Source organism: Robbsia betulipollinis (assembly GCF_026624755.1).
GTDB lineage: Bacteria > Pseudomonadota > Gammaproteobacteria > Burkholderiales > Burkholderiaceae > Robbsia > Robbsia betulipollinis.
The window spans coordinates 229,147-339,526 of the sequence record NZ_JAPMXC010000002.1 but is presented as its reverse complement, the minus strand read 5'-3'; the positions used below and the strand labels follow the sequence as shown (position 1 = coordinate 339,526).

Genomic DNA, 110,380 nt, shown 5'->3' with positions numbered 1-110,380 from the left:
TGCTGGAGGACGACGGCGTGTTGCATGGCGACTTCTCCGAGAGGGTCGCGGATATCGTCATGGCACGCGCGCATTGGGATTTTGTGCGTTTATACAGTCTTTACCGGCGCGGGGCCCGCCCGTACTGCGTCACCGCGGGATCGAGGCAACTGAACTGGGTCGCGTGTTCCGCGATGAGCACGCTTGGATACCTCCTGACGAGAAGTGCGGCGGAAAAGCTGCTGATCCACACGCAAGACATGATGTTCACGATCGACGAGGTCATCGACCGCCATTGGGAGCATGGTCTTCGGCTGCTTGTCGTCCATCCGCACATCGTGACGGAGAGCGCGCTTCCCAGCGTGATCGGCGACCGCCGGAAGCCGCGGTTGAAAGGGCAGGCAAAAGTCCGGTACAAGTGGCATCGCGCGGCGGACAAGGTGCGGCGGTTTTTCTTCAATGTCAAAGATCGGCCACGACGAGTGGTGCGCCTGGACCAGCGTCGGGAGGAGACGCTCTCCAACGGCAGGCGAAGACTTCTGACGCGGTCTTGGTAAGGAGGGTCGGCAGGCCGATCCCCGACAAGCGTCCGGAGCACCCCCCAAAAGTTCCGGTAACCGTGCCTGGGCGCTGCGTCGCAATCGATAACTGTACCGCGTGAAAGCCATGGATAAAGATGGAATACACGTTCACGCTGAAGTAAGAGTTGGCAAAGGTCCGTGAATCAATGGCTGATGCCAAAGAGTTCGCCCAATTGGGTTCCACTGATCTCCGTATGAACACCGATCTTGCCGGGTTCCTGAATCATGTCGTGGATCGTAATCTGGACGTCCGGAAATGCGTGTATCACGCTACGGATAATGGGTTTGATACCCTCTGGGCCGGCATTTTGTTCCGGGGGCCAATGGAATGTCATCCCATATCGGCGATAGCACCCCCGTCAACCAAATCAGGATTCTTGTCGTTGAATGCGCGATAAAACGTTTCCACCGCGCGCCGTTCCCGCTGGAGCCGCTTGGTCGTGTCGTTGTCCAGGACATCTCGGCGCTGGTCGATCTCGCCCAGTCGGCGAACGCGTGCCGCAGCGCGTGCGGTGTAGCCAATGAATTCGGCGCTGGACTTTTACCCACTGCCGGCTCGCGCGCCAAGCCGATAGCGTTCATTGCAGGCCAACCAGGTTTCGGTGTTCGGGTCGTCTTCGGGGCAGCAGGCGACGCCTTCGAGCAGACGTTGCAGAATGGCTGGCATGACCGGGAGTGGGGTGCTGTCCACGGCGGTCGCAGGGTGCAGTCAGGCGGCCCGGGATTGGGCATGTTGCGGGCGGATGAGCCAGTTTTCGTCGTGCGGCAACGCCATGCCGGCACTGTCCCGCCACGCGCCATCGGGCGTCACCCACGCATCCGAGAGGCCCGCCGCCTGGAGGACGGCTTCGATGCCGGCGCGGCTCGCTCCGTGCACATCGGGATGGAAGTCCACCAGTTGCCAAAGTGGTGCGCCGACGCGGCCCGCATGCATATCGGGCGCGCGCCAGTAGGGCGGTGGTGGTGCGGTGTCCTCACCCTGTCGGCTTGCCTATTTACCGGATCGGGATGGTGAACGATCCACTGGGGTATTGATTGCACATGAACTCCACGAAGGCTCGGACCTTGGGACTTTGCAAACGGCGGGACGTGTGCAGAACCCAAAGCTCGGTTTCGCCGCCGGCAATACCCCACGACACCAGTTCCCCCGTTTCCAGCATGCTGTTGACGATGGACTGCGGCAGCATGGCCGCCCCCGCGCCGTCAGCAATGGCATCGCGGACCATCAAGAGCGAAGACAGACGCAGAACAGGTTGCGGTTCGATGGTGTACTGGCCATTGCGCACCGTCCAAACGTCTCCGTCACGGTAGGTCGGCATGACGACAGCCGCAACCGGGAAAGGCTTGTCCCGGTGCCCCTTCGGCATCTGGACGGACGGTGCGGCGGCAAGGATCAGTCTGTCTTTGGCAAAGCACCTGCCGACCAATACGCTGTCTTTACGCGGATTGATGCGGATGGCGACATCGAAATGTTCGTCAACGAGATTGACGATCCGGTCCTCGGCGACGGCTTCGATCCGCACCTCGGGATACAGCGTCAGGAATCTGGCGGCGAGTCGTCCCAGCGCCACCTGCGAAAACAGGAGCGGCGCCGCGATACGTAGACGGCCTCGCGGCGTCTGGAGACCGTCCCGTGCGGCTGTGACCGCTTCGGTGACTTCGTGCATCGGGCCCTCTGTCCTGGTCAGAAGCAGTTGGCCCGCTTCGGTCAATTCCAGGCTACGCGAGCCTCGCTCGATGAGTCGAATGCCCAGCGCTTCTTCGAGATCGGCGACACGACGCGACAGGGTTGCCTTGGACCGGCCGCTGGCGCGACTGGCTTTCCCAAAACCGCCGTGAGCCGCCACCAGCTGGAAGTCCTCAAGGGCGTTCAAATCCATGGCGTCTCAATTTTGATACGAGTTGTCTATATTTTATAGTCTTTGTTTTAAAGGTGGAACTCTTTATTGTTTGGTCATACGCAACCCAAACCCCAAAGGAGCTCCCTGTGAACAGCGTTCGCGCATTGGTACTTACCGAATACGGCGGCCCGGGCGCCGTCAAGGTTTCTTCAGTCGAGGCACCGACGGCAGGAGCAGGCCAGGTGCTGGTCCGTGTCCATGCCGCCGGCGTCAATGCCCTGGATTGGAAGGTCCGCGAAGGCTACGTCCGGAATGCCCATCCGCTGCAATTGCCGACCGTCCTGGGTATCGAACTGGCCGGCGTCGTCGAAGCGGTGGGCCCCGGCGTCACCGGACTGCGCGAAGGTGATCGCGTGATGGGGCCGCTCGGTGGCCTGGGCGCCTACGCCGACGTGGTGGCGGTGAACGCGGCCAATCTCGGCGCGGTGCCCGACGCGCTGGACTTCGTGGCGGCGGCGGCATTGCCGCTGGCCTCGGTGGCCGCGTGGCAGAGCCTGAATTTCGCCGGTCCGATCCATGCGGGCCAGCGCATCCTGATCCAAGGCGCGTCAGGCGGCCTGGGTGGATTCGCGGTGCAGTACGCGCATCAGGCCGGCGCCGTGGTGTTTGCGACCGCCGTGAGCAAGCACGTCGACTACGTCCGCAGCCTGGGCGCAGACCACGTCATCGCCTCCGACAAGGAGCAGTTCGAGGCCACGGCGAACGACATCGATCTCGTGGTCGATGTCGTCGGTGGCGAGGTGCTGAACCGCTCGTGGTCCGTGCTTGCCGAAGATGGCGTCATCGTCAGCACCGCATCGCCGGCCATTCTGGAGAGCATTCCGGCAGGGCGGCGTGGCCTCTGGTTCATGAATACGCCAGACCCTGAGCGATTGCACGCGATCGCCGAGGACGTGGTGGAGGGACGCTTGCGGTCAAAGGTCGGCGCCGTCGTGCGCTTCGACGAACTGCCGGCAGCGATCGAGCGCAATCGAACTCAGCCGCAGGTCGGCAAGACCGTCGTGAATTTCTCCCTCTGAATCAACCCTTCGAAGAGGGGTACAACATGAGCGCTGCGAACGCCATGCGCGCCGATGAAGAATCGCGCGGTAGACATTCTGACATCCGAGCTTTTCATTGAAGCACCTGATGCGCCATGCGCGCGGGCAGGGGTGGCTCGTGGCGGTGGACGGCGGCATCCAGGTGAAGTGGACCTACACGTTCCAGGCGGGGCATCGCGTTACCAAGATTGCGCTGAGCTGTTCGTCAAGACCCCGTGGAGGGGCTACCTGGAAATCTGTCCGAAGAACGTTGTCAAGCATTTCACTACGTCCTGATTTTTCCAAAGAAACAAATCGACCCGAACCAACCAAGGAATCATCATCATGACCATTCTCGTTACCGGCGCGACCGGCACTGTCGGCGGCCAAGTCATCGAACAGCTCACCAAGCGCGGCGCCAATGTTCGCGCGCTCGTCCGCGATCCCTCGAAGGCCAATTTCCCGGCGGGCGTCGAGGTCGTTCAGGGCGACCTGCTCGACGTCGATTCGCTGCGAAGCGCCTTCTCGGGCGTCTCGACACTGTTCCTGCTCAACGCGGTGGTGGCCGACGAATACACGCAGGCGCTGATCGCGCTCAACGTCGCCCGCGAGGCCGGCATCGAGCGGATCGTCTACCTGTCGGTGATTCACAGCGACCGCTACGTGAACGTGCCGCACTTCGCGGGCAAGTACGGTGTCGAGCGCATGATCGAACAGATGGGCCTCCACGCCACCATCCTGAGTCCGGCTTACTTCATCAGCAACGACCTCACGATCAAGGATGTGGTGACCGGGTACGGCATCTATCCGATGCCGATCGGCAGCAAGGGCCTTGCGATGGTCGATACACACGACATTGCCGAAGTCGCTGCCATCGAACTCATCCGCCGCGAGCAGTCGGCAGCGCCTCTCCCGTTCGACCGGATCAACGTCGTTGGCCCCGACACGCTGACCGGCGCGGATGTCGCCGCGATCTGGACGCACGTGCTGGGGCGTCCGATCGCCTATCCGGGCGATGACACCGCCGGATTCGAGAAGAACCTCAGGCAGTTCATGCCGAGCTGGATGGCTTTCGACATGCGCCTGATGAGCGAGCGTTTCCTCACCGAGGGAATGGTTCCCGAAGCCGGCGATGTCGAGCGCCTGACTTCGCTCCTGGAGCGTCCGCTGCGGACCTATCGCGACTTCGCTTCCGGGCTTGCCTTGGCATAGGTCTGCGCACGCGTCTCTTCGGGGTGGAAGCCAGCCCTTCACCGGGGCCACCCACCCCCGGATGTCGCTCAGACAATCGTGCAACGCGGAGGCGGCAACCTTCTCATCAAGAGCCGGCTTCGACTAGCGCTACGAACCGATGAGCCCTCGGAAACGACTGCCAGTCATCGCCGGTGAATTGGGCGGTACGATCCGAGTCGGCCTGCCGGTTATTTTATTTTCTATATATCGATATAAAATAAGTAAAACTAATGAAACAAACGGAATTGAAATGACGGGCAATCGTTGCCGAGATCGGAACGTTCGGGATGGCCGGCGCCGCTGTCGCGCAAGCCTTCGCGGTTCTGTAAGAGACGTTGGTTTGTTGGCGTCCAGCCGTGCGTTCTACGCGAAGCTGGATGTCTTTTAATACGCCGTGTGTTCATCGAGTATCGATAAAAATAGGAAAAATATTATGGAAATCATGAATTTAATATGATATTTGGTTTTACTGAAGAATTTATAAAATGGGAAAATTCTTATGCCATGCGCTGAAAAAAATCATTGATTCATCGGTATAAAAGACAACTTCTAAACTGAAGTTGGATGCCTGCGATGTTGTGTAAAACAGCTTACATCTGTATTTCATTGCCAGGGGCGTTGGAGCGACGTGCCTTCATGAAGGAGCAATTTTCCAGATTGAAAATTCCCGCGCGTTTTTTCGACGCCATCGGCATCCGTCCCGGGTCTGTCGACAGGATCCCGGGGTACGACTCGGCGAAACGCCTGCATCGTTTCGGGTACGGTCTCACGCCGGGCGAGATCGGGTGTTATCTGAGCCATCGGGCCGTGTGGCGCCGGTTTCTGGATTCCGACAGCGATGTCTGTTGCGTGCTGGAGGACGACGGCGTGTTGCATGGCGACTTCTCCGAGAGGGTCGCGGATATCGTCATGGCACGCGCGCATTGGGATTTTGTGCGTTTATACAGTCTTTACCGGCGCGGGGCCCGCCCGTACTGCGTCACCGCGGGATCGAGGCAACTGAACTGGGTCGCGTGTTCCGCGATGAGCACGCTTGGATACCTCCTGACGAGAAGTGCGGCGGAAAAGCTGCTGATCCACACGCAAGACATGATGTTCACGATCGACGAGGTCATTGCTGGAGGACGACGGCGTGTTGCATGGCGACTTCTCCGAGAGGGTCGCGGATATCGTCATGGCACGCGCGCATTGGGATTTTGTGCGTTTATACAGTCTTTACCGGCGCGGGGCCCGCCCGTACTGCGTCACCGCGGGATCGAGGCAACTGAACTGGGTCGCGTGTTCCGCGATGAGCACGCTTGGATACCTCCTGACGAGAAGTGCGGCGGAAAAGCTGCTGATCCACACGCAAGACATGATGTTCACGATCGACGAGGTCATCGACCGCCATTGGGAGCATGGTCTTCGGCTGCTCGTTGCCCATCCGCATGTCGTGACGGAGAGCGCGCTTCCCAGCGTGATCGGCGACCGCCGGAAGCCGCGGTTGAAAGGGCAGGCAAAAGTCCGGTACAAGTGGCATCGCGCGGCGGACAAGGTGCGGCGGTTTTTCTTCAATGTCAAAGATCGGCCACGACGAGTGGTGCGCCTGGACCAGCGTCGGGAGGGGACGCTCTCCAATGGCAGGCGCAGACTTCTGACGCGTTCTTGATAACGAGGGTCGGCAGGCCGAACGTCCAGGGCTTGCCTGACGGATCTCGCCGTCTGATTGCGTGAAACCGGAAAACAGACCGATGACGGTCCCTGCCGGTCGCCAACGCTGCCGCTTTCATCGAACGGCCTCAAGAAACACGGGATGGCGCCCGTTAACACGGTAGCGTGGCGGATCGCGCGCAGTACGGAGAAATGCCGCTTGCCCAGGCAGGCAGGGCATGCCTAGCCGTCGGGCCGGTCCGTCGTCTTCGACCTGCTGCCTTCACCGCACACCATGCCTACCATTTTTTTCCCCACCGCCCTGAGTGGGCACAGCGGCGCGCAGTTCGAACGGTATTCGATGGTGCGCAGCCGCCCCCTGTCGGTCGCGACGATGATTTTCGGAATCGTGGCGTTTCTGATGTTCACGGCGGCCCACTGCGCGCTGGTGCGGGCGGTCACGCCACTGCCGGCGGCGGCATGCTATGTCGTCATGCTGGGGGGGCTGATGTACGGCGCCAGCCGCGCGAAGCGCATCCACGTCTCGGGCGCATTTACCGTGGTCTACGTGGTCGTGCTGGAGCTTGGCGCCTTTCTGAACTCGGCCGATGCGCGCACGCCGTTTCTCTGGATCCTGCCCACCGCGATCATCATTCCCCTGTGCTCCGCGCCGTTCTGGCTGACGCGCGCGCATTTCGTGATCGGCTCCCTGGTCTCGCTCGCGGTCACGGTGCCGTTTCTGCTGCATATGCCGATGACCCGCGAGGAGGAGATCGTCACCTGGCTCTGGCTGAGCGTCGGGTTCAGCAGTTCGATCACGTGTTTCTCGCTGTTTTACAGCTATCGCGTTCAGCATTTCGTGCTGGAAACGCGGCTCGCCGATCTGGCGGCGACAGACCCGCTGACGGGCGTGCGTAACCGGCGCAATTTCCTGGAAGAGGCGCAACGCACCATTCACCGTTGCGAGACGGCGTGCGAGCCGGTGAGCGCGCTGTTCATCGATATCGATCACTTCAAGGCGATCAACGATCAACTGGGCCACGCGGCCGGCGACCGCGTCATCCGCGAAGTCGCGGCCGCCATCGTCGAGCAGACCCGGCTCGGCGACGTGGTCGGCCGGATGGGCGGCGAGGAATTTGCCGTGCTCCTCACCACCAGTCCGATGGCTACGGCGCTCGAGGTCGCGGAGCGGTTGCGCCGTCGGATCGGGACGATCCGTCATCCGCATGGGCGTGTGTCGGTGAGCCTGGGTCTGGCCGAATGGGATCGCGGGGAGAATCTGGCATCGCTGCTGGACCGGGCCGACAAGGCGATGCTGGAGGCCAAGCGGCGCGGCCGTGACCGGGTGGCCGCGTCCGTACGGGAATCCGCTTCGGACGTGGTGACGTAGGCGGGCGGGCGCCGGGCACGGCACGGCACGGCACGGCACGGCGGGAGGAGGGAGACCGACGGTAGTGGCGCGTTTTGGGTATGCTGGAAAAGGCCGGGTGTACCCCGGCCGCATTTCACCGAGCCCGCGCCGCCAAGGAAAGTTGTCCATGAATGCTCCGCATCCCTCCGCACATCTGCGTGCCACTTACCGCGATCCGGACGGTTTTCTGCCGCTCGAAGGCTATGGCGCGCTTGGCGACGGCCGTTCCGTGGCGCTCAGCGGCACCGACGGTTCGATCGACTGGTGGTGCGTGCCGGGCATCGGCTCGCCGCCGCTGTTCGATCGCCTGCTCGATGCGCGGGAAGGGGGCTATTTCGAGATCGTTCCGGACGCGCCGTTCGAGGCGACCCGTCGCTATCGCGAGAACAGCAACGTGCTGGAAACGGTGTTCTCCACGGCGGGCGGCCGCGCGCGGTTGGTGGAGTCGCACAACAGCGGTTCGGCGGGACGCCTGCCCTGGTCGGAACTCGCGCGCCGTCTCGAAGGCCTGGAAGGCCAGGTCCGGTTTGTCGTGCGTATCGTGTTCAGTCGCCGCGCGGACGCGATCAATCCGTACTTTGCGTCCGCGGGCCCGCATGATGTGTTTCACGCGGACCGGGTGCTCGGGCTGTTTCTCCACAGCGACGGCGTGCACATCGAGCAAAAGGAGGATACCGGCATTCTCGCGACGGTAAGCGTGGGCGCCGGCGAACACGAAACGCTGGCGATCGTCGCGGGCGAGGACGAGCCGCTGGTGGTGCCGGACATCGGCGAGATCGATGCGCGCATCGAGCGCTCCGACGCGGCGTGGCGCGAGTGGGCGGGCAAGCTGCGCTACGAAGGAGAATTCCGCGCGCTGCTGGTGCGCAGCGCACTGGCGCTGAAGCTGCTGTTGTATTCGCCCAGCGGCGCGATCGCGGCGGCGGCGACCACCTCGCTGCCCGAGCGCATCGGCGGCGACAAGAACTTCGATTACCGTTTCGCGTGGATCCGCGACGCGGGGTACACGATCAAGGCGTTCCTGCGCATTCGGGCGCAGGAAGAAGCGAAGGCCGCGTTCACCTGGCTGCTGCGGCAGCTCCAGCAGGGCGAGGAAAAAGTGCTGTATGCACTCGAAGGGGGCGAGGCGCCCGCCCTCGAGGACGTGGGACTGGACGGCTACCGCGGCTCGGCGCCCGTCGTGACCGGCAATGCCGCGACCAGTCAGCACCAGCATGGCATCTATGGCGATATCTTCGAGACGGCGGCGCGTTTCGTCGCGTATGGCAATATCCTGGACGCACGCAGCGCCGAGACGCTGTCGCATCTTGCGGATGCCTGCGCGGACCGCTGGCGGCGCAAGGATGCAGGTATCTGGGAGCTGCAGGAACCGCAGCATTACACGATGTCGAAGATCAGCGCGTGGCAGGCCTTGGCACGCGCGGTCGAGCTCGCCGATGGCGGGCAGCTGCCCACCACCTGCCGTGACCGCTGGTGCCGGGAACGGGACCGTGTGGCGGCGTGGATCGAAACGCACTGCTGGTCCGAGGCACGCGGCGCCTATCTGTTTTATCCGGAGAGCGACGAACTCGATGCCTCGCTCGCGCTGGCGGTGCGCTTCGGTTTCGACAGCCGCGAGCGGCTGCGGCGCACGCTCGACGCGGTGGATCGCGAGTTGGGCGCGGGTGCCTTCCACTACCGCTATGGCGGTATGCAGGACGAAGAGGGATGCTTCCTCGCCTGCACTTTCTGGATGGTCGAGGCGCGTGCGCTGCTGGGCCAGACGGACCAGGCGCGCGCCGCGTTCGTCCGGGCGGTGGCCGCGCTGGACCATGGCGTGGGCATTTATTCGGAAATGGTGGACCCGGACACGGGTGCGTATCTGGGCAATCTGCCGCAGGGTCTGACCCATCTGGCGCTGATTCACGCGGTTTCGGCATTGTCGGGCGACGAACCGTGACGGTTGCGCCTGGCCCTGCGCGCGGGTCGGGGATCGATGCCGCCAAATTCCTTCGCTTCCGTATTTCCACCGATTTCTCTTCTCTCGTCGACATGCCGCACTCAGACCGTTCGTCCCGCATCGGATTCAGTTCGAATCCCCTGAACCGCCTGTCCGAGAAGCGCGCGGACAGCGCGTTCATCGAACGACTGCGCCGGTCGCCCGCCACCCGCTTTTTGGTGTTTTTCGGCGAGCGGCCGGTCCTGCGTGCGAATGACGACGATGGCCGCGACGGGCCCGACGGCAACAACGTGCATGCCCGCCGGTTCGACGCGGTCTTTACCGCGCCGGAGGTGGCGGATCTCGGCGCGCCGCGCTTCGAGCTGTTTCTGGGTCTGGATGCCGAACGGGGCGACGCGGCGCTGTTCGCGCTGGTGTTCGAGGCGAGCGAGCCGCCATCGGCGGCCGGGTTGACCGCCATCGTCGGGTCGGCGTCGTCCACGCTGCCCGCCGCCTTTGCCGGTCTCGAGGCCCTTGATCTGCGCGCCGTCGCGAGCGCTGGTCTGGTGGCCGAGGCGCTGCTCGGCGAACTCGGCGGCGCGAAGGCGGTGATCCACTGGCACCAGCGGCACGGCTTCTGCGCGAATTGCGGACAGCCGAGCGCGCTGACGGCAGCGGGCTGGCGTCGTGACTGCCGGGCGTGCGGCCTGCAGCATTTCCCGCGGGTCGATCCGGTCGTCATCATGCTGGTGATCGACGGTGAGCGCTGCCTGCTGGGCCGGCAGCCGCATTTCGCGCCGGGGATGTATTCGGCGCTGGCCGGGTTCCTGGAGCCGGGCGAAACGGTCGAGGATGCGGTGCGGCGCGAGGTACGGGAAGAGGCGGGGGTAGCGTGCGTCGAAGTCGGCTATTTCGCGTCGCAGCCCTGGCCCTTTCCGTCGTCGCTGATGCTGGGCTGCGTTGCCCGCGCGCAAGGGAACGACCTGATCATCGACCGCACCGAACTCGAGGACGCGCGCTGGTTTTCCCGCGCCGAGGTGCGCGCGATGCTGGAGCGGACGCATCCGCAGGGTCTGGTCGCGCCGCAGCCGTTCGCGATTGCGCATCACCTGATGCAGGCCTTCGCGGCGGGGGAAACACTGGTGGGCGGCTAGCCTGTTGCTGGCGTCGACACAGGCAAAGACGGGCGGAGGCAGACCGCGGCATTGTGATATTCCGTCACATGTCGTTGCCAATCGGAAATGGGTTTTATACGATGATGCTCTCTCCTCGCTGCGTCGCCGCAGCATCTGTCCCTTGCCCGGAGCGGAAGATGAAAAAATTGCTGAGCCACCACGAGATCGCGATCCTGTTGCTGCTGTTCAATGCGCCCGGACAGGTGTCGGCCCATGAACCCGATGCGATTGCGCTGCAGCAGGAACGGCTGGTCCGGGTGGAAGCGATGCGTGGCGAGGAGCCCCGGTTCTCGGTGACGCCGGAAGGCGTCGAGACGCTGCGGCGGCTGGGTTTGACATGAGCGACGCCGCCTCCCACATCGTGCGCAGCGTCGAAGAACTCGACGCGCTCTATGGTCAACCGCTGGAGCGTGCGCTGACCAAGGAGACGGACCGGCTGAACGAGGATTACCGGGCGTTCGTCGAGGCCGCGCCGTTCATCGTGCTGGCGTCCGTCGGACCGCAAGGGCTGGACTGCTCGCCGAAGGGCGATCCGGCCGGTTTCGTGCGGATCCTCGACGCGCGCACCGTCGCGATTCCCGATCGGCCCGGCAACAACCGGCTCGACAATTTGCGCAACATCGTCGCCGATCCCCGCGTCTCGGTCCTGTTCCTGATTCCGGGAAACGGGGAAAGCCTGCGCATCAACGGCCGCGCGCACGTGTCGGCCGATCCCGCGCTGCTCGCCGGTTTCGAGATCGCCGGCAAGCTGCCGCGTACCGCGATCGTCGTGTCGATCGATGCGGTCTATTTTCACTGCTCGAAGGCGATCGTGCGTTCGAAGCTCTGGGATCCGGCGACCCGGGTCCCGGCCGGCAGCCTGCCAAGCCCGGGCACGATCCTCAAGCACCTGTCCGACGGCAGGATCGATGGCGCGGCCTACGACCGCGACGCGCCGGCCCGTATCCAGGCCACGCTCTACTGACCTGCGTTCGCGGCCCGCGTCAGGTCCGAGAGCCGTTCGATCTGCACGCCGTCGGCGGTGAAGTTGGGAGCGCCGAGCCAGCGTTCATACGCCTGGCGTAACGCCGGCCATTCCGCGTCGATGACCGAGAACCACGCGGTGTCCCGGGTGCGCCCCTTGTATACCGTGGCCTGGCGGAAGATGCCCTCGAAATGGAATCCGTAGCGCAAGGCCGCGGCGCGCGACGGCGCGTTCAGCGCATCGCATTTCCATTCGAGACGACGATAGCCGAGATCGTCGAAGACATGGCGCATCAGCAGATAGAGCGCCTCGGTGGCGATCCGGGTGCGGCGCAGGCGCGGCGAGTAGACCACGAAGCCCAGTTCGATCACGCCGTTCGGCGGGTCGATGCGCATGAGCGCGAAGGTGCCTGCCGGTTGCTCGTCGGCCAGATCCACGAGCGCGAAATGCCGTGGATCGGCCGAGCCGGCGATACGGGCGAGATGATCCTGAAACGCGGATTCCGAGGCGAAGGGACCGATGTTGAGGTAGGTCCAGATCGGCTCGTCGCTTGCTTCCTCATAGGCTGCGTGCAAGGCGCGCGCGTGCCGCGCCGGGTCGACCGGCTCCAGACGCACGTAGCGCCCGACGAGGGTCGTGGGTCCTGGCACCCGCGCCTCTGTCCAGTGGGGCAAGGGCGCGCCCACGGCTTGTCCGTATGCATTGTGATGGTGGTCCAAGAAGCGCTCCCATGGTCGGTTTCGATGCAGTCCCGCCCGCCAGTGTGGGCGTTGGCGCGCTTCCCGTAAAGTGGCGGGACGGGGCGGGGCGGAAACGCGGAAACGCCGCCGCATGGCCCGGCGCGTCCGCGCGGCCATGCGGCCGGTTGACGACACCCGGCGATTCGACGTAAAAGAAGAGCTAGTTCGGAATGACACTCGATGACACGCCAGCGCCCAGCATCACGAGGCCTGGTGCACCGCAACCAATGAGGACCGCAACGATGAGTGAGCACGAGATCGTGCATGACACTGCACCCAACCCGATGTTTTCGGTTATCTGGATGCATGGGCTGGGCGCCGACGGCAGCGACTTCGTGCCGTTGATACCGGAACTGCGCCTGCCGCCCGGCACCGCCATGCGCTTCATCTTTCCGCATGCGCCGCACATCCCGGTGACGTGGAACGGCGGCCATGTGATGCCGGCCTGGTACGACATCGTGTCGGTCGACGACGAGAAACGCCATGCCGACGTCGCCGGCGTGGCGAAGTCGCGCGAGCGCATCCGGGCACTGATCGCGGCTGAAAACGCGCGCGGCGTGCCGAGCGAGCGGATCGTGCTCGCGGGCTTTTCACAGGGCGGCGCGATGGCCTATACGGTCGGATTGACGCACCCGCAAAGTCTTGCCGGCATCCTCGCGCTTTCGACGTACATCCCGGTGCCGGAACTGGTCGGTGCCGAATGGCAGGACGCGCAGCGCACGACGCCGATCTTCGCCGCACACGGCACGCAGGACAATGTCGTGCCACTGACGCTGGGCGAACGCGCGCGCGACATGATCGTCGAGGCGGGCTTCGCGCTCGAATGGCACACCTATCCGATGGCGCATTCGCTATGCGCGGAGGAGGTCGGCGCGATCAGCGCCTGGCTGCAGGCGCGGCTCGCGGCGGAGCCACGATGATGTCCAAAGCACCGGCAGGGATCCCTGGAATGGCAGGCAGCGTGGCGGCCGGCGCGCAGGCAGGCGCACGCCCGCTCACGGCGTTCACCACGCTGACCTTCGATTGTTATGGCACGCTGATCGATTGGGAATCCGGCATCGTCGACGCGCTGCGGCCGCTGGTGGCTCGCAGCGGCCGTCCCGCAACGCGCGACAGGGTGCTCGAAACGTTCGGGCGTCACGAGTCGCCGCAGCAGCAGGCCACGCCGACGGCGCTCTATCCCGATATCCTGCGCGCGGTGTACGATCGGATCGCCGCCGAGTGGGCGACGCCGGCCGACGCCGCCGAGCGCGAAGCGTTCGGCGCGTCCGTGCCCGAATGGCCGGCTTTTCCCGATTCCCGCGAAGCGCTGCGCTATCTCGGGCAGCACTACGCGCTGGTGATCCTGTCGAACATCGACCGGCGGACGTTCGCGTCGAGCCAGGCACGGCTGGGCGTCGATTTCGACCATGTCTTCACGGCGGAGGATATCGGTTCGTACAAACCGGACACGCGCAATTTCGACCATATGATCGCGCATCTGGGGGCGGCGGGCATCCCCCGTGACGCCATCCTGCACACCGCCGAAAGCCTGTATCACGATCACGTGCCGGCCAATACCGTCGGGCTGGCGTCCGCATGGATACATCGCCGGCATGGTCTGGAAGGCAGCGGCGCCACCCATGTGCCCGCGGTGGTGCCCCGCTACGACTTTCATTTCAAGAGCCTGGCGGACATGGTGGCGGCGCACCGTCTCGCCTCGGTGGGCGGCGACTCGGCGCCGCGATAATGCGTGCCCGCATGCGGGGTCAGGCCGGTTCCTGCATCGAATCGGCGAAGAGGGCGTGCAGCTTCTCTAGCTCGACGGTATCGAGAGAAGGTGCGTTCAGCAGCATCCGGGCCGTGCCGACGAGTTCGACCAGGGCCTGCGTCGGCGTCATCAGGCGTTTGTCGATGGCGCCGCGCAGCATCTCGTAGGTGTTCGCATTCAGGCCGATCCCGGGCAGGGAGAAGGCGACGCACCGGATGCGCCAGTCCACCTCATCGCGCGACAACCACGGCGTGACCCGGCAGAAGGCATCGATGAAGCGTTGCTCGACGTGGCCGTAGCGTTGCGCGAGAAATTGCCGTAGCGGCTGCGACAGATCGCAACTCGCACGGATGGCGAACTGCCATTGTTGCGGGGAATCGACGATGTTGAAACGGGGATGACACACGCTCTTCAACAATGCGGTGAATACGTGTTCGCAACGCAGCTCGTCCTGGAATTGATGCTCCAGCCGTGAAAGCTCCCCGATGCGCGCTTCGTTGACCGGGTCGAAGCGCCGCGCAACCATGGCGCAGACCAAGGCGGTTTTCGAGCCGAAGTGATAATTGACTGCCGCCAGGTTGACTCCGGCAAGTTCGGTCAGATCACGCAGCGAGAGGCCTTCGTGTCCCGCTTTCGTATACAACTGCTGCGCTGCGTCCAGCAGTCGGCTTTTGGTGGTTTTCCCGGTGTCGTCAATTGATGTGCGATCCATGCAACACTCATAGTAATTTGGTGTCGGGGTCGCTTGGCTGGTGGCCTGCGCATGATGGCCAGACTTCTCATTACCGCATCCTCGATGCTCGATCGCTATGCCCGGGATGTCTAGTGGCGCTTTCCCCGACGATCCGTCCAAGCGACGGTCCCCGTGCCTAATTATCCACGACCTGTCAATAATACGGTAACACGCTGCCAACGCTGTAATTTTTTTCCCCTTTGCCTGCGCGGCGGCGCTCCCGATGCGCGCGCCCGCGTTGCTGCCGCGGCCGCTGCGTGCGGCGGTGGATCGTGCCCGGAAATGCGGTCGAGATATCGGAAAACCGCGGTTGCGTCGTAGAAGGGCTATCTGAAAAACCAATCCGTCGACTTCCAATATTTAAAAAATATCTTGTAATAGGTATTATTTACCTATCGATTTTTCGCATGCTCATCGGCAACGATGGCGTATCCGGCGGAATGGCACGGATACAGTGTGGGAAATGGCACGGGTCAACCGGATGATTTATTCAAACGAACGATTTAAATAATAGAAAGAACTTTTTTCTTGATGTTCTTTCGACAGGATCTTTAAAAATTTTTTTCCATGGAAAAATACCTATATTTTTCATTTGGATATGGAGAAAAAGAACTAGGGCAGGGATTGTTATAAAGAAGCTTTCGATGCTGTATTCGAGCGAATCTATAGGGAGTGTTATTTTTTTGCAAATCCGTCTGCTTTGCGGTTTTTTGGATTTGAGTTGATGGTAAGATTCGGATTGTTTTGAAAGAGATCTTTCGGCAGCATTTTACGACCAGAAATTTTCGGTTGCCTGTCTGCCAATTTATTAATTCAGGTAATTTTTACTTAATGGAGATGGGTAATGTTGTTTGCCAATAAATGGATAGGTGTCAGAACGGCGATTCAGGCATTCGCGCGTGATGAAACCGGCGCCACGGCGATCGAATATGGATTGATCGCGGGTCTGATCGCGGCGGTCATCGTGGTCGCGGTGACGGCCGTGGGCAACAAACTGGTGGTGGTTTTCAACAGCATTGCGGCAGCGCTCTAAATGACGGACGCGGTCTGCCGGCGCGATCCGTCGATGCTTGCTTCCGTGCTCCCGAACCGCATGCCCGATTCGATAGCCACCCTCGCTGGAGTGCAGGCACGTCCATGACCACTTCGATACGGATCACCGCGTCGATTCTGGTGTTTCTGGCGGTGGTGCTGGGGATCCTGGCATTCGTCGTCGGCCGGCGTCCGGTGCCCCCCCTCGCGACGGCACCTGTTGCGATCGCACCGGCAAGAACGTTTCCGGTCGTGGTCGCTGACCGTGCCCTGCTGGCCGGTCAGCCGATTCCTGCCGACGCGGTACGCGTGGTGCAGATGCCTGTCTATCCAACGGCCGCGCATTCGCGCGTCGCCGATGTCGTCGGGCAGGTGCCGCGCGTTGTCATCAATAGCGGCATGCCGCTGACCGAAGGGATCCTGCATCAGGGGCTGCCATTGAGCCTGCGCACCGGAGAACGTGGTGTCGCGATCCCCGTCGATGAAGTCGTCGGCGCCGGCAACGCCATCCAGGCGGGAGACCGAATCGATGTCTTTTTCACGATACGTGCGCCGGACGGCGCGACACAGAACCCCGACAGAACCGTGGCTCGACTCCTGCTGGCCAATTTACGCGTGCTCGCCTACGGCAGCGACTCCCTGGCACCGGTCGCCCAGGCGGCGAACCGCGATACGCTTCGGTCCCAGGCCCGCAGCGCCGTGTTGGCGGTGCCAGTGGCAGACGTGGATGCCTTGATCCTGGCCGCGCAGGTCGGCAAACTCACTCTGGCACTACGGTTTCCGCTCGATCCCGAAACGCCCGCGCCAGACCTGTTCGCGGCGCCGCGCCCGGGACTCGCGATGCGCGATCCGTCTTCCGCGGATGCGCGTCTGCGTGCCGATACGCCGGTGAACCGCGCATTCGCCGGCGTCGACTCGGCGTCGCTCGACGGCGCGCCGGTCGTGCGCGTCGCGCTGGCGCCGGTGCCGGTCGTGGGAGCAGGGGGGCACGGCGTGTCGCGCCCGGCGCAGACACGCGACGTCGAAGTGATCCGCGGCGTCGACGTCAAGCATCAGTCCCAAGCTTTGGAGGACGTGCGATGACGCCGATGGCAACGACGACAGCGTGTGCGAAAGCGGCGCGCGAGCACAGACCGCATGGCGCGATAAGCCGCAAAGCCGGCATGGCGGGTCTGCTGGCGTTGCTGACCGGAGCGGCTCTGGCCGCGCCGGGCGTCGTCCCGGTTGCGGATCCGCTGCCCGCGTCCTTGCCAGCGCTGCCCCCGCTGCCGGCCTCTGGCGGTCCGGCCGATCGCATCGGGTCCGGACGTCGCGACGTGCTGCGGCTCGTGGCACGCGAACAGCGCCTGGTCGCGGCACCGCACGTGCAGCGGGTGGCGATCGGCGACCCGGACGTCGCCGACATCGTGCCGGTGGGCGATGGCGTGCTGGTGGTCGCAAAGCGCCCCGGCACCACGCAATTGTCGATCTGGAGCGCGCGCGCGGGCATGCCGGTGGTGCAGACCGTCGACGTGCGGGCGCCGCTGCTGCAAGCCGTGCCCGCCGGCGGCGCGCAGATCGACGTGCACGACGATACGGCCGTGCTGAGCGGCACGCTGGCGTCGGTGCCCGAGCAACAACTCGCGCTGGCCGCCGCCCGGCAGTCCGCGGCAAAGGTCGTCGACCAGTCGCAGATCGCGTCGAGCGGCACCGTGCAGGTCGATGTGAAGATCGTCGAGTTCAGCAAGAGCGTACTGAAGGAGGCGGGCTTCAATCTCTTCAGTTCCCGCGCGAATGGCTTCGGATTCGGCGTGTTCGGCGCGAACAGTGCGACCAGCTACTCGCCGAGTTCGAGTGGCCTGGCGTTCGGCACGACGGTGAACACGGCGCTGTCGAGCGCCTTCAATCTGGTGGCCGGGCCCTTTGGCAACGGGCTTTTCGCGAATCTGAGCATGCTGGAAACGAACGGGCTCGCGCGGGTGCTCGCGCAACCGACGCTCGTTGCCCTGTCCGGGCAGTCGGCGAGTTTTCTCGCGGGCGGCGAACTGCCGGTTCCGGTCGCCGCCGGGCTGGGCACCACGACCGTCATGTTCAAGCCGTTCGGCATCGGCTTGACGGTGACGCCGACGGTGTTGAGCCGCGAGCGCATCGCGCTGAAAGTCGCGCCCGAAGCGAGCGAACTCGATTACACGCATTCGCTCACGGTGTCCGGCACCACGATTCCGGCGATCACGACGCGCCGCGCGGATACCGCGGTCGAACTCGGCGATGGCGAAAGCTTCGTGATCGGCGGTCTGGTGTCGCGCAGCACCATCGCCAGCGTGGACAAGGTGCCGCTGCTGGGCGACCTGCCGATCATCGGCGCCTTCTTCAAGACATTGGACTACCAGCGCAACGACCGCGAACTGGTCATCATCGTGACGCCGCATCTGGTCCGGCCAATCGCGCGGGGCGTTGCCATTCCCGTCCCGGCCGAAGGACGCGACAGCAGCGACCAGCCGGTATGGGGCGCCTTCCTGGGGGGCGCGGCGGCATCCGGCATGGAACTACCCGGCTTCAGCCGCTAACCATCATGGGCGTCGGTTTTCAGGAGTCCCGCGTAGTGAGTCGTGCCGCGAACTTCATCTTCTTCACCGCATCCACCGCGCGCGCCGAATTGCTCGGCCGCTGTCTGGACGGTCTGGGCCGGGTCGACCGGCTGAGCGGCGACGCCGCCTACATCGTCCGTTCCGCGGCGGTGCTGAAGCCGTCGATCGCCTTCGTCGATTTCAGCGCCGCCCCGGAACCCTCGCCCGGTCAGCCCGAGCCCGCCGCAGTCGTGTCGACCCTGCAACGCTGTATTCCGGGAACCCTGCTCGTGGGCGTGGGCGACGCGCGTGACCCGGCGATGACGCTGCTCGCGCTGCGCAGCGGCGTCACCGATTTCATCGACCTCGACGAAGCGCCGGAGCACGTGCGCGCGCTGGTGGGCCGTCTGAGCGAACGCTTCACGACGTCGACCCGGCACGCCTTCACCATCGCCATCGCCGGCGCGCGCATCGGCGTGGGCGTGAGCACGCTCGCCGCACATCTGGCGACCTTGCCCATGGAGGAGGACGGCGCGCCGCAACGCATCGCGCTGCTCGACCTCGGCCTGCCGGGCGGGGACGGGCTGCTTTATACGAACACGGTCGCCGGTTTCGACTTCGCCGATGCGGTGACGGGTTTGTCCCGGCTCGACGAAACCCTGGTGCATACGGCCTTGCCGGTGTCGCCCAGAGGCGTCAGCGTGCTCGCGCTGCCCAGCGATCTCAGCCGCATGCGCCTGTTGCCGCAGGCCGACGCAGTGGTGCTGATCGATCAGATCCGCCGCTATTTCGATCTGGTCATCGTCGATCTGGGCGGCGCGGGCAGTGCCGATCTGCTGGCGAGCGTGCTCGCGCTGGCCGACGCCCGCCTGGTGCTGACCGATCAGGGCATCGCCTCGATCGTCTCGCTCTCGGAACTCCTGATGCAGCTCGAGGAGCGCTCGCTCGAGCGCGCGGCGCTCAGGCTCGTGGTGAACCGCTACGACGAAAGCTATGGCATGTCGGCGGGGCAGCTGGCCGAACGCTTTTCGCTGGCCCTGGTCGCGACGATACCCGACCGGCGCATCGCGCTGGGTCGCGCCGCGGCCCAAGGGCAATTGCTGGTCGGCAGCAAACAGGAGCCGTATATCCGCGCGGTGCAGCGCCTGATCGAAGCGCTCGCGCCGCGCGACGGCGCGTCTCACAAGGCCGGGGCCGGGCGCTGGTCCCATGTCACGCGCCTGTGGCGCAGGGGCTAGCACAGCCGCCGCGCCTCCCTTCACCAGGAAAGACCATGTTCAGCGATATCGTATTTACCGAGGGCAGCGTTACGGAGTTCATTCATTCGACGCGTTTCGTCGAGATCAAGGCGGCGGTGCATGCGCATCTGATGACGCGTATCGAAGCGCTCGGCACGGAATTCGGCCGCTGGTCGAAGGTCGCAATCGAACAGTTCGTCGAGCAGGAAGTGGCCACCTACGGGCGCCAGTGGCGGGTCGCGATCAACGAAAGCGAACTGAAGGTGGTCACGCGGGCGCTGACGAAGGAACTGGTCGGGCTCGGTCCGCTGGAAGACCTGCTGCAGGATCCGGCGGTCGAGGACATCCTGATCAACGGTTTCGACAATATCTTCGTGTCCCGGCGCGGCATCCTCAGGCGCGAAGCGGTACGCTTCGCCGACAACCAGCACGTGCTGCGCATCGTGCGCCGCGTGCTCGCGCCGCTGGGCCGGCGCATCGACGAATCGAATCCGATGGTCGACGCGCGCCTGCCCGACGGCGGCCGCCTGAACGCCGTCATCGAGCCGCTGGCGGTCGACGGGCCGATGGTGTCGATCCGCAAGTTCCGCCGGCAGCCGCTGACGGCCGAGGAGTTGCTGGGTATCGGCACGATGGACGATTCGGTGTACGAACTGCTCAGGCTCGCGGTCAAGGGCCGTTGCAATATTCTCGTCTCGGGCGGTACGAGTTCGGGCAAGACCTCGCTGTTGAATGCGCTGGCGAGCTTCGCCGATGAGGGCGAGCGCATCGTGACCGTCGAGGATACCGCCGAGCTGTCGCTGAATCATCCGCATGTGGTGCGGCTGGAGACGCGCCACGGCAGTTTCGAGGGTACTGGCGCGATCTCGATTCGCGACTTGCTGCGCAACAGCCTGCGCATGCGCCCCGACCGGATCATCGTCGGCGAGGTGCGGGGCGCGGAAGTGCTGGAAATGCTGCAGGCGATGAACACCGGCCATGACGGTTCGATGGCGACGATCCACGCGAACTCGCCGCGCGAATGTCTGTACCGGATCGAGATGCTGGCGGGGTTCGCCGGTTTCACCGGCAGCGAAAGCAGCCTGCGCCGACAGATCGCCAGCGCGCTGGATTTCATCGTGCAGATCGCCCGCCTGCCGGGCGGCCAGCGGCGCATCGTCTCGGTTACCGAACTCACCGGCTTCGGCGACGATGTCGTGGCGATGCAGGAACTCTACCGTCACGAAACGCTGACGTCGCTCGACGGCACTCCGGACGATGTCTGGCACGCACTTGGCGTGGCACCCCATTCGCCGAAGCTGGCGCGCTACCGCGAGCAATTGCTGCCGATGAACCTGAGGACGCGGGCCCGACCCGCTGCCGCCAACGCCAACGCCAACGCCAACGCAACCGCTGCCGCTGCCGCTGCCGTCAGCGCGACCGCCGCCGCGGTGCTCGCCTCGGACAGGGCAGCCGTCGCCGCCACGTCCTCCCATGCCGATCTCGCAACGGTGACGGGGAGCGCCGGCGGCTGGTTCGGGAGGCGCGGATGAGCGCCCGGGCGTTGTTGCTGTGCGCGGCGCTGCTGCTGGGCGCGACCGGTATCCTGCTGCTGCTGGCGCAGCGTGCGGGACGGCGCATCGGGCGGGCCGCGGGCGATTTCGTCGCGCCGCATCTGCGTGCGCTGCCCGCGGCGCGTCAGACCGACGCACCGGCCGCGCGCGCGCGGGGCTGGCTCGCGCAACGGCCGCTCGAACGCCTGCCGGCGATCGAAAATCTCTTTCTGCGGGCCGGCATCCATGAGCATTCCCGCTGGTTGCTCCTGCAGGTCTGTCTGACTGCGGTGCCGACGCTGGTGGCCGGCATGCTGCTTGGCCTCGTGCCGGCCGGATTCGTCGTGTTGCTCGCGTTCGTCGCCACGTGGTTTCGCCTCTGGCTGATGATTTCACGCCGGCATCGTCGCATCGTGCGGCAGCTACCGCCGCTGCTCGACGCACTGGTGCGACAGGTCAGCCTGGGCACGAGCCTGGGCTCGGCGTTCCAGCAGATCGCCGAACAATCGCCGATGCCTTTGGGAGAGCTGGTTGGACGCGCGGCACAGTTGAATCGTGCCGGCGTCGAGCTCGATGTGGCGCTCAAGCAGACCGCTCGCATGTATGGCGTGAATCAACTGTTGACGATCGGCGCGGTGCTCGGCGTCTCGACGCGCTTTGGCGGCCGTAGCGATCAGATCCTGACACGCATCGCCGACTTCATGCGCGATATCGAGCACGCGCATCAGGAACTGCTGGCGTTGTCGTCGGAAACCCGCATTTCGGCCTGGGTGCTGGGCCTGTTGCCGCTGACCCTGGTCTGCGGACTGATGATTTTCAATAACCGTTTCTTCGCGCAGATGTGGAACGATCCGATGGGCGCGCAGATGCTGGTCGGCGCCGCGGGCTTGCAGATCACGGGCTCCTTCCTGTTGTATCGGCTGGCGAAAGGCCTATGACGCTCTTTTTCGAATGGTTCGTCTCCCCGCGTCATGCCTGCCTCGCGCTTGCGTTGCTGGCCGCGGCCGCGGCGAGTCTGGTGCTGGGCATGGGTTTGATCCGGCGCGCCCGCATGCAGACCCGGCAGGCACGGCGCCTGGATCAGGCCGTGGCGGCCCGTGCCGGGCGCGTACTGGAGCGGCGTCGCTCGAATGGCTGGCGCGTGTGGATCGCACAGCTCGGCGCGCGTGGTGTGGCATCGGCGCTGGGACGCAGTCTGGTCGCAGGCGAGGACCGTCTGCTGCTGGATCAGTGCGCGGTGAATCATCCCGCGGGGCAGGCCTGGTTCTTCCTCGCGCGCACGGTACTCGGTTTCGGCATGCCCGCGCTCGGTCTGGTGGTGGTGCCGCACGACACGGTGCTCGAATCGTGCGGCATCGTGTTCTTCGGTTTCGGCACCGGCTACATGGTGCCGAAATGGGTGATGCGCCGGCGCGCGGCGGCGCGGCGCCGGCACGCGGACGAGGAAATGCCGCTGCTGGTGGACCTGCTGCGGTTGTTGCAGGGCGTGGGACTGAGTGTGGACCAGACGATCCAGTTGATCGAGCAGGACTTCGGCACCGCCATGCCGGTGTTGAGCAGCGAACTCGCGCATGCCGAGGCGCAATTTCGCTCCGGCTTGCCGCGCGCGGCATCGCTGCAGCGTTTCGCCACCATCTATCGCAATGCCGACATGGCCTCGGTCGCCGAACTCATCGTCCAGGTCGACCGCTTCGGCGGGGCGGTTCAGACGCCGTTGCAGCAGTTCGGCGAACGCATGCGCGAGCGGCGGCGTTCCGACATGAAGGCACGCATCGGACAACTGACCGTCAAGATGACCGGCGTCATGGTGCTGACGCTGCTGCCGGCGTTGATCGTGGTGACCGGCGGCGCGGGTTTTCTGGCGATTTTCCGCAGCCTGTCGCGGATGGGAGGAGGGTGACGATGCGCACCGTTTCGCTGTTTCACGCTCGCAAGCTGGCGAGTGGTTTCGTACGACGCCCACCGGCGTCGCGCATTCTTGTCCGGGTGGCGCTGGCCGGTTGGGGGCTGAGCGCGATGGCCGGTTGCGCCAGCCACGCCACGACGGCCGACGCCGTGATGCATGACGCCGCGGTGGCGCGCCAGCAAGCGGAGCAGGTCCCGGCCGTGGCGAACGACCGCAATCTGTATTTGACCCTCATCGGCGAGATGCAGGCGAAGGAACTGTCGTATGCCTCGCTCGCGCACATCGACGCGTTCGAGAAAAAATACGGCCCCCGCGCCGACATCGAACTGTTGCGTGGCGACGCGCTGCGCGAGACCGGACAGGACGCGGCGGCGCTGTCGGTCTATCAATCGCTGATGGACGATCCCACCACGGGCGCCGCCGCGTGGCACGGGAGCGGACGCGTGCTGGCCGCACAGCATCGCTACACGGCGGCCATCGATGCGTTGAGCAAGGCGGTTGACCGCGATCCGATCAATGTCTCCTATCTGAACGATCTGGCCTACGCCGATCTTCTCGCGGGCCGTACGGCAGCGGCGCGGCTGCCGATCGCGCAGGCAGCGGAACTGGCGCCACGCAACAACAAAGTGATCGCCAATCTTGTTCTGTACCTGTTGCTCGCGGGCGACGCCACCGGCGCGCAGCGGGTCGTCGCGCGTGCGGCACTCCCCGAGGCGACGGTGCAGGCCACACGCACGCTGGCGGCGCAGTTGGGCACCGCGACGGGTGCGACAGGTGCGACGGGCGCGACGGGCGCGCCCGGCCTTCCCGCGCCCGCGCTCGCCGCGGCGTTGCCGCCGGGCACGGGCGGGCGGCCGCCCTTGATGTTGGAACGTTCTGGAGACGCGCAATGACGCATCGCATCCGAGGCAGGGTCATCAGGGCGGCGGCGCGCCTGGTCGCGGGTGTCGTGTTCGCGGGCCTGCCCGTCGCCGGCGCGTACAGTGCCTGGAATGATTACGGCACCGCGGAGCCGCGCGACGAACTCGGGCGCGACACCCGGGCGGCGCTGGCATTGCAGGTCGACGGCCAGGCCGCGGGGCCGATGCTGCCGATACCGGGCGAGGAGGCCAGCGCGTCGTACAAGCGTTACCTCGACAGCTTCGCTCACCCGATTCCCGAGTTCTTCGAGAAGAAGGTCAAATCCGGGCAGGATGACAAATGAGCCGGGCCGCGACAGGCCGGGCCGCGACAGGCCGGGCCGTGACAGGCCGGGCCGCGACAGGCCGCGCGCGACCGGCCCGTGCGTCCCAGCGCGGCACCGCCGCCATCGAATTCGCGCTGGTTTTTCCGACCGTGTTCCTGCTTGTCTACGGCCTGATCACCTACGGCCTCATCCTGCTCGCGCAGCAATCGCTGCAGCTCGCCGTCGCCGAGGGCGCGCGCGCGGCGCTGCGCTACAGTACCGCGCCGGCGCTCGCCGCGTGCAATGCGGTCAATCTGCAGACGGCATGGCTGGGCAGCAATCTGGCGGGCTGTCCGGCCAACGCCCCGGTCGTGATCGCCTGCCCTTACCAGTCGAGCGCGTCCTGTCTGAAGGTGGTCGCCACCTATCCCTACGCCGCGAATCCGCTGGTTCCCACCTTGCCGCTGCTGAATCTGCTTCTGCCGACGACGCTCAGCGCGAGCGCGGTGGTCCAGCTCGAACCCGGTGTCGTGACGGTGAGGCCATGATGACGAGAGCGGCCGTCACGGCGATGGCGACGATGACGCGGGCGTTTGCCCCGGCGGGGAGAATGGCTTGACGACCTCCCACAGACAATCCGGCGGCATCGCGATCACCATGGCGATCTTCCTGCTGGTCGCCGTGGTGCTGCTGGAGTCGCTCGCGCTCGGCTATGCGTTCTACCTGCGACGCAAGATGCAGACCGTCGCGGATTTCAGCGCGTTGGCGGGCGCGCAGCAGTTGAGCGGCACCGATTGCACCACCGCGCTGAAAACGGCCAGCGCGAACGGCGCGCTCAACGGCGTGACGACCACCTTCGCGAGCAGCTGCGGGCGCTGGAACGCAGCCTACACGAGCGCGCTGCACTACCAGCCGCAAACGGACGCGAGCGTCGATCCGAACGCGGTCTACGTGTCGGTCAGCGCGACATTGCCGTGGGTGCCTTCGTGGATGCCGTCGAGCACCATCGGCGCGCAGGCCATCGCGATTCGCAACGGTTCGCCGGTGGCGGTTTTCTCGATCGCCTCGGGACTGTTGAGCAGTCAACTGGGTTGCGTCGCCGCGTGCGGCGCCATCGCCAGCGCAAATTTCAGCGTGCTCGATTTCCTGCGCGCGCTGGGCATCGCCGTGCCGACCCCGCTGACGGTGGGCGGACTGACCACCTTGCTGAGCACGAATCCGGTGACCTACGCCCAGGTCGTCGGCGCGATCGGCAGCCTGACCGGCTTGAGCAATCTCAGCTCGGTGCTGCGCGTGTCTCCCACCCAGGCGAATCTGCCGGTGCAATTGCTCACCACCGCGAGCGTCCGGGGTCTGTTCACATTCGATACCTTGGCGAGCAGCACCGATACGGCGGGCAGCATCCTCGGCGCGCAGTTGAATGCCCTGAGTCTGGTGACCACGGCGGTGGGCGTGGCCGACCGGAACAGCGCGATCGGCACCACGCTGGGCGCGGGCGGCATCACCGCGCAGGTCAATGTCGTCGCGCCGCCGTCGATCGGCATGGGGGGCGTGGGCGCCAGCGCCTATTCGGGACAGATCCGCGTCTACGCGCACGTCACCACCGCCGGCATCACGGGTTCGGCGCCGCTGCTCGGCCTGCTTGCCAGCGTCGATCTGCCGATCGAGATCGACGTGGCCGACGCCTCGGCCACCATCACCTCGCTGTGCACCGCGAAGAACGCCGGCGGCGCCGACACCGCGACGTTCTCGGTCTCGACCCCGCTCCTGCAGGCGTGTGTCGGCGCGCTGACAGAAAGCACCGTGAAGGCGGGCACGAGCAGTTGCGCGTCGACGCTGACGCCGCAGACCGTGTTGAGCCTGGTGAGCGGGCTGGCGACGGTCAAGGCCGGCTTCACGCTGGCGGCCCTGCCCAATACGGGAAGCTACACGCTGGCCGCGGGCCAGACGGCCGTCACCACCGGCAACAACCTGGTGCCGGGCACCGCGCTGAGCCAGATCCTCACCGGTCTCGACACGCAACTGGTCGCCTCCCTGCTGCCTGGCAGCGCTTCGGTGTCGGTCGGTACGGTGGGCACGACGACCAGCACCGGGAGCACCGGCACGAGCACGATCGCCACGGCGCTCGCGCCCGCCGGCACGACGTTGAACGCGGCGGCGGCGGCGATCAACGCCAGTCTCGCGTCGCTCACAAGCCTGTCGACGGCGCTGGGCGGCACGGGCCTGTCGGTGCTGAGCGGTACGCAAACCTCGTTGCTGAGGCTGTTGCAGGGCACCGCCAGCGCCGTGGCGACGCTGACGAGCGCGATCAATCCCATTCTCGGCGGCCTGCTCGGCGGCACGCTCGGACCCTGCGGCATAGTGAGCGGCACGGGTACTGCCGCAATCCAGGCATGTGTGGCGTCCAAGCTTTCGGGCACGGCAAGCGGCAGCGGCACGCCCAACGCGCTGCTCTTTGTCACGAGCGCGGTGGCGAATCTGCTGCAACCCGCGTTGACCTCGCTTGCCGCGTCCCTGAGCAGCGGGCTGACCACGCTTTTCGGTACCGAACTGGGCGCGGGCACGCTGAATCTGATCAGCCTCAACTGCATCGGTACCGATGTGCGTCTGGTCCAGTGAGCGAGGCGCCGGAGCGCGACTGGACCACCCCGAACCGGAGGCGGTGTGGACGCGGGGACTTGTCGTGCGCGCGTGTGCGGTCAGGCCGGCGCAATGGCGTGCCACGATGCATCATCCGAACCCGATGCGCGTAGGGGCGGCGACTTTCCCGCTACAATGATTTCCCTTTGGCCCGGGGGGCGCGGCGTCTGCTCGCCGCGCCCCCCGGACGGTCGGCGAGGAAGCGCGATGGTGGGGAATCAGACAGGGCAGCCGGTGGCGCCCGCGAACCGCATGGCCGTGCCGCAGGCGGCGACACCGATGAGCGAAACCGATCGCCGCGGCGATCAAGCACACGATCGCCGCGGCGATCACGATGCCGCGACGCAGCAGCGCGATGCCTATTTCATGGGTCTGGCGCTCGACGCCGCAGAGCGCGCGCGCGCGGTGGGCGAGGTGCCGGTGGGTGCGGTGCTGGTCAAAGGGGACACGGTCATCGCCGTGGGCTTCAATCAGCCGATCGGTCTGCATGATCCCTCCGCGCACGCCGAAATGCTCGCACTGCGCGCCGCGGCCCTGACGCTGGAGAACTACCGCCTTCCCGGTTGCGATCTCTACGTCACGCTCGAGCCGTGTCCGATGTGCGCCGGCGCGATCATGCATGCCCGCATCGGCCGGGTCGTGTTCGGTGCGCGCGATCCGAAGACCGGCGCCGCCGGCAGTGTGGTCGACCTCTTCGCGCAAGCGCAGCTGAACCATCACGCGCAGGTGACGGCCGGCGTTCTGGGCGACGAATGCGCGGCGCGTCTGCGGACCTTTTTCGCCGAGCGCCGTCGCGCCGCGAAACAGGCCGCCGCAGCGCGGGCGGCGTCCGCGCCGGTACCAGCACCAGTACCAGTACCAGCACCAGTACCAGCACCAGTACCAGTACCAGTACCAGCATCAGTACCGGCGCCGGCACCGGCACCCGCGCGCGATTCCGCCATTGATCCTTTTCCGGTAACGCCCGTCCGATGACTACCTCCTATTCGCACAAACCCCGTCACATCCGTCTCGTCGCGCCGTCCGGCTATCCGGAGAATCCGGCCGACGTGACCCGCGCCGTCGAACGCCTGCATGCCGAGGGACACCACGTCGACAATCTCGCCGCCACGCACCGGCGCTTCGAGCGCTTCGCGGGCACCGACGAGGAACGCGCCGCCGACATCGACGCGCTGGCGGACGCGTCCGTGCCGCTTCCCGACATCGTGCTCGCGGTGCGCGGCGGCTATGGGGCGATGCGTCTGCTGCACGGGCTCGACTACGACGGGATCGAACGCCGCTGTGCGGACAAACCGCCCGTGATCGTGGGTCACAGCGATTTCACCGCCATGCAGATGGCCTTGCTGACCCATGCGCGCGTCATCACGTTCGGCGGCCCGATGCTCGCGCGCAACTTCGGGCAGGTCAATCTGAACCGGTTCACCATGGCGCATTTCTGGGCCATCCTGCAGTCGTCCGACTACACCGTGCACGGCACGCAGCGCGACCAGCCGGACCTGGACGTGAGCGGCGTGCTGTGGGGCGGCAATCTGGCCATGCTCGCCGCCCTGACCGGCACGCCCTTCATGCCGTCGATCGACGGCGGCATCCTGTTCGTCGAGGATGTCAACGAACAGCCGTTTCGCACCGAGCGCATGTTGTATCAGCTGTATCTGGCCGGCATCCTGCAGCGTCAGCAGGCGCTCGTCATGGGGACCTTCTCGGGCGGTGCGGCGGCGGCCTACGACAACGGTTTCTCGCTCGATTCCGTCGCCGAACAGATCGGGCGGGTCGCCGGCATCCCGGTGGTGCGCGGTCTGCAGTTCGGGCATGTCGACGAGATGCTGACGCTGCCGGTGGGCGCCCAGGCGCGACTGCGCTCGGGCGCCGCCGGTTTCAGCCTGACGATGTCGGGCTATCCGACGCTCGCCTGAGCGTCGTCGACCCACCCCCTGGCCGGGTCGCACGCATCAATCGCATACGGCCGGCGGGGGGCATGCATTACGCTCGCCTCGCCCCGCACGGGCGGAAATGTTAGAATACGCGATTGTTCATCCCATCCCTGGCCATCCGGCCGCCTGTCCGCTGCCCGCGCGCTTTCCGGCCCGCCTGTCAGCCGCCGGTCCGCCGGCCGATCCGAAAAGAGACCACCTGTGCTGTCCACCGCCAACATCACCATGCAGTTCGGGCCCAAGCCCTTGTTCGAGAACATCTCGGTCAAGTTCGGGGAGGGCAACCGTTACGGCCTGATCGGCGCGAACGGCTGCGGCAAGTCGACGTTCATGAAGATCCTCGGCGGCGACCTCGAGCCCACGTCCGGCAACGTCATGCTCGAGCCCAACGTCAGGCTGGGCAAGCTGTCGCAGAACCAGTTCGGTTATGAATCGCTGCGCGTGCTCGACGTCGTGATGATGGGGCATACCGAAATGTGGCAGGCGATGAGCGAGCGCGACGCCATCTACGCGAACCCGGACGCGACCGACGACGACTACATGCGCGCCGCCGATCTCGAAGCCAGGTTCGCCGAATACGATGGCTACACCGCCGAGGCGCGGGCCGGCGAGCTGCTGCTGGGCGTGAGCGTGCCGATCGAACAGCACAACGGGCCGATGAGCGACGTCGCGCCGGGCTGGAAGCTGCGGGTGCTGCTCGCGCAGGCGCTATTCTCGAACCCGGACGTGCTGCTGCTCGACGAGCCGACGAACAACCTCGACATCAATGCGATCCGCTGGCTCGAGGACGTGCTGAATCAGCGCAACTCGACGATGATCATCATCTCGCACGACCGCCACTTCCTGAACCAGGTGTGCACCCACATGGCCGACATGGACTATGGCACGCTGAAGGTGTATCCGGGCAACTACGACGATTACATGCAGGCATCGACGTCGGCACGCGAGCAGCTGTACGCGAACAATGCGCGCGCGAAGGAAAAGATCGCCGAACTGCAGGAGTTCGTGCGCCGCTTCTCGGCCAACAAGTCCAAGGCGAGCCAGGCGACCAGCCGCCGCAAGCAGATCGACAAGATCAAGGTCGAGGACATCAAGCCGTCGTCGCGTCAGAACCCCTTCATTCGTTTCGAGTTCGACAAGAAGCTGCACAATCTGGCGGTGTCGGGCGAAGGGCTCGCGAAGCGGTATGACCGCACGCTGTTCGAGCGCACCAACGTCACCGTGCAGGCCGGCGAGAAGGTTGCCATCATCGGCGAGAACGGCGCCGGCAAGACGACGCTGCTGCGCACGTTGCTGGGCGAGGTCGCGCCGGACGCGGGTGCCGTCAAGTGGGCGGAAAACGCCAGCGTCGGCTATATGCCGCAGGATACGTCGGAAGCCTTCCCGAAGGATCTGCAGCTCACCGACTGGATCAACCAGTACGCGCAGGAAGGCGACGACGACCAGGTGATCCGCGGCACGCTCGGCCGTCTGCTGTTCGGCGGCGACGACATCCGCAAATCGGTGAAGGTGCTCTCCGGTGGCGAGAAGGGCCGGATGATCTGGGGCAAGCTGATGCTCGGCAAGCACAACGTGCTTTTCATGGACGAGCCGACCAATCACATGGACATGGAGTCGATCGAATCGCTCCAGGCGGCGCTCGACCGTTTCACGGGGACGCTGGTGTTCGTCTCGCACGACCGTGAGTTCGTCAGCACGCTGGCGCAGCGGATCATCGAGATCCGCACCGACGGCACCGTGGTCGATTACCACGGCACGTACGAAGATTACCTGCGCTCGCAGGGCATCCACTGAGCGCCGCGGCCGGCGCTTCTCCCGGGCGGGTCCGGCGCTCCCGTCCCGCGGACGCCGGACCGGTCGGTTAGCCCTGCGGTCCCCGGGTGAACCGCACAGAGCTGGCTTCCCGGGTGACGCGCTCCCATATCGCGCGTTTCTCCTCCTCGCTCAGGAACACCCAGTTCGCCACTTCCACTGCCGTGCGGCCGCAGCCCTGGCAGACATCGTCGAACAACGTCGAGCAGATGCCGATGCAGGGGCTGTCGGGAAGGGCGTGCAGTTCGGACGAATCGTTGTCGGACATCGGGTCTCGGCGGGAAGGGGCGCTGGCAAGGGCGGCCGACCGGCAATGATCGCCGGTCGGACCGTCCGGCCATTTTAACGGAAGATGCTGTAGCCCACGCGCACGTTCCAGTGCTGGCGGTTGTTGTAGTCGAGCAGGCTCTCGCCATAGCCATTGAAGTAACCCACCCACAGATAGCCGCCGAATGCCCCGCCGACGAGTTTTTGCATCGGGTAGGTGAGCTGCGCGTCGACGCTGCCGTTGAACGCGTGATTGCCTTTGCGCAGGGTCGTGAACAATTCGAGCCCGTCCGGGCGGCCGTAGCGGATCTGCAGGTCCGTGTAGCCACGGTACGCGATGATGTCGCGGTTTTCGTCCTTCTGCAGGTAGTAGTAGATCTTCGGCGCGATCGTCAACTGCGTCGCGTACGGCGTGTTGAAGTGCACGATCGGCTCGACGTAGGCGAGATTGATGCTGCGCGAGGTCGTGCCCGATTGACCGTTCGATTCATGTTCGAGTCCGGCCTGCACGCCGAGCGAGTCGAACCAGCGGCTGTGAATGCCGACGTCGGGCAGGTAATAGAACAAGGAGGGCTTGTAGCTGGTATCGCGAAACGGCTTCGACTCCGCCGTCAGGTCCCAGATCGACGCCTGCGTGTAGCCGAAGTACAAGTTGTCCAGGAAGCCCCGGGAGCGCGGATCGGCGGGCGTGACGATACGGTACTTGAAGCTCAGCTGGAAGCGCGCAGTGGTGTGGCCGTTCGTGCCCACGCCGAAATACATCGGTTCGTAGAACGACAGGCGGCTCTCGGGCGAGGCCGCCGCGATGGCCGCCTGGGTGGTGCCGATCGAGGCATCGCTGGCGGGAATCGCCGCGCTCGCCCCGGGTGTGGAAGACGACGGCGCGGCCGTGCCGTTGCCCGCGGTGCCCGCCGCATGGGCGTTTTCGGCATTCGCCTGGGTGATGGCGGGGCCGACCGCCTGCGCCGCCTGATTCTGTGCGACCGTCTGCGCCTGTCTGGCGCCGCGATCGAGCGTCACCAGCGCCGGCGCGGCGTTGAAGTCGGCCACCTGCACGCGCAGCGCGCCGCGCACCGACGCGGGCCAGTCGACGGTGTAGTCGACACGCCGGAACTCACCGGGCCGCAAATGCAGCGCGGCCGGCGCGCCGGCGGCACGGCGCAGTGTGAGGGTGGTCGGCGACACGTCGCCGCTGGCGATCGTCACGGCCAGCGTGGGCGGCACGGTGTAGCGCCGCGCCGTGTGCGCCGCGCCGTCCTCGGCGAACAACAGCGTGACTTTCAACGGCTCGCTTGCTGCCACCACCGTCGGCGGCTGGATCACCGAGACATCGGCCCGCGCGCCCGGGGCGAGCGCAAGGCCTGTGCCGCAGAGAAGCGTCGCGACAACGGGCCATGCACGATGCCGGTGCCGCGGGCCGAAGCGGGGTGCCGGGGAGAGCGGCGACGTCGCCGTGTCGGAGGACACGAAGCGGCGGCAGGCGGGTATGACGGCGGGAGAAGATCGGTGCATGAAATGAAGGCTCGTCGGCGGACCGACGTGAGGCGGTACGGGTATCCGGCGTCCTGGTCTCGACGCCGGCGTGAAGCCCCGAAATATACCCCAAGTCGGCCGCGCCACGCGCCCGCGTCGTTTTGCTGCGACGCTTTGCCCGCGTCAGTTGTGCCCCGGCAGGGATTGCCAGATGATCACGGCATTGAGCAGGACGATCGCGCCGGTGACGCCCCAGCACGTTGCGCGCAGGATGCCGCTGACGCGCCACTGACCCATCAGTTGCCGGTCCTGCGCGAAGACCATCAATGGGGTCACCGCCAGCGGCAACTGCATCGAGAGCACCACCTGACTCGCCACCAGCAGCCGGTTCGACCCGCCTTCGCCGTAGATCGCCACGGCGACCAGCGCCGGGCCGAGCGCGAGCCCGCGTGTCACGAGCATGCGTTGCCACGGCCTGAGGCGCAACGTCGTGAAGCCTTCCATCACGATCTGTCCGGCCAGCGTGCCGGTCACCGTCGAATTCAGCCCGCAGGCCAGCAGCGCGGCGGCGAACAGCGGCGCCGCCCAGCCCTTGCCGACGAGCGGCGTGAGCAGACGATGGGCATCGGCCAGATCGTCGAGTCGGGTCTGCCCGGCCGCGTGGAAGACCGCGGCGGCCACCGCAAGCAACGCGGCGTTGATCAGGAACGCGATCGACAGCGCCCCGAGCGTATCGACATTGACGCCGCGCAGCGCCTGCCGGATTTCGCGCGCCTTGCCGTTGGGCGCGTGACGTTTGACCAGCGCCGAATGCAGATACAGATTGTGCGGCATCACCGTGGCGCCGAGGATGCCGGCCGCCAGCCAGAGCATGCCCGCGTGCCGGACGATATCCAGACTCGGCACCAGGCCGAGCAGCATCGGCGCCCAGGCCGGCTTGGCGATCGCCAGCTGGGCGACGAGGGACACGCCGACGAAAAGAATCAGGGCCGTCACGGCGATCTCGATGGCCCGCGTGCCGAGCCCGCGCAGTGCGAGCAAGGCGATCGTGCCGACCGCCGAGACGATCACGCCTGCCGCCAGCGAGATGCCGAACAGCAACTGCAGGGCCACCGCGCTGCCGACCACTTCGGCGACGTCGCACGCGATGATCGCGATCTCGCTGGCGATCCACAGGAACCAGTCATCTTGCGGCCGAACCGCTCCCGGCACAGTTCCGCCAGATCGCGCCCGGTCACCAGCCCGACCCGTGAGGAGACCCATTGCAGCAGCATCGCCGCGAGGCTGGCCAGCAGCACCACCGAGAGCAGGGCGTAACCGTACTGCGCACCGGCGGCGAGATCGGTCGCCCAGTTGCCTGGGTCCATATAGCCGACGGCGACCATCGAGCCGGCACCGATGAAGGAAAACCAGCGGCGGGCCCGGGGCGCGGGTCTCGAGGCACCGGCCGATGGCAGTTCGCTGCTGACTGCCACGTCTGTGTTCATAGACAACGTTCCATGGTTGGCATGGCGGGTGGTGACGCGCCGGGCGGGAAGGGGACGGACGGAGGGGAGGCGGACAGAGGCGCGGACGTCGCGATGCTTGTTCGCACCTGTGATCTCGTCGCCTGACACCGCAGTGTAAAGCAATAACCACGCCAACGTTTCGACCGAATCGTCGCGCGTGCGCTCGCGTCGCGCGACCCGCCTCGCGCGGCGGGTTTGCTCTGTAAGATCGGAGCCCTGCATTCGAGCAACGCATCCGGTGTTGAGCAAATTTTTTTTGTCGGCGCGGCAAAAAATGATAGCTTCGCCTTTTTTGCATGTTTTCAGGCGCCGCGGCGCCGTTACGGGAGAAGATGAAACATGACCAGACTGCCGTCGAAGCGCCGTGCGGATCCTGCCGCAGATGGAGAGGGGCAATGTGCACCCACAGCGGCGGATGCTGCCCCGGCGCGGGGGGGGGCGGGGCCCGGTTCGACGCTGCCTGAGCGCGGCCCTGGTCGCCGCGACGACCGTATCCGGATTGTTCGGCGCGAGCCTTGCGCAGGCGCGCGACACGACGCTGAATGTCTATAATTGGTCCGATTACATCGCCAAGGACACCATTCCGAATTTCGAGAAGCAGTTCGGCGTGAAGGTGCGCTACGACAACTACGATAGCGACGACACCCTGCAGGCGAAGCTGCTGAGCGGTAATTCCGGCTACGACATCGTGGTGCCCACCAGCAATTACGCCGGACGTCAGATCGCCGCGGGCATGTTCGCGCCGCTGGACAAGAGCAAACTGCCGAATCTCAAGTACCTCGACCCGGCGTTGATGGCGCTCGTCGCCGGCGCGGACCCCGGCAACCGCTATACGGTGCCCTGGGCATTCGGCACGACCGGTCTGGGCTACAACGTCACCAAGGTGAAAAAGTTGCTGGGCGACACCGTTCCGCTCGACAGCTGGGATGTGCTGTTCAAGCCGGAGAATATCGCCAAGCTCAAATCGTGCGGCGTCTCCGTGCTCGATGCGCCGGACCAGATGTTCGCGGCCACGCTGCACTACATGGGCCGCGACCCGATGAGCACCAAGCCCTCGGACTACCGCGACGCGCTCGAAGTGCTCAAGAAGATCCGCCCGTCGATCACCCAATTCAGCTCGTCGGGCTATATCAACGACATGGTCGGCGGCGATATCTGCTTCACCTTCGGCTGGTCGGGCGACGTGACGATCGCGCGGCATCGCGCCGAGGAAGCGAAGAAACCTTTCGTGCTGCAGTACTTCATTCCCAAGGGCGGCGCGGCGATCTGGTTCGACGTGATGGCGATTCCGAAGGACGCGCCGCACAAGGAGGCGGCGCTGGAATGGATCAACTATATCGAAAATCCGCAGGTGCACGCCGCGATCACCGATACCGTCTACTATCCGAGCGCGAATCTCGAGTCGCGCAAATACGTCGACAAGGCCGTCGCCAACGATCCGGCGGTCTACCCGAGCGCCGACGTCATCAAGACGCTGTTCCTGCTCAAACCGCTGCCGCCGGAAATCCTGCGTCTGCAGACGCGGCTGTGGACGCAGTTCAAGACGGGGCACTGATATCTTGACAGGCGCAATGGGCGAGGCGCGCGGGGCGGGCGCGCGGGGCAGGGCTGACGCAGCGGATGAAGGCAAGGCGAACCAGGAGGCTGATTTCATTCAGTTGCGCAACGTCGTCAAGAAGTTCGGCGACGCCGTGGCGGTGGACCGGGTGAGCCTGTCGATCCGGCGTCGGGAAATCTTCGCGCTGCTGGGCAGTTCCGGCTGCGGCAAGTCGACCCTGCTGCGCATGCTCGCCGGTTTCGAGACGCCGACTGCGGGGCAGGTGCTGATCGACGGCGAGGACGTCACCGCGATGCCGCCGTATCGCCGGCCGGTCAACATGATGTTCCAGTCGTACGCGCTGTTTCCGCATATGACGGTCGAGGGTAACGTCGGCTACGGGTTGCGGCAGGAGGGCGTGCGCGGCAGCGAATTGCGCGACCGCGTGGCCGGGGCGCTGGAACTGGTGCAGATGGGCCGCTTCGCGACGCGTCGTCCGCATCAGCTGTCGGGCGGCCAGCAACAGCGGGTGGCGCTTGCGCGCAGTCTGGTGAAGAGGCCGAAACTGCTGCTGCTCGACGAGCCGATGTCGGCGCTCGACAAGCAGATCCGGCAGCGCACGCAGATCGAGCTGATCAACATTCTCGAAACCGTCGGCGTGACCTGCATCATGGTCACCCACGACCAGGAGGAGGCGATGACGATGGCCGACCGCGTCGCGGTGATGAGCGAGGGCGAGATCGTGCAGGTCGGCAAGCCGACCGACGTCTATGAAGTTCCGAACTCGCGGTTTTCGGCGCAGTTCATCGGCACCACCAACCTGTTCGAGGGCGAGTGGATCGCGACCGAGGCCGATCACGCGCGGATCGACGCGCCCGAACTGGTCCGGCCGCTGTACATCCGTCATGGCGGCGCCCCGGCGGGCGCATCGGGCACATCGGTCGCCGTCTCGATACGTCCCGAGCGGGTGCGGCTCTCGCGCGGGCAGCCGACCGCGGCCTGCAACTGGTCCGCGGGGGTGGTCGCGCAGACGGCGTATCTGGGGGCCTACACGATCTGCCATGTGACGCTGCCCTCGGGCCGGGTCCTGCTCGCGAACGTGCCCAGCCTCGGGCTGAACAGGATCGGCATGCCGGAAATCGGCGAAACGGTCTTCGTCTCCTGGGATGCGGACGACGGCGTGGTGCTGACCTCATGAAATGGCTGTCCGATCATCCCGGCGGCGCCCGGCGGCTCGCGATCGCCGGCCCCTATCTCTGGCTGCTGCTGTTTTTCTTCGTGCCGTTTTTGTTGGTCGTCAAGATCAGCTTCGCGGATCAGGAGATGGGCGTGCCGCCCTACACGCGGCTGCTCGAGTGGAGCGAGGGCGTGCTGCACCTGACGCTGCAGTTCGGCCATTACGCTTTTCTGCTGTCGGACTCGCTGTACATCGCCACCTATCTCAGCTCGCTGAAGATCGCGGCCATCTCGACGCTGCTCTGCCTGCTGCTCGGCTATCCGCTCGCCTATCAGATCGCGCGCACCGATCCGGCGCGCCGCAATGTGTTGCTGATGGCGGTGATGCTGCCGTTCTGGACGTCCTTCCTGATCCGCGTGTACGCGTGGATCGGCATCCTCAAGAACAACGGTCTGCTGAACCAGTTCCTGCTGTCGATCGGCCTGATTCATACGCCGCTCGAGTTGTATCACACGAACTGGGCGGTCTATATCGGCATGGTGTATTCCTATCTGCCTTTCCTGGTGATGCCGCTGTACGCGCATCTCGTGAAAATGGACCGATCGGTGCTCGAAGCCGCGTACGACCTGGGCGCGCGGCCGTGGAAGGCGTTCTGGCAGATCACGGTGCCGCTGTCGCGCAACGGGATCATCGCCGGCTGCCTGCTGGTCTTCATTCCGTCGGTTGGCGAATACGTGATTCCGGGGCTGCTCGGCGGCGCGGACACGCTGATGATCGGTCGCGTCATGTGGGACGAATTTTTCAGCAATGCGGACTGGCCGATGGCCTCGGCGGTGACGTGCGCGATGGTGCTGCTGCTGCTCGTGCCGATGGTGCTGTTCCAGCATTTCCAGGGGCGGGAGAGCTTACGTAAATGAGCGCATATCGATGAGCACATGCCAATGAGACAGGCTTTCGCTTCCTTCTCGCCGGTCAGGGTTGCCTCGCTGGGCGTCGGTTTCCTGTTCCTCTACATTCCGATCGTCAGCCTGGTCGTCTACTCGTTCAACGCGTCCGAACTGGTCACCGTCTGGACGCATTTCTCGCTGCGCTGGTATGCGGCGCTACTGGACGACGCGGAGCTCATCGCCGCCTTCCGGCTATCGCTGGAAATCGCCACGGCGAGCGGGTTCGCCTCGGTGGTGATGGGCACCTGGGCGGGCTATGTGCTTGCGCGCATGCGCCGCTTTCGCGGCGTCGGGCTCTATACGGGCCTGATCACCGCGCCGCTGGTGATTCCCGAGGTGATCCAGGGCATTTCGCTGCTGCTGCTGTTCGTCGAGATGGCCAAGTATTTCGGCTGGCCCGCCGAGCGCGGCATGGTGACGATCTGGATCGGCCACGTGATGATGTGCATGTCGTACGTCGCGGTCATCGTCCAGTCGCGCGTGCGCGAACTCGACCCGTCTATCGAGGAGGCGGCGCTCGACCTGGGCGCGACGCCGCTGCGCGTCTTTTTCACGATCACGCTGCCGATGCTGTCGCAGGCGCTGATCGCCGGCTGGCTCTTGGCGTTCACCTTGTCGTTCGACGACGTGGTCCTGTCCGCCTTTCTCTCCGGTCCGGGCTCGACGACCTTGCCGCTGGTGATCTTCTCGCGCGTGCGCCTCGGGCTGAACCCGGAGATGAATGCGCTTGCCACCCTGTTCATCGCGGTGGTCACGATCGGCGTGGTGATCGCCAACCGCGTGATGCTGCGTGCCGAGCGCCGGCAAAATGGCGGCTGACGGAGAACGCGCCTAAGGTCGGTCGAACGCGGCCAAGGGCCAGGGACGAACGAGGTGCCCCTCAGCCGCGCTGCGCCGCGGCGCGCAGCAGTTGCGAGGACCACACATCCGGGTCGGTATTGCTGCCGCACAGCACGATGCCCACGCGCTTGCCGGCCAGGGCGCCACGCAGCGGCCCGAGCAGCGCCGCGAGCGGCGCCGCGCAACTCGGCTCGACCGCGAGCTTCAACTGGTCGAAAAGGCGCAGCATCGCGTCGCCCAGTTCGGCGTCGCTCACCGTCACCACGCGGTCGAGATGGCGGCGGCACAGTTCATAGCTGTATTGTCCCGTGTCGTCGGGCGCGAGGCGGTCGTCGAACGACGCGCGCGTGCCGGTACGCACCGGCTTGCCGGTCGCCATGCTCTGCGACAGCGCGTCGGCGTCACGCGGCTCGACGCCATAGATGCTGCACGCCGGGTTGGTCAGGCGGAAGGCGGTCGACATGCCCGCCGCCAGACCGCCTCCGATCGGCACGACCACCGCGTCGAGCTGCGGCACCTGCGTCGCCCATTCATAGCCCAGCGTCGCGGTACCGAGCACCGTCCGGTAGCCATGAAAGGGCGAGAGCAGCGTGCGCGCCTCGTCGACGACGATGCGCTGCACCAGATCCAGCGCCTGCGCGGGGTTGTCGACCACCACCACATCCGCGCCGTAATGACGCGCCAGTTCCAGGCGCGAGCGCGTGCCGCCGCGCGTCACGACGATCTTCGCGCTGATGCCCAGGCGCATCGCCGCGTAGGCGACGGCCACGGCATGATTGCCGGCACTCGCGCAGGTCACGCCCATGTTGCGCTGGCTTTCCGAGAGCGCGAGCATGTTCGAGAAAGCCGCCCGGGTCTTGAATGTCCCGGCGAATTGCAGCAGTTCCAGCTTGAAATGCAGCTGCGTGTCCTCGAGCGAAAGGAAGTCGGTCTTCTCGAAATGCGGCGTGCGCGTCACCCAGGGGGCGAGCGCGATGTGTTCGGCGGCGATGTCGTCGAGCGTGGGTACGGGGATGCCCGCGACCATTTCCGCGGCGGGAAGACGAGCGTTCATGACAGGGCCTTGGAAAGCGTGGCGCCCGGCGCACCGGCACCCAGCGCGCGCAGGATTTCTTTCAGGGTCGCCACGCGCACCGCCAGATCGGGGCTGCGCGTTTCGATGCGCAGCTTGTCCTGTCCGGCGAGTTTGATGTGACGGTTCTTCTGCACCATCGCGATGATGCGCATCGCGTCGATCGGCGGGTTCGGGATGAACTGCAACGCGATCAGGGTGTCGGACGCATCGATCTTCGAAATGCCGATCGGCCGGGCCTCCAGCCGCAGCCGGTGCGTCTCGACCAGTGCCTGCGCCTGCGGCGGCAGCTTGCCGAAACGGTCGATCAGTTCCTCGTGCACGGTGTCGATCGCATCGGCCGACTCGCAGTTCGCCAGGCGCTTGTAGAGCGACAGACGCTCCTGCACGTCCGGGCAGTAATCGGACGGCAGGATCGCCGGCACGTGCAGATTGATCTCGGTGGTGGCTGCCAGCGGCGCGGTCAGGTCCGGCTCGCGGCCCGCCTTGAGGGCTTTCACCGCGTCGTTGAGCATATCGGTATAGAGCTGGAAGCCGATTTCCTGGATCTCGCCGGACTGCTTGTCGCCCAGCACCTCGCCGGCGCCGCGGATCTCCAGATCGTGCATCGCGAGATAGAAGCCCGAGCCCAGTTCCTCCATTTGCTGGATGGCCTCGAGCCGGCGCGTGGCCTGGTTGGTCAGCGTATCGACGTCACGCACCAGCAGATAGGCGTACGCCTGATGGTGCGAGCGTCCGACTCGCCCACGCAGCTGATGCAGTTGCGCCAGGCCGAAACGGTCGGCGCGATGAATCAGGATCGTGTTCGCGGTGGGCACGTCGATGCCGGTCTCGATGATGGTCGTGCACAGCAGCACGTTGAAACGCCGCCCGGTGAAATCGCGCATCACCCGCTCGAGTTCGCGCTCGTGCATCTGACCATGCGCGACGACGATGCGTGCCTCGGGCACCAGCTCCTCCAGCATCGCGCGCCGGTTCTCGATGGTCTCCACCTCGTTGTGCAGAAAGTAGACCTGGCCGCCGCGCTTGAGCTCGCGCAGCATCGCCTCGCGGATCACGCCGTCTTCCTCGCGGCGCACGAAGGTCTTGATCGCGAGCCGTTTCTGCGGCGCCGTCGCGATCACCGAAAAGTCCCGCAGTCCCTCGAGCGCCATGCCGAGCGTGCGCGGGATCGGCGTGGCCGTCAGCGCCAGCATGTCGACCTCGGCGCGCAGCGCCTTGAGCGCTTCCTTCTGACGCACGCCGAAGCGGTGCTCCTCGTCGATCAGCACCAGGCCCAGCCGCTTGAACTTCGCGTCGGCCGAGAGCAGCTTGTGCGTGCCGATGACGATGTCGACGGTACCGTCGGCCATCGCCTGGATCGCGGCGCTGGTTTCCTTGCCGGTCTTGAAGCGCGACAACTCGGCGATGCGGATCGGCCACTGCGAGAAGCGGTCCGAGAAGGTCTGGAAATGCTGCTCGGCGAGCAGCGTGGTGGGGCAGAGCAGCGCCACCTGTTTGCCGCCCATCACCGCGATGAACGCCGCGCGCAACGCCACCTCGGTCTTGCCGAAACCCACGTCGCCGCAGACCAGCCGGTCCATCGGCTTGCCGGCGGTCATGTCCGCGATCACCGCCGCGATCGCCGCCGCCTGGTCGGGCGTTTCCTCGAAACCGAAGGTCTCGGCGAACGCATCGTAGTCGCGCGGCGAGAGTTCGAACGCATGCCCTTCGCGCAGCGCGCGGCGCGCGTACAGATTCAGCAACTCGGCGGCGGTATCGCGGATCTGCAGCGCCGCGCGGCGTTTCGCCTTTTCCCACTGGCCGGAACCCAGCGCGTGCAACGGCGCGGTTTCCGGGTCCGCGCCGCTGTAGCGCGAGATCACGTGCAGTTGCGACACGGGCACATAGAGCTTGCTCGCGCCGTTGTACTCCAGATGCAGGAACTCGGTCTCGCCTTCGCCCATGTCCATCGACATCAGCCCCATATAGCGGCCGATACCGTGCTGGCTGTGCACCACCGGGTCGCCGATCTTCAGCTCCGAGAGGTCGCGCACCATCGAGTCGACCGAGCTTGCCTGCTCCTGGCGCCGCCGCCCCGTACGCCGCGCGATCTGTCCGTAGAGTTCGGTCTCGGTGACGAAGGCGACCTGCCGGCCCCGCGCGCCGGGCTCCTGCGGCAGCACGAAGCCGGCGGCCAGCGGCGCGACGCCCAGGCCGAAGCGCGCGTCGCCCTGCAGGAACTGCGCGAAATCGTCGGTGAGCACCGGCGGCAGGCCCGCGTCGTTGAGCATTTGCGCGATCGTCTCGCGGCGTCCCGCGGACTCGGCGGCGAGAAATACCCGCATGCCCGGCAGGCCGACGAAGTGCCGCAGCGCGGCCACGGTGTCCTCGGCGCGCCGGTCGACCGCGAGGGCAGGCAGGGCCGTCGCGAACGGCGCGTCCGGCGCTTCGCCGTTCAGCGTCAGACGCGCGAAGGGCTTGGCGAGCGTGAAGAATTCCTCGGCGGTCAGGAACAGGCGCGCCGGATCGAGAATCGGCCGCTCGCGGTCGTGCGACAGAAAGTTGTGACGCTGCCGCGTGTCGGCCGCGAAGCGGCTGACCGACGCTTCGATATCGCCGACGAGGACGAGCTGCGCGGCGGCCGGCAGATAGTCGATGAACGTGGCGGTCTCGCTGAAAAACAGCGGCAGATAGTATTCGATGCCCCCGGGCGGCACGCCGTTGCCGATGTCGCGGTAGATGGTCGAGCGGCTCGGGTCGCCTTCGAACACCTCGCGCCAGCGGCTGCGAAACGCCGTGCGCGCCGCCTCGTCGAACGGGAATTCCCGGCCGGGCAGCAGGCGCACCTCCCGCACCGGATAGAGGCTTCGCTGGCTGTCCGGGTCGAACGCGCGGATCGAATCGACTTCGTCGTCGAACAGGTCGATGCGGTAGGGCAGCGGCGAGCCCATCGGGAACAGGTCGATCAGACTGCCGCGCACGCAGTATTCGCCCGGGCGCACCACCTGGCTGACGTGCTCGTAGCTGGCGAGCACGAGTTGCGCGCGCAGCCGCGCCTCGTCCAGCTTGGCTCCCTGCGTGAACTCGAAGGTATAGGCGGCCATGAACGACGCCGGCGGCATTCGGTACATCGCCGTGGTCGCGGGCACGATGACGATGTCGCAGCGGCCTTCGCCGAGGTCATGCAGCGTCGCGAGCCGTTCGGAGATCAGGTCCTGGTGCGGGGAGAACGAATCGTACGGGAGCGTCTCCCAGTCCGGCAGCAGCCGGACCCGCACGCCCGGCGCGAAGTAGGGAATCTCCAGCACGAGGCGCTGCGCGTCGAGCGCGTTCGCGCACACCACCGCGAGCGTCGAGAAGCCGGCGGGGCGTGCGCCGTTCCCGTCCGGTGCCGCGACGGCGCGGTTGGCAAGGAAGTAGCGCGCGATCAACAGCGCGTCGGCCGAACCGGGCGGCGTGCCGTAGGCATAGCGGCTGCCTTTTTTCACCAGCGGCACGGGCGAAGTCACGGGCGGGGACGCGACAGACGAGGCGGGAAGCGCCGCGCGTTCCGCGGCGGGCATGGCGCCTCCGGCGGCGTCCGCGGCAAGGGGGACGGCGGGCGAGCGGGCGGCCGGGCCGGAAGGCGGATTCGAACGGGACTTGGAGGACAAAGCAGTAGTGTCTGACGTGTCTGGCATGGTGGCGGATTCGTTGCAGCGGCGCGGCTGCCGATGATCTGCAGCCTCGGGCGTCCGGTATGACCGGCGGGGCGCGGCACGAGCGCGCCACCGTGAACGTGGCGGCGCGGCCGTTCAATCGGCCGCACCGCGAAAAGAACAATATTATAGAATCCGTCGTCGTCTGTGACTTTTTGGCGAAGACGGACCGGCATCGCGGCCCCGGAATGTGTCAGCATGGGTCCGGACCTGCATCTCTCCCGGCGCGGCCGCGTCGTGAAAACTTTCGGTAATCAGTCATACGCATGGCACAGGAACTCAGGGTCAACGACCGTCTCTTCGCACTCATTCCATGCGCCGGCAGCGGCATGCGCGCTGGCGGCGGTCTGCCCAAGCAATATCGTACTGTCGCCGGACGCAACTTGCTGCATCATACGCTTGCCGCGTTCGATGCCTGTTCGGAGTTCGCGCAAACGCTGGTGGTGCTGGCCGCCGATGACACGGGTTTCGACCCGCGCCGCTTCACCGGCCTGCGCTATGCGGTGCGGCGGTGCGGCGGCGCGAGCCGGCAGGTCAGCGTGCAGAACGGTCTGCTCACGCTGATGCGGGAATTCGGCGCGCGCGACACGGACTGGGTGCTGGTACACGACGCGGCGCGGCCCGGCATCACGCCGGGGCTGATCCGCGCCCTGATCGCCGCGGTGAGCGGGGACGCCATCGGCGGCATCGTCGCCTTGCCCGTCGCCGATACCATCAAGCGTTCCGCCCCGGCCGGAGATCCCGGGGACCCGGGCGGCGCGCCGGGCACGGGGAGCAAAATCGGAAATGCAGCAGGGAGCGACAGCGTGCCGCGCATCCGGGCGACCGAATCGCGCGATCATCTGTGGTTGGCGCAAACGCCGCAGATGTTTCGCCTGGGGCTGTTGCGCGGCGCACTCGACACCGCCGCGCGCAACGGCAGCGTCGTCACCGACGAGGCCAGCGCGATCGAGGCGTTGGGTCATGCGCCCTTGCTGGTGCGCGGCAATCTTCGTAATTTCAAGGTTACCTACCCGGAGGATTTCGAACTGGCGGAATCGGTTCTGGGCGGGGCCGACAAGGATAGAAAATGAACATCAGAGTCGGACAGGGTTATGACATCCACGCGCTGGTCGCCGGCCGGCCCCTGATCATCGGCGGTATCGAGATCCCGTACGAACGCGGCCTGCTCGGCCATTCCGACGCCGATGTCCTGCTCCACGCGGTGACCGACGCCTTGCTGGGCGCGGCGGGCCTGGGCGATATCGGTCGCCATTTTCCCGACACCGATCCCGCTTTCAAGGGCGCGAACAGCCGCGTGCTTCTGGCCGAGGCCGCGCGCCGCGTGCGGGCCGCCGGCTGGCGCGTGGGCAATGTCGACAGCACCGTGATCGCCCAGCAGCCGAAACTCGCGCCCCACATCGCCGCGATGTGCGCGTCGATCGCCGAGGATCTCGATATCGCCGTCGACGCCGTTAATGTCAAGGCCAAGACCAACGAGAAGCTCGGTTCGCTGGGCCGCATGGAAGGCATCGCCGCGCAGGCGATCGTCCTGCTCACACGGGATTGAAAGGCACGGGCGCGTCTTCTTCTGCCGTCCCGCCCGTCTGCGTCGCGGCGGCTTCCGGCTCAGGCATGCGGCCTAGCCGCCGATGGGTCGGTCACCCCGGCACAATTCCCCGGTTTGCAGCGCGTCGAGTATTCGCAGCGTCTCGTCGGGGCTGCGTCCCACCGCGAGATTGTTGACCGACACATGTTGTATGACGTTGTCCGGGTCGACGATGAAGGTGGCCCGCAACGTCACGCCGCTTTGCGCGTCCCGAATGCCCAACTGGTCCACCAGGTCGCCCTTCGTGTCGCCGAACGAGTAATGATTCAGTTCCGACAGATCCGGATTCTCGCGCCGCCATGCGAGTTTCACGAACTCGTTGTCGACGCTGCCGCCCAGCACCACCGCGTCGCGTTCCTCGAAAGCCCTCACCAGGCGCGCGAAACCGATGATCTCGGTGGGGCACAGCAGACTGAAGTCGCGCGGATAGAAGTACAGAATCTTCCATTGCCCCGGAAAGGACTGCTCGGTCAAGATCTCGAATGCGGATTCGCCATCCTGCTCGGCATGATTGAAGCCAGGCCGGGCAGCGGGAACCGAGAAGGTTTCCAGCTTGTCGCCCACGGTTTTCATTGCGGTTCCCTTTGGTCAGCGTATCAGGCCAAGGTCTCGGGCAGGACGCTCATCGTCGCTGCGCTCTGCTTGATCAGGGGAAATGATAGCGTGACTTCGAGACCCGGGCCCGGAGCGCGATTCGCGATGCGCAGCGTGCCGCGGTGGCGCGTCACCAGACGCTGGACGATCGCCATGCCCAGGCCCGTGCCGTCGGCCTTCGTGCGCGCTTCGTCGACCCGATAGAACGGGCGCGTGACGAAAGCCAGTTGATCTTCGGGGATGCCGGCTCCCTGGTCGCGCACCACCAGCACCGCGCGCGAATCCGCTATGGACAGGCTCACCGACAGGTGGATCTTTTCGTCGCTCATGCTGCGCCCGTATTTCCGGGCGTTCTCCACCAGATTGTCGACGATGCGGCGCATATCCGTCGGTTCGGCCTCGACCACCACCTGCGGTGCCAGTTGCGTATCCAGCACCGTCTGCTCGTCGTTTTCGAGCCGTCCCACCGCGTCGCCCACCAGCAGCGAGAAATCGATCGGTTCCTGCGCGCGCTGTCCCGGCCGCGCGTAGTCCAGGAAACGGCCGATGATCCGATCCATCTGCTCGATGTCGTCGACCATCGCGTCCTTGGTCATCTCGTCGGCCGGACTCATTTCCGTTTCCAGACGCAGCCGCGCGAGCGGCGTGCGCAGATCGTGGGAAATGCCCGCGAGCATCAGCGCCCGGTCCGCTTCCAGCTGCTCGAGGTCCCGCACCATCTGGTTGAAACTGCGATTGGTATCGGCCGCGACGCCCAGGCCGCGTTCCGGCAGCGCGTCGGGGGTTTGCCCCGAACCGACCTTGCGCGCCGCCCACGCCAGCCGTGCGAACGGCCGATTCACCAGACTGGTGATGAACGCGGCGCCGAAGAGCGACAGCGCCAGCGCGAAGACTCCCCACCCGATCCATTGCAGGCCCGTCACGCTGTCCAGCTGATCGCGGTTGAGCGACACCCAGTAATCGTCGTCGTCGATCTTGAAACTGATCCACACGCCGCCGATGCCGTTGACCGAGGCGGCGATCGCCGTATCGTCGCCGAGGCGCTTGCGCAGGTCCGACTCGATCAGACGGTTCACCGGCCCGTCCGGTTGCTGCACGAAGCGGTCGCCCGGCTCGCGCGGGTACACCCGCACTCCCTCGTTGCTTTCGAGATCCTGCAGTAGCGCGCGGCGCAGGTCGGGATCGGAGTAGAGCAGGGCGGTGCGCGTCAGCTTGACGATGGCCACCAGTTGCAGCGCCACGCGTTGCGCGCGGGGTTCGCGCTCGATCACCCGGAAACTCTGGAACCAGGCGGTCAGGCTCACCGCGATCAACAGGGCGATCAACAGGAAGGTACGCCAGAAGAGGCCGCCGAACGCCAGCGTGAGCAGGCGCCGGTCGATTCTGTGCGTCAGGAGCGTGGACAATCGGGCCTCGCGGTCAAACGGGTTGCGCCAGGCCGGGCCGCGTTAGGCCGGGCCGCGCCAGGCCGGGCCGCGCTAGGCCGCGCCATCCGGGATGAACACATAGCCCAGACCCCAGACCGTCTGAATGAAACGCGGACTGCCCGGGTCCGGCTCGATGAGCTTGCGCAGACGCGAGATCTGCACGTCCAGACTGCGGTCGAATACCTCGTATTCGCGCCCGCGTGCCAGTTCCATCAGCTTCTCCCGCGACAGCGGTTGCCGCGGGTGGCGGGCGAAGACCTTCAGCACCGAGAATTCCCCGGTGGTCAGGGGGATCTCGTTGCCGGCCTTCGTCAGCGTGCGAGTCGCCAGATTCAGCGCGAATTCGCCGAACTCGAAGGTTTCCGCCGTCTCGGACGGCGCGCCGGGCAATTCCGTCGGCGCGCGGCGGCGCAGTACCGCATGGATACGCGCAACCAGCTCGCGCGGATTGAACGGCTTCGGCAGGTAATCGTCGGCGCCCATTTCCAGTCCGACGATGCGGTCCACATCCTCGCCCTTCGCCGTCAGCATGATGATGGGCGTGCGATCGTTGCCACCGCGCAGACGCCGGCAGATCGACAACCCATCCTCGCCAGGCAGCATCAGATCCAGGACCAGCAGGTCGAAGCGCTCGCGCACCCAGAGCTTGTTCATCGACGGCGCGTTCTCGGCGACGTAAACGTTGAAACCTTGCTCTCCGAGATAGCGACGCAGCAGGTCGCGCAGTCGGGGGTCGTCGTCGACGACGAGTATTTTTGATGGGCTTTTGGTTTCCATGTCGTCATCTTAACGCGAATCAACCGGACCGCGATTTCGCTCTGGCAGGCGGCTTACAAAGCGTTACAGGATTTACCTCGCCCAAAACACCCGCCCACCGCCCATTGCGCCGGGCTGTCGGCTCTGCCTGGCCTCGTTTTTGACGCGCTTTTGGGTAAAGGCGCCGCCACGATTCGACATATAGCAGTTTCCCGCGCGGCTCGCAACGCTCGAGGACGTGCTCCAATGGTTCACCCGAATGAATTGAACGTTTGCTGAAGAAGGCCCGATGAATCGTCGCCGCTTTGTTGTCTCCACACTCTCCGCCGCCAGCCTGACCGTGGTTGGCTCGTCGCGCGTACACGCCGCGTCCCGCTGGCCGGACACGCATCGCGCCGAACCGGGTCCCGGCCGCGCGCCATCCGTCATGCCGCCGCAGTCCCGGCACCTGATCGTGATCGAACTGGCTGGCGGCAATGACGGCCTGAACACGGTCGTACCCGTGACGGACCCGCTATACCGAAGATTGCGCCCGACGCTGGCGCTCGACGCTACGCAGACCGTGCCGCTCGACGGCACCCGGCATCTGCATGTCGCGTTGACGCCGTTGCTGCCGCTGTGGCGTGCCGGCGAATTTGCCATCGTCGAGGGCGTCGGCGCACGGGGTCCCGGCCTGGGGCATTTCCGGGCGGCCCAGGTGCGGCGCAGCGGTTCCCGTGTCGATGTGCATCAGCACGACGATTGGCTCGATCGCGCGTTGGCCGCGCAAGCCGCGGCAGGTGTGCCTGCCGGTACGGTATGGCGCCCCAACGGGGGTGGAAACGCGGCGCCGGCGCATGCGGGCCGCTTCAGCGACGTTGCGCACCGCGCCGCGGACGAACTGATCGCCACCAGCGGCATGAGCGTCATGCGTCTCACCGTGCCCGGTTTCGATACGCATTGCCGGCAAGGCGTACGCCATGCCACCGCGTTGACCGAGCTCGCGGGCGGCATCGCCGTGCTGCACCGACGTCTGCAGCGAGCCGGACGCTGGAACGATGTGGTCATCATGACCACGTCCGAATTTGGCCGCGCCGCCGCCGAGAATGCCGAAGGCGGCACGGAGCATGGCGGTGCCGCGCCGCAACTGCTGCTGGGCGGGCACCTGCGGGGCGGTTTTCACGGTGTGCCTCCGCGGCTCGACGCGCATGGCGGTACGATCGCGCCCGGCGTCGACCACCGCCGCGTGCTTGCCGCGATTCTGGAATCCTGGTGGGGCATGAAGCCCGCCGCGGTGCTCGCCGATGCGCCGGCGGCCTTGCCGGGGCTGTTTCGGGTCTAGCGGCGTGCCGCCCACCATGCGACGAGCAGATTGCGCACTGGCGTCAGGGCAATGCGCTGGTGCAGCACCTGGAAGCCGGACGCCTCGATTTCCGCGAGCAGTCGCAGCGCCATGGCCGCCTGGGCCCGCAGGGAAGCCTGGGAGCGTCGCTCGGCGCGCGGGATCGCGTCGAGCGACGCATGCAGTTCACTGCGTGCCCGTGCCGTCTGAAACGCCATCAGGGCGGTAAAGGCCGTGCTGTAGCGGCGGTTCAGGATATCGGCGGCGCTCACCCCGAACTGCTGCATTTCACTGATCGGCAGATAGATCCGGCCATGCCGCGCGTCCGCGCCGAGGTCGGCGATGATCGACGCGAACGACAACGCCACGCCCAGCCGATGCGCCCAGGACGGGGCGCGCGCGGCGGAGGGCGCGTCCTTTGTCGGCGCAGGTGCGGCGGCGTCCCGCTCCGAGGGCACCACGGCGGCGGTTGCGTCGTTGCGCCGCGAGGCGCGCGCGATCTGTTCGGTGAAATCCCCTGACACTACTGCCAGATAGTTCTTCAATCCCGTCAGGTCCAGATACCGCGCTTGCCGCAGATCCTGCTCGAAGCCGTCGATGAGTGCGAAGAGCGGCGCCGGCGCCTGGCAAAGCCTGGGCAAGGTGGCGGCGAGCGCGTGCGAGACCGGATGGGACGGCGCGCCTTGCGACAGACTCAGCGTTTCGCGCCGCCACCAGTCCAGCTTGGCCTGCGCGATGCTTGGATCGCTGGATTCCAGTACGGTATCCGCCAGTTCGCGCCGGTAGGCATGCAGGGCAGTGAGGGCAGGACGCCGCGCCGGACGCGCCTGCTGAAGCGCGTAATAGAGCGTCGAGCCGGGGGGCGCCGCTTTCTGCTGGCAGTAGTCGAGGGGTTTCACGCTGGCGAATCGGCGAACGGAACAGGGAAAGGATCGGAGGCGAAAGCGCCAGGTGGCATGGGCACCGGTGGGCCGGGTGTCGGGGAATTGTAACATCGTCGTCGGCATGCCTTTCGGACGACGCATACACAAGCTTTGTCGCTTCGGTTAGAATGGCGGGCTGCTTGAACGTCGCCCGCTGCGGCGGCTGGAAAAGCAGCAGCGCGTGCGAGGATGGCGAAATTGGTAGACGCACCAGGTTTAGGTCCTGACGCCAGCAATGGTGTGCGGGTTCGAGTCCCGCTCCTCGCACCACTGTTTTACTTTAAAATCAAATATTTAGTAAAATTCAAGTCCCGATTTCTGTCCCGTTTTACCCCTGTGTCCGGTTCTCAAAGACAGCATTTTTCAATCTCGTTCCCTTTTCGTTCCTGCGATCTAAGAGCCACTGATTCAAAATGGCAGTCTTGTTTATCGCGTAGGCAACCTGCAAATTCGTCCAGACCGCGCAGTACTTGAGCGTCGTATTTTATTCATGAAATTTACATAGCAATACTAAGAAAAAGACAGAAATGGGCTAGCTGCGCGGTCCTTGACGAGCCTCTCCTACCGATCGGCAGCGGCGAGATCATCACCCGCCACAACCGCAATCCCTAACCCCATCCCTCGAACCGAATCGCACCGGCACGGCGCGCGTCTGCGCGAGGGACAGGGTTCCAGGCCGGTTCCAGGCCGTTTATTTACCCAGCCCGCTGGCGGCGATCTGCTGTTCCACATACGCCGCGAACAGGGCATGCGTATGCGTGGTCGGGTGTACATCGTCGGCGAAAAGGTAGGTCTGATCGGCACCGGCCGCGGTGAGATAGGCCGATGTGCAATACAGGGACGACGCGTACGACGTCGGATCGGACAGTCCAGCCGCCACGGCCACGGCGGCCATCGCCGTCAGATTGCAGGCGGTCGCGGTATTCGATACCGTGAAGCCGTTGGCAACATAGTTCGTCGACAGATTGTCCTGCCAGGTGAAGGCGTCGACGTACACCACCTTGCTCAGATTGCCGGCGCTCTGCAAGGCCGCATACAGTGCGGTGTTGTAGGCCTGGGCGACCGCGGTCAGGATCGCCTGGCCCTGCGTCCCCAACGCCAGCGCGAGCGGCGTCTGTCCGATATCCGGAACATTGGATACCACGACATGCGTGGCGCCCGCCGCCAGCACGGCGGCCACCTGCGCCGCCAGGGCGGTGGCCACCGGCACCAGCGTGGTCTGCGTTTCCTGCGTAATGGCCGCTTGCAGCGTCATGCCGGCCGCGACGTCGGCCGCCACCGCTTCCACCAGGGTGGTGGCCTGGATGAAGATGTCGTTCGCGCCGCCGTTGATCAGCACGAGCTGATTGGCGTTGAACGTCCCGTGGGCGCTCAGGTATTCCTGCACCTGGGTGACGATGGGGACGGTGGTTGCCGCGCTGTAATCCGTCGCCGAGGTCGTGGCGTGGCTCTCGCCAATGGGATCGGTCACGCGGGATCCGCCTTGCGCATAGCCCAGGCCGGTCGATGCGACCAGCGGCGTGCCATAACCGCCCAGATAGGCCGCGGTGAGGGTGCCACCGTAATATTCCGCGACCTTCTGCGTCCAGACCTCGCCCGGGTTGGTGGTATAGCGTCCACGGACGAAACCTGCCGATCCCGTACCCGCATAGGTGCCGACATCGGACAGGCTGTCGCCGAACGAGACGACCTGCAGATCGACACCGCCCGCGGCGGTGCTCGACGTCGTGCTGCCATCGTGGCCGCCGCCGCAGCCAGCGAGCATCAGAAAGGCGATACCGGACAAGGTATTTCTTGTACGCCCGAGCGTTTTGCGAGACAGGAACATGAGCAGGTGTCGATCCAGGATGAGCTTCGAGATAGGCGTTTTTGCCGTGACCGTGCAGGACTTACACGGACGACGCGCCCCCCCCCGGAGGTGTGTGAGGATAAGCGTGTGCCCATCCTCACGCGGGGCACGGGATGACCGAGGCAAGCAGGTAACGTGCCTTGCCAAGCCTTCCTGAGCTCGTCCGGGGACGCCTGCATCCTGTTTCCGTTGGCCGCCGCATGGGGCTGCGGCGCGCCTGCTGACGGGGCTGCCGGGCTTATTGCAACGGTTTGTCGTCGGGATGCGCGTACAGGGCCTGGATGTCGGGCGTCATATCGAACTTAAGATTGACGTTCTTGGGCGGCGTCGGGGAAAGAAACCATTTGCGGTAATTCGCCGTCTCGGTGCCGTCGCGCTGCCGTTCGGACATTACCTGGTCGACGAGCTCCTTGAACCCGGCATCGTCTTTCGGGAGCATGCAGCCATAGGCTTCGCGGGAGCGCGGCTCGCCGACGATCTCCCAGCCGCCCGGGTCGTGTGCGGTGGCGCGTCCGCCGGCCAACACGGGGTCGTCCATCATATAGGCGCCCGCGCGCCCGGTCTCCAGCGTAACGAAAGCGGTGGCGGCATCGACCGAGCTGAGAATGCGCATGCGCATGCCGTCGTGCTCGTTCATGCCGCGCAGGATCCGCTCCGAGGTGGATCCGGCGACCGTGACCACGGTCTTGTCTTTCAGATCGGCGAAGTCCTTGACCGGGGAACCCTTCGGCACCATGAGGCGCGTGCCGATGACGAAGAAGGTGTCGCTGAAATTCACCTGCTTGGAACGTTCGACGTTATGCGTGGTGGAGCTGCATTCGAACTGTATCTGGTTGTTCTGCAGCAGGGGAATGCGGTTTTGGGACGTGACGGCCAATTCCCGGACGCGCAGCCCGGGCATCGCGAGTTTCTTCTTGATCGCGGCGACGATCGCGTTGCTGATGTCCACCGAAAATCCGAGATAGTGATTTTCGTTATCGAGATAGGAAAAGGGAAAGGAATTGTCGCGTACCCCGATGGTGATGACGCCGGAGCTGCGAATGCCGTCCAGCGTCGGACCGGCAGGGGCGGCGTGGGCGAGACCGGCGCCGCACAAAATGGCGGCAAGCACGGCGGTACAGCGCAGACGGTGGAGCATGAATGCCTCGTGAGGGATGGTAAGACTTGAACGGGGAATGATTGCCGGACAAATTTCCCGACTCCAGTCTTTTCGCGGTGTCACGGCTGCACGGTGTCGCGGCTTGCCGGATTCCGCCGCAATGCCATCCGGAGACGCACCGGTGAATGCCGGCCGTCCCATATTCGGCGGCGTCCGATTGAACGGCACACGCCGCTCGACGAAGATGTGCATGGCGGCGGAAGTTTTTTCTCTCATATCGCGCGCTGCCGCCGAACTATCTTCGCGACGGTCGCCCAACGGAGCGGTGGCCCGCTGCTTTACTTGATATCCGGAGTGCAAATGGTCATCCGAAATCCTTTTCAGTTGCCGCATCACCTCTCCCAGATGACCAGTTTCAGGAGTTCTGCGCCCGCCGTATCGGTGCCGCGTCCGGCCTGGCAGGTGGAGGTCGAAAAGATCGGCGCGGCGTTCGAACGTATTCATGGCGCCACAGGGCAGTTGCAGGAGCGCTGTCCCGGAAGCACCCTATCGATGGACCTCGGCGAGCTGCAAAACAAGCTGAAAAAAGTGACAAACAAGATCAGCGTCGGGCCGCTGGGCGGCTTGGTCGGCGGTGGTCCGCTTGCGCGATGCTTCGCCCATCGGCGCCATGCCGCCGGGAAGGTCGAGCGCATCCTGTCGGCCGTCGCGCAGGCGGCCGCGTCGCTGGCGGACGATCTCGACAAGATGGTGCGGGCCGAAGACGCTGGCCGCACGCCGGATGCGGCCAGCCTCGCCGGGCTGCGTGAAGCGCAGCGCAATGTGTCCCGTCGGCTGGACGAAGCCAAAGGCGAGATGCCGAAGGAGTACACCCGTTTCAGGCTGCGCACGGCGGTGATCGTGGCGGCCGCCCTTGTTTCGGCGGTCGGCACGATCCTGACCGCAACGGTCGCGCTACCCATTCTGGTGGTTCCCCTGACTATCTTGGCGATCGGCATCGCCATGCAGACCACCGTGCACTTCTCGCAACGGCGCGACACGGGGTGGAAGGCGCTGACGCAGCTCATCGACCAATTCGCCGCGTGCAGCCGCGAGCTGGACTACGATGCCCTGCTCGATGTCACCCGGCAGCTCGCCGACGGCATTCGCACGATGCATGTCGAACACATGGCATCCGGCGAAACGGTACTGGCGCGTCTCGCGGCACTGGACGCGGCGGACCGTGAGCGGTCCCTGATGATGCACGCCAATGAACGGCAGGCGGCGCGCAACGACGCGCAGTTGCTGGGGCTCAGACAGGCGGTCGACGATCTGGCGCGCGCGATGGCGGCGATCCAGGGGCGACTCGAGGGGGACGCGGGGGTGGAGGCGATGATCGATCAGCTTCGCCGCCAGCTCGCCCTGCATTCAGCGGGGGAGACGGCTGGCGACGGCACCGTCGCCGGGATGCGCGAATCCGTGCCGGTGGCGGAGACGGAGACGCGCCTGCCGCCTAACGTGTCCGCCGCGCTGCGGCGCTGAACGATTTCGGTTGCGTCCGATTGCCACGGAGCGTGGGTGGGCAGAGCATGACGATGCGGGTTGGGCACTGCCCCTTCCGATGTGCCAACAATAAAGGAGATGTCATGCTGTCGGCCTGTTCGAGCATCAACCGTGGTCTGGAAGCCGTCCTTGACGCGGAGCGGACCGCCCACCGGGACACCGCGACCCTGATCACGCGACACGAAGCACGATCGCGCGATCGGCGTGCGGCGTTGGCCGCGATGGGTGAGCGCCTGGAGCGGCAGAGCGAAGCCGTGCTGCGTCAGCAGGGAGAAGTCGAACGGATTGCCGGGGCACTCGCCGGACCGCACGGCCTGCAGGATCGTCTCGTCGGCCTGCAGGAAGCGTTGCAGGCCGTCACGGCCGGGCTGGCCTCGCGTGATGCCCGGCAATGCCGGCGCATGGGGGCGATTGCGCCCGTCATTGCCGCGCCGGTGCCGCGCCAGCCTCGCGGGAAGGCTGGCTAGGCGCTCGCTATTGTCCGATCGAACGCAGCGGTTTTCCGGCAAGCAGATTGCGTTCGATCAATTCGAGCGACACGCCCTTCGTTTCCGGCACGAGCCACAGCACCAGCAGAATGAAAAGGGCATTGAGCAACGCATAGCCGCCGAAAGTGGCCGGCGCGCCGATTTCATTGATCAGCGTCAGGAACGTGGCACCGGCGAGCATGTTGGCGATCCAGTTCGTGAAGGTCGATACGGCGATGCCGAAGTCGCGGCCCTTCGTCGGCTGGATTTCCGAACACAGAATCCAGATCAGCGGTCCCGCCGACATCGCGAAACCCACGATGAAGATCAGGAGCGTGCCAGCGGCCGTCATCTGCTCCGCCGGCGTGTGTACGCCCAGATGCAGCAAAATGCCCAGCGCGCCCATGCCCAGCGCCATGACCGCGAAGCCGATGTAGAGGATGGGCTTGCGGCCCCAGCGGTCCACGAGGCCGATCGCGATGAAGGTGGACAGCACATTGACCGCGCCGATCAGCACGGTCCCCCACAGTTGCGCTTGCGGGCTGCCGTACCCGGCCAGACCGAAAATGCGCGGCGCGTAATACATGACGACGTTGATGCCCGTGAGCTGCTGCATGATCTGCAGAAGGATGCCGAGGCCCAGCGAACGCCGGAAATTCCGGTTGGCGCGCAGCAGCGAGAACCCTTCCTGTTTGACGCGCAGCTGTTCGCGAATCTCATGGATTTCCCGCTCCGCGGTGGCGCGGTCGGACCGCAGGCTGACGAGAATGCGCAGTGCCTCGGTCTCGCGCCCCCGCATCATCAGCCAGCGCGGGCTGCGCGGCAGGAGCATGACACCCAGCAGCAGAACCAGGGCCGGGAAGGCGATCACGCCCAGCATCCAGCGCCAGTTGCCGTTATAGCTGAATGCGGTGTTCGACAGAAACGCCGCGAGTATGCCCACGGTGATCATCAACTGATACAGCGAGATCATCGCGCCGCGCACCGATTGCGGCGCGATTTCCGAGAGGTAGAGCGGTGCCGTGAATGACGCGATGCCCACGGCCAGCCCCAGCAGGATCCGGCCGCCGATCAGCACCATCGGATTCCAGGCGAACGCGCAGACGATCGAGCCGGCGACGAACAAGATCGCGCCGAGCACGAGCGAGTACTTCCGCCCCAGGCTCCACGACAGCCAGCCGGCGACGACTGCGCCGACCGCGGCGCCGAACATCATCGAACTGACGATCCATTCCTGGAGGCGATCCGATATCGCATACGTCTTGGCGATGAAAGGCAGGGCGCCTGAAATCACGCCGATGTCCAGGCCGAACAGCAGGCCGGCAAGAGCGGCCATCAGGCAAGTGAAGATGACCTTGTAACGCGATGGGCTCGATGTTTTGGCCGTAATGGTATTCAAAAAAATGTCTCCTTGTTGCTCTGACGAGATCGTCGTTTCCTGCCGTCACGGGACGGCATATGTTTCATTGCGCGATGCGTGGCGGGTTCGCCCGCGCATCGCGCCCGCATACTATCCTGTCTGGCCGCGTGCCGGAAGCGACCTGCGAGATCACGCCCACGATCGTGCGGGACGAAAAACGCCGGCACGCCAAATGCAAGAATCGCACCCGACGGTTCGACCGTCACGCGCATGGAGCGGTCCGGGCGAACCGTCGCAAATATGACCGACCTGCCGGAAAAATGCACTCTCCGGCGGCCCCCTTCTTCCGCTGGCGATACCGAACTGCCTGCCATGCACAGGGTGCCCCGTGTCATGGCGAGCGCGAGTATGGCGCGCGACGGCATTGCCGTATGTGCGTTTGCGTTCATCGCGCGCAACGGTAAAAGCTGCAACAATGATTCGCTGCCGGCGCCCCTCGGGGGTGGGCGACACTTCTCAATTTTCATAGCGATTCCGATGCGTATACCGAATTTCCTGACAAGACTCGCGGCCCCGCTGATGCTTGCGTTGTTCGCGCTTGACAGTTCCGCGGCCGCTCCCGCCGCCGTCCCGGCCGCGGCCGCGCCAGCCTCCGGCGCATCCGGAGCCGCCGCGATCGTCCCTATCGAAGCCAATGGCCTGACGGCGCAATTGTTGCGACAGATCGGGCACTGGGTCGACGGATTGACCGACCAGTTGGTGAAACTGGAGCACGCGGTGGTGGCCCTGCCGACGCTGATGCGCTGGTTGCGTACCACCTTCGGCACCGAGCATGGTCAGGATCTGCTGATCAAGGGCTCGACCGCGTTGCTGGCCGTGTTTATCGTGGGACTGGCGCTGGAGTGGCTGCTGCGACGGGTCTTGAAACGGCCGCGACAGGCGCTGGTCGAGCATGCCGAGACGGTCGAGCGCCGGGCGCGCGAAGAGGACGTGCGGCAGGCGCGGGTGCGCCGCGAGAGCGTCGCGCAGGGCCGGCGCGAGATAGAAGCGCGCGAAGCGGCGGCGCGCGCGGAGGTTGGTGCGAAGCTGGTCGGCGATGTCGCGGCGGTCACGGCACACGCGGCGCGCACGGCGAACGCGAAGGACCGCGGGGCCGGTGCCGAGGCCGCGTCGGAGAAGGCGGAGGCGACGCCGGCGCCCGACGCCGCCTCCGTGCTGACGGAACGGGAAAACGCCGTCGCAGCGGGACTGGAGACCCCGCCGGGCGATGTCGCGCTGATGCGCACGCAGGTCGACGGTACCGAGCGTGTCGAGGCGGTCAAGGTGGACGCGGGCGACGGCGCCGGGGCCGGTCATGGCGCCGAGCAGGTGATGGCCGCGGCGGCGGAGAGCGCCAATGCCGCGCAGCCGCCGGTCGCGGTGCCGCGCTCGGCCGAGCATTGGGCGACGCTGCGCCACCTGCCGTACGCGCTCGGCGCGCTCGTTCTCGACCTGCTGCCGCTGGCGCTGTTCTTCCTCGCAGCGGGGCTGGTGCTGCGCTGGCTCGCGGGTAACCAGGGCGCCATCGAGGACATGGTGAGCGGCTTCGTCGATGCCTATCTGACGATACGCGTCACGATGGCAGTGGTACGGCTGCTGGTGTCGCCCGTCGGGCATGGCCTGCGCATCCTGCGGGTCAGCGCCGAGTTGTCACGGGTCGTGGAAAACTGGGTGCGGCGCATCGTGGTGGTGGCCGCCGTCGGTCTGGCGATCAGCAACGGCGCGGGGGCGTTCGGCGCAAGCGAAGTCGGCCGTGTCGCGTTCATGAAATTGATTTCCCTGGTGGTCCACATCTTCGTGGTCGTCCTGATTTTCCATGTCCGCAAGCCTATCGGCGAGCGCATCGCGGCGGGCGCGGACCGACATGGGGCGGTGGCCGGCGTGCGCAACTGGCTGGCGGAGGTATGGGCCTACTTCGCTGCCTTCGTCGTGATGGCGATCTGGGTCGTCTGGGCGCTCGGGGTGGAGGACGGCTTTCCGAAGCTGGTTCATTTCATCGGCGTCTCGGTGGGCGTCATCGTCGCCGCGCGCCTGTTCGCGATTCTCGCGCTGGGCGGCCTGGGCCGGGCATTCCACGCCGACACGGAAGCGCCCGGCGCGGGGTCCTCGGGGTCGCGCGGCCGGCTGGCCGAGCGCTACTATCCGATCGCCCGTTCCGCCGTGTCCGCGGTCATCGTGATTGGCGCGGCGATCGCCTTGCTGGAGGTCTGGGGCTTCAATGCGATCGCGTGGTTCAGGCACGGTTCCGTCGGCCGCGACCTCGCCTCGGCCGCGCTGACCATCGCCGTCGCCGCCGGTGTCGCGGTGGCGGTATGGGAGATGGCCAACGCAGCCGTGGAACGGCGTCTCGCACGCTGGACCGAAAGCGGCGACCTGGTGCGCGCGGCGCGGCTGCGCACGCTGATACCGATGCTGCGCAGCTGCCTGTTCATCGTCATCGTGCTGATCGTCGGCCTGACCGCGTTGAACGAGATCGGCATCAACACGACGCCGCTGCTGGCCGGGGCGAGCATTATCGGCGTGGCCCTGGGCTTCGGTTCGCAAAAGCTCGTGCAGGATTTCATCACCGGCATTTTCCTGTTGATGGAAAACGCGATGCAGGTCGGCGACTGGGTGACGGTGGCGGGGGTGTCGGGCAGCGTGGAGTACCTGTCGATTCGCACGGTGCGCCTGCGCGCGGGCGACGGCTCCTTGCATATCGTGCCTTTCAGCTCGGTGTCGACGGTCAACAATACGAACCGCGGCATCGGCAACGCGGCGGTGCGCGTGAGCGTGGCCTATGACAGCGATATCGATCAGGTGATCGACGAGTTGCAGAAGATCGGCGCGGACATGCGTGCCGATCCCGCGTTCCAGGACCTGACCCTGAACGATCTGGAACTGTGGGGCGTGGACTCGGTCGACGGTTCGATGGTGACGATCGCCGGGCAGATCCGCTGCGTGGACAAGGGACGCTGGGGCGTGCAGCGCGCGTTCAACCGGAAGATGTTCGAGCGGTTCCGCGAGCTGGGCATCGAGATCGCGAACCCGCGTGCAAGCTGGGTACTGCCCGCCGAGAATGCGCTCGCCACGCGCGCTCCGCTGGGGCCGGATGCGACGCCGCGCGGCGCGGTGTCACCGCCCGAAGCGTAGCCGGGCCAGGTGTTCCGCGGCGTCGGCGAGCAGCGCCGCCGCGTCCCGGATCGCCTCCTCGCGCGCCATCGGCCCCGGCACGATGGAAAAGCATCCCGTGAAATGCGCGCCAAGCGCGGCCCGCGCCGTGCGCTCCACCGCGCCGGACAGCAGGGTGGCGCACACGCCCGCGTCGCGCGCGTACTGGCTCGCGACAAAGGGCGCCTTGCCGCGCAACGTCTGCGCGTCGCTGCGTCCTTCGCCGGTGATCAGCCAGTCGGCGTCCTGCAGGGCCGGGGCAAGGCCGATATGATCGGCCAGCACGCGCGCACCGGGGGCGAAGCGCGCCCCCAGCATCAGCAGCGCATAGCCCAGGCCACCCGCGGCGCCCGCGCCGGGCAGGGCGCGGGCGCCGCGACCCATGGCGCGTTCCAGGCAATCGGCGTAGTGGCCCAGCGCCGCGTCGAGCATGGCGATCCGGTCCGCGCGCACGCCTTTTTGCGGGCCGAACACCGCCGTCGCGCCGTGTTCGCCGCACAAGGGATTGTCGACATCGGACATCGCGACCAGGGAGAGGCCGGCGAGCCGGGCATCCAGGCCGGCGGGATCGATGCGCGCGATGCGTGCGAACGCTTCCGGAACGGGCGGCACGTCCTGGCCGGCGGCGTCGAGCAGGCGCGCACCCAGCGCCACCAGCATGCCGGCGCCGCCATCGTTGGTGCTGCTGCCGCCCAGCGCGACGAACACCTCGCGCACGCCGTCGTGCTCCGCGTGCGCGAGATCCAGCAGGGCGCGCAACGCATCGCCGACGCCGCGGCTGGAGCGCTGTTCGACGGGTGCCCGCATGCCGTGCGGATCGGTGATGCCGACGATCTCGGCGGACTCGATCACGGCGCCGCCCGCGGCCAGCAGCGCGACCGGCGCGGGGCGGCGGCCGCCTGCGGCATCGGTCACCATGACGTCGTGGCGGCGCGCGGAGCCGGTCATGAATGCGTCGCGCGTGCCCTCGCCGCCATCGGCCATCGGGCGGAGGCGCAATTGCGCGTCGGGTAGCGCGCGCCGCAGCCCGGTGGCGATCGCCGCCGCGACGGCGGCGGCGCCGAGCGAGCCCTTGAAGGAATCCGGGGCGATCACGATGACCGGCGCGAGAGGCGGGACGGGAAGCGGGACGGGAAGCGGCATGGAAAGGCTCATGGCGGCGATTTCGGCGGGCCCGCGAAATTGTTTGCTAGAATAGCTGGCTTTACAGTTCAACGCATCAGGCTTGTGAGCCGATGGCGTGGCGGCGCGCTGGTGTGCAACGTGATCCCCCGATGACGTCGCATGCAGCAGGTAGCGCCCGCCGGCCGGACATGAGCAGGAAACCAAAAAAGAACGGATCGAATCCATGGCAAACGTTGTAGAAACGCTCGGCAAGCTCGAACGGCGCGTCACCATCGCGCTTCCTCGCGAAGCGGTCCAGAAGGAAGTGGACAGCCGTCTGCGGCAAATCGCGAAGACGTTCCGCATGCCCGGCTTCCGGCCGGGCAAGGCGCCGATGAAGGTCGTCGCGTCCCAGTACGAAGGGCAGTTGCAGGCCGAAGTTCTCAGCGACAAGGTCGGCAAGCAGTTTTTCGAGATCAGCCGTGCCGAAAACCTGAAGGTCGCGGGCCAGCCGCGCTTCGAGCCGAAGCAGCTGGGTGAAGGCGACGATGCGATCGCGTTCGACGCGACGTTCGAGGTCTACCCGGAAGTGAAGATCGGCGACGTCGCGGAGGCGCAGATCAAGCGCACCGTGACGACCATCGGCGACGACGAAGTCGACCGCACGCTCGACATCCTGCGCAAGCAGCGCGTCGAGTTCGCGGCGCGTGGCGATGCGAACGGCAAGGATGCGCAGGAAGGCGACCGCGTGACGGTGGACTTCGTCGGCAAGATCGACGGCGAGGTCTTCGAAGGCGGTTCCGCGGAGGATTTCGTCTATACGCTGGGCGAAGGCCGGATGCTGCCCGAGTTCGAGAAGGCGACGATCGGTCTGGAAGTCGGCGGCTCGCGCGAGTTCGACCTGGTGTTTCCCGAGGACTATCACGGCAAGGACGTCGCAGGCAAGACCGCGCAGTTCACGGTCACCGTGAAGCAGATCGAGGCACCCACCTATCCGGAAATCGATGCCGAATTCGCCAAGACGCTCGGCGTCGAGGACGGCGACCTGACGAAGATGCGTGGCGAGATCCGCGAGAATCTGGACCGCGAAGCCAAGCGCCGCGCGCAGGCCGAACTGAAGAACAGCGTGATGGACGCGTTGTTGTCGATTTCGGACCTGGACGTGCCGAAGGCGCTGGTCGAGCAGGACCAGCAGCGTCTGGTCGAACTCGCGCGCCAGGATCTGGAACAGCGCGGCGTGCCGAACGCGAAAGACGCGCCGATTCCCGTCGAAATGTTCCATGATCAGGCGGAACGCCGCGTCAAGCTCGGCCTGATCCTCGCCGAACTGGTCGAGAAGAACGGCCTGAAGGCGAAGCCGGACCAGATCCGCGCCGAAGTCGAGGAATTCGCGAAAAGCTACGAGGACCCGAAGGAAGTCGTGCGCTGGTATTATTCCAATCAGCAGCGGCTTTCCGAGATGGAAGCCTACGTGGTGGAAAACAACGTCGTCGAATTCGTCACCTCGCGTGCGAAGGTGACCGACGAGGAAGTGCCATTCGAGAAGCTGGGCGCCTCGGCCTGAGGTCTGTGAAGCAAAGGGCGGGCGCGCGTCGGGCGAAAGTTCGGCGCGCGCCCGCGCCGCTTCGGGATACCGGTTTTACCGGCAGGCGGGACGTTTGCAGTGTGTTCGCGTAGCGTGCGCATCGGTGGCAGCACCCGGGGCCGGACCGGCCGCTTTATTCCAGCACCTCTTTCTCGTAAAGGACTGATCGCATGACGTATCGCGAAAATTGGCAGCATTCGGCCCACTGGGGCACGCCGGGCCGCGCTTCGGACTTCGATCCGAAGGCACTTGGGCTCGTGCCGATGGTGGTCGAGACGAGTGGTCGGGGCGAGCGTGCTTACGACATCTATTCCCGCCTGCTGAAAGAGCGGGTGATCTTTCTGATCGGCGAAGTCAACGACCAGACCGCCAATGTGGTGGTCGCGCAGTTGTTGTTTCTCGAGAGCGAAAACCCGGACAAGGACATCAGCCTGTACATCAACAGTCCGGGCGGCTCGGTATCGGCGGGGATGGCGATCTACGACACGATGCAGTTCATCAAGCCGAACGTATCGACGCTGTGCATGGGGCTTGCGGCCAGCATGGGTGCCTTCCTGCTCGCGGCAGGCGAGAAGGGCAAGCGCTTCGCCCTGCCCAATGCCCGCGTGATGATCCACCAGCCGTTGGGCGGCGCGCGCGGCCAGGCGTCGGACATCGAGATTCAGGCACGCGAAATTCTGTACCTCAAGGAGCGTCTGAATCAGTTGCTCGCCAAGCACACGGGTCAGCCCGTCGAGCGCATCGAGCGCGATACCGATCGCGACAACTTCATGTCGAGCGACGATGCCAAGGAATACGGTCTGATCGATCAGGTACTGGACAAGCGTCCCTGAGAAGATCGCCGGCACCGCGTACGTGCCGGCTTCCACGCTCCCGCGCGGCACGCCATTGCATCGGCATGCCGCATTCGGGGCCGGCAGGCGGCGCGCCGGCGTCGTATTTTGGACACGATGCGGCAAAGGTCGGTTATGTCTTCCCAGAAGGCCGGATTGCCCGTGATACCAGGGTTTTCGAGGTTTCCCGGGCGATCCGCAGGATGCGTTTTTTCCCTCGCGGTTCAGCCGCCTTTCTCGTCGCATGAGTGCCGGACCGCGCGATTCGCGGGTCGGGAGCAATCGGCGTATGATGAAGTGAACATGTCCGGAGGCATGAATAGTTATGGCGGACAAGAAGGTTTCCAGCGGCGAAAAGCTGCTTTACTGTTCGTTTTGCGGGAAAAGTCAGCATGAAGTCAAAAAGCTGATCGCTGGCCCGTCGGTGTTCATTTGTGACGAATGCATCGACTTGTGCAACGAAATCATTCGTGATGAAGCCACGGGACTCCCGGAGGAAACCGGCGCGGTCAAATCCGGGCTGCCGACTCCCCAGGAAATTCGAACGATCCTGGATCAGTACGTGATTGGACAGGAACGCGCGAAGAAGATCCTCGCCGTGGCCGTTCATAATCACTACAAGCGTTTGAAGTATCTGTCGTCGAGCAACGAAGTGGAACTCGCGAAGAGCAACATTCTGTTGATCGGACCGACGGGTTCGGGCAAGACCCTGCTCGCGCAGACGCTCGCCCGCCTGCTCGACGTGCCGTTCGTGATCGCCGATGCGACCACGCTGACCGAAGCCGGTTATGTCGGCGAGGACGTCGAGAACATCATTCAGAAGTTGCTGCAGAACTGCAATTACGAAGTCGAGAAGGCGCAGAAGGGCATCGTCTACATCGACGAGATCGACAAGATCAGCCGCAAGTCGGCGAATCCGTCGATCACGCGCGATGTGTCGGGCGAGGGCGTGCAACAGGCGCTGCTCAAGCTCGTCGAGGGCACCATGGCCTCGGTGCCGCCGCAGGGAGGCCGCAAGCACCCGAACCAGGATTTCATTCAGGTCGATACGACCAATATCCTGTTCATCTGCGGTGGCGCGTTCGATGGCCTGGAGAAGGTGATCGTCGACCGCACGGAGCGTACCGGCATCGGTTTCGGCGCGGCGGTGAAGACCGCACAGGAACGTGATTCGGGCGAGGTTCTGCAGGAAGTGGAGCCGGAAGATCTGATCAAGTTCGGTCTGATTCCCGAGTTGATCGGCCGCCTGCCGGTGGTCGCGACGCTGGGTTCGCTGAACGAAGAAGCGCTGATCCGCATCCTGATCGAGCCGAAAAACGCGGTGGTGAAGCAGTATCAGCGTTTGTTCTCCATGGAACACGTCGAACTCGAGTTGCGCCCGGATGCACTGCAGGCGGTGGCCCGCAAGGCGATTCGCCGCAAGGCCGGGGCGCGTGGCCTGCGCTCGATCCTGGAGCAGGCCCTGCTGGAAACGATGTACGAACTGCCGACGTTTCAGGGCGTGACCAAGGTCATCATCGACGACAACGTGATTGATGGCAACGGCAAGCCTTTGTTGATCTACGAAGAGACGCCGAAGGTCTCCGGCTCGAACTGAGCCTGACGGCGTGTCCGGAGCGCATCCGGAACGCCTCGCCGGAAAGCCGTTCATGGCGACGTGAACGGCTTTTTTCGTAGCGACGCGTTATGGCGGTCTGTGCGATGCTGTGTAAGCCGTTCCGATCCACCGTTTCGCCGCCGAGGTGGCGTCGACATTCGCTCTCAGCACTGTTTTGCCGTTATTTTTGATTTTGCAGTTGCCTTGTAATCGCGAAGACAGGCCCCAATTAGGTTCAAACCCGATTCCATTCATGGGGAAATGAAAATGTCAGGGACCCAACTCCTCCCGTCGGAACCGATCCGACTCCCGCTGCTCCCGCTGCGGGATGTCGTCGTGTTTCCGCACATGGTTATTCCGTTGTTCGTTGGGCGTCCGAAATCGATCAAGGCGCTTGAATCCGCCATGGAAGGCGGCAAGCACATCATGCTTGTCGCGCAGAAAGCCGCGGCCAAGGATGAGCCTACGTCGAAAGATCTCCATGAGGTCGGCTGCGTAGCCAATATCCTGCAGATGCTGAAACTGCCCGACGGCACCGTCAAGGTGCTTGTCGAGGGGTTGCAGCGCGCGAAAACATTGTCGGTCGAGGAAGAGGAAACGCAGTTCACCTGCGAGGCCTTGCCGCTCGAGCCCGACCAGGCCGACAGCGCCGAAACCGAGGCCCTGCGCCGCGCGATCGTGTCGCAGTTCGATCAGTATGTGAAGCTGAACAAGAAGATCCCGCCGGAGATCCTGACGTCCCTGTCCGGCATCGACGACGCGGGCCGGCTCGCCGACACGATCGCCGCGCACCTGCCGCTCAAGCTCGACCAGAAGCAGCATGTGCTCGAGATGATGCCGGTGATCGAACGGCTCGAGCACCTGCTCGCGCAGCTCGAATCGGAGATCGACATCCTGCAGGTGGAAAAGCGCATCCGTGGGCGCGTCAAGCGTCAGATGGAGAAGAGTCAGCGCGAGTACTACCTCAACGAGCAGGTCAAGGCGATCCAGAAGGAACTGGGCGAAGGCGAGGAGGGCGCGGACCTCGAGGAACTCGAGAAACGCATCGTCAACGCCCGGATGCCGAAGGAAGGCCGCAAGAAGGCCGATGCCGAGTTGAAGAAGCTCAAGCTGATGTCGCCGATGTCGGCCGAGGCCACGGTCGTGCGCAACTACATCGACACGCTGGTCGGATTGCCGTGGCGTAAGAAGAGCAAGGTCAACAATGACCTGTCGAATGCCGAAAAGGTGCTCGACGAGGACCATTTCGGCCTCGAGAAAGTGAAGGAACGCATTCTCGAATATCTGGCGGTCCAGCAACGGGTGGACAAGGTCAAGGCGCCGATCCTGTGTCTGGTCGGGCCCCCGGGCGTGGGCAAGACCTCGCTCGGGCAGTCGATCGCGCGGGCGACGAATCGCAAGTTCGTGCGCATGGCGTTGGGCGGCGTGCGCGACGAGGCCGAGATCCGCGGCCATCGGCGCACCTATATCGGCTCGATGCCTGGCAAGATCCTGCAAAGCCTGACGAAGGTCGGCGTGCGCAATCCGCTTTTCCTGCTCGACGAAGTCGACAAGATGGGCATGGATTTCCGCGGCGATCCTTCCTCGGCGCTGCTCGAGGTGCTGGACCCGGAACAGAACCACACGTTCGCGGACCACTACGTCGAGGTGGACTTCGACCTGTCGGACGTGATGTTCGTGGCGACGTCGAACTCGTTGAACATCCCGCCGCCGCTGCTCGACCGGATGGAAGTCATTCGCTTGTCCGGCTACACCGAGGACGAGAAAGTCAGCATCGCGCAGCGTTATCTTCTGCCGAAGCAGAAGAAGAACAACGGGCTGCAGACGAGCGAGATCGAAGTCGAGGAAGAAGCGATTCGCGACATCATCCGTTACTACACCCGCGAAGCGGGGGTGCGTTCGCTCGAGCGTGAAATCTCGAAAATCTGCCGCAAGGTCGTCAAGTTGTTGTTGCTGAAGAAGTCCGAGAAATCGGTCACGATCGGTAGTGGCAACCTGGACACCTTCCTGGGCGTGCGCAAGTGCGACTTCGGCCTGGCCGCGAAGGAAAACCAGGTCGGGCAGGTGACGGGTCTGGCCTGGACGGAAGTGGGCGGCGACCTGCTGACGATCGAAGCGGCGACGATGCCTGGCAAGGGCGTGGTGATTCGTACCGGCTCGCTGGGCGACGTGATGAAGGAGTCGGTCGAGGCGGCGCGCTCGGTCGTGCGGGCACGCGCTCGCCGCCTGGGGATTCGCGACGAGGCGTTCGAGAAGCGCGATCTGCACATCCACGTGCCTGAAGGCGCGACGCCCAAGGACGGTCCGTCCGCGGGCGCGGCGATGACGACGGCGATGGTGTCGGTGCTGACCGGTATTCCGGTGCGCGCGGACGTGGCCATGACCGGCGAGATCACGCTGCGCGGCGAGGTCCTGCCGATCGGTGGCTTGAAGGAGAAGCTGTTGGCGGCGCATCGCGGCGGCATCAAGCTGGTGCTGATCCCCGAGGACAACGTGAAGGACTTGACCGACATTCCGGATAACGTCAAGAACAACATCGAAATCATGCCGGTCCGCTGGATCGACAAGGTGTTGGAGCTGGCGCTGGAACGCATGCCGGAAGCCCTGCCCGACGAGGAGCCGAAAGTGCCCGTCGCCGAAACCGCAGAACGTGGCGCGAACGAGGTCGTGAAACATTGATGACCGGCGTGCCGTGCCGGCGCGGTAGCATCGCGCTGGCACGGCACGCGCCTGCCGATGAGGGCGGGCGCCGTTGGTCCCGTCGACACGACGAGAAATCCGCGAAGCGATTCGCGGATTTTTTTTGTCCGCGAAATTCCGCTTCCACCGAAATCGCGATGGCGCATGCGAACGCCCCGGCCTTTTGCTTAGGACCGGTGGGGCGCTCGTGAGGAAACTTCAGTATTGCCGATGCGATCCTCGGTAGATTACGGAAGTGCCGGAAGCGCGGTCCTGACGACAGGCGGCGGTTCCGCCGGATTCTTCCGATACCGTGGGCAAGGAGAGCGTGGATGAACAAGACGGATCTGATCGAGCATGTGTCGCAGACGGCGGCCATTTCGAAAGTCAAGGCGAAACGGGCGATCGATGCGACGATGGAGCGGATCAAGGATGCGGTCAAGCGGGGAGAAAGCGTGACGCTCGTCGGCTTCGGTACCTTCGATCTCGGCGGGCGCCGCACGCGCGTCGGACGCAACCCCCGCACCGGGGCGGCGCTGACGATCGAGGCGGCGCGGGTGCCGAAGTTTCGCCCTGGCAAAGCCTTCAAGAATGATGTAAAGTAGCGCTCTGTCGCCGCAGCAGGGCGGACGCGGAACGGGTGCTTAGCTCAGTTGGTAGAGCGGCGCCCTTACAAGGCGTAGGTCGGCGGTTCGAGCCCGTCAGCACCCACCACCGTTGCGCAAATTCACCGCCGCCTCGTAATCGAGGAGACGGTTCTCCAGAACCCGCGGGGCATCGTTGCCTCCCGGGTTTTGTTTTTTCATCTGCCTGAATTTCCCCGCCTCGCGAATCCTGGCGCCTGATACCGGTCCGGACGCGCCGTTCAAGCGCCACGTGAGGTAAGATCGGGCGTTTCGATTTTCCGGTCGGTAAGCATGTTAGATTTCATCCGCAGCCATCGACGCCTGATGATGATCATTCTGGCGTTGTTCGTCGTGCCCGGCCTCGGGCTCGTCGGCATCCAGGGTTTCCGTGGCATGTTCGACAATAGCGGCAATGCCGCGAAAGTGGGCAGTGACGTGATTACCCGCCAGCAGTTCGACGCCGCGTTGCGCGATCAGACCGATCGCGCCCGGCAGATGCTCGGGCAGTCGTACGATCCCAAGACGTTCGACACACCGGCGATGCGGCAGTCGGTGCTCGACGGCATGATCCAGCAGCGGGTGGTGGGGCAGGAAACGCGCCGCCTGAATCTGACGGCCAGCGACGAGGCGGTGCGTAACGCGATCATGGCGATTCCCGCGATCGCCGCACTCAAACGGCCGGACGGCTCCTTCGATGCCGCGACCTATCAGCAACTCCTCGCCGCGCAAGGCATGACCGGACCGCAACTCGACGCGAGCGAGCGCTTCCAGCTGGCCAGCACGCAGATCACGCAGAATATCGGCCAAAGCGCCTTGCTGCCGCATGCGCTGGCGCAGCGGCTGGCCGCGCTGATCGGCCAGCAGCGCGATGTCCAGGGCCTGGTGCTGCGCGCGGCCGATTATCGCGTTCGCGTGCAGCCGAGCGAGGCGGAGATCAAGCGCTACTACGACGATCACCATGCCGAATTCACCACGCCGGAAAGCGCCACGATCCAGTACGTGGTGCTCAGCAGCGCATCGCTGGCGCAATCGGTGAAGCCGAGCGAGGCGGACGTCGCCAAGTACTACCAGGACCATCTGAGCCAGTATCGTACCGCGGGCGAAGTGCGCGCGAGCCACATCCTGATCACGGTGGACAAGAACGCGAGCGCCGCGCAGCGCGCCGCCGCGAAGGCGAAAGCGAACGACATCCTCAAGCAGGTCACCGCCCACCCGGACCAGTTCGCCGCGCTCGCCAAAAGCGATTCGCAGGACCCCGGCTCGGCCGCCAAAGGCGGCGACCTCGGCTATTTCGGCCGCGGGATGATGCTCAAGCCTTTCGAGGATGCGGCGTTCAGCCTGCAGAAGGGACAGATCAGCCCGCTGGTCGAGACGGATTTCGGGTATCACATCATCGAGGTCACCGACGTCAAGCCGCCCGTGACGCGCGCGCTCGCCGACGTGCACGACGATATCGTCCACGCGTTGCAGAACGACGCTGCGGCGAAACGCTACGCGGACGATATCGACGGGTTTTCGAATACCGTCTACGAACAGGCGGACAGCCTGCAACCGGCTGCCGACAAGTTCGGCCTGACGATCCAGACGGCCAGCGTCACCCGGTCGCCGAATCCGGCGGCGCAGGCGGGCGATCCCGCGAATAATGCGAAGGTGCTGGCGGCCGTGTTCGGCGACGATGTGCTGAAGAACAAGCACAACACAGCCGCGATCGATATCGGCAACAAGACGCAGGTCGCGGCGCGGGTAATGCAGTACAAGCCCGTCGCCTTGCCGCCGCTGGAGCAGGTGCGCGAAGCCGTGCGCAACAAGCTCGTCGACGCGCAGGCGGCGGAACTGGCCCGCAAGGATGGCACGGCGCGGTTGCAGGCCTTCGAGAAGTCGCCAGCCGACCCGGCCGCGCTGACCGGGTTCTCGCCGGTCGCCAAGGTCACGCGGTCCGACGCGCAGGGCGTGCCGGCGGCGGCGATGGGACCCATCTTCAAGGCCAGCGCGGCGAAACTGCCGGCGTTCGTCGGCATCGATCTACCCGACGGCGGCGGTTACGCGATCTATCGCATCAATCAGGTCACGGCGGGCGCGCCGGTGGATGCCGCCCACATGGGCGCGATCGAGCAGCAACTCGCGCAGATCAGCGCCCAGGGCGAGGTATCGGCCTATCTCGCGGCGTTGCGCAAGCGTACCAAGGTAAAGATCTACTCGCTCGACAGCGCGCCGGCCGAGAACACCGAGCCGTGATGCGCGCCGGCGCGATGCGCTACCGCATCGCGCCGGCGGATGTGCTTCCCAGATGACAAAACCCCGTGGAAAGCGAGCTTCCCACGGGGTTTTTGCCATCTGAAAGGCTCGCGCCTGGCGAGAGGCGCCGCTGCTTACAGGCAGGCGTTGATGTCGCTTGCCGCTGCCGGATCCGGCGCACCGCCGCCTTCCGAACGCAGGCCGACCCACGTGCCTTCGCCCTGCATGGCCGGGCGAACGATCGCCGCGCTGCCGCCCGGGCGCTGCCCCGGCATCAGGACGTCGACACCGCGGTCGTTCGCGATCGTCGTCTGCGAGACGACCGGCTGCTGCGTCTTGTCCGCCCAGGCGGAGGCGATGCACTGCGCGACTTCCTTCGGTGCCTTCGCGCTCTTGCCAACCGAAGCGAAGTGTTCGGTGGGTTGCGCGGCGCACGCCGAGAATGCGACCGACAGGGCGATCAGCGGTAAATATTTCACGTTGGTATCTCCTTTTCTACGCCTCGCGCACGAGGATGACGAAACATGGCAATGTCCGGCGGGCCGATCATCGCCGTCGCCCGGCTCGCAGCATTTACCGACTGCCGGGCGGCTTCGCTTGGATTAAAGCCTGGAGCCGTTTCCAGACGTTATCGAGCAACACCGGTTGTGCCTGCGGCAGAGGATGTATCTGGTCCGCCTGGAACAACTCGGGTTTGTCGGCGATCCCTTCAAGCAAGAAAGGTACCAGTGTGAGATGGTAGTGGTCCGCGAGATCGGTGTAAAGGGAGGCGAAGGCGTGGGTGTAGGCCTGTCCGTAATTCGGGGGGATCTGCATGCCGACCAGCACGACGCGGGCACCGGCCGCCTGCGACAGCGTGATGATAGACGCGAGGTTCTGGCGTGTGGTGGCGAGCGGGAGGCCGCGCAGTGCATCGTTGCCGCCGAGTTCGACGATGACGATCGCCGGATGCAGGCGTGCGAGCACGGCGGGCAGGCGGCTCAGCCCGCCACTGGTGGTGTCGCCGCTGATGCTGGCGTTGCTGACGCTATAATGGGGCGAGGTCTGCGCGAGGCGCCGTTGCAGCAGGGTCACCCAGCCCGTGTCCGGCGGCAGCCCATAGCCGGCGGACAGGCTGTCGCCCAGCACGACCAGGGTGGGCTGGACGGCCGGCGGGCGCGGCGGGCCGGTCCGGGTGGAAAGGGCACTGCCCGCGGCTGCCGGGTGCGGCGCGGCGGTACCGGTGGCGCGTGCCGCCGGCGTCAAGCCGCATGCCGCGCTCACCAGCATGGCCGCGAGGAATGCGTAGCGGCGCGCCGGCGCGTCATGCCCGCGCCGGCGTCGTGCCGAAGCGTCGCCTTCGGCTGGCGAAATTTTTTCAGCGCGGGCGCGGGACGCCCGTCCGACGTTCTTCTTCAGAAGCGAGTGCATGCAGATCAAGGCAGATCCAATCATTGAAGTGAAGGGCGTCGGCAAACGCGTCAGCGACGCGACCGGCGAACTGCGCATCCTCGACGGCATCGAATTCGACGTCGCCGCGGGGGAGTCGCTGGCGATCGTGGGCGAATCCGGTTCCGGAAAATCGACGTTGCTGGGTCTGCTTGCGGGACTCGATTCCGCCAGCAGCGGCACGATTCGCCTGCTGGGCGAAGATCTGGGCAAGCTGAACGAGGATCAACGCGCCGCCCTGCGCAGCCGCGGCGTGGGCTTCGTGTTCCAGTCCTTTCAATTGATGCCGCATCTCACCGCCTTGGAAAACGTCATGCTGCCGCTCGAACTGCGCGGCGAGTCGCGGATGTCGGACGGCCCGCATGCGCCGGAAGACGCCGTGACGCGCGCGACGCGGTTGCTGGACGCCGTCGGCCTGGCCGCGCGCACCCGACATTATCCGCGGGTATTGTCGGGCGGCGAGCAGCAGCGCGTGGCGCTGGCCCGCGCCTTCGTCACCCGTCCCGCGATTCTGTTCGCCGACGAGCCGACCGGCAGTCTGGACGCCGCCACCGGCCAGTCGGTCATCCAGTTGATGTTCGAGATGAACCGGGCGCAGGGCGCGACACTGATCCTGGTCACCCACGATCTCGAACTGGCGCGCCGCTGCGACCGGACCCTGCGGATCGAGGCGGGGCGCCTGCGGTTCTAGACGGACGCCGCGATGTCCGCGGCGTCCGTGGCCGCCATTGCGCGCCGGTTGGTGCGTTACCGGGCGGGCGGTGTCGACGGCGCAAGCAGCGCGCGTGCACGCGCGATCAGCGCGGCGGTCGACGAGTCGTGCTTTCCGGCGGCGTCGCTGCCGGCCGCAGCCTCGAGGTCGGCCTCGACGACCTTTCCCAGCACCTTGCCCAGCTCGACGCCGTACTGATCGAAGGGGTTGATGTTCCAGATGGCGGCCTGCACGAGCACCTTTTGCTCATACAGCGCGATCAACGCGCCGAGCGCGGCCGGCGTCAGTGCATCGAGCAGGATCGTCGTGCTCGGGCGGTTGCCGGGGAAGCTCAGATGCGGGGCGAGATCCTCCTTGCCGGGGCCGGCGACCTTGCGCGCCTCCTCGAGGGTGCGGCCGAGCATCAGGGCTTCGCTCTGTGCGAAGCAATTGGCGAGCAGCTTTGCATGGTGGCCGACGAGGCGGTGCTCCGGCGTCAGGACCGCGATGAAATCGATCGGGATCAGCGTCGGGCCCTGATGGAGCATCTGGAAAAACGCATGCTGGCCATTGGTGCCCGGTTCCCCCCAGATGATCGCCGCCGTGGCCTCGCTGACCGGCTTGCCGTCCAGGCGGGCCGATTTGCCGTTGCTTTCCATCTCCAGTTGCTGGAGGTAGGACGGCAGATAGTGCAGCGCTTCCGAATACGGCGCGACCAGCACGCTTTGCGAGGCGAAGATGTCGCGGTACCAGATCCCCAGCAGCGCCATCAGGACCGGCAGATTCGTTTCCAGAGGCGCGTCGCGGAAATGATCGTCCATGCCGGCGGCGCCGGCGAGCAGCGCGTCGAAATTCTCCGGACCGACCGACAGCATGATCGACAGGCCGACCGCGCTCCACAGCGAGTAGCGTCCGCCCACCCAATCCCACATCTCGAAGACATTGTCCTTCGCGATGCCGAAGCGCACCACTTCTTCGGGGTTCGCGGAGACGCCGACGAAATGCCGGTGCAGTTCCTCTTCCGGGCAGCCGGAATGCACGATCCAGTCGCGCAGCGAGCGCGCGTTGGTCATCGTTTCGAGCGTCGTGAACGTTTTCGAGACGATGATCGCGAGCGTGGTTTCCGCGTCGATCTTCTCCAGCACGCGGCTCAGATCGGCGCCGTCGACATTCGAGACGAAATGGGTCGAGATCTGCGGGTCGGCCAGATGATGCAGCGCATGGCAGACCATCTTCGGGCCCAGATCGGAACCGCCGATGCCGATGTTCACGATATGCCGGATCGGCTTGCCGCTGTAGCCGCGCCACTTGCCTTCCCGCACCTGATTCGCGAACGCGGTCATCTTGGCGCGCTCGGCGGCGATCTGTTGATGATGCGGCGCACTCGGATCAAGCGAGCGCAGCGCGGTATGCAGCGCCGCGCGGCCTTCGGTCGGGTTGACGATGTCGCCGGCGAAAACGGCATCGCGGCGTGCTTCCACGCCCGCGTCGCGCGCGAGTTGCGTCAGCAGGCCGAGCGTTTCCCCGGTCACGCGGTTTTTCGAGAAGTCGATCGTCAAGCCGCCGCCGCCGAGCGTGAAACGTTCCGCGCGGGTGGGTGCTGGATCGTTGGCCGGTGCGAACCAGTCGCGCAGGCGTTCGTCGCGGATCTGTTCGTAGTGCGCGCGAAGCGCCGACCAGGAGGGAAGCGTCTCTTGTGTCATAGCCGTCTCTGTCTGTGGAGTCGATGAGTATAAACGGCGCCGCGCCGGGCGCCGTGCTGTCGTGTCAATCCTTCATTCTTCCGCTTGCGTCTCCGGCATCGTGGACGTGCCGGCACGCCGCGCGAGCAGTCGGTTCAGCAAGGCGCGCATCGCCGGCGCCAGTTCGCCTGCAGTGAGGCCGGCAGGCCCCACGCCGGCGATGGCGAGTTCCTCGGCTGCCCGCCCGTGTATCCAGGTGGCGGCGAGCGCGGCGTCGAACGGCGCGAGGTGCTGTGCCAGGAACGCGCCGATCACGCCGCTGAGGACATCGCCCGTGCCGCCGGTCGCCAGCCCGCTGTTGCCCGTGGGATTGATCGCGAACCGGCCATCGGGCGCCGCGATGAGCGTGCCGGAGCCTTTGAGGACGACCGTGCACGCGTAGGTACGCACCAGCCGGGTGATGGCGTCGATACGGTCCGCTTCGATGTCCCGCGTCGTGACTCCCAGCAGCCGCGCGGCCTCGCCGGGGTGGGGCGTCAGCACCAGATGCCGGCCTTGCGCCCGCACGCGTGCGGCGAGATCGGGGTCCGCGGCGATCAGGTTCAGCGCGTCGGCATCGATGATCGTGGGTAGCGCCAGCGCCAGTACGTCGCGCAATACCTGGGCCGCGTGCGCGCTTTTGCCCAGGCCGGGCCCGATCGTCAACCCGTCCATCGTGTCGAGGGCGATCGCATCCACCTGACGCATCATGATTTCGGGATGCGGCGGATCGTAGGCCGGTCCGCCCTGACCGATCAACGCGGCGTGCACGCGGCCGGCGCCGCAGTACAGCGCGGCGCGCGCCGACAGGATCGCGGCGCCGCACGTGCCGGTGTCGCCGCCGATGATCGCGACGCTGCCGAACGTGCCCTTGTTCGACGAGGCCTTGCGCCGGGGAAAAGCCGCGGCGAAGCCGTCGGGGGCGTTGAGCGCGAGAGCCGCGGGCAACGCCGCGGGGTGTCCGGTTTCGTCTTCGTCGCGCGGGGGGAGTCCCTCAGGTTCTGCCTCATGTCGTGCCGTGGGGGCCGCATCGCTGGCGGTGCTGTCGCCCGCAGCGTGGTGCACGCCGCCGTCGGCAGCGGTCGCATGCCGCAGGGTCGCGATCCGCGCGTCGTCCACGCCGAGTCGGGCAAGCGCGACGTGGCCTGCGAGATCGCGGCCAACGCCCGTGAACAGCCCGGGTTTCGCGGCGAGAAAGGTCAGCGTATGGCTGACCTCGACCGCCAGTTCGCCGCCGACGATCGTGCCGGTATCGGCATCGAGGCCGCTGGGAATATCGAGCGCGAGGACACGGGCGCCAGCGGCCGTGCGCGCGCTCAGAGTGCGCGCGAGCGAGGCGAACGGCTCGCCCAGCGCGCGGCTCAGACCGATGCCGAACAAACCATCGACCAGCCAGGCCGCCGCGGCGCACTGCGCCGGTGTCGGCGCGAGTGTTTGCAGTGGCACGCCCGCCGCACGGGCGCGTTCCAGCGCCCAGCGGCCTACCGGCCCGGTCGGCTCGCTCGGCAGGCAGACACGCGCATCGGCGCCCTGGCGGCGCAGGCTGGCCGCGGCGCACAGCGCATCGCCGCCGTTGTTTCCGGGGCCGGCAAAGAGCCAGATCGACGGCCCGGGCGCCGCGGCGGGGGACAACTGCGCGAGGAGCCAGGCGGCGGTCGCTTCGCCGGCGCGCAGCATCAGCGCATGTGGGCCGACGGTTGCGGCCGATGCCGCTTCGAGCGCGCGCAGGAGTGCGGTGCGTTCGAGCGACAGCGCCCGATCGTGGGTGTCGATCACGGCGATCGCGTCCGGTGCGATGTCGGCGGGTTCGGCGTCGGCAACGAGACGGGCGGTGCCAGAGGGGCGTAGAGACGACATGACGGCTTCCAATGAGGCAGGGATATGTTTCAACATACAACGCCTCGCGGCTTCGTGCAGCCGCACGCCGGGTTTTAAAAATATGCAACTAACAGGCATAGCTTGACCACCATAGCCATTCGGACAATCCCGCCTCCAGCCCAAGGCACTACGCGCGGCATGGCCGCACCGGCGGCGTCTAAAGGAAGCGGCCCGGCTGCATGGCTCGCGCCTGTTCGTCCGGCGCCTCGCCCCGCATCTGGTGCATGAGCCATTGCGCCGCGCCGAACGCCAGCCCCCAGCCGCGGTGGTTGCCCGCGAGCATGATGAAGACGCGATCCTCTCCGGCGTCCGTGCGGCGGCCGCGCGCGGTGGGGAGCGGGCCGACCAGCGCTTGTCCATCGGCGCCCAGCACGTGTTCGCACACGCTGGGCGCCGCGCTCAGTCGCACCACGCCGGCCACGCGATGCTCGGCGCAATCGTGCAGCAGTTCGGCGAGGCCCTCGGCCTGCCGGACCGAGAGTGTTTCGCCGCCGCGCCGGGCCAGCGCGGCGCCCACGCGCAGACGTTGCTCGAAGCGGACGATGCCGACCCCGCGCTCCGCGTCGACGAGCATCCGGCGCGGCGCGTTTTCCTCGCGCAGGATCGTGCCGGTCAGCGAGCGCGTGGCGACGTGCACGGTCGGCAGGGACAGCCCCAGGCCGGCGAGCAGCGTCGTCGTGCCGGTGCCGGCGGCGATTACCACGCGCCGCGCGTAAAGACGTTCGATGCCGTTGCTGCCGTTGCTGTCACGCCGGGCATCGCGCGGGCCTGTGTGGGACGGGGTGGCGGCCGGTAACGGGCTGGCGAAACCGATGGCGTGGACGCCGGCGAAGGCGCCGGCGGCATCGGTCGCGGCACGTGTGTCCACCCCGACCCGGCCGGCTTCGGGGTGGATCGCCACGGCCTGTCGCATCGTGTGGAAGGCGACGCCGCGTGACGCGAGCGAGGTTTTCAATTGCTTGGCCGCCAGCGCGCAATTGCCGGACAGCATGTCGTCGAAGGCCACGGCGCCCGCCAGTTCCTCGGTATGCGCGAGCGACGGCTCGGTTGCGCGGCACGCTCCCGCATCGAGCGTGCGCGATGGGAGGCCCGCCTCGCGCAACGCGGCGGCGAGCGTGCCGGCGCGTTCGAGCATGGCCTGCGTGCGAAACAGGTAGAGGCCGCCGTCGCGCGCTTCGAATTCGAGCGCGTGCGTTGTCGCAGCCGCGGTGAGCGCCCCGCGTGAAGCGCGGGAAAGCGCCGCGAGCGTTTGCCAGGCCGCGAGGCCCGCATCGTCCGCCTGCCGTTGGTGGGCCTTGCGGCGCCAGGGCAGGCCGCCGGCCTCCGGCATGCGTGGACCCGGACCGAACCAGGGATCGAACGGTGCGGGCAGCACGAGGCCGCCGTGCGCGAAAGACGCGCCCTGCGCGACGGTCGCATGCTGTTCGACGACGGCGACGGACCAGCCGGCGTTCGCCGCGGCCGTCGCGATGGCGACACCGCTGATGCCCGCGCCAATCACGATGAGGTCCAGCTGCTCCATGGGCGATACGGTCCAGACGATGAGGGAAGGCGCGCCATCATAGCGTTAAAGTCGGGAAACCGGAACGCTGGCGCCGCGTGGGCTTCGCTGCGCGGTATAATCTCGACCTCCTTTCGCACCATGCCGCGCTCCCGCGCGGTGCATCCATACCGCCCAATGGCCCACTTCTCGTGCTTTCCCGGCGCTTCGGCTCTCTCCGACTTTCGTAAGGCCCGGCTGCTCGCCACGCTCAAGGCCATCGACCCGCACATCGTCGACGTCGATGCCATCCATCTGCATTTCGTGAACAGCGACGCCGCGCTCGGCGTGGCGCAGTCCGGCGTGCTCGAGGCCCTGTTGCGCTATGGCGATCCCGCGCCCGAGCGGGTGAGCCGGCATCCCGAGACGTTCCTGGTGGTACCGCGTTTCGGCACCGTCTCGCCCTGGGCGAGCAAGGCGACGGACATCGCGCACAACTGCGGCCTGACGGCGGTGCGCCGCATCGAGCGCGGCGTCGAGTTCTCGCTGACGTTGAAATCGTCGCTGCTGGGCGGCCAGCGCCGGCTGGACGCGGCGGCGCGCGAGGCGGTGGCGAACGCGCTGCACGATCGCATGACCGAGTCGATCGCGGGCGATCGCGAGCAGGCCTACCAATTGTTCGAGGCGCTGCCGTCGGCGCCGCTGGAGCGAGTCGACCTGCTGGGTGCCGGACGCGGCGCGCTGGTCGAGGCCAATGGCGCGCTGGGGCTGGCGCTGGCGGACGACGAGATCGATTATCTGGTCGATGCCTTCCAGGGTCTGGGGCGCAATCCGAGCGACGTCGAACTGATGATGTTCGCGCAGGCGAACAGCGAGCATTGCCGCCACAAGATTTTCAACGCGAGCTGGACGATCGACGGCGAGGCGCAGGACCTGTCGCTGTTCCAGATGATCCGCAATACGCACAAGCTGCATCCGCAGGGCACCATTGTCGCGTATTCGGACAATGCCGCAGTGATGGCGGGCGGACGCATCGAGCGCTGGTATCCGCGCGGCGCCGAGCATGTCTACGCCGCAAGCGAGGAGCTCACGCATACCTTGATGAAGGTCGAGACGCACAATCACCCGACGGCGATCTCGCCGTTTCCGGGCGCATCGACCGGCGCCGGCGGCGAGATTCGCGACGAAGGCGCGACCGGGCGCGGCGCGCGTCCGAAAGCGGGCATGAGCGGGTTCTCGGTGTCGAACCTGCGCCTGCCGGACGCGGTGCGAAGCTGGGAGCGCGCGGACGACGCCGCACGGCCGTTGAGCGAACGCGCGGACGTGCCGCTGAGCGCTGCCGCGGCGGCCGGTACCCGTGGCGATGCCGCCGGCGAGGTCGCACCGCCAGCCGGTTATGGCCGGCCGGAACGCATCGCCTCGCCGTTGCAGATCATGACCGACGGTCCGCTGGGCGGCGCGGCGTTCAACAATGAATTCGGCCGGCCGAACCTCGCCGGCTACTTCCGCGTCTACGAGCAGAACGTCGGCGGCGTGGTGCGCGGCTATCACAAGCCGGTGATGATCGCGGGCGGGATCGGCAATATCGCCGACCAGCACACGCACAAAAACGCGTTGCCCGCCGGCACCCTGCTGGTCCAGATCGGCGGCCCGGGCATGCGCATCGGCATGGGCGGCGGCGCAGCCAGTTCGATGGCGACCGGCACGAACACCGCCGCGCTCGATTTCGACTCGGTGCAGCGGGGCAATCCCGAGATCCAGCGCCGCGCGCAGGAGGTCATCAACGCCTGCTGGCAACTCGGCGATGCCAATCCGATCCTGAGCATCCACGACGTGGGCGCGGGCGGTCTGTCGAATGCATTTCCGGAACTCGTCGAGGGGGCGAACCAGGGCGCGTGTTTCATGATCGACCGCATCGCGCTCGAGGAAACCGGCATGTCGCCGCGCGAGATCTGGAGCAACGAGGCGCAGGAGCGTTACGTGCTCGCGATCGCCCCGGAAAGCGCCACGCAGTTCGAGGCGATCTGCCGGCGCGAGCGCTGCCCGGCGTCCTTCGTCGGCGTGGCGACGGACGCACAGGTGCTGATGCTGGCGGAGGCGGAGCGCTTCGTCGCGGCGGATGCGGCGGCGCGCTCGGGCGTTGCCGGCCAGGCAGCGGCAGCGGCCGCCACCGATGGCGCCTCCGTGCGGGCGCGCGACGCCGACACCTCGGCGTTCGCGGTCGACATGCCGATGGACGTGCTGTTCGGCAAGGCGCCGCGGCTGCATCGCGACGTGGCGCGCCTGCCGGTCGCGCATCCGGCGCTGGCGCTCGACGACGTGACGCTGGACGCCGCCGCCTCGGCGGTGATCGCGCATCCGACGGTCGCCTGCAAGGGCTTCCTGATCACGATCGGCGACCGCACGGTGGGCGGCATGACGGTGCGCGACCAGATGGTCGGGCCCTGGCAGGTGCCGGTGGCCGACTGCGCCGTGACGACGATGGACTACCGCGGCTATCGCGGCGAGGCGATGACGATCGCCGAGCGCGCGCCGCTCGCGGTGATCGACGCGCCGGCATCCGGACGCATGGCGATCGGCGAGGCGATCCTGAACATCGCCGCCGCGCCCATCGCGGCGTTGTCCACCATCAAGCTGTCCGCGAACTGGATGGCCGCCTGCGGCACGCCGGGCGAGGACGCGGCGCTGTTCGACACGGTGCGCGCCGTCGGCATGGAGCTGTGCCCGGCGCTGGGTCTGGCGATTCCGGTCGGCAAGGATTCGCTGTCGATGCGCACGCAGTGGCGCGACGAAGAAGGCAGGAAGGAAGTCGTGGCGCCGGTGACGTTGATCGTCTCCGCCTTCGCGGCGCTCGAGGATGTGCGGGGCCATCTGACGCCGCAATTGCGCCGCACGGCCGAGGTCGGCGATACGGTGCTGATCGCGATCGATCTGGGTCGCGGCCGCAACCGGATGGCGGGCAGCATCCTCGCCCAGGTCATCCATCAGGTCGGCGATCAGGCGCCGGATCTGGACGACGCGCAGGACCTGAAGCATCTGTTCGACGCGATCCAGCGCCTGAACGCCGCCGGGCAACTGCTCGCCTATCACGACCGCTCCGACGGCGGCCTGTTCGCGGCGGTATGCGAGATGGCGTTCGCTGGGCACGTCGGCGTGTCCCTGAACGTCGACATGCTGACGCTCGACCCGGACCACGAATCCGATTTCGGCGATGCGAAGGACTGGGCGACGCAGACGTCGGGACGCCGCAACGACCGGACCCTGCGCGCTTTGTTCAACGAGGAACTGGGCGCGGTGGTACAGGTGCGCGCCACCGATCGCGACGCCGTTTTTGCGGTGCTGCGGGAGGTCGGCCTGTCCGCGTGCAGCCATGTCATCGGCAAGCCCAACGAGCGCGGCGATATCGAGATCTACCGCGACGCGAAGCGCATCTACACGTCGCCGCGCGTGAAACTGCAACGCGAGTGGACCGACGTCAGCTGGCGCATCGCGCGTCTGCGCGACAATCCGGCCTGCGCCGACGCGGAAGTCGACGCCATCGCCGACGCCGCCGACCCCGGTATTTCGGTGCATCTGAGCTTCGATCCGGCAGAGAACGTCGCCGCGCCGTTCGTCAATACGGGCGCGCGTCCCCGGGTCGCGGTGCTGCGGGAGCAGGGCGTGAACTCGCATCTGGAAATGGCCCATGCGTTCGACCGGGCCGGTTTCGAGACGCGCGATGTGCACATGAGCGACCTGATCGCGGGCCGCGCGACGCTGGCGGACTTTGCCGGCGCGGTCGCGTGCGGTGGTTTCGCGTATGGCGACGTACTGGGCGCGGGGGAGGGCTGGGCGAAGACGATCCGTTTCAACCCGGTGCTGGCCGACATGTTCGCCGCGTTCTTTGGGCGTGCGGATACGTTCGCGCTGGGCGTATGCAACGGCTGCCAGATGATGTCGAGCCTGGCGTCGATGATTCCCGGGGCCCAGGCCTGGCCGAATTTCACACGCAACAAGTCCGAACAGTTCGAGGCCCGCTTCGCGACGGTCGAGGTGCTGGCGTCGCCGTCGATCTTCCTCGACGGCATGGCCGGTTCGCGGATCCCGGTGGCGGTCTCGCATGGCGAGGGCTTCGCCGATTTCTCGAAGCAGGGCGACGCGGGGCAGGTGCTCGCGGGGTTGCGTTATGTCGACAATCACGGGCAGGCGACGGAACGCTATCCGCTGAACCCGAACGGCTCGCCAGGGGGGCTGACATCGGTGACCACGGCGGACGGGCGTTTCACGGTGATCATGCCGCACCCCGAGCGCGTCGCGCGCGCCGTGACGATGAGCTGGCATCCGCCGCAGTGGGAAGGCGACAGCCCCTGGATGCGCCTGTTCCAGAATGCCCGCCGCTGGGTGGGTTGAGGCGCTGACGGCATGCGCGCCGGTCTGGCGCGCGTGACGCCATGCAAAAAGGGACTTCGATCGAAGTCCCTTTTTGCATGAAGCGCGAAGCGCCGGCTGACTGGCCCGGCGCGCGCATCCGACCTGCGCGTGCGCCGTCCCGCTACCGTCTTACTGAATCTTCGCCTGGGCGCGCAGTTTCGCCTCGAACTGCTCGATCACCGCTTTCTGACGCTGCTGCGCCAGCTGCGCCTTGACCGCATCGAACGGTGGCGGCGGAGTCTGTCGTACGTCGTCGAGGCGGATGATATGCCAGCCGAACTGCGTGTGCACCGGCGTATCGGTGATTTCGCCTTTTTTCAGCTGCGTCGCGGCCGCGCCGAACTCCGGCACGTAGGCGCGGGGATTCGCCCAATCCAGATCCCCGCCGTTCTTCGCCGAGCCGGTATCCTTCGAGTACTGTTTCGCCAGCGCATCGAAATCGCCGCCCGCCTTGATCTTCGCGATCAAGTCCTTCGCCTGCTGTTCGTTGTCGACGAGAATATGGTGCAGATGCACTTCCTTGTCGCCGACCTGCTGGACGGCCCGCTGGTATTCGCCCTGCAATTCGGCATCCGTGATCGGGTGCGATTGCAGGTATTTCTCCAGCATGGCCCGGATCGCGACCGCCTGCGATGCCATCACCATCTGCTGCTTGACGTCCGGATCGTTGGTGACGCCTTCGCGCACGGCTTCCTGCATCAGCACTTCGCGGTTGATCAATTCCTCGCGCGCGGCCTGGCGCAGTTGCGCCGGATCGGCCTGGCCCTGTTGCGGCGGCACTGTCTTCAGCAGCGCGTCGGCACGGGCCGACGGAATCGGCGTGCCGTTGACGATGGCGACATTCTGCGCGAAAACGGGCGCGCAAACGAGCAGCGCGGCACCGGCGAGGCCGGCCCGGATCCGGGCCTGGCGGGTCTTCCTGAGAATCATCTGGCGGTCCTGGTTGCGAATTCTTCCGGCGTATGGGCGATGATCGCCAACGCATGAATGCCGTTGCGCATCGCGTCGGCGAGCGCATCATACACCAGCCGGTGGCGGGCGACCCGGCTATGGCCGGCGAACGCCGCCGACACGATCAGCAGATTGAAATGACTGCCCTCGGCCGCGCCGGCATGACCGGCATGACGGGCGCTGTCGTCCTCGACGGTGATCGCCGTCGGGCTCAGGACGGCGCGCAGGCGCGCCTCGATCCAGGGCCCGAGTGCGCCGCCGCGCGGCACGGTGCCGGCCGCGTCGTGCGTCGTCTTGTTCATCGCGTCAGTCATGTTTGAGATACCGGTTCAGCCAGAGACTCTGCGCAATCACGAACAGCACCATCAGCGCGGTGCCGCCGAACAGCTTGAAATTCACCCAAACGTCCGTCGTGAAGTGGAACGCGATGATCAGGTTCAGCACGCCCAGGACCGCGAAGAAGATCGCCCAGGCGATGTTCAGCTGACGCCATGCATGCGGTGGCAGTGTCATCTGCTTGCCCATCATCTTCTCGATCGGGTTCTTGCCGAGCAGATGCGCGATCAGCAGCCCGACGGCGAATGCCCAGTACAGGACGGTCGGCTTCCACTTGATGAAGGTCTCGTTGTGCAGGATCAGCGTGGCGCCGCCGAACACCACGACGATCGCGAAACTGACCCAGAGCATCGGGTCGACGCGGCGGTGGCGGTAGGCGGTCCAGGCGATCTGCACGACGCTGGCCGCGATCGTCACGGCCGTGGCCGCGAAAATGCCCCAGAACTTGAACGCGACGAAAAACAGGATGACCGGAAAGAGATCGAAGAGGAATTTCATTCGCTATGGGCGGCGGGTGCGTGCTGCGGGTTTAGGTTCCGGGTTCGAATTGTAACGCAGCCGAGTTGATGCAGTAGCGTTGACCGGTGGGCGCCGGACCGTCCTCGAACAGATGGCCCAGATGCGCATGGCAGACCTTGCACTGCACTTCGATGCGCAACATGCCATGCGAACGGTCGGTCTTCTCGGCGATGACTTCGCCGTTGATCGGTTTGAAATAACTCGGCCAGCCGCAACCGGCATCGAACTTGGTCGCGGATTCGAACAGCGCGGCGCCGCAGCACACGCAGTTGTACACCCCGGTTTCGGTGTGGTCCCAGTATTTGCCGGTGAACGGCCGTTCGGTCGCCGCGTGTCGCGTGACCTGATATTCGATGTCGCTCAATTGCTCGCGCCAGGCGGCATCGGGTTTTTCGACGTGGGCGGGCGGTGTCGCGGCAGGGGTTTGGGGGGCGTGATCGGTCATGCAGGTGACTCCTTGTGGGTCCACGTCCGGTGAACCGTTGGAAGAAACGGGGTATCCGCCTTTCCGCGACGGCGAAAAGCGCGGGCCCCTGAAAGTGCCAGGCGCCGTCTAGGACGAACAGCTCACCTCGAGCGACGTCGCCCAGTCCGGCGGCAGTGCCGCATAGGCCGCGTTTTCGGGCTGCTCGTCGAAGGGACGGCGCAATACCGCGAGCAGGCGGCGGGTTTCGCTGAAATCCTTGTCCCGGGCGGCGCGAATCGCCACTTCGGCGAGGTGGTTGCGCAGTACGAAACGTGGATTGACGCGATGCATCGCCGCGCGCCGGGTCGCGTCGTCGCGCCCTTCGCGCGCCAGACGCGCCCGATAGTCCGTCAGCCACGCGTCGAAACCCGCGCGGTCGAGAAACAGGTCGCGCGCCGCGGCACGGTCCACGCCATCCGCTGCATCGTCCGTTGCGTGGCCCGTCGCGTTGTCCGTCGCGTTGTCCGTCGCGTTGTCCGTCGCGTTGTCCGTATCGATCGCGGTTGCCGCGTCCACCGATATGTTGGCCAGTCTCCGGAAAGTCAAGGTGAAGTCCGCGCGATTCGCATGCATCAATTGCAACAGACGGTCGATCAGCGCGGTGTCGTCCGCGGCCACGGTCGTCAGGCCCAGCTTGGCCCGCATCAAACCGGCGAACTGCTCCGCGTAGCGCGGCTTGAACGGCTCCAGCGCGGCCTTCGTCTGTTCGATCGACGCGCGCGCGGCGTCGCTGTCGGCGTCCGGCTGCGCGTCGCCGGCGCGCGGCGCGGCGATCAGCGGCAAGAGCGCCTGTGCCAGGCAGAACAGGTTCCAATGCGCGACCTGCGGCTGGTTCTGGTACGAATAGCGGCCCTGCTGGTCGGTGTGGTTGCAGATATGCTTGGCGTCGAACCCGTCGAGGAAGCCGAACGGGCCATAGTCGATCGTCAGTCCCAGGATCGACATATTGTCGGTGTTCATCACGCCGTGGCAAAAACCGACCGCCTGCCAGCGGGCGATCAGATCGGCGGTCTTCACGCTGACCGCGCGCAACAGCGCGAGGTAGGGATTCGGCGCGTCGCGCAATTCCGGATAGGCGCGGGCGATCACGTGATCGGCCAGCTGGCGCAGGGCGTCATGTTGCCCGGTCGACCAGAAATGCTCGAAATGACCGAAACGCACCAGGCTGGGTGCGTAGCGCGTGACGATCGCCGCGGTTTCGAGCGTTTCGCGTCGCACCGGCAGGTCCGAGCCGATCACGCATAACGCCCGCGTGGTGGGGATGCCGAGTGCGTCCATAGCCTCCGAACAGAGGAATTCGCGAATCGACGAACGTAGCACTGCCCGCCCGTCGCCCATACGCGAGTAGGGCGTCATGCCGCTGCCCTTGAGTTGCACCTCGAGACGGCGGCCGTCGGGCGCGGTGAGTTCGCCCAGCGACACCGCCCGGCCGTCGCCCAGTTGCCCGGCCCAGTTGCCGAATTGATGACCGGAATACACGCTGGCGAAGGGCAGGTCCACCGTGCCGTCGGCCGCGGGCGGTGCACCGGCTCCGGCGAAACGCTGCACGAAAGCAGGATCGCTCGCGGCATCGGGGGCGAAGCCGCAGTCCCGCAGTGCATCTTCCGAGGCGCAGACGAGATAGGGGTCCGGGAGCGCCTGGGCGGGCAGACGGGTATGAAAGACGCTGCCGAGTTCGGCGAAGCCTCCGGCGAGCCGGGAGGAAATCGGAACCTGCATGTCGGAGGGGTCGGCCCGATCACGTGCCGGGAGCGTCGGAAGGGACATGGTGCGGCCTGGTGGCAAAGCGGAAAACGCCGGGCGCCCCATGCCGGGAAACGCGCCGGATACCTCCGTGCGGCTTTCCCCGCCTGTGGCGCCGGAACACAGGCCCTATTCTAAGGCGGGATGGCGATCGGCGCTGCCGCGCGCCATCCCGGGGCCTTACCAGACGTCCTTCGGCAGGCGCGCGCTCAGGCCCGGCAGGGTGTGGCGGTCGAAGACGGGCGCGCGCACGCCGCATCCCCGCTGCCGCCGGTAGTCCCGCCACGCGCCGCACGCATGCCGGCTCAGCAGCAGAATCGCGACCAGATTGATGATCGCCATGATGCCGGCGCTTGAATCGGCGAGGTCCCAGACCAGCGGCAAGCTCGCGACCGAGCCGAAAATCACCATGCCCAGCAAGCCGACCCGGAACAGGTGCAGGACGATGGGCCGGCCGCAGATGAACTGGATATTGCTCTCCGCGTAGGCATAGTTGCCGATGATCGCCGAGAAAGCGAATAGCGTGACGGTCAGCGCGAACAGCGCGCTGCCCCAGGGTCCGATGTGCACGTTCATGGCCGCGTGCACCAGGGCCGCGCCCTGCATGCCCGCCCCCGGTTCGTAGAGGCCGGACAACAGGATGAGCGACGCGGTTGCCGTGCACACCACCAGGGTGTCGAAGACCACGCCCAGCATTTGCAGCAGACCCTGTTCGGCCGGATGGCGCGCGCTCGCGGTCGCCGCGGCGTTCGGCGCGGAGCCCATCCCGGCCTCGTTGGAGAACAGTCCGCGCTTGATGCCGTTGAGGAGCGCCGACTGGACCGCGACGCCGGCGAGACCGCCGGCCGCCTGGCCGAGGCCGAAAGCGTGATCGACGATCATCCGGAGGACGCCGGGCAGGGCCGCGGCATGCGCGCACATCACGTAGCCGGCCAGTCCCAGATACAGCAGTGCATTGAAGGGCACCAGACGCGCCGCCACGGGCGCGACGCGCCCGATACCGCCGAAGATGACGGCCCCGACCACGGCGGCGAGTCCCACGCCGACCAGCAGCGGCGACCAGCCGAACGCGGTGTGCAGGGTCTCGGCCATCGACTTCGCCTGGACCGCGTTGAACACGAATCCGAAGGCGACGATCAGCGCGACCGAGAACAGCAGGCCGAAGGGCCGCGAACCGAGTCCGAGATGGATGTAGTAGCCCGGCCCGCCGCGAAACCCGTGGGGGCCGGCGCGGATCTTGAAGATTTGTGCAAGCGTCGCTTCGGCGAAGGCCGAGGACATGCTCAGGATGGCCACGACCCACATCCAGAAGATCGCGCCCGGTCCGCCCAGCGTCAGCGCCACCGCCACGCCGATGATATTGCCGGTGCCCACGCGGCTGGCGACGCCGATCGCGAATGCCTGGTAGGGGCTGATGCCCGGCTGGCTTCCGGGGCGCAGCATCAGCCCCAGTGCCGCGCGCATGCCGCGCACCTGGACGCAGCCGGTGCGCAGGGTGAAGAGAGTGCCCGCGCCCACCAGGAGATAAATCAGCAGCTGGTTCCAGAGCGTGGCGTTGATGCCGATGATGATGCGATGCAGGACCTCGTTCATGGAAAACCTGTAGTGTCGGGCAGGGGGCGACGCCGGCCGGGACGGGCGCGGCCGGCGCGCGTGGCGAATGAGACAAGCGGCATATTGTGTCGGTGATTCGACCCGCCGGAACGGCACGATCGGAAAATGAGGCGAGTCTTACGTGCCGCGCATGTGCCGCCCGAGCGTTCTCGGTGCGCAATATTGATGGGATAATGCGGCCAGCGCCGCGGATGAACCGGCGAGCGAACAGGAGAAAGCGATGCTGCATCACATCGTCATGTGGAAGTTGAAGGAGCGGGCCGAGGGGCAGGACAGGATGGCGAACGTCGCGCAGATGCGCCGTCTGCTCGAAGGCTGTAGCGCGGTGGTGCCGGGGATCGGCCGCTTCGAGGTGGGACAGGCGGCGCCCGGCCTGGGTTCGACGTTCGACTTGGTGCTGTACTCGGAGTTCGAGGATGCGGCCGCGCTCGCGGCCTACCAGCACCATCCGCAGCACGAGGCGGTGGTGCCGTTCATCCGCGCGGTGACCGAAACGCGGCAGTGCGTCGATTACGTGCTTTGATGCCGCCGACCCCGCCACCGCCCACGGGCAACGACACGCCCTTTCTCGATGCTCTCGGCGTCGAGGTGATCCGCGCCGACCGGACGGGCAGCGAACTGCGCATGCAACTCGACGAGCGTCATTTCAACCGCTGGGCGGTCGCCCACGGCGGTGTCACGATGACGCTGCTGGATGCCGCGCTCGCGCTTGCCGCCCGGCACGCGGGCGAAGTCGAACGCAGCCTCGTCACGGTGGAGATGACCGTTACTTTCATGCAGCCGGGGCGCGGCGCGCTGCGTGCGCTCGGCCGGCTGCTGCACCGCTCGACGACGATGGCGTTCTGCGAGGGCGAGGTGCTGGATGCGCAGGGTGCGCTGGTCGCGAAGGCACTGGGAACGTTCAAATACCTGCGCCGTTTGCCGGTCGGCCGGGACGTGGCGACCGAGCGGCATTCGTCAGGCTCGTCGGCTTCGTCGGGCCCGCCCGCCGTGCTTCAGGCGGAGAGATCCGGTAGTGCATAGGGGAGGCCGCGAACCGTCAGGCGCGGCCCCGCCACGCTGCCGACGTGCACGCTCGCGTCCGCCAGGAGCGACAGCTTCAATTCCACCAGGCAGTCGACGCCGCCACCCGGCGCGGGCGCGGCATTGACGACATGGCCGCAGGGTTGCAGCGGGTCGCCGGCGTCGAACACTTCGTCGCCCGCTTGCGCGGCCGCGGCGTGGCCCAGCGTCGCGCGGCGCTTGACGGTGCCGCGATACTGGCTGCGCGCGACGATTTCCTGCCCCGGGTAGCATCCCTTGCGGAAGTTGACGCCCCCGATCGCCTCGAAATTGACCATCTGCGGTACGAAGCGGTCCTGCGTCGCCGCGGTGATGCGCGGCTCGCCGCTCTGGACGTCGAGCCAGTCCCAGTGCGCGGCCGACATCGGCGCGAGCGTCTCGTCCAGCGCCGGCCGCAGCGCATCGCACGCCGGGCGCGGCAGCGCCCACAGGAAACGCAGATATCCCGCCGCGTCCGGTAGCCGGATCAGGGTGCCGACGGCGCCCTCGCGGCGCTCTCGCACAGTCTCGGGCACCGTGCCGAAATGCGCGCCCAGCGTGCTCAATAGCGCCGCGGCATCGTCCGTTCGGGCGGTCAGTCCCAGCAGCGCGAGCGTGGGCGTCGCGTCGCCGAGGGCGACTTTCGCCCGCAGCACGAACATCGACAGGCGTTTCTGGATGGCTTCGCGAATGTCGGCCGCCAGCACCAGCCGCACGCGTTCGCTGCCCGCGGGCGCGTCGGGCTGCGCCGCAACGGTCTCGCGCCAATAGAGGAAGGAGGCGATCAGGCGGCCTTTCGGCGAACACAGACCGCCGAGCGCCGCGGCGTCGGGGCCGAGGTGGGCGACCTCGTTCGTCAACTGCTTGTGCAGGAAGTCGGCGGCATCGGGACCGGTGGCGTCGAGGATGCCGAACTGGTCGAGCAGCGCGTACGCGCCACGCGGCGCGATCGCTGCGGCGGTGCTGACGGCGTCGGGCGCGTCGGCGGCAGCGGAAGCCGCGAAAGGGGCAATCGGAGCAAGGCGTGAAGTCATCTGATGGCCGTCAAGGGTGGGCGCGGCGGCGCAGCGTCGGCCTGCCGGGGTCGCGTCGCGTCGAAGCGCGCCGCCGAATGCCTTATTATATTGGGTTCGCCGATCAACGTAGCAAGCTTGCTGGAAGCGCATGTCCGTTTTTACACATCTGTTCAGCCGCGCGCGGCGGGTCGTCGTGGTGCTGGTGGTGCTCGTCCTGGTGCTGGGGGCTGCTGGCGGGGGCATCCTGTACGTCTGGGCCAACCGGCCGATGCCGCTGGCGCAAAAGGAACTGGACGTGACGATCCGTCCGCGCAGTTCGCTGCGCGCGGTCGCCCTGCAGCTGAACCAGGCCGGGGTGCCGGTCAACCGGCTTCTGTTCGAGGTATTGACGCGTTTCGCGCGACTGTCGACCGCGTTGAAATCCGGAAACTATGCGTTCGAAACCGGCATCACGCCGTATGAGCTGTTGTTGAAGGTGGCGCGCGGGGACGTCAACCAGTACGTCGTGACCATCATCGAGGGCTGGGACTTTGCCCGCATGCGTGCCGAGATCGGCCAGAACGGCCATCTGAAGCACGATACGGCGGCCATGAGCGACGCGCAGCTGATGACGGCGATCGGTGCCCCCGGTCTGCTGCCCGAAGGGCGATTCTTCCCCGACACCTACCTGTTTCCCGGCGCGACCAGCGATCTCGACATCTATCGCCGGGCGTATCGCGCCGCGCAGCAGCGGCTCGCCGAATTCTGGCAGGCGCGCTCGCCCACGTTGCCTGCGGCGCTCGCGCAACCGTACGACGTGCTGATTCTCGCGTCCCTGGTGGAAAAGGAAACCGGCAAGTCCGCCGAACGCGCCCGGGTGGCGGCGGTCTTCGTGAACCGTCTGCGGATCGGCATGCCCCTGCAGACCGACCCGAGCGTGGTCTATGGCCTGGGTACGACGTTCTCGGGGCGGCTGCGCAAGAAGGATCTGACGACCGACACGCCGTACAATACCTATCTTCACAACGGCCTGCCGCCGACGCCGATCGCCTTGCCGGGGGCCGCCGCGCTGGAGGCCGCGACGCATCCGGCGGCGTCGCCGTCGCTGTACTTCGTGGCCCGGGGAGACGGCAGCAGCGAGTTCTCCAGCACGCTGACCGACCATAATCGCGCAGTCGATAGATACCAGAGGGGAAAGTAATGCGTGCGCAGGGAAAATTCATCACGTTCGAAGGCATCGACGGCGCGGGCAAGACCACGCATCTCGACGGGTTCCGCGCGCGCCTCGAGGCGCGCCTGCACGCCGAGAACCGTCAGGTGGTGCTGACGCGGGAGCCGGGCGGCACGCCGCTGGGCGAGACGCTGCGGGATGTGCTGCTGCACCAGCCGATGCATCTGGAGACCGAGGCGCTGCTGATGTTCGCCGCGCGGCGCGAACATCTCGCCGCGGTGATCCGGCCGGCGCTGGAACGCGGCGACTGGGTGCTGTGCGATCGCTTTACCGATGCGAGTTTCGCCTATCAGGGAGGCGGCCGGGGGCTGGCCCTGGACAAGCTCGAGGCGCTCGAACGCTGGGTGCAGGGGAGCTTCACCCCGGATCTGACGATTCTGTTCGACGTGCCCGTGGATACCGCGCTGGCGCGCCGTCAGGCCGCGCGCGCGCCCGACCGCTTCGAGCGCGAGTCCGTGGCGTTCTTCGAGCGCACCCGGGGCGAATACCTGCGTCGCGCCGCGCAATCGCCCGAGCGCTTCAGGGTGATCGACGCGAGCCGCGGTATCGACGCGATCCGCCGCGATCTCGAAGTCATCGTGACGCACGCGTAGTGGGCCCGACGACACGCGGGACCGGCAGGAGCGGCGCCGCATCCGGCACGGCGGGGGCACCCGGCACGCTGTCGGCCATGCTACCCGGCGCGGCGTCCGCGCTTTACCCGTGGCAGCAGGCGGCATGGCACGCGCTCGGAGACCTGCGCGCGCGCTGGCCGCACGCCTTGTTGATTCACGGGCAGGCCGGCATCGGCAAGACGCGTTTCGCGCGCCAACTGGCGAAAGCGCTGCTGTGCGAGGGCGCGCAGGCCGATGCGCGGCCTTGCGGCGCATGTCTGGCCTGCCACTGGTTCGAACAGGGCAACCATCCGGACTTGCGTGCCGTGTTCCCGGAAAACCTTGCCCCGGAACCATCGGAGGGCGACGCGAGCGCCGAGGCCACGGAGGGCGATACGGCCGCCAGGACGGCGGGCACGGGTGGCAAGAGCGGCGCGAGCAAGGCACCCAGCAAGGAGATCAAGGTCGAGCAGGTCCGCTCGCTGCTCGAGTTCTGCGGCATCGGTGCGCACCGCAGCGGGCACCGCGTCGTGTTGCTGTATCCGGCCGAGGCGCTGAATGCCGCGTCGTCGAACGCGCTGCTGAAGACGCTCGAGGAACCGCCCGAGGGGGTCGTGTTTCTCATCGTGACCTCGCGCATCGAGCGTCTGCTGCCCACGATCGTCAGCCGGTGCCGGCAATGGCCGTTGGGCACGCCCGCTGCCGCGCCGGCGACCGCGTGGCTGGCGGCACAGGGGGTGAGCGACGCGGCCGCGGCGCTCGCCCAGGCCGGTGGCGCGCCACTCGCGGCGCTCGAGGCCGAGGGCGGCGGCGATGGCGCCCATCGCCAGTTCGTGCTGACGCAGCTTGCCGCGGGCGAACGGTGCGACGCCTTCGCCTGTGGCGAGACCTTGCAGAAAGTCGCCGTGCCGATGGTATTGGGCTGGCTGCAGCGATGGTTGTACGACTTGCTGAGCCTGCGTCTGGCCGGCACCGTCCGCTATTATCCGAATCAGCAGGCGGCGCTCGCGCGGTGCGTCGCCGCGGCCGATACCGTCGGGCTGGCCCGCATGAACCAGGAGCTGGCCCGACAGCGGGCGACCGAGCAGCATCCGCTCAACGCGCGTCTGGTGTGCGAGGCGCTGTTCGTGCGCTATCGCGAACTCTTTTCCGGCGCGAGCCGCTGACGGCACCTGCCATGTCCGGCTCCTTCGCTCTTTCCTCCTTATTTTGAGATTATGGAACATCATTTTCGGGATGCCCGGCAGGAGGATCTGCCGGCGATCGTCGCCATCTACAATTCCACCGTGGCGTCACGTGCGGTGACGGCGGACCTGGATCCGGTTCCGGTGGAGAGCCGGCAGGGCTGGTTCGACGCGCACACGCCGCAGCGCCGGCCGCTCTGGGTCGCCGAGCGTGCCGGCGCGGTAACCGGCTGGCTCAGCCTGTCCGATTTCTATGGACGCCCGGCCTATGCCGCCAGCGTCGAGGTCAGTATCTATCTGGCGGCGGACGCGCGCGGCCGGGGTCTCGGGCGCGCGTTCCTGGAGCGCGCCATCGCGCAGGCGCCGGCGCTGGGCGTGCGGACCCTGCTGGGTTTCATCTTCGGCCATAATGAAGCGAGCCGCGCCTTGTTCCGCAGGCATGGTTTCGACGATTGGGGCTTTCTGCCCCGGGTCGCCGCGCTCGACGGCGTCGAGCGCGACCTGGTGATCGTCGGGCGTCGTATCTAGAAGAACAGGCGTCCGCGGACCCGCGGCGGTGGCCAAGACAGGGTGGGCCGCCGCCTTTCGCTGGAGAATTTTTACGTGTTTGTCGATTCGCACTGCCATATCAATCTTCCCGGACTGGGCGAGCGTCTTCCCGAACTGCTCGCGCGAATGCACGCGCAGCAGGTGACGCATGCATTGTGCGTCTGTGTCGACCTGGAGACCCTGCCGCAGGTGCTGGCCGTCGCCGACGCGTACGAGAATGTGTTCGCATCGGTCGGCGTGCATCCCGATCACGAAAACGTCGAGGAGCCCGACGTCGACCGGCTGATCGTCCTGTCCGCCCATCCGAAGGTGGTCGCGATCGGCGAGACGGGCCTGGATTATTATCGTCTCGACGGGCGCACGCTGGACCAGATGGCGTGGCAGCGGCAACGTTTTCGCACGCATATCCGCGCCGCACGCGTCAGTGGCAAACCGCTGATCATTCATACCCGGGCGGCGGCGGAGGATACGTTGCGTATCATGCGCGAGGAAGGTGCCGGCGAGATCGGCGGCGTCATGCACTGCTTCACCGAAAGCTGGGAGATCGCCGAGGCCGCGCTAGCCCTGAACTTTCATATTTCGCTGTCGGGCATCGTCACCTTCAAGAACGCGCTGGCCCTGCAGGACGTGGCGCGCCGCGTGCCGCGCGAGCGCTTGCTGATCGAGACCGATTCGCCGTATCTGGCACCGGTGCCCTATCGCGGCAAGACGAACGAGCCATCGTACGTCGCCGACGTCGGGCGGTTCGTCGCCGCGCTGCGCGGGGTGACGCCCGAGGCGCTGGGGCGCACCACGAGCGACAATTTCTTTCGTTTGTTCGCGAGCACGGCGGCCGTCGTGAAGGCGCCGGACGCGCCGCACTGACGCCGGCGAAACTCGCGTCGGCGGCGTCAGTGCGCCGGTCGCGCCCCGCGGGTCCGCGCGGGGATGTTGTCCCGATTCATTCTTCGAACCCTTCTTCGAGCGAGCCCTTCATGCATTCCAGCTTCAACGTTTTCTCCATTTCCCGCAAGCCGGCGCGCTGGCTCGCGGCGGCGTGTCTCGCACTGACGGTGGCCGGCGTGTCGGCGCCCGTCAGCGCCGCGCCGCTCGACACGATGATCAAGGCCGCGAAATTCAACGACGTGTCCGCCGTGCGCAAGATGCTCGCGCGCGGCGTCGATCCGAACGCCGTCGATAACCAGGGCATGCCGCTGCTGCTGCTGGCGGCGCGCGAGAAATCGAACGACGTCGCGATCCTTCTGATGCAGGACAAGCGCACCGACATCGACAAGCTCGATCCGGCCGGCGAGAACGCGATGATGCTCGCGGCCATCGCGCAGGACACGCCGCTGGTCAAGGCGCTGATCGACAAGGGTGCCGAGGTGAACAAGAAGGGCTGGACGCCGCTGCATTACGCAGCCAGCATCGGCGACGACGAAATCGTGAAGATCCTGCTCGAAGCGTCCGCCTACATCGACGCCGCTTCGCCGAACGGCACGACGCCGCTGATGATGGCGGCGCGTGGCGGCCACGCGTCCACGATCAACCTGCTGATCGAGCAGGGCGCGGACCCGACCCTGAAGAATCAAATCGGCATGAGCGCCGTCGATTTCGCCAAGCATTACAACGAGAAAGATGGTGTCGACGCATTGGCCGGCAAGGCGGAGGCCTGGCAGGCCAGCCACGCGGCGGGTGCGAGCGGCGTGCGCGCGCAATAATTTCGGCGCGCGGCGTCGACGCCGGCGCAATCCGCCGGTGAATGCCGGGCCCACCCCTCGGAAATCAGGATCAGGAGCTGGATGAAACTGCTGGATATCGCTACGCGGATTACCGAAGCGCCGTTGAATTCCTGGCCGGGCGTGTTGGCGCTGACGGTCGTCATGCTGCTTTTCGCGCTCGCCGGCCACCGGCTCGGCGCGCACCTCCTGCGGCGGATCACGCGGCCGTACGTGACGATGGGCATGGTGGTGCGGTTCATCGACCGCCCCGCGCAGCTTGCCGTCACGATCCTGCTTCTGCAACTGGTCTGGTGGAACGCGGCGGACGATCTCGTGTTGATCAACCCGCTGCGGCGGCTCTCGGGGCTCGTGCTGATCGGCAGTCTGACGTGGCTGGCGGTGCGCAGCGTCGCGGCGCTCGTCCAGGGCGTGATGATCCTCAACCCCCTGGACACCGAGGACAATCTGCGCACCCGCGCCCTGCATACGCAGGTGCATGTGCTGGGCCGCTGCGTGATGGGAACGATCGTCGTGATCGGCGTGGGGGCGATGCTGATGACCATACCGAACGTACGGCAGATCGGCACCAGCCTGCTGGCCTCCGCGGGGGTGGCCGGCCTGGTTGCGGGTATCGCGGCGCGGCCGGTGCTGGGAAACCTGATCGCCGGTCTGCAGATCGCCATCTCGCAGCCGGTGCGCATCGACGACGTGGTCGTCATCCAGGGCGAGTGGGGCCGGGTGGAGGCGATCACCGGCAGTTATATCGCCGTGCGGATCTGGGACCAGCGCCGGCTGATCGTGCCGTTGCAGTGGTTCATCGAAAACTCGTTCCAGAACTGGACACGCAACAGCGCCGAGATCATCGGCAGCGTTTTTTTATGGGTCGATTTTCGCCTGCCGCTCGACCCCGTGCGGCACGAACTGGTGCGCCTGTGCGAAGCGGCATCCGAATGGGACGGCCGCGTGCAGGTGTTGCAGGTCACCGATACGAGCGAACGCGCGATGCAGCTGCGCATACTCGTCAGTTCGCCGGACTCGCCCCGCAACTTCGATCTGCGCTGCAAGGTGCGGGAAGGTCTGCTCGATTTCATCCAGCGGGAGTTCCCCGCCTGTCTGCCGCGCGAGCGGACCGAATGGCACGCATCGGACGCGGCGTCGGGGACCATGCGGGGCACCGACCCGCTCGATTCGTCCGCACGGGACGCGTCGCCTTTCGCGCCGTCCCGGCACGAGCCCGATCTCGGCGCTTCCGCCGCGGCTGCGTCACGTCTGTCCAGCCTGCCGTCGTCGCCGAAGGTCTGAGGCGCCCGAGCGGTACCCGGCGCGGCTTTGCACGCGGCCCGGCGCCGCAGTGACCCGCGGGCTTGGTGTATCATGAACAATCATATCAGCACCACCCATCATCCGGCGTGGCTGGCATCCTGGCAGGCATTCGAGCATGCCCGTCGTCTTTGCAGGACCGCGATGGCGGTGCGCGCCAGGGAGCGGCCCGTCGACCCCGCGACGCACCGCGCCAGGTCATCTCGAGTCGTCCCGTCCCCCGGGTCGTCCGGTCACCCCGCGCGGTTCAAACAAGGACCCCTGTCAGCCAATGAGTCGTCTCGTCGTTGTTTCCAATCGTGTCGCCACGCCCACCGAAAGCAAGGGTTCCGCAGGCGGTCTCGCCGTCGGCGTCTTTGGCGCGCTCAAGGATACGGGAGGTGTCTGGTTCGGCTGGAGTGGCGAAATCGTCGGCGAAGGCACCGCCAATGCCGGTCCCGAGATCGTCCAGGACGGCGCCGTAACCTTCGCCACCGTCGGCCTGTCCCGGCGCGATTACGACCAGTACTACCGCGGCTTCTCGAACGCCATGTTGTGGCCGGTGTTCCATTACCGCAATGACCTGGCGCGTTACGACCGGCAGGAGTACGCCGGGTATCGCCGGGTCAATGCCTGGCTCGCGCAACAACTGCTGCCGCTGCTCAAGCCCGATGACGTCATCTGGGTACACGATTACCATCTGATTCCGTTCGCCGAGGCGCTGCGGCTCGCGGGTGTGAAGAATCGCATCGGCTTCTTCCTGCACATCCCGTTTCCGGCGCCACAGGTATTGCTGAACGTCCCGCCTCACGACGAACTCGTGAAGTCCCTTTGCTGCTACGACGTGGTGGGGTTCCAGACCGAATCCGATCTGGTCGCGTTCGGCGATTACATCGTCCGTCAGGCCCACGGCACTGTTTCCAGGGACGGGCGCACCGTCGACGCGTATGGCCGCTCGTTGCGTGCGGGCGTCTATCGGATCGGCGTTTTCCCCGACGACATCGCCGCGCAGGCGAAGCGTTTCGAGACGCGCAAGGACGTGCGCGAACTCAAGGCCAGCCTGAAGGACCGCAAGCTCATCATGAGCGTCGATCGCCTCGATTATTCCAAAGGCATCGCCGAACGGTTCCGGGCATTCGAACGTCTGCTGGAAACCGCGCCGGAATTGCAGGGAGCGGTGTCGCTGGTGCAGGTCGCGCCGCCCACGCGCGCGGACGTGCAAAGCTACCAGCATATTCGCCAGAACCTGGAATACGAGGCGGGACGCATCAATGGCCGTTTTTCGGGACTCGACTGGACACCCATCCGCTATCTGAACCGACGCTACGACAGATGGGTGCTGATGTCGCTGTTCCGCGCGTCGCAGGTGGGGTTCGTCACGCCCCTGCGCGACGGTATGAATCTGGTCGCGAAGGAGTATGTCGCGGCGCAGGACCCGGATGATCCGGGTGTGCTCGTGCTGTCTCGATTCGCGGGTGCCGCCGCGGAACTCGATGCCGCGCTGATTGTCAATCCGCACGACATTCTCGACATGTCCGAAGCATTGCAGCGGGCTCTGACGATGCCGCTCGAAGAACGGCAGGACCGCCACCGCAAAATGCTCGCCGCATTGCGCAGGAATGACCTGGGGGTATGGCGCGATACCTTCCTTGTGGACCTGCGCGCGGTACGCCCCGGCATGCCGTAGGCGGCGCCGGGTCACGCGCGGTGACCGTTCCGGTTTGCCGGCGGGCATCGGGGACGCCGGGCGAAAAAGGCGGAACCGGGGCGATGCCGCGGCCTGCGCCGCGCGGTCAGGATCGTAGACTTATCACTTTCGTCATCACGCAGAAAAACATGGCACAGCAAGTGCGGCACCGTAGCATGGAAGGCGCAGCGGCCGGTGGTGGCCCGATCGGAAACGGCGGGGTAGGCGGTACACCCGGCGGCAGGGCAGCGCCGGCGCGGGTTTCACGGAGACCATCATGAGAATCGCACAGATCGCGCCGTTGACCGAGTCGGTCCCTCCGACCATGTACGGCGGCACCGAGCGGATCGTCTCCTACACGACCGAGGCACTGGTCGAGCTGGGGCACGAGGTGACGCTTTTCGCGACCGGTGACTCGACGACTAGAGCGCAGCTCGAGGCGGTCTGGCCGCGCGCGTTACGCCGCGACCCCTGCATCCGCGATCCGATCGCGCCGCACATGCTGATGCTCGAACGCGTGCGTCAGCTGGCGGGCGACTTCGACGTACTGCATTCGCACCTGCATTTCTACCCGTTCTCGATTTTCAAGCGTCAGGAGACGCCGTTCGTCACGACCCTGCATGGCCGGCTCGATCTGCCCGAGCACCAGAGTCTGTATGGCGCATTCGAGGATCTTTCGCTGATTTCGCTGTCCAATGCGCAACGCCGCTATCTGCCGAATGCGCACTGGGTCGGCAACGTGCCGTACGGTTTGCCGGAAAACCTGTACAGGCCGTACGGCGGCAAACCGTCCTACCTCGCCTTTCTCGGGCGCATCTCGCCCGAGAAGCGGGTCGACCGGGCCATCGCGATCGCCGCGCAGTGCGGCTTGCCGATCCGCATCGCGGCGAAGGTGGATCTCGCCGACAAGGTGTACTTCGACACCGAGATCGCGCCCCTGCTGCGCCAGCCGCATGTCGAGTACGTCGGCGAGATCCGCGACAGTCAGAAGGCCGAGTTCCTGTCCGGCGCGCATGCGCTGCTTTGTCCGATCGACTGGCCGGAGCCGTTCGGCCTCGCGATGCTGGAAGCGATGGCGTGCGGTACGCCCGTGATCGCTTTCAAGCGCGGCGCCGTCGCGGAAGTGATCGACGATGGCGTGACCGGCTTCGTCGTCGAGGATGAAATCGGTGCGATCGCGGCGGTGGACCGGCTGGAGAATCTGTCTCGGCCGGCGATTCGACGGCATTTCGAGCAGCACTATACCGCCAGGCGGATGGCGGGGGATTACGTCGACGTCTATCAGCGCGTGTTGCGTGCGCAGCGCAAGTCGCAACTGCGACTGGTGACGGACTGAGACAGGGCAGTCCTCCCAGCAGGGTGACCTCCATACGACTGCGGCCACCTTGCCCGAAGGCGAGGTGGCCGCAGCTTGCACCGTTAACCGCTGAGGTTTCCCGACAACGCAGGAAAGGCAGCGCGTCGCGCGCCGCCCTCCATGCGATTACAGGTTGTCGAGGCGGTTGACCTTCGTGCCTTCCAGCGTCAGGTTGGCCATCAGGCCGCCGTTGCTCAGGACGAATGCGTCGACCGGCGAACGCACGCTGTTCGTATCGATCGCGCCGTTCGCGCCGATCTTCAGCACGGCAACCGATGCGTCGCCGCCCACCGACCAGCCCTTGACGCTGCGGAACTTGTCGAGCGCGTCCTGCGTCATGAAGAGAATGATGATGGCCTTGGACTGGGCGCCGATCTGCAGGCCGACCGATGCCGAAGTCGTGCTGTAGTAGCCCATCGTACGGCCGCCGACGCGCAGAGCGCCTTCGCCGTACTGACCGCCCACCACGAAGCCTGCTGCCAGCACCGACGGGAACACCAGGACGCCGCTTGCCTTCGACACCAGCTCACGCGAACCCGGCGCCGCGACGTACAGACGCGCCAGGGCCTGTTCGACGTTCGAGTTGATGCCATTGCGCTTCGACATCACCGACGAGTCGGCGTCGCCCGGGGTGGTCGCGGTGGTCGTACAGCCTGCCAGCGCGAGCGTGGCGGCGGTGATGATCGTACCCATCTTCAAGGCGATGTTCATTTTTTTCATGGTCAGCTACTCCCTTACTGTGATTATTAAAAGTATCGCAACGCAAAGCATGGATACGAAGGTCAACCCAATTGGCGCAGGACCGCGTCGGCATCCGGATAGTCTTTCTCGGGCAAGCCGTTGAGCACGGCCACAACCTCGTTGCTGACGCCGCTCGCCGTGGCCGCCGCGACGATTCCGTCCTTGTTGGACGGGTACGAAACGCTTGCCAGGGCCGTTTGAATATCCCCGGAAATCGAATCGGGGCTGCCTTGTCCATCCGGGTGCAACATGGTCGCCATGCGACTTTCTCCTCGGTGCTCGCCGCCGTTCCCGTCGGCTTGTTGCTGTCGCAAGTTTTACCAGCTTTTCAGTGCTGCACCTAGCAATGCAAATGTCGTGCCTAGCGAATATCGCTCTCAAAACGGCCTTGTCATGCCCGGGCAGCGCGCCTGTGCCGAGTCAATTCGGCGGCAAGATGGAAAAATTTGCCGGTCTGCTGCCATGCCGGGCAGGCGGGCAACAGGCCTGTTGCATAAAGCTTTCGGTGCATTTCTGCCGGTCCCCGCAGGAATTGTCATCAAATCGCTTTTACCGGTTGCCGGTAATATCGGCAATCGCTGGCGCAGGACATCGATCCGTTGTCTGCAGGCAACTAAACTACTCTGTCCAGTTTCCTTCTCTCTTTGGTAAAATTTCCGCTATTTCCTGATGGACGCACATTTTCCGGGAGGGAAGTCCAAGTCCATCGGCCGCCCGCCGCATAGCACATGAGATCCATGGTCAGTCAAGATAATCGCGCGTCGCAGGACGCGGACAATAGCGGCGCCGCCGGCGTTGCAAACGAGCGCCATCTGCATGTGCATGTTCATGTGCACGATAACGAAAACGACGGTGAACGCGATTCGGGGCTGGTCGACGCGAACGGCCATCGCAACGGTACGGGAAAAGACGACCGGGACGGCGGGGACGAAAAAAATAAAAGCGGCGGGGATGGGGAGCAGAAGGGCGGGCACGAAAACGACGGCAACGACGGTAACGACGACCAGGGCGAGAAGGGCGACGAAGACGGCAAGGGCAAGGACGGCAAGGACGGCAAGCGCAAGGGCCCCGGCAAGAAGCCCCTGATCATCCTGGGCATCGTCGTGCTGCTGATCGCCATCGTCGCCATCGTTTTCTGGTTCAGCACGCGTAATCAGGAAAGCACCGACGATGCCTTCACCGACGGCAACGCCGCGACGATCGCGCCCAAGGTTTCCGGGTATGTGACGAAGCTGGCCGTCAACGACAACCAGCGCGTCAAGCAGGGGGATCTGCTGGTGGAGATCGATCCGCGCGACTACATCGCCCGGCGCGACGAGGCCGCCGCGCAGGTCGGTCTGGCCCGGAGTCAGCTGCACCAGGCGGAGGTTCAGTACGACCTCGCGAAGGTGCAATATCCGGCGCAGCTCTCGCAGGCCCGCGCCCAGGAAACCAGCGCGCAGGCGAGCCTGACGAACGCGAACTCCGCCTATGCGCGTCAGCACGGCGTCGATCCGCGTGCCACCTCGCAACAGAGCATCGACCAGTCCACGGCGCAGCAACGCTCGGCCCGCGCCGACGTCGCGAACGCCCAGGCCCAGGTCAAGGTCGCCGCCCAGATCCCGCTGCAATTGCGGCGGGCCGCCGCCGACGTCGAGGCGCGCCGCCAGCAGGTCGAGCAGGCAAAAGCGCAACTCGCGCAGGCCGAACTGAACCTGTCGTACACGCAACTGCGCGCGCCCTACGATGGTTACGTCACGAGGCGTAATGTGCAGCTGGGCAGTCTGGTACAGGCGGGCACGTCGCTCTTCTCACTGGTGTCGCCCATGATCTGGGTGACCGCGAATTTCAAGGAATCGCAGTTGACCAAGATGCGCCCCGGCGACAAGGTGGCGATCGAGGTCGATGCGTATCCCGACCTGAATCTGAGCGGGCATGTCGACAGCGTGCAGCAGGGCACCGGCTCGCGCTTCTCGGCGTTCCCGGCGGAGAACGCGACCGGCAACTACGTGAAGATCGTGCAGCGCGTCCCGGTGAAGATCGTCATCGACCATGGGCTCGATCCGAACCGGCCGCTGCCGCTGGGCATATCGGTCACGCCGAAGGTCACCCTGCAATGAGCTATGACGCGAACTGGCGTCCCAGCGTCAATCCCTGGATCGTCGCGATCGTCGTCACGCTCGCGGTCTTCATGGAAATCCTCGACACGACCATCGTCAACGTGGCGCTGCCGCACGTGGCCGGGACCCTGTCGTCGAGCTATGACGAGTCCACCTGGGTATTGACGTCCTACCTGGTGGCCAACGGCATCGCCTTGCCGATCTCGGCATTCCTGACGCGTCTGATCGGGCGCAAGCGCTATTTCCTGCTCTGCATCGGCATGTTCACGGTCTGCTCGCTGCTGTGCGGGATCGCGACCGAATTGTGGCAGTTGATTCTGTTTCGCATCATGCAGGGTTTCTTCGGCGGGGGATTGCAGCCGGTGCAGCAATCGGTGCTGCTGGATTATTTCGCGCCGAAGGATCGTGGCCGCGCGTTCGGTCTGTCGTCGATCGCGATCATCGTCGCCCCGGTCATCGGACCGACGCTGGGCGGCTGGATCACGGACAACTACAGCTGGCGCTGGGTGTTCCTGATCAACGTGCCGGTCGGCATCCTGACGACGCTGGCGGTCGCCCATTTGCTCGAGGATCCGCCGTGGGAACGCAAGGCGAAAAAGGGCACGCTGACGATCGACTACATCGGCATCGGGCTGATCGCGCTCGGCCTGGGCTGCCTGCAGGTGGTGATGGACCGGGGCGAGGACGACGACTGGTTCAGTTCGCCGTTCATCCGGGTGTTCGCGGCATTGACCGTGACGGGTCTGGTCGGGGCGGTGTACTGGCTGCTGTACACGAAGAAACCGGTGGTCGACCTGCGGGTGCTGAAGGACCGCACCTTTGCCGCGGCCAGCGTGCTGATGTCCGGCATGGCGCTGATCCTCTATGCCAGCTCGGTGCTGATCCCGCAATTGGCGCAGCAGCAACTGGGCTACACGGCGACGCTGTCGGGTCTGGTGCTGTCGCCGGGCGCGATCCTGATCGTGTTGTCGATTCCGCTCGTGTTGAAGCTGATGCCGGTGGTGGAGACACGCTATCTGATCCTGACCGGTTTCGCGATCATGGCCGCTGGCTTCTTTTATTCGTCGCATCTCGTACCCGGCATCGATTTCAAGACCCTGGTGTGGATGCGCAGCAGCCAGTCGCTGGGCCTGGGCTTTTTGTTCGTGCCGCTTACCACCATCGCCTTCATCTCGTTGCCGCAGCGCCTCAATGCGGACGCCTCGGCCTTGTTCACGATGTTTCGCAACGTCGCGGGATCGATCGGCATCTCGCTGGCCACGGCCGGGGTGACCGAGCGCAGCCAGATACACAGTGCCTATCTGGTACGCAATCTGACGCCGCTCAACGAGCCCTACAACCAGGCGGTCCGGCAATGGACCGACGCGATCCGCGATTTTTCGTTGAGCGCCAGCGATGCGGGTAGCGCGGCGACCGGCCAGCTCTACCAGACGCTGCTGTCCCAGTCGCGCGTGCTGGCCTACTCGGACATGTTCGCCGCCTGCGCGATCCTCGCCCTCCTGATGATTCCTTTCTGCTTCCTGCTCACTTCCGTGAAGAGCTCGGGCAATGCCGGAGCCCATTGACATGCCTGTTCCGTTTTTATCGCATCGCCGTCGCACGCCGCTGGGTGTGCGTCGCGGTGGCGCGCGCGTGCTTGTCGCGCTTCCTTCGCTGACCGCACTGGGCGCGGCGCTGACGCTTGTCGGCTGCACGCTCGGGCCGGACTATGTTGCGCCGCAGGCCGCGACGCCCGCGGGCTATACCGATTTGCCGCGTACCGGCGGCGACATCGCGTCCCGGCCGCAGGCGTCCGAGCCGGATCCGGCCTGGTGGCGCGCATTCGACGATCCGCAACTCGACAGCCTGATCGCGCGTGCGATCGCCGGTAACCTCTCGTTGCAGCAGGCGGTATTGCGCATCGCCGCCGCGCGCGAGCAGGTGGTGCAATCCGCTGCCGCCGGGCTGCCCACGCTCAGCGCCAACGCCAGCGTCAAACGCGAGCAACTCGGCTTGCAGGGTATTCTGGATTCGGCGCACGTGAGCGCCAGCACGCTGGACGCGGTCAGTCCGGGCGCCGGCTCGGTGCTCGGGACCCTGACCGACCCGGTCAATCTGTTTCAAGGCAGCTTCGATGCCTCCTGGGAACTGGACCTCTTTGGCCGGGTGCGGCGTTCGGTCGAGGCGGCACAGGCGTCGGCGCGCGAGGACGTGGAAAGCCGCAACGATGCGCTGGTCTCGCTCGAAGCCGAGGTGGCGCGTGCCTATGTGCAGTTGCGCGGCGCGCAACTGGTCATGCGCACCATCAACGAGCAGATCCAGGTCGCCCAGGATTCCGTGGACCTGACGCGCGAACGCAGCCAGCACGGTCTGTCGCCCCAGCTCGACGTCGAGAACGCATCCGCACAGCTCGGTTCGCTGCGGGCGCAATTGCCGCAATACGAGGCGCAGACGGTGCAGGCCATGAATGGGCTCGCCGTGCTCCTGGGGCAGGCGCCGGGCAGTCTCGACGCCGAGTTGTCCACGGTGCGGCCGATGCCGGCGCTGCCCGCGGCGATTCCCGTTGGGCTACCCTCGGCGCTCGCGCGCCGGCGCCCCGACGTGCGGCAGGCCGAGGCCTCGCTGCACGCCGCCACGGCCAATATCGGCGTTTCGGTCGCGAGTCTGTTCCCCAGCATCTCGCTCACCGGGCAATTCGGTCTGCGCAACACCCAGGCGAGTTATCTCACCCGTTGGGCCAGCCACTTCTATGCAGTCGGGCCGAGCGTATCGGTGCCGATCTTCGAAGGCGGGCGGTTGCGCGCCAGCGTGCGCATGGCACGTGCCGAACAGGCGAGCGCCGCGCTCAATTATCGGCAGACCGTGTTGAGCGCGTTGCAGGATGTGGAAAACGGTCTGGTCAACTACCGTACCGACCAGGCGCGCACGCTCGCGTTGCAGGAGGCCCTGGGTGCGCAGCAAAATGCCTTCAACCTATCGAACGAAAGCTATCGCAAGGGCATCGATTCCTTCCTGAACGTGCTCGACGCGCAGCGCCAGCTTTCGCAGGCCAAACAGCAGCTCGCGCAGTCGCAGGTCCAGACCGGCACCGATCTGGTGGCGCTTTACAAGGCCCTGGGGGGAGGGTGGCAGCCGTACCAGCAGGTCGACATGCCGGCCTATCGCATATTCGGCCCCGCCACGACGGTCGGCGCGGAATCGGGCGATGCCGCATCGGCCGGCGCGGTATCGACCGGGGCTGTATCGACCGGCGCGGTATCGGCCGGCGCGGTATCGACCGGGGCTATATCGACCGGCGCGGTATCGACCGGCGCGGTATCGACCGACGCGGCGTCCGCTCCTGGTCCGACGCCGCCATGACGCGCGCAACACCCGCGCGCGGCGCCGCGGCCCAGGGGCTGCCGCGCGACGTCCGGGGCAAGCGGGCGCTGATCCTCGCGAGTGCTCGCGCGCTGTTCATCCAGAGCTACGAACGCACGACGATGGACGCGATCGCCGAGCGCGCGACGGTCTCGAAAGCGACGCTGTACGCGCATTTCGCCGGCAAGGAGGATCTGTTCGTCGCGCTCGTCGAGGACGAGGTCGAAGCGCTGCGGCAAGCGAGCACGGCGACTGGCGGGCGCGCGGACTTCAGCGTCGAGGACCGTCTGATGCGGTTCGGCACGCAGCTTCTCGAATTGACGCTGAAGTCCGACAATCTGGCGCTTCTGCGGGTGCTGATCGGCGCGGGGCAGCGGTTTCCCGCCCTCACGCAGCGTGTCGTCGACTCGGTGCGCGCGCCGATCCGTTCCGCCGTCGTGCAATTGCTCGAACAGGCGGTGGCGGCCGGCGAGCTGGTGTGCGACGATCGCCGCTTCGCGGCCGATTTCTTCATGCGCATCATCAACGGCGGGATCCGCATCGACTGCCTGCTGGACGAACGCCTGCGGCCGACCCCGGCGCAGATCCACGAGCACGTCGGACTGTGCGTCCAGGCGTTCGGCCTGCTCCTTCAGGCCCGCAACGGCGGCCCGGCGGGCACGACCGGTCCGCCGCGCTGAAATCGGGATTCCCCGGACCGCCACATCGTTCCGGTTTTCCCGCAATATGACGTCGTGGCCGCGGCTTTTTCGTGACGCCGCGGGCCCGGATCGGGCAAAATTGCGACCCGCATCCCGATCCGGCGCCTGCCGTGGCGCCGGGCGCCCCTTTCGATCTGCATGGAGCGGCGTTCGCGCCGATGGCAATGGCGGTACTCAAACAGTTTTTCGGACTGGAAGAAGCGGGGTCGACGGTTCGCACCGAGATCCTCGCCGGCGTCACCACCTTCCTGACGATGGCGTACATCCTGTTCGTCAATCCGTCGATTCTGGGCGCAGCAGGCATGCCCCAGGGGGCGGTGTTCGTCGCCACCTGCATCGTCGCCGCGCTGGCCTCGTTGATCATGGGCCTGTACGCGAACTATCCGATCGCCTGCGCCCCGGGCATGGGACTGAACGCGTATTTCGCGTTCACGGTGGTCAATGGCATGGGCGTTCCGTGGCAGACCGCGCTCGGCGCGGTGTTCATTTCGGGCTGTCTGTTTCTGCTCGTCAGCGTGCTGGGGCTGCGCGAGGCCATCATCCGCGGCATTCCGGCGTCGATCCGCGCGGCCATCACCGCCGGTATCGGCCTGTTTCTCGCGATCGTCGCGCTGAAAAGCGCCGGCGTGATCGTCGGCAATCCGGCCACGCTGGTCACGCTGGGCGATCTGCACCGTCCCGCGGCGCTCCTGGCCATACTGGGGTTCTTCATCATCGCGGTGCTCGACGCGCTGCGCGTGCGCGGCGCGATCCTGATCGGCATCCTCTTGGTGACCCTGGCCAGCTTCGTCGTCGGCGGCAACCATTTCGCCGGCCTGGTGTCGATGCCGCCGTCGATCGCGCCGACCTGGTTCCAGTTCGATCTGCACGCCGCGCTGTCCTCCGGCATCGTCCACGTAGTGCTGGTATTCTTCCTGGTCGAACTGTTCGACGCGACCGGTACCCTGATGGGCGTGGCCAAGCGCGCCGGCCTCCTCGTCGAAGGCAAGTCCGCGCGCCTGAATCGCGCATTGCTGGCCGACAGCGCGGCGATCGTCGCCGGCGCGATGCTGGGCACGTCGTCGACCACCGCGTACATCGAAAGCGCCTCGGGCGTGCAGGCGGGCGGCCGCACGGGCCTGACTGCCGTGGTGGTGGCGCTGTTGTTCATCGCCGCGCTGTTCTTCGCACCCCTGGCGAGCGTGGTGCCTGCCTATGCGACCGCGCCGGCGTTGCTGTATGTCGCCTGCCTGATGTTGCGGGACCTGGTCGAGCTGCCCTGGGACGACCCCACCGAAGTGGTGCCCGCGGTGCTGACGGCGCTGGTCATGCCGTTCACCTATTCGATCGCCAACGGCATCGCGTTCGGTTTCATCTCGTATGCGGTGCTCAAGCTGTGCACGGGACGCGCCCGCCAGGTGGCATGGATCGTCTGGATCATCGCCGCAGCGTTTTTGCTGCGCTATATTTATCTCGGAGCGTCATGAATCTCGATCACGAGCTGCGGACGACCCCCGACGCCAATGGCGACGGGGCGCCCGCTTCCGGCGGCGCGGCGCCCGCCCCCCTGGCCGTTGAGCCGGCTACGACGGCCGCACCGGTCATCGAGCGGGTGGCGACGGCGCGCATGCCGACCGCGCACGGGGTCTTCACCGCGCATGTCTATCGCGACCCGCGGCATGGCACCGAACACGTCGCGCTGGTTGCGGGCGACGTGCGCGACGGCGACGCCATCCTGACCCGCCTCCATTCCGAGTGCCTGACGGGCGACGCGTTCGCGTCGCTGCGCTGCGACTGCGGCGCCCAGTTGGCGTCGGCGCTCGACCGGCTGAATGCCGAAGGCCGGGGCGTGGTGGTCTACCTGCGTGGGCAGGAGGGCCGCGGCATCGGTCTCGTCAACAAGATCCGCGCCTATGAATTGCAGGATCAGGGGCGCGACACGGTCGATGCGAACGTCGACCTCGGGTTGCCGGTGGACGCGCGTGACTATGACGCCGGCATCGCCATCCTGCGGGATCTCGGCGTTCGCTCGGTGCGGCTGATGAGCAACAACCCGACCAAGCTCGCCGCGATCCGCGCAGCCGGCATCCCCGTGGTCGAGCGCATCGCGCTGCGCATCGCGCCGAATCCCGAGAACCAGAGCTATCTCGAAACCAAGCGCGCGCGAATGGGGCATCTGCTCAATGCGCTGGGTGGCCCCCTGCTGTAGCGGGGATCATGCACCCGCCTGGCGGGTTCAGAAGAGGAAGTCGTCCACGGCGCTGAAGAAGGCGTTCGGGGCCTCCCAGTGCGCGATGTGGCCGACATCCGGTATCACCACCAGACGGCAATGCGGGATCGCTCGCGCCGCGGCCCGTCCCAGCGCGGGGAAATTGCCCAGGCGGTCCTTCATGTCGGGCCGCGCGTAGGCCTTGCCCGGCGCGGTGCGGTCCTTCTCGCCGACGATCAGCAGGGTAGGCGCGGCGATATCGGGCAGCTCGTCGACCAGCGGTTGCTGGAAGATCATCTGCGAGGTGAGCGCCGCGGTTTTCGCCAGCCGCGGATATTCGCCGCTTTGCATCGCGCTCAGATAGGGCGCCACGAGCGGCGCCTCGAAGCGCTCGGACCAGTGCGCGAAATAGCCCTTGACGTAGTTGCGGTACGCGTCCGGCGTCATGTTCAGCTGCGCGCGATAGAGCGTTTCGGTGCTTTGCGGCGTCTCGAGGCGCCGGTAGTCCTCGAGGCCGACCGGATCCTCCAGCAGCAGGCGGTCGACCCGCGACGGATAGTCGAGGGTGATGCGCATCGCGAGCATGCCGCCGGTCGAGTGGCCGAGGATGTCGGCATGCGCAATCTGCAACGCATCGAGCAGTGCGATCGTATTGCGGGCGAGCAGGTCGAAGCTATAGTCCAGCTCGGGTTTGGACGATTTGCCGAAACCGATCTGATCCGGCACGATCACGCGATACCCGCGCGCCGTCAGGTGGCGGATGACATTTTCCCAATAGACGCCGCCGAAGTTCTTGCCGTGCAGCAGGACGATCGTACGCGCACCCGCGTTCGGCTCGCCGTTGGCCGTGGTGGGCGGCACGTCCATATACGCCATGCGCACGTCCTGGCCCTCGTTGCGCAACGCGAGGAAATGGACCGGGTAGGGGTAGGGCAGCGCTTCGAAGCCGATGCCCATCGCCGGATGGCCGCCGGGGACATCGTCGCGCGGGGGCGCGGCGAGCGGGCCGCCGGGTCGAGGGGCCGGGAGGGAAGCGGCGGGCGAGGAGACGGCAACATCGGCGCCGGAAGCGGCGGGCGGCGCGTCCGTTGCGGCGAGGGCGGCGAACGGCGCGGCGGCGCCCAGCCCGAATGCCAGCAGCCACGCGCGCTGCAATGAAATCGGGCGACGGCGCGCCAGCGGGGTTGCAGGCATGTTCGTGGGTCCTTTGAAACGGGAAAGGGGCGGCCGGCGGCGCGGCGGCGCAGGGGTAAGCATCAGGGCGCAGGTGAAAAGTGCGGATTTCACCCAAACAATCATAAGCGTTTTGCCAGTTCGCCGCGCCCCGTCTTGAAGCGTGCGGGCGACGGATGGCACACTGAGGACTGCTTCGCTACCGTCGCCGCGATGCCGGGGGCATGCCTCGCGCCCGATTTGCACCGGTGCGCGGACCATGCGACCCCCGGCGCCCGCTCCAGGAAACCATGCACAAGAAACGCATTGCGATCGTCGACGATCACGCATTCATCCGGCTCGGCATGCGTATGCTGCTGGAAAGGCAGTCGTCGTGCGATGGCGACGTCGACGTCGTCGCCGAGGCCGCCGACGGTGTGCAGGGATGGCAACTGGTGCGGGACGGCGCCCTCGATCTGGTGCTGCTCGACATCAATCTGCCGGGCCTCGACGGGTACGACATGCTCGCGCGCATCGGCCGCATGGAAAGGCGGCCGAAAGTGCTGGTGGTCTCCGCCTCGGACGGCCTGTTGCCGGTGCGGCGCGCGCTGGCGGCGGGAGCCGACGGCTTTCTCTGCAAGTCCGAGGCGCCGCTGGAGCTGCTGCGCGGCGTGGCGGCGGTATTGGCCGGACACTGCTTCATCCCGCGCGGGGCCCTGCGCGTGCTGGCGCCGCCCGGCGCACGCGGCGAAGCCTTGTCGCCGCGCGAACGCTGCATTGCCGAAGGGCTGGTCGAGGGGCGCAGCAATAAGGCCATTGCGCATGCGCTGGGGCTGTCCGCGAAAACCATCAGCGCGCATAAACGCAATATTTTTCGCAAGCTGGGGGTGCGCAATCTGATCGAGCTGGTGGATTGCCTGAGAAGCACCGATTCCTACGGCGTGCGCCGGGCAACGGCGCGCGAGGGTGTGGCTGCGGTGCGCGAGTCGCCCCCCGGCCCCGCCCCCGAAGACGGACGCTGAAAAGCTCGCGCCGGGCCGCGGGTGGTGCTACAATTCGACCCGACGGGCCTCCTCGCATGGTGGGGCGGTTAACCTGGTCAGGTCGGGAACGAAGCAGCCACGATCGTTTTCCGCCAGTGCCGAGGGTCAGGCTCGTCACCTCTTTTCTTCAGTGT

At 66.1% G+C, this 110,380-nt stretch carries 93 protein-coding genes, 2 tRNA genes, 1 other RNA gene and 2 pseudogenes; 66 read left to right on the top strand and 32 right to left on the bottom strand.

Annotated features, from left to right (window positions below; genetic code table 11):
• A partial coding sequence (locus OVY01_RS13280; RefSeq protein ID WP_267848061.1) for a glycosyltransferase family 25 protein occupies window positions 1-536 on the top strand: 536 nt, incomplete at its 5' end.
• A 167-nt stretch (window positions 537-703) separates the two neighbouring features.
• Here the strand turns inward: OVY01_RS13280 and OVY01_RS13275 are convergent.
• Window positions 704-895 (bottom strand): ester cyclase, encoded by a 192-nt coding sequence (locus tag OVY01_RS13275; RefSeq protein ID WP_267848060.1) that lies wholly within the window; start codon window positions 893-895, stop codon window positions 704-706.
• On the opposite strand from OVY01_RS13275, the gene OVY01_RS13270 reads away from it, so the two are divergent.
• The gene (locus OVY01_RS13270) at window positions 889-1,575 is read left to right on the top strand and encodes a hypothetical protein (protein WP_267848059.1); all 687 of its coding nucleotides are present in this window, start codon (window positions 889-891) and stop codon (window positions 1,573-1,575) included. The genes OVY01_RS13275 and OVY01_RS13270 overlap by 7 nt on opposite strands.
• Here the strand turns inward: OVY01_RS13270 and OVY01_RS13265 are convergent.
• A complete protein-coding gene (locus OVY01_RS13265; protein WP_267848058.1) occupies window positions 1,556-2,440 on the bottom strand; it encodes a LysR family transcriptional regulator in 885 nt (294 codons plus the stop codon). The two genes, OVY01_RS13270 and OVY01_RS13265, sit on opposite strands and share 20 nt — an antisense overlap.
• A 107-nt stretch (window positions 2,441-2,547) precedes the next feature.
• Between OVY01_RS13265 and OVY01_RS13260 the strand changes: the two genes are divergently transcribed.
• The 9 genes and pseudogenes from OVY01_RS13260 to OVY01_RS13225 all read left to right on the top strand — a co-directional run bounded on the left by OVY01_RS13260 (window position 2,548) and on the right by OVY01_RS13225 (window position 11,810).
• Entirely contained in the window at window positions 2,548-3,480 is a 933-nt protein-coding gene (locus OVY01_RS13260) for an NADP-dependent oxidoreductase (protein ID WP_267848057.1), read from the top strand.
• A gap of 345 nt (window positions 3,481-3,825) precedes the next feature.
• A complete protein-coding gene (locus OVY01_RS13255; protein ID WP_267848056.1) occupies window positions 3,826-4,692 on the top strand; it encodes an SDR family oxidoreductase in 867 nt (288 codons plus the stop codon).
• A 585-nt stretch (window positions 4,693-5,277) separates the two neighbouring features.
• A pseudogene (locus OVY01_RS23290) lies at window positions 5,278-5,769 on the top strand (glycosyltransferase family 25 protein); the annotation flags it as partial.
• Window positions 5,770-5,827: 58 nt separating this feature from the next.
• Window positions 5,828-6,361, top strand: a complete 534-nt coding sequence (locus OVY01_RS13250; RefSeq protein ID WP_267848055.1) for a glycosyltransferase family 25 protein — start codon at window positions 5,828-5,830, stop codon at window positions 6,359-6,361.
• Between the two features lie 276 nt (window positions 6,362-6,637).
• On the top strand, window positions 6,638-7,732 hold the full coding sequence (locus tag OVY01_RS13245) for a GGDEF domain-containing protein (protein WP_267848054.1): 1,095 nt from the start codon (window positions 6,638-6,640) through the stop codon (window positions 7,730-7,732).
• 148 nt (window positions 7,733-7,880) lie between these two features.
• Window positions 7,881-9,692 (top strand): glycoside hydrolase family 15 protein, encoded by a 1,812-nt coding sequence (locus tag OVY01_RS13240; protein ID WP_267848053.1) that lies wholly within the window; start codon window positions 7,881-7,883, stop codon window positions 9,690-9,692.
• Window positions 9,693-9,784: 92 nt separating this feature from the next.
• Complete coding sequence (gene nudC, locus OVY01_RS13235; protein ID WP_267848052.1) at window positions 9,785-10,825, top strand: NAD(+) diphosphatase; 1,041 nt, start codon at window positions 9,785-9,787, stop codon at window positions 10,823-10,825.
• 158 nt (window positions 10,826-10,983) lie between these two features.
• A complete protein-coding gene (locus OVY01_RS13230) occupies window positions 10,984-11,187 on the top strand; it encodes a hypothetical protein (protein ID WP_267848051.1) in 204 nt (67 codons plus the stop codon).
• Entirely contained in the window at window positions 11,184-11,810 is a 627-nt protein-coding gene (locus tag OVY01_RS13225; protein ID WP_267848050.1) for a pyridoxamine 5'-phosphate oxidase family protein, read from the top strand. Before OVY01_RS13230 ends, OVY01_RS13225 begins: the two co-directional genes overlap by 4 nt.
• Here OVY01_RS13225 and OVY01_RS13220 read toward each other — a convergent pair.
• Window positions 11,804-12,529 (bottom strand): GNAT family N-acetyltransferase, encoded by a 726-nt coding sequence (locus OVY01_RS13220; RefSeq protein WP_267848049.1) that lies wholly within the window; start codon window positions 12,527-12,529, stop codon window positions 11,804-11,806. The genes OVY01_RS13225 and OVY01_RS13220 overlap by 7 nt on opposite strands.
• Window positions 12,530-12,792: 263 nt before the next feature.
• On the opposite strand from OVY01_RS13220, the gene OVY01_RS13215 reads away from it, so the two are divergent.
• Window positions 12,793-13,470 carry an alpha/beta hydrolase gene (locus OVY01_RS13215; RefSeq protein ID WP_267848048.1) on the top strand — a complete coding sequence of 226 codons (678 nt, stop codon included), beginning with the start codon at window positions 12,793-12,795 and terminating at the stop codon, window positions 13,468-13,470.
• A 29-nt stretch (window positions 13,471-13,499) separates the two neighbouring features.
• On the top strand, window positions 13,500-14,279 hold the full coding sequence (locus OVY01_RS13210; protein WP_267848047.1) for a haloacid dehalogenase type II: 780 nt from the start codon (window positions 13,500-13,502) through the stop codon (window positions 14,277-14,279).
• A gap of 19 nt (window positions 14,280-14,298) precedes the next feature.
• Here OVY01_RS13210 and OVY01_RS13205 read toward each other — a convergent pair whose 3' ends face one another.
• A complete protein-coding gene (locus tag OVY01_RS13205; protein ID WP_267848046.1) occupies window positions 14,299-15,153 on the bottom strand; it encodes a TetR/AcrR family transcriptional regulator in 855 nt (284 codons plus the stop codon).
• A gap of 724 nt (window positions 15,154-15,877) precedes the next feature.
• Between OVY01_RS13205 and OVY01_RS13200 the strand changes: the two genes are divergently transcribed.
• From OVY01_RS13200 to OVY01_RS13135, 14 genes are all read left to right on the top strand, one after another.
• Entirely contained in the window at window positions 15,878-16,066 is a 189-nt protein-coding gene (locus OVY01_RS13200) for a Flp family type IVb pilin (protein ID WP_267848045.1), read from the top strand.
• Between the two features lie 104 nt (window positions 16,067-16,170).
• Window positions 16,171-17,148, top strand: coding sequence for a Flp pilus assembly protein CpaB (gene cpaB, locus OVY01_RS13195; RefSeq protein WP_267848044.1), 978 nt, complete (start codon window positions 16,171-16,173; stop codon window positions 17,146-17,148).
• 80 nt (window positions 17,149-17,228) lie between these two features.
• On the top strand, window positions 17,229-18,611 hold the full coding sequence (locus OVY01_RS13190) for a type II and III secretion system protein family protein (protein WP_432422244.1): 1,383 nt from the start codon (window positions 17,229-17,231) through the stop codon (window positions 18,609-18,611).
• Window positions 18,612-18,646: 35 nt separating this feature from the next.
• Complete coding sequence (locus OVY01_RS13185) at window positions 18,647-19,849, top strand: CpaE/TadZ family protein (RefSeq protein ID WP_267848042.1); 1,203 nt, start codon at window positions 18,647-18,649, stop codon at window positions 19,847-19,849.
• Window positions 19,850-19,884: 35 nt separating this feature from the next.
• Window positions 19,885-21,381 (top strand): TadA family conjugal transfer-associated ATPase, encoded by a 1,497-nt coding sequence (locus OVY01_RS13180; RefSeq protein WP_267848041.1) that lies wholly within the window; start codon window positions 19,885-19,887, stop codon window positions 21,379-21,381.
• Window positions 21,378-22,319 (top strand): type II secretion system F family protein, encoded by a 942-nt coding sequence (locus tag OVY01_RS13175; RefSeq protein ID WP_267848040.1) that lies wholly within the window; start codon window positions 21,378-21,380, stop codon window positions 22,317-22,319. The genes OVY01_RS13180 and OVY01_RS13175 overlap by 4 nt, the downstream gene beginning before the upstream one ends.
• Window positions 22,316-23,281, top strand: a complete 966-nt coding sequence (locus OVY01_RS13170) for a type II secretion system F family protein (protein ID WP_267848039.1) — start codon at window positions 22,316-22,318, stop codon at window positions 23,279-23,281. Before OVY01_RS13175 ends, OVY01_RS13170 begins: the two co-directional genes overlap by 4 nt.
• A gap of 2 nt (window positions 23,282-23,283) precedes the next feature.
• Complete coding sequence (locus OVY01_RS13165) at window positions 23,284-24,180, top strand: tetratricopeptide repeat protein (RefSeq protein WP_267848038.1); 897 nt, start codon at window positions 23,284-23,286, stop codon at window positions 24,178-24,180.
• Window positions 24,177-24,491, top strand: coding sequence for a DUF3613 domain-containing protein (locus tag OVY01_RS13160; RefSeq protein ID WP_267848037.1), 315 nt, complete (start codon window positions 24,177-24,179; stop codon window positions 24,489-24,491). Before OVY01_RS13165 ends, OVY01_RS13160 begins: the two co-directional genes overlap by 4 nt.
• A 38-nt stretch (window positions 24,492-24,529) precedes the next feature.
• Window positions 24,530-25,000 carry a TadE/TadG family type IV pilus assembly protein gene (locus tag OVY01_RS13155; protein WP_267848036.1) on the top strand — a complete coding sequence of 157 codons (471 nt, stop codon included), beginning with the start codon at window positions 24,530-24,532 and terminating at the stop codon, window positions 24,998-25,000.
• 67 nt (window positions 25,001-25,067) lie between these two features.
• Entirely contained in the window at window positions 25,068-27,071 is a 2,004-nt protein-coding gene (locus OVY01_RS13150; protein ID WP_267848035.1) for a pilus assembly protein TadG-related protein, read from the top strand.
• 300 nt (window positions 27,072-27,371) lie between these two features.
• Complete coding sequence (gene tadA, locus OVY01_RS13145; protein WP_267848034.1) at window positions 27,372-28,067, top strand: tRNA adenosine(34) deaminase TadA; 696 nt, start codon at window positions 27,372-27,374, stop codon at window positions 28,065-28,067.
• The gene (ldcA, locus tag OVY01_RS13140) at window positions 28,064-29,005 is read left to right on the top strand and encodes a muramoyltetrapeptide carboxypeptidase (RefSeq protein ID WP_267848033.1); all 942 of its coding nucleotides are present in this window, start codon (window positions 28,064-28,066) and stop codon (window positions 29,003-29,005) included. Before tadA ends, ldcA begins: the two co-directional genes overlap by 4 nt.
• A 219-nt stretch (window positions 29,006-29,224) precedes the next feature.
• Window positions 29,225-30,817, top strand: a complete 1,593-nt coding sequence (locus tag OVY01_RS13135; protein WP_267848032.1) for an ABC-F family ATPase — start codon at window positions 29,225-29,227, stop codon at window positions 30,815-30,817.
• 67 nt (window positions 30,818-30,884) lie between these two features.
• Here the strand turns inward: OVY01_RS13135 and OVY01_RS13130 are convergent, their stop codons facing one another.
• From OVY01_RS13130 to OVY01_RS13120, 3 genes and pseudogenes are all read right to left on the bottom strand, one after another.
• Window positions 30,885-31,103 carry a DUF1289 domain-containing protein gene (locus OVY01_RS13130; RefSeq protein WP_267848031.1) on the bottom strand — a complete coding sequence of 73 codons (219 nt, stop codon included), beginning with the start codon at window positions 31,101-31,103 and terminating at the stop codon, window positions 30,885-30,887.
• 74 nt (window positions 31,104-31,177) lie between these two features.
• On the bottom strand, window positions 31,178-32,614 hold the full coding sequence (locus OVY01_RS13125) for a phospholipase A (protein WP_267848030.1): 1,437 nt from the start codon (window positions 32,612-32,614) through the stop codon (window positions 31,178-31,180).
• A gap of 144 nt (window positions 32,615-32,758) precedes the next feature.
• Window positions 32,759-34,062: pseudogene (locus OVY01_RS13120) on the bottom strand (Nramp family divalent metal transporter).
• Window positions 34,063-34,498: 436 nt separating this feature from the next.
• Between OVY01_RS13120 and OVY01_RS13115 the strand changes: the two are divergent.
• From OVY01_RS13115 to OVY01_RS13100, 4 genes are read left to right on the top strand one after another with little or no spacing between them, the layout of a single operon-like run.
• Window positions 34,499-35,638 (top strand): polyamine ABC transporter substrate-binding protein, encoded by a 1,140-nt coding sequence (locus OVY01_RS13115; protein WP_284700880.1) that lies wholly within the window; start codon window positions 34,499-34,501, stop codon window positions 35,636-35,638.
• 16 nt (window positions 35,639-35,654) lie between these two features.
• Window positions 35,655-36,818, top strand: coding sequence for an ABC transporter ATP-binding protein (locus tag OVY01_RS13110; RefSeq protein ID WP_267848088.1), 1,164 nt, complete (start codon window positions 35,655-35,657; stop codon window positions 36,816-36,818).
• Entirely contained in the window at window positions 36,815-37,714 is a 900-nt protein-coding gene (locus OVY01_RS13105) for an ABC transporter permease subunit (RefSeq protein ID WP_267848028.1), read from the top strand. Before OVY01_RS13110 ends, OVY01_RS13105 begins: the two co-directional genes overlap by 4 nt.
• Before the next feature lie 24 nt (window positions 37,715-37,738).
• Window positions 37,739-38,563: an ABC transporter permease subunit gene (locus tag OVY01_RS13100; RefSeq protein ID WP_267848027.1), complete on the top strand. Its 825-nt coding sequence runs from the start codon at window positions 37,739-37,741 to the stop codon at window positions 38,561-38,563.
• Between the two features lie 61 nt (window positions 38,564-38,624).
• Here OVY01_RS13100 and OVY01_RS13095 read toward each other — a convergent pair whose 3' ends face one another.
• Both OVY01_RS13095 and mfd read right to left on the bottom strand, forming a co-directional pair.
• Complete coding sequence (locus tag OVY01_RS13095) at window positions 38,625-39,638, bottom strand: threonine ammonia-lyase (RefSeq protein ID WP_267848026.1); 1,014 nt, start codon at window positions 39,636-39,638, stop codon at window positions 38,625-38,627.
• Complete coding sequence (gene mfd / locus OVY01_RS13090; protein ID WP_267848025.1) at window positions 39,635-43,201, bottom strand: transcription-repair coupling factor; 3,567 nt, start codon at window positions 43,199-43,201, stop codon at window positions 39,635-39,637. The genes OVY01_RS13095 and mfd overlap by 4 nt, the downstream gene beginning before the upstream one ends.
• A 401-nt stretch (window positions 43,202-43,602) precedes the next feature.
• Between mfd and OVY01_RS13085 the strand changes: the two genes are divergently transcribed.
• Together OVY01_RS13085 and ispF are read left to right on the top strand one after the other, a co-directional pair.
• Complete coding sequence (locus tag OVY01_RS13085; protein ID WP_267848024.1) at window positions 43,603-44,409, top strand: IspD/TarI family cytidylyltransferase; 807 nt, start codon at window positions 43,603-43,605, stop codon at window positions 44,407-44,409.
• Entirely contained in the window at window positions 44,406-44,885 is a 480-nt protein-coding gene (ispF, locus tag OVY01_RS13080) for a 2-C-methyl-D-erythritol 2,4-cyclodiphosphate synthase (RefSeq protein ID WP_267848023.1), read from the top strand. Before OVY01_RS13085 ends, ispF begins: the two co-directional genes overlap by 4 nt.
• 72 nt (window positions 44,886-44,957) lie before the next feature.
• On the opposite strand, the gene OVY01_RS13075 is transcribed toward ispF, so the two are convergent.
• The 3 genes from OVY01_RS13075 to ompR all read right to left on the bottom strand — a co-directional run bounded on the left by OVY01_RS13075 (window position 44,958) and on the right by ompR (window position 47,722).
• Complete coding sequence (locus tag OVY01_RS13075; protein WP_267848022.1) at window positions 44,958-45,497, bottom strand: peroxiredoxin; 540 nt, start codon at window positions 45,495-45,497, stop codon at window positions 44,958-44,960.
• A gap of 23 nt (window positions 45,498-45,520) precedes the next feature.
• Window positions 45,521-46,924 carry an ATP-binding protein gene (locus OVY01_RS13070; protein WP_267848021.1) on the bottom strand — a complete coding sequence of 468 codons (1,404 nt, stop codon included), beginning with the start codon at window positions 46,922-46,924 and terminating at the stop codon, window positions 45,521-45,523.
• Between the two features lie 72 nt (window positions 46,925-46,996).
• Window positions 46,997-47,722, bottom strand: coding sequence for an osmolarity response regulator transcription factor OmpR (ompR, locus tag OVY01_RS13065; RefSeq protein ID WP_267848020.1), 726 nt, complete (start codon window positions 47,720-47,722; stop codon window positions 46,997-46,999).
• Window positions 47,723-47,990: 268 nt separating this feature from the next.
• On the opposite strand from ompR, the gene OVY01_RS13060 reads away from it, so the two are divergent.
• Window positions 47,991-49,022, top strand: coding sequence for a DUF1501 domain-containing protein (locus OVY01_RS13060; protein ID WP_267848019.1), 1,032 nt, complete (start codon window positions 47,991-47,993; stop codon window positions 49,020-49,022).
• Here the strand turns inward: OVY01_RS13060 and OVY01_RS13055 are convergent.
• On the bottom strand, window positions 49,019-49,921 hold the full coding sequence (locus tag OVY01_RS13055; protein WP_267848018.1) for a squalene/phytoene synthase family protein: 903 nt from the start codon (window positions 49,919-49,921) through the stop codon (window positions 49,019-49,021). The two genes, OVY01_RS13060 and OVY01_RS13055, sit on opposite strands and share 4 nt — an antisense overlap.
• Before the next feature lie 207 nt (window positions 49,922-50,128).
• Between OVY01_RS13055 and OVY01_RS13050 the strand changes: the two genes are divergently transcribed.
• Window positions 50,129-50,215, top strand: a tRNA-Leu gene (locus tag OVY01_RS13050).
• Between the two features lie 421 nt (window positions 50,216-50,636).
• Here the strand turns inward: OVY01_RS13050 and OVY01_RS13045 are convergent.
• Window positions 50,637-51,773, bottom strand: a complete 1,137-nt coding sequence (locus OVY01_RS13045; RefSeq protein WP_267848017.1) for an SGNH/GDSL hydrolase family protein — start codon at window positions 51,771-51,773, stop codon at window positions 50,637-50,639.
• 259 nt (window positions 51,774-52,032) lie between these two features.
• Complete coding sequence (locus tag OVY01_RS13040) at window positions 52,033-52,932, bottom strand: transporter substrate-binding domain-containing protein (protein WP_267848087.1); 900 nt, start codon at window positions 52,930-52,932, stop codon at window positions 52,033-52,035.
• A gap of 366 nt (window positions 52,933-53,298) precedes the next feature.
• On the opposite strand from OVY01_RS13040, the gene OVY01_RS13035 reads away from it, so the two are divergent.
• Both OVY01_RS13035 and OVY01_RS13030 read left to right on the top strand, forming a co-directional pair.
• A complete protein-coding gene (locus OVY01_RS13035; protein WP_267848016.1) occupies window positions 53,299-54,414 on the top strand; it encodes a hypothetical protein in 1,116 nt (371 codons plus the stop codon).
• A 104-nt stretch (window positions 54,415-54,518) separates the two neighbouring features.
• Entirely contained in the window at window positions 54,519-54,902 is a 384-nt protein-coding gene (locus OVY01_RS13030; RefSeq protein ID WP_267848015.1) for a hypothetical protein, read from the top strand.
• A 7-nt stretch (window positions 54,903-54,909) separates the two neighbouring features.
• Here OVY01_RS13030 and OVY01_RS13025 read toward each other — a convergent pair whose 3' ends face one another.
• A complete protein-coding gene (locus OVY01_RS13025) occupies window positions 54,910-56,301 on the bottom strand; it encodes a sugar porter family MFS transporter (protein WP_284700869.1) in 1,392 nt (463 codons plus the stop codon).
• Between the two features lie 498 nt (window positions 56,302-56,799).
• Here OVY01_RS13025 and OVY01_RS13020 point away from each other — a divergent pair, with 498 nt between their 5' ends.
• Window positions 56,800-59,433 carry a mechanosensitive ion channel family protein gene (locus OVY01_RS13020; RefSeq protein WP_267848014.1) on the top strand — a complete coding sequence of 878 codons (2,634 nt, stop codon included), beginning with the start codon at window positions 56,800-56,802 and terminating at the stop codon, window positions 59,431-59,433.
• Here the strand turns inward: OVY01_RS13020 and OVY01_RS13015 are convergent.
• Window positions 59,416-60,594: a glycerate kinase family protein gene (locus OVY01_RS13015; RefSeq protein WP_267848013.1), complete on the bottom strand. Its 1,179-nt coding sequence runs from the start codon at window positions 60,592-60,594 to the stop codon at window positions 59,416-59,418. The genes OVY01_RS13020 and OVY01_RS13015 overlap by 18 nt on opposite strands.
• 205 nt (window positions 60,595-60,799) lie before the next feature.
• Between OVY01_RS13015 and tig the strand changes: the two genes are divergently transcribed.
• From tig to OVY01_RS12980, 7 genes are all read left to right on the top strand, one after another.
• A complete protein-coding gene (gene tig, locus OVY01_RS13010) occupies window positions 60,800-62,119 on the top strand; it encodes a trigger factor (RefSeq protein ID WP_267848012.1) in 1,320 nt (439 codons plus the stop codon).
• Window positions 62,120-62,310: 191 nt separating this feature from the next.
• The gene (gene clpP / locus OVY01_RS13005) at window positions 62,311-62,973 is read left to right on the top strand and encodes an ATP-dependent Clp endopeptidase proteolytic subunit ClpP (protein ID WP_267848011.1); all 663 of its coding nucleotides are present in this window, start codon (window positions 62,311-62,313) and stop codon (window positions 62,971-62,973) included.
• A 325-nt stretch (window positions 62,974-63,298) separates the two neighbouring features.
• Window positions 63,299-64,570, top strand: coding sequence for an ATP-dependent Clp protease ATP-binding subunit ClpX (gene clpX, locus OVY01_RS13000; RefSeq protein WP_267848010.1), 1,272 nt, complete (start codon window positions 63,299-63,301; stop codon window positions 64,568-64,570).
• Window positions 64,571-64,837: 267 nt separating this feature from the next.
• Window positions 64,838-67,249: an endopeptidase La gene (gene lon, locus OVY01_RS12995; protein WP_267848009.1), complete on the top strand. Its 2,412-nt coding sequence runs from the start codon at window positions 64,838-64,840 to the stop codon at window positions 67,247-67,249.
• A gap of 332 nt (window positions 67,250-67,581) precedes the next feature.
• Complete coding sequence (locus tag OVY01_RS12990) at window positions 67,582-67,854, top strand: HU family DNA-binding protein (RefSeq protein ID WP_267848008.1); 273 nt, start codon at window positions 67,582-67,584, stop codon at window positions 67,852-67,854.
• A gap of 33 nt (window positions 67,855-67,887) precedes the next feature.
• Window positions 67,888-67,963 (top strand) — tRNA-Val (locus OVY01_RS12985).
• A gap of 203 nt (window positions 67,964-68,166) precedes the next feature.
• Window positions 68,167-70,110 carry a SurA N-terminal domain-containing protein gene (locus OVY01_RS12980; protein WP_267848007.1) on the top strand — a complete coding sequence of 648 codons (1,944 nt, stop codon included), beginning with the start codon at window positions 68,167-68,169 and terminating at the stop codon, window positions 70,108-70,110.
• Between the two features lie 134 nt (window positions 70,111-70,244).
• Here OVY01_RS12980 and OVY01_RS12975 read toward each other — a convergent pair whose 3' ends face one another.
• Together OVY01_RS12975 and OVY01_RS12970 are read right to left on the bottom strand one after the other, a co-directional pair.
• Window positions 70,245-70,589, bottom strand: coding sequence for a hypothetical protein (locus OVY01_RS12975; RefSeq protein ID WP_267848006.1), 345 nt, complete (start codon window positions 70,587-70,589; stop codon window positions 70,245-70,247).
• A 94-nt stretch (window positions 70,590-70,683) separates the two neighbouring features.
• A complete protein-coding gene (locus OVY01_RS12970) occupies window positions 70,684-71,379 on the bottom strand; it encodes an arylesterase (RefSeq protein WP_267848085.1) in 696 nt (231 codons plus the stop codon).
• A gap of 139 nt (window positions 71,380-71,518) precedes the next feature.
• Between OVY01_RS12970 and OVY01_RS12965 the strand changes: the two genes are divergently transcribed.
• Complete coding sequence (locus OVY01_RS12965) at window positions 71,519-72,229, top strand: ABC transporter ATP-binding protein (protein WP_267848005.1); 711 nt, start codon at window positions 71,519-71,521, stop codon at window positions 72,227-72,229.
• Between the two features lie 56 nt (window positions 72,230-72,285).
• Here the strand turns inward: OVY01_RS12965 and pgi are convergent, their stop codons facing one another.
• The 3 genes from pgi to OVY01_RS12950 form a co-directional block, all read right to left on the bottom strand.
• Complete coding sequence (gene pgi / locus OVY01_RS12960) at window positions 72,286-73,932, bottom strand: glucose-6-phosphate isomerase (protein WP_267848004.1); 1,647 nt, start codon at window positions 73,930-73,932, stop codon at window positions 72,286-72,288.
• A gap of 72 nt (window positions 73,933-74,004) precedes the next feature.
• The gene (locus tag OVY01_RS12955) at window positions 74,005-75,807 is read right to left on the bottom strand and encodes an NAD(P)H-hydrate dehydratase (protein WP_267848003.1); all 1,803 of its coding nucleotides are present in this window, start codon (window positions 75,805-75,807) and stop codon (window positions 74,005-74,007) included.
• A gap of 178 nt (window positions 75,808-75,985) precedes the next feature.
• The gene (locus tag OVY01_RS12950; protein WP_267848002.1) at window positions 75,986-77,350 is read right to left on the bottom strand and encodes an NAD(P)/FAD-dependent oxidoreductase; all 1,365 of its coding nucleotides are present in this window, start codon (window positions 77,348-77,350) and stop codon (window positions 75,986-75,988) included.
• A gap of 156 nt (window positions 77,351-77,506) precedes the next feature.
• Here OVY01_RS12950 and purL point away from each other — a divergent pair, with 156 nt between their 5' ends.
• On the top strand, window positions 77,507-81,697 hold the full coding sequence (gene purL / locus OVY01_RS12945) for a phosphoribosylformylglycinamidine synthase (RefSeq protein WP_267848001.1): 4,191 nt from the start codon (window positions 77,507-77,509) through the stop codon (window positions 81,695-81,697).
• Window positions 81,698-81,847: 150 nt separating this feature from the next.
• Here the strand turns inward: purL and OVY01_RS12940 are convergent, their stop codons facing one another.
• From OVY01_RS12940 to OVY01_RS12915, 6 genes are all read right to left on the bottom strand, one after another.
• Complete coding sequence (locus tag OVY01_RS12940) at window positions 81,848-82,648, bottom strand: peptidylprolyl isomerase (protein WP_267848000.1); 801 nt, start codon at window positions 82,646-82,648, stop codon at window positions 81,848-81,850.
• Window positions 82,645-82,983, bottom strand: coding sequence for a BolA family protein (locus tag OVY01_RS12935; RefSeq protein WP_267847999.1), 339 nt, complete (start codon window positions 82,981-82,983; stop codon window positions 82,645-82,647). The genes OVY01_RS12940 and OVY01_RS12935 overlap by 4 nt, the downstream gene beginning before the upstream one ends.
• Window positions 82,976-83,503 (bottom strand): septation protein A, encoded by a 528-nt coding sequence (locus OVY01_RS12930; RefSeq protein WP_267847998.1) that lies wholly within the window; start codon window positions 83,501-83,503, stop codon window positions 82,976-82,978. The genes OVY01_RS12935 and OVY01_RS12930 overlap by 8 nt, the downstream gene beginning before the upstream one ends.
• A gap of 31 nt (window positions 83,504-83,534) precedes the next feature.
• Window positions 83,535-83,969: a peptide-methionine (R)-S-oxide reductase MsrB gene (gene msrB, locus OVY01_RS12925; protein ID WP_267847997.1), complete on the bottom strand. Its 435-nt coding sequence runs from the start codon at window positions 83,967-83,969 to the stop codon at window positions 83,535-83,537.
• Window positions 83,970-84,077: 108 nt separating this feature from the next.
• Window positions 84,078-85,757, bottom strand: coding sequence for a protein adenylyltransferase SelO (locus OVY01_RS12920; protein WP_432422241.1), 1,680 nt, complete (start codon window positions 85,755-85,757; stop codon window positions 84,078-84,080).
• 156 nt (window positions 85,758-85,913) lie between these two features.
• Window positions 85,914-87,326, bottom strand: a complete 1,413-nt coding sequence (locus tag OVY01_RS12915; protein WP_267847996.1) for an alanine/glycine:cation symporter family protein — start codon at window positions 87,324-87,326, stop codon at window positions 85,914-85,916.
• A 241-nt stretch (window positions 87,327-87,567) separates the two neighbouring features.
• On the opposite strand from OVY01_RS12915, the gene OVY01_RS12910 reads away from it, so the two are divergent.
• Window positions 87,568-87,870, top strand: a complete 303-nt coding sequence (locus OVY01_RS12910) for a Dabb family protein (RefSeq protein ID WP_267847995.1) — start codon at window positions 87,568-87,570, stop codon at window positions 87,868-87,870.
• Window positions 87,870-88,370, top strand: a complete 501-nt coding sequence (locus tag OVY01_RS12905; protein WP_267847994.1) for a PaaI family thioesterase — start codon at window positions 87,870-87,872, stop codon at window positions 88,368-88,370. The genes OVY01_RS12910 and OVY01_RS12905 overlap by 1 nt, the downstream gene beginning before the upstream one ends.
• Here the strand turns inward: OVY01_RS12905 and ygfZ are convergent.
• Window positions 88,343-89,422, bottom strand: a complete 1,080-nt coding sequence (gene ygfZ / locus OVY01_RS12900) for a CAF17-like 4Fe-4S cluster assembly/insertion protein YgfZ (RefSeq protein WP_267847993.1) — start codon at window positions 89,420-89,422, stop codon at window positions 88,343-88,345. The two genes, OVY01_RS12905 and ygfZ, sit on opposite strands and share 28 nt — an antisense overlap.
• Window positions 89,423-89,552: 130 nt before the next feature.
• Here ygfZ and mltG point away from each other — a divergent pair, with 130 nt between their 5' ends.
• The 9 genes from mltG to OVY01_RS12855 all read left to right on the top strand — a co-directional run bounded on the left by mltG (window position 89,553) and on the right by OVY01_RS12855 (window position 98,962).
• Window positions 89,553-90,584, top strand: coding sequence for an endolytic transglycosylase MltG (gene mltG / locus OVY01_RS12895; RefSeq protein WP_267847992.1), 1,032 nt, complete (start codon window positions 89,553-89,555; stop codon window positions 90,582-90,584).
• Window positions 90,584-91,207: a dTMP kinase gene (tmk, locus tag OVY01_RS12890; protein WP_267847991.1), complete on the top strand. Its 624-nt coding sequence runs from the start codon at window positions 90,584-90,586 to the stop codon at window positions 91,205-91,207. Before mltG ends, tmk begins: the two co-directional genes overlap by 1 nt.
• Before the next feature lie 77 nt (window positions 91,208-91,284).
• Window positions 91,285-92,373, top strand: coding sequence for a DNA polymerase III subunit delta' (locus OVY01_RS12885; protein WP_267848083.1), 1,089 nt, complete (start codon window positions 91,285-91,287; stop codon window positions 92,371-92,373).
• 51 nt (window positions 92,374-92,424) lie between these two features.
• Complete coding sequence (locus tag OVY01_RS12880; RefSeq protein WP_284700868.1) at window positions 92,425-92,919, top strand: GNAT family N-acetyltransferase; 495 nt, start codon at window positions 92,425-92,427, stop codon at window positions 92,917-92,919.
• A gap of 75 nt (window positions 92,920-92,994) precedes the next feature.
• The gene (locus OVY01_RS12875) at window positions 92,995-93,804 is read left to right on the top strand and encodes a TatD family hydrolase (protein ID WP_267847990.1); all 810 of its coding nucleotides are present in this window, start codon (window positions 92,995-92,997) and stop codon (window positions 93,802-93,804) included.
• A gap of 110 nt (window positions 93,805-93,914) precedes the next feature.
• Window positions 93,915-94,640, top strand: coding sequence for an ankyrin repeat domain-containing protein (locus OVY01_RS12870; RefSeq protein ID WP_267847989.1), 726 nt, complete (start codon window positions 93,915-93,917; stop codon window positions 94,638-94,640).
• Window positions 94,641-94,721: 81 nt separating this feature from the next.
• The gene (locus tag OVY01_RS12865; RefSeq protein WP_267847988.1) at window positions 94,722-95,942 is read left to right on the top strand and encodes a mechanosensitive ion channel family protein; all 1,221 of its coding nucleotides are present in this window, start codon (window positions 94,722-94,724) and stop codon (window positions 95,940-95,942) included.
• A 289-nt stretch (window positions 95,943-96,231) separates the two neighbouring features.
• Window positions 96,232-97,626, top strand: a complete 1,395-nt coding sequence (gene otsA / locus OVY01_RS12860; RefSeq protein ID WP_267847987.1) for an alpha,alpha-trehalose-phosphate synthase (UDP-forming) — start codon at window positions 96,232-96,234, stop codon at window positions 97,624-97,626.
• Window positions 97,627-97,903: 277 nt separating this feature from the next.
• The gene (locus OVY01_RS12855) at window positions 97,904-98,962 is read left to right on the top strand and encodes a glycosyltransferase family 4 protein (protein WP_267847986.1); all 1,059 of its coding nucleotides are present in this window, start codon (window positions 97,904-97,906) and stop codon (window positions 98,960-98,962) included.
• A 147-nt stretch (window positions 98,963-99,109) separates the two neighbouring features.
• Here the strand turns inward: OVY01_RS12855 and OVY01_RS12850 are convergent, their stop codons facing one another.
• Window positions 99,110-99,703 carry a BPSL1445 family SYLF domain-containing lipoprotein gene (locus tag OVY01_RS12850; RefSeq protein WP_267847985.1) on the bottom strand — a complete coding sequence of 198 codons (594 nt, stop codon included), beginning with the start codon at window positions 99,701-99,703 and terminating at the stop codon, window positions 99,110-99,112.
• Between the two features lie 62 nt (window positions 99,704-99,765).
• A complete protein-coding gene (locus tag OVY01_RS12845) occupies window positions 99,766-99,984 on the bottom strand; it encodes a DUF2795 domain-containing protein (RefSeq protein WP_432422240.1) in 219 nt (72 codons plus the stop codon).
• Window positions 99,985-100,461: 477 nt separating this feature from the next.
• On the opposite strand from OVY01_RS12845, the gene OVY01_RS12840 reads away from it, so the two are divergent.
• The 6 genes from OVY01_RS12840 to ribA all read left to right on the top strand — a co-directional run bounded on the left by OVY01_RS12840 (window position 100,462) and on the right by ribA (window position 108,051).
• On the top strand, window positions 100,462-101,823 hold the full coding sequence (locus OVY01_RS12840) for an HlyD family secretion protein (protein WP_267847984.1): 1,362 nt from the start codon (window positions 100,462-100,464) through the stop codon (window positions 101,821-101,823).
• The gene (locus OVY01_RS12835; protein ID WP_267847983.1) at window positions 101,820-103,388 is read left to right on the top strand and encodes a DHA2 family efflux MFS transporter permease subunit; all 1,569 of its coding nucleotides are present in this window, start codon (window positions 101,820-101,822) and stop codon (window positions 103,386-103,388) included. The genes OVY01_RS12840 and OVY01_RS12835 overlap by 4 nt, the downstream gene beginning before the upstream one ends.
• Before the next feature lies 1 nt (window position 103,389).
• Complete coding sequence (locus OVY01_RS12830; protein ID WP_267847982.1) at window positions 103,390-105,162, top strand: efflux transporter outer membrane subunit; 1,773 nt, start codon at window positions 103,390-103,392, stop codon at window positions 105,160-105,162.
• A complete protein-coding gene (locus OVY01_RS12825; RefSeq protein WP_267847981.1) occupies window positions 105,159-105,842 on the top strand; it encodes a TetR/AcrR family transcriptional regulator in 684 nt (227 codons plus the stop codon). The genes OVY01_RS12830 and OVY01_RS12825 overlap by 4 nt, the downstream gene beginning before the upstream one ends.
• Before the next feature lie 185 nt (window positions 105,843-106,027).
• Window positions 106,028-107,329: an NCS2 family permease gene (locus tag OVY01_RS12820; protein WP_267848080.1), complete on the top strand. Its 1,302-nt coding sequence runs from the start codon at window positions 106,028-106,030 to the stop codon at window positions 107,327-107,329.
• Window positions 107,326-108,051 (top strand): GTP cyclohydrolase II, encoded by a 726-nt coding sequence (ribA, locus tag OVY01_RS12815; RefSeq protein WP_267847980.1) that lies wholly within the window; start codon window positions 107,326-107,328, stop codon window positions 108,049-108,051. Before OVY01_RS12820 ends, ribA begins: the two co-directional genes overlap by 4 nt.
• 27 nt (window positions 108,052-108,078) lie before the next feature.
• Here the strand turns inward: ribA and OVY01_RS12810 are convergent, their stop codons facing one another.
• Entirely contained in the window at window positions 108,079-109,245 is a 1,167-nt protein-coding gene (locus OVY01_RS12810) for an alpha/beta fold hydrolase (RefSeq protein WP_267847979.1), read from the bottom strand.
• Window positions 109,246-109,514: 269 nt separating this feature from the next.
• On the opposite strand from OVY01_RS12810, the gene OVY01_RS12805 reads away from it, so the two are divergent.
• Both OVY01_RS12805 and ffs read left to right on the top strand, forming a co-directional pair.
• Window positions 109,515-110,225 (top strand): response regulator transcription factor, encoded by a 711-nt coding sequence (locus OVY01_RS12805; protein ID WP_267847978.1) that lies wholly within the window; start codon window positions 109,515-109,517, stop codon window positions 110,223-110,225.
• A gap of 41 nt (window positions 110,226-110,266) precedes the next feature.
• An RNA gene (ffs, locus tag OVY01_RS12800) (signal recognition particle sRNA small type) lies at window positions 110,267-110,365 on the top strand.
• The last annotated feature ends 15 nt before the right edge of the window (window positions 110,366-110,380 follow it).

Coding starts and splice junctions, on each gene's coding strand:
- OVY01_RS13270 (WP_267848059.1), top strand. CDS start 889: ATGTCATCCCATATCGGCGATAGCACCCCCGTCAACCAAATCAGGATT.
- OVY01_RS13275 (WP_267848060.1), bottom strand. CDS start 895: ATGACATTCCATTGGCCCCCGGAACAAAATGCCGGCCCAGAGGGTATC.
- OVY01_RS13265 (WP_267848058.1), bottom strand. CDS start 2,440: ATGGATTTGAACGCCCTTGAGGACTTCCAGCTGGTGGCGGCTCACGGC.
- OVY01_RS13255 (WP_267848056.1), top strand. CDS start 3,826: ATGACCATTCTCGTTACCGGCGCGACCGGCACTGTCGGCGGCCAAGTC.
- OVY01_RS13245 (WP_267848054.1), top strand. CDS start 6,638: ATGCCTACCATTTTTTTCCCCACCGCCCTGAGTGGGCACAGCGGCGCG.
- OVY01_RS13240 (WP_267848053.1), top strand. CDS start 7,881: ATGAATGCTCCGCATCCCTCCGCACATCTGCGTGCCACTTACCGCGAT.
- nudC (WP_267848052.1), top strand. CDS start 9,785: ATGCCGCACTCAGACCGTTCGTCCCGCATCGGATTCAGTTCGAATCCC.
- OVY01_RS13230 (WP_267848051.1), top strand. CDS start 10,984: ATGAAAAAATTGCTGAGCCACCACGAGATCGCGATCCTGTTGCTGCTG.
- OVY01_RS13225 (WP_267848050.1), top strand. CDS start 11,184: ATGAGCGACGCCGCCTCCCACATCGTGCGCAGCGTCGAAGAACTCGAC.
- OVY01_RS13215 (WP_267848048.1), top strand. CDS start 12,793: ATGAGTGAGCACGAGATCGTGCATGACACTGCACCCAACCCGATGTTT.
- OVY01_RS13210 (WP_267848047.1), top strand. CDS start 13,500: ATGGCAGGCAGCGTGGCGGCCGGCGCGCAGGCAGGCGCACGCCCGCTC.
- OVY01_RS13200 (WP_267848045.1), top strand. CDS start 15,878: ATGTTGTTTGCCAATAAATGGATAGGTGTCAGAACGGCGATTCAGGCA.
- cpaB (WP_267848044.1), top strand. CDS start 16,171: ATGACCACTTCGATACGGATCACCGCGTCGATTCTGGTGTTTCTGGCG.
- OVY01_RS13190 (WP_432422244.1), top strand. CDS start 17,229: ATGGCGGGTCTGCTGGCGTTGCTGACCGGAGCGGCTCTGGCCGCGCCG.
- OVY01_RS13180 (WP_267848041.1), top strand. CDS start 19,885: ATGTTCAGCGATATCGTATTTACCGAGGGCAGCGTTACGGAGTTCATT.
- OVY01_RS13175 (WP_267848040.1), top strand. CDS start 21,378: ATGAGCGCCCGGGCGTTGTTGCTGTGCGCGGCGCTGCTGCTGGGCGCG.
- OVY01_RS13170 (WP_267848039.1), top strand. CDS start 22,316: ATGACGCTCTTTTTCGAATGGTTCGTCTCCCCGCGTCATGCCTGCCTC.
- OVY01_RS13165 (WP_267848038.1), top strand. CDS start 23,284: ATGCGCACCGTTTCGCTGTTTCACGCTCGCAAGCTGGCGAGTGGTTTC.
- OVY01_RS13160 (WP_267848037.1), top strand. CDS start 24,177: ATGACGCATCGCATCCGAGGCAGGGTCATCAGGGCGGCGGCGCGCCTG.
- tadA (WP_267848034.1), top strand. CDS start 27,372: ATGAGCGAAACCGATCGCCGCGGCGATCAAGCACACGATCGCCGCGGC.
- ldcA (WP_267848033.1), top strand. CDS start 28,064: ATGACTACCTCCTATTCGCACAAACCCCGTCACATCCGTCTCGTCGCG.
- OVY01_RS13130 (WP_267848031.1), bottom strand. CDS start 31,103: ATGTCCGACAACGATTCGTCCGAACTGCACGCCCTTCCCGACAGCCCC.
- OVY01_RS13125 (WP_267848030.1), bottom strand. CDS start 32,614: ATGCACCGATCTTCTCCCGCCGTCATACCCGCCTGCCGCCGCTTCGTG.
- OVY01_RS13115 (WP_284700880.1), top strand. CDS start 34,499: ATGCTGCCCCGGCGCGGGGGGGGGCGGGGCCCGGTTCGACGCTGCCTG.
- OVY01_RS13110 (WP_267848088.1), top strand. CDS start 35,655: ATGGGCGAGGCGCGCGGGGCGGGCGCGCGGGGCAGGGCTGACGCAGCG.
- OVY01_RS13105 (WP_267848028.1), top strand. CDS start 36,815: ATGAAATGGCTGTCCGATCATCCCGGCGGCGCCCGGCGGCTCGCGATC.
- OVY01_RS13100 (WP_267848027.1), top strand. CDS start 37,739: ATGAGACAGGCTTTCGCTTCCTTCTCGCCGGTCAGGGTTGCCTCGCTG.
- OVY01_RS13095 (WP_267848026.1), bottom strand. CDS start 39,638: ATGAACGCTCGTCTTCCCGCCGCGGAAATGGTCGCGGGCATCCCCGTA.
- mfd (WP_267848025.1), bottom strand. CDS start 43,201: ATGCCCGCCGCGGAACGCGCGGCGCTTCCCGCCTCGTCTGTCGCGTCC.
- OVY01_RS13085 (WP_267848024.1), top strand. CDS start 43,603: ATGGCACAGGAACTCAGGGTCAACGACCGTCTCTTCGCACTCATTCCA.
- ispF (WP_267848023.1), top strand. CDS start 44,406: ATGAACATCAGAGTCGGACAGGGTTATGACATCCACGCGCTGGTCGCC.
- OVY01_RS13075 (WP_267848022.1), bottom strand. CDS start 45,497: ATGAAAACCGTGGGCGACAAGCTGGAAACCTTCTCGGTTCCCGCTGCC.
- ompR (WP_267848020.1), bottom strand. CDS start 47,722: ATGGAAACCAAAAGCCCATCAAAAATACTCGTCGTCGACGACGACCCC.
- OVY01_RS13060 (WP_267848019.1), top strand. CDS start 47,991: ATGAATCGTCGCCGCTTTGTTGTCTCCACACTCTCCGCCGCCAGCCTG.
- OVY01_RS13045 (WP_267848017.1), bottom strand. CDS start 51,773: ATGTTCCTGTCTCGCAAAACGCTCGGGCGTACAAGAAATACCTTGTCC.
- OVY01_RS13040 (WP_267848087.1), bottom strand. CDS start 52,932: ATGCTCCACCGTCTGCGCTGTACCGCCGTGCTTGCCGCCATTTTGTGC.
- OVY01_RS13035 (WP_267848016.1), top strand. CDS start 53,299: ATGACCAGTTTCAGGAGTTCTGCGCCCGCCGTATCGGTGCCGCGTCCG.
- OVY01_RS13030 (WP_267848015.1), top strand. CDS start 54,519: ATGCTGTCGGCCTGTTCGAGCATCAACCGTGGTCTGGAAGCCGTCCTT.
- OVY01_RS13020 (WP_267848014.1), top strand. CDS start 56,800: ATGCGTATACCGAATTTCCTGACAAGACTCGCGGCCCCGCTGATGCTT.
- OVY01_RS13015 (WP_267848013.1), bottom strand. CDS start 60,594: ATGCCGCTTCCCGTCCCGCTTCCCGTCCCGCCTCTCGCGCCGGTCATC.
- tig (WP_267848012.1), top strand. CDS start 60,800: ATGGCAAACGTTGTAGAAACGCTCGGCAAGCTCGAACGGCGCGTCACC.
- clpP (WP_267848011.1), top strand. CDS start 62,311: ATGACGTATCGCGAAAATTGGCAGCATTCGGCCCACTGGGGCACGCCG.
- clpX (WP_267848010.1), top strand. CDS start 63,299: ATGGCGGACAAGAAGGTTTCCAGCGGCGAAAAGCTGCTTTACTGTTCG.
- lon (WP_267848009.1), top strand. CDS start 64,838: ATGTCAGGGACCCAACTCCTCCCGTCGGAACCGATCCGACTCCCGCTG.
- OVY01_RS12990 (WP_267848008.1), top strand. CDS start 67,582: ATGAACAAGACGGATCTGATCGAGCATGTGTCGCAGACGGCGGCCATT.
- OVY01_RS12980 (WP_267848007.1), top strand. CDS start 68,167: ATGTTAGATTTCATCCGCAGCCATCGACGCCTGATGATGATCATTCTG.
- OVY01_RS12970 (WP_267848085.1), bottom strand. CDS start 71,379: ATGCTGGTGAGCGCGGCATGCGGCTTGACGCCGGCGGCACGCGCCACC.
- OVY01_RS12965 (WP_267848005.1), top strand. CDS start 71,519: ATGCAGATCAAGGCAGATCCAATCATTGAAGTGAAGGGCGTCGGCAAA.
- pgi (WP_267848004.1), bottom strand. CDS start 73,932: ATGACACAAGAGACGCTTCCCTCCTGGTCGGCGCTTCGCGCGCACTAC.
- OVY01_RS12955 (WP_267848003.1), bottom strand. CDS start 75,807: ATGTCGTCTCTACGCCCCTCTGGCACCGCCCGTCTCGTTGCCGACGCC.
- OVY01_RS12950 (WP_267848002.1), bottom strand. CDS start 77,350: ATGGAGCAGCTGGACCTCATCGTGATTGGCGCGGGCATCAGCGGTGTC.
- purL (WP_267848001.1), top strand. CDS start 77,507: ATGGCCCACTTCTCGTGCTTTCCCGGCGCTTCGGCTCTCTCCGACTTT.
- OVY01_RS12940 (WP_267848000.1), bottom strand. CDS start 82,648: ATGATTCTCAGGAAGACCCGCCAGGCCCGGATCCGGGCCGGCCTCGCC.
- OVY01_RS12935 (WP_267847999.1), bottom strand. CDS start 82,983: ATGACTGACGCGATGAACAAGACGACGCACGACGCGGCCGGCACCGTG.
- OVY01_RS12930 (WP_267847998.1), bottom strand. CDS start 83,503: ATGAAATTCCTCTTCGATCTCTTTCCGGTCATCCTGTTTTTCGTCGCG.
- msrB (WP_267847997.1), bottom strand. CDS start 83,969: ATGACCGATCACGCCCCCCAAACCCCTGCCGCGACACCGCCCGCCCAC.
- OVY01_RS12920 (WP_432422241.1), bottom strand. CDS start 85,757: ATGTCCCTTCCGACGCTCCCGGCACGTGATCGGGCCGACCCCTCCGAC.
- OVY01_RS12915 (WP_267847996.1), bottom strand. CDS start 87,326: ATGAACGAGGTCCTGCATCGCATCATCATCGGCATCAACGCCACGCTC.
- OVY01_RS12910 (WP_267847995.1), top strand. CDS start 87,568: ATGCTGCATCACATCGTCATGTGGAAGTTGAAGGAGCGGGCCGAGGGG.
- OVY01_RS12905 (WP_267847994.1), top strand. CDS start 87,870: ATGCCGCCGACCCCGCCACCGCCCACGGGCAACGACACGCCCTTTCTC.
- ygfZ (WP_267847993.1), bottom strand. CDS start 89,422: ATGACTTCACGCCTTGCTCCGATTGCCCCTTTCGCGGCTTCCGCTGCC.
- mltG (WP_267847992.1), top strand. CDS start 89,553: ATGTCCGTTTTTACACATCTGTTCAGCCGCGCGCGGCGGGTCGTCGTG.
- tmk (WP_267847991.1), top strand. CDS start 90,584: ATGCGTGCGCAGGGAAAATTCATCACGTTCGAAGGCATCGACGGCGCG.
- OVY01_RS12885 (WP_267848083.1), top strand. CDS start 91,285: ATGCTACCCGGCGCGGCGTCCGCGCTTTACCCGTGGCAGCAGGCGGCA.
- OVY01_RS12880 (WP_284700868.1), top strand. CDS start 92,425: ATGGAACATCATTTTCGGGATGCCCGGCAGGAGGATCTGCCGGCGATC.
- OVY01_RS12870 (WP_267847989.1), top strand. CDS start 93,915: ATGCATTCCAGCTTCAACGTTTTCTCCATTTCCCGCAAGCCGGCGCGC.
- OVY01_RS12865 (WP_267847988.1), top strand. CDS start 94,722: ATGAAACTGCTGGATATCGCTACGCGGATTACCGAAGCGCCGTTGAAT.
- otsA (WP_267847987.1), top strand. CDS start 96,232: ATGAGTCGTCTCGTCGTTGTTTCCAATCGTGTCGCCACGCCCACCGAA.
- OVY01_RS12855 (WP_267847986.1), top strand. CDS start 97,904: ATGAGAATCGCACAGATCGCGCCGTTGACCGAGTCGGTCCCTCCGACC.
- OVY01_RS12850 (WP_267847985.1), bottom strand. CDS start 99,703: ATGAAAAAAATGAACATCGCCTTGAAGATGGGTACGATCATCACCGCC.
- OVY01_RS12845 (WP_432422240.1), bottom strand. CDS start 99,984: ATGGCGACCATGTTGCACCCGGATGGACAAGGCAGCCCCGATTCGATT.
- OVY01_RS12840 (WP_267847984.1), top strand. CDS start 100,462: ATGGTCAGTCAAGATAATCGCGCGTCGCAGGACGCGGACAATAGCGGC.
- OVY01_RS12835 (WP_267847983.1), top strand. CDS start 101,820: ATGAGCTATGACGCGAACTGGCGTCCCAGCGTCAATCCCTGGATCGTC.
- OVY01_RS12830 (WP_267847982.1), top strand. CDS start 103,390: ATGCCTGTTCCGTTTTTATCGCATCGCCGTCGCACGCCGCTGGGTGTG.
- OVY01_RS12825 (WP_267847981.1), top strand. CDS start 105,159: ATGACGCGCGCAACACCCGCGCGCGGCGCCGCGGCCCAGGGGCTGCCG.
- OVY01_RS12820 (WP_267848080.1), top strand. CDS start 106,028: ATGGCGGTACTCAAACAGTTTTTCGGACTGGAAGAAGCGGGGTCGACG.
- ribA (WP_267847980.1), top strand. CDS start 107,326: ATGAATCTCGATCACGAGCTGCGGACGACCCCCGACGCCAATGGCGAC.
- OVY01_RS12810 (WP_267847979.1), bottom strand. CDS start 109,245: ATGCCTGCAACCCCGCTGGCGCGCCGTCGCCCGATTTCATTGCAGCGC.
- OVY01_RS12805 (WP_267847978.1), top strand. CDS start 109,515: ATGCACAAGAAACGCATTGCGATCGTCGACGATCACGCATTCATCCGG.